Source organism: Variovorax sp. MPBD4-3 (assembly GCF_058809745.1).
On the sequence record NZ_JBXASW010000009.1, the window covers coordinates 1 to 109,905 of the forward strand.

General features: G+C 66.4%; 110 protein-coding genes, 2 tRNA genes and 1 pseudogene (1 of these 113 only partly in view). 66 read left to right on the forward strand and 47 right to left on the reverse strand.

The genetic code is table 11. The features are described 5' to 3' along the window. Positions 1-1,236, forward strand: a 1,236-nt coding sequence (locus AC1RVW_RS07445) for a DUF3443 family protein (protein ID WP_493199012.1), incomplete at its 5' end; no start/stop codon positions are given. Between the two features lie 10 nt (positions 1,237-1,246). Here AC1RVW_RS07445 and AC1RVW_RS07450 read toward each other — a convergent pair. After that, positions 1,247-2,419 carry an NAD(P)/FAD-dependent oxidoreductase gene (locus AC1RVW_RS07450; RefSeq protein ID WP_493199014.1) on the reverse strand — a complete coding sequence of 391 codons (1,173 nt, stop codon included), beginning with the start codon at positions 2,417-2,419 and terminating at the stop codon, positions 1,247-1,249. Between the two features lie 164 nt (positions 2,420-2,583). Here AC1RVW_RS07450 and AC1RVW_RS07455 point away from each other — a divergent pair, with 164 nt between their 5' ends. The 4 genes and pseudogenes from AC1RVW_RS07455 to AC1RVW_RS07470 form a co-directional block, all read left to right on the forward strand. After that, positions 2,584-3,477, forward strand: coding sequence for a LysR substrate-binding domain-containing protein (locus AC1RVW_RS07455; RefSeq protein WP_285410725.1), 894 nt, complete (start codon positions 2,584-2,586; stop codon positions 3,475-3,477). A gap of 50 nt (positions 3,478-3,527) precedes the next feature. Beyond that, complete coding sequence (locus tag AC1RVW_RS07460; RefSeq protein WP_285410726.1) at positions 3,528-4,451, forward strand: methylglyoxal synthase; 924 nt, start codon at positions 3,528-3,530, stop codon at positions 4,449-4,451. Between the two features lie 9 nt (positions 4,452-4,460). Continuing rightward, positions 4,461-4,913, forward strand: a complete 453-nt coding sequence (locus AC1RVW_RS07465; RefSeq protein WP_285410728.1) for a GNAT family N-acetyltransferase — start codon at positions 4,461-4,463, stop codon at positions 4,911-4,913. Between the two features lie 38 nt (positions 4,914-4,951). Next, positions 4,952-5,083, forward strand: a pseudogene (locus AC1RVW_RS07470) (SAM-dependent methyltransferase); the annotation flags it as partial. Here AC1RVW_RS07470 and AC1RVW_RS07475 read toward each other — a convergent pair. Both AC1RVW_RS07475 and AC1RVW_RS07480 read right to left on the reverse strand, forming a co-directional pair. After that, a complete protein-coding gene (locus AC1RVW_RS07475) occupies positions 5,071-5,436 on the reverse strand; it encodes a hypothetical protein (RefSeq protein ID WP_493199018.1) in 366 nt (121 codons plus the stop codon). The pseudogene AC1RVW_RS07470 and the gene AC1RVW_RS07475 overlap by 13 nt on opposite strands. 147 nt (positions 5,437-5,583) lie before the next feature. Further along, positions 5,584-6,720 carry an acyltransferase family protein gene (locus tag AC1RVW_RS07480; RefSeq protein ID WP_493199020.1) on the reverse strand — a complete coding sequence of 379 codons (1,137 nt, stop codon included), beginning with the start codon at positions 6,718-6,720 and terminating at the stop codon, positions 5,584-5,586. Positions 6,721-6,928: 208 nt separating this feature from the next. Between AC1RVW_RS07480 and AC1RVW_RS07485 the strand changes: the two genes are divergently transcribed. The 8 genes from AC1RVW_RS07485 (at position 6,929) to AC1RVW_RS07520 (ending at position 16,304) form a co-directional block, all read left to right on the forward strand. After that, the gene (locus AC1RVW_RS07485) at positions 6,929-7,918 is read left to right on the forward strand and encodes a MurR/RpiR family transcriptional regulator (protein ID WP_493199022.1); all 990 of its coding nucleotides are present in this window, start codon (positions 6,929-6,931) and stop codon (positions 7,916-7,918) included. After that, the gene (locus tag AC1RVW_RS07490; RefSeq protein WP_106934349.1) at positions 7,915-8,886 is read left to right on the forward strand and encodes an isoaspartyl peptidase/L-asparaginase family protein; all 972 of its coding nucleotides are present in this window, start codon (positions 7,915-7,917) and stop codon (positions 8,884-8,886) included. The genes AC1RVW_RS07485 and AC1RVW_RS07490 overlap by 4 nt, the downstream gene beginning before the upstream one ends. 35 nt (positions 8,887-8,921) lie before the next feature. Then, positions 8,922-10,799 (forward strand): dipeptide ABC transporter ATP-binding protein, encoded by a 1,878-nt coding sequence (locus AC1RVW_RS07495; protein WP_454909355.1) that lies wholly within the window; start codon positions 8,922-8,924, stop codon positions 10,797-10,799. Between the two features lie 73 nt (positions 10,800-10,872). Next, on the forward strand, positions 10,873-12,426 hold the full coding sequence (gene gsiB / locus AC1RVW_RS07500) for a glutathione ABC transporter substrate-binding protein GsiB (protein WP_493199025.1): 1,554 nt from the start codon (positions 10,873-10,875) through the stop codon (positions 12,424-12,426). 80 nt (positions 12,427-12,506) lie between these two features. Then, the gene (gsiC, locus tag AC1RVW_RS07505) at positions 12,507-13,427 is read left to right on the forward strand and encodes a glutathione ABC transporter permease GsiC (protein ID WP_493199027.1); all 921 of its coding nucleotides are present in this window, start codon (positions 12,507-12,509) and stop codon (positions 13,425-13,427) included. A 10-nt stretch (positions 13,428-13,437) separates the two neighbouring features. Continuing rightward, on the forward strand, positions 13,438-14,367 hold the full coding sequence (gene gsiD, locus AC1RVW_RS07510; RefSeq protein WP_285410739.1) for a glutathione ABC transporter permease GsiD: 930 nt from the start codon (positions 13,438-13,440) through the stop codon (positions 14,365-14,367). A gap of 16 nt (positions 14,368-14,383) precedes the next feature. Beyond that, on the forward strand, positions 14,384-15,466 hold the full coding sequence (locus AC1RVW_RS07515; protein ID WP_493199030.1) for a P1 family peptidase: 1,083 nt from the start codon (positions 14,384-14,386) through the stop codon (positions 15,464-15,466). A gap of 19 nt (positions 15,467-15,485) precedes the next feature. Next, complete coding sequence (locus tag AC1RVW_RS07520; protein WP_081266348.1) at positions 15,486-16,304, forward strand: M55 family metallopeptidase; 819 nt, start codon at positions 15,486-15,488, stop codon at positions 16,302-16,304. On the opposite strand, the gene AC1RVW_RS07525 is transcribed toward AC1RVW_RS07520, so the two are convergent. Then, positions 16,301-16,867, reverse strand: coding sequence for a DUF3237 domain-containing protein (locus AC1RVW_RS07525; RefSeq protein WP_081266347.1), 567 nt, complete (start codon positions 16,865-16,867; stop codon positions 16,301-16,303). The genes AC1RVW_RS07520 and AC1RVW_RS07525 overlap by 4 nt on opposite strands. A 313-nt stretch (positions 16,868-17,180) precedes the next feature. On the opposite strand from AC1RVW_RS07525, the gene AC1RVW_RS07530 reads away from it, so the two are divergent. From AC1RVW_RS07530 to AC1RVW_RS07560, 7 genes are read left to right on the forward strand one after another with little or no spacing between them, the layout of a single operon-like run. Beyond that, positions 17,181-18,959: a nitrite/sulfite reductase gene (locus tag AC1RVW_RS07530; protein ID WP_106934343.1), complete on the forward strand. Its 1,779-nt coding sequence runs from the start codon at positions 17,181-17,183 to the stop codon at positions 18,957-18,959. Beyond that, on the forward strand, positions 18,956-19,351 hold the full coding sequence (locus AC1RVW_RS07535) for a DUF934 domain-containing protein (protein WP_493199034.1): 396 nt from the start codon (positions 18,956-18,958) through the stop codon (positions 19,349-19,351). Before AC1RVW_RS07530 ends, AC1RVW_RS07535 begins: the two co-directional genes overlap by 4 nt. Before the next feature lie 21 nt (positions 19,352-19,372). Beyond that, positions 19,373-20,005, forward strand: coding sequence for a phosphoadenosine phosphosulfate reductase domain-containing protein (locus AC1RVW_RS07540; RefSeq protein ID WP_493199036.1), 633 nt, complete (start codon positions 19,373-19,375; stop codon positions 20,003-20,005). A 51-nt stretch (positions 20,006-20,056) separates the two neighbouring features. Next, positions 20,057-20,998, forward strand: coding sequence for a sulfate adenylyltransferase subunit CysD (gene cysD / locus AC1RVW_RS07545; protein WP_081266344.1), 942 nt, complete (start codon positions 20,057-20,059; stop codon positions 20,996-20,998). Continuing rightward, positions 20,998-22,335 (forward strand): sulfate adenylyltransferase subunit 1, encoded by a 1,338-nt coding sequence (locus AC1RVW_RS07550; RefSeq protein ID WP_493199039.1) that lies wholly within the window; start codon positions 20,998-21,000, stop codon positions 22,333-22,335. Before cysD ends, AC1RVW_RS07550 begins: the two co-directional genes overlap by 1 nt. A 42-nt stretch (positions 22,336-22,377) precedes the next feature. Continuing rightward, positions 22,378-22,707, forward strand: coding sequence for a ferredoxin FdxA (gene fdxA / locus AC1RVW_RS07555; protein WP_056599092.1), 330 nt, complete (start codon positions 22,378-22,380; stop codon positions 22,705-22,707). Beyond that, positions 22,665-23,741, forward strand: coding sequence for an NAD(P)/FAD-dependent oxidoreductase (locus tag AC1RVW_RS07560; protein WP_493199042.1), 1,077 nt, complete (start codon positions 22,665-22,667; stop codon positions 23,739-23,741). Before fdxA ends, AC1RVW_RS07560 begins: the two co-directional genes overlap by 43 nt. A gap of 4 nt (positions 23,742-23,745) precedes the next feature. Here AC1RVW_RS07560 and AC1RVW_RS07565 read toward each other — a convergent pair whose 3' ends face one another. Next, entirely contained in the window at positions 23,746-25,050 is a 1,305-nt protein-coding gene (locus AC1RVW_RS07565) for an aspartate aminotransferase family protein (RefSeq protein ID WP_493199044.1), read from the reverse strand. A 97-nt stretch (positions 25,051-25,147) separates the two neighbouring features. On the opposite strand from AC1RVW_RS07565, the gene AC1RVW_RS07570 reads away from it, so the two are divergent. Further along, positions 25,148-25,885 carry a TetR/AcrR family transcriptional regulator gene (locus AC1RVW_RS07570; RefSeq protein ID WP_106937429.1) on the forward strand — a complete coding sequence of 246 codons (738 nt, stop codon included), beginning with the start codon at positions 25,148-25,150 and terminating at the stop codon, positions 25,883-25,885. On the opposite strand, the gene AC1RVW_RS07575 is transcribed toward AC1RVW_RS07570, so the two are convergent. Continuing rightward, positions 25,869-27,764: an adenylate/guanylate cyclase domain-containing protein gene (locus AC1RVW_RS07575; RefSeq protein ID WP_493199046.1), complete on the reverse strand. Its 1,896-nt coding sequence runs from the start codon at positions 27,762-27,764 to the stop codon at positions 25,869-25,871. The genes AC1RVW_RS07570 and AC1RVW_RS07575 overlap by 17 nt on opposite strands. Before the next feature lie 303 nt (positions 27,765-28,067). On the opposite strand from AC1RVW_RS07575, the gene AC1RVW_RS07580 reads away from it, so the two are divergent. Together AC1RVW_RS07580 and AC1RVW_RS07585 are read left to right on the forward strand one after the other, a co-directional pair. Further along, the gene (locus tag AC1RVW_RS07580; protein ID WP_493199048.1) at positions 28,068-28,520 is read left to right on the forward strand and encodes a recombinase family protein; all 453 of its coding nucleotides are present in this window, start codon (positions 28,068-28,070) and stop codon (positions 28,518-28,520) included. Between the two features lie 33 nt (positions 28,521-28,553). Then, positions 28,554-29,039: a phage portal protein gene (locus tag AC1RVW_RS07585; RefSeq protein ID WP_493199050.1), complete on the forward strand. Its 486-nt coding sequence runs from the start codon at positions 28,554-28,556 to the stop codon at positions 29,037-29,039. A 166-nt stretch (positions 29,040-29,205) separates the two neighbouring features. Here AC1RVW_RS07585 and AC1RVW_RS07590 read toward each other — a convergent pair whose 3' ends face one another. Together AC1RVW_RS07590 and AC1RVW_RS07595 are read right to left on the reverse strand one after the other, a co-directional pair. Continuing rightward, a complete protein-coding gene (locus AC1RVW_RS07590) occupies positions 29,206-29,817 on the reverse strand; it encodes a hypothetical protein (RefSeq protein ID WP_493199052.1) in 612 nt (203 codons plus the stop codon). A 50-nt stretch (positions 29,818-29,867) separates the two neighbouring features. Then, entirely contained in the window at positions 29,868-30,824 is a 957-nt protein-coding gene (locus AC1RVW_RS07595) for a hypothetical protein (RefSeq protein WP_493199054.1), read from the reverse strand. Between the two features lie 269 nt (positions 30,825-31,093). Between AC1RVW_RS07595 and AC1RVW_RS07600 the strand changes: the two genes are divergently transcribed. Continuing rightward, positions 31,094-32,131 (forward strand): head maturation protease, ClpP-related, encoded by a 1,038-nt coding sequence (locus tag AC1RVW_RS07600; RefSeq protein ID WP_493199056.1) that lies wholly within the window; start codon positions 31,094-31,096, stop codon positions 32,129-32,131. 526 nt (positions 32,132-32,657) lie between these two features. On the opposite strand, the gene AC1RVW_RS07605 is transcribed toward AC1RVW_RS07600, so the two are convergent. Genes AC1RVW_RS07605 through AC1RVW_RS07620 form a run of 4 tightly spaced genes read right to left on the reverse strand, consistent with a single transcriptional unit; the run spans position 32,658 to position 35,869 of the window. After that, a complete protein-coding gene (locus AC1RVW_RS07605) occupies positions 32,658-33,635 on the reverse strand; it encodes a phage portal protein (protein ID WP_493199058.1) in 978 nt (325 codons plus the stop codon). A gap of 13 nt (positions 33,636-33,648) precedes the next feature. Continuing rightward, positions 33,649-33,882 carry a DUF6148 family protein gene (locus AC1RVW_RS07610; protein ID WP_472119472.1) on the reverse strand — a complete coding sequence of 78 codons (234 nt, stop codon included), beginning with the start codon at positions 33,880-33,882 and terminating at the stop codon, positions 33,649-33,651. Further along, positions 33,879-34,271 carry a Mor transcription activator family protein gene (locus tag AC1RVW_RS07615; RefSeq protein WP_493199061.1) on the reverse strand — a complete coding sequence of 131 codons (393 nt, stop codon included), beginning with the start codon at positions 34,269-34,271 and terminating at the stop codon, positions 33,879-33,881. The genes AC1RVW_RS07610 and AC1RVW_RS07615 overlap by 4 nt, the downstream gene beginning before the upstream one ends. Further along, complete coding sequence (locus tag AC1RVW_RS07620; protein ID WP_493199063.1) at positions 34,268-35,869, reverse strand: terminase gpA endonuclease subunit; 1,602 nt, start codon at positions 35,867-35,869, stop codon at positions 34,268-34,270. The genes AC1RVW_RS07615 and AC1RVW_RS07620 overlap by 4 nt, the downstream gene beginning before the upstream one ends. A gap of 3 nt (positions 35,870-35,872) precedes the next feature. Here AC1RVW_RS07620 and AC1RVW_RS07625 point away from each other — a divergent pair, with 3 nt between their 5' ends. The 3 genes from AC1RVW_RS07625 (at position 35,873) to AC1RVW_RS07635 (ending at position 36,892) form a co-directional block, all read left to right on the forward strand. Then, positions 35,873-36,205: a hypothetical protein gene (locus AC1RVW_RS07625; RefSeq protein ID WP_493199065.1), complete on the forward strand. Its 333-nt coding sequence runs from the start codon at positions 35,873-35,875 to the stop codon at positions 36,203-36,205. Between the two features lie 73 nt (positions 36,206-36,278). After that, on the forward strand, positions 36,279-36,635 hold the full coding sequence (locus AC1RVW_RS07630; RefSeq protein ID WP_493199067.1) for a hypothetical protein: 357 nt from the start codon (positions 36,279-36,281) through the stop codon (positions 36,633-36,635). Next, a complete protein-coding gene (locus tag AC1RVW_RS07635; protein ID WP_493199069.1) occupies positions 36,632-36,892 on the forward strand; it encodes a hypothetical protein in 261 nt (86 codons plus the stop codon). Before AC1RVW_RS07630 ends, AC1RVW_RS07635 begins: the two co-directional genes overlap by 4 nt. Positions 36,893-36,944: 52 nt before the next feature. On the opposite strand, the gene AC1RVW_RS07640 is transcribed toward AC1RVW_RS07635, so the two are convergent. The 3 genes from AC1RVW_RS07640 to AC1RVW_RS07650 form a co-directional block, all read right to left on the reverse strand. Further along, entirely contained in the window at positions 36,945-37,952 is a 1,008-nt protein-coding gene (locus AC1RVW_RS07640) for a hypothetical protein (protein ID WP_493199071.1), read from the reverse strand. Then, entirely contained in the window at positions 37,945-38,481 is a 537-nt protein-coding gene (locus tag AC1RVW_RS07645; protein ID WP_493199073.1) for a hypothetical protein, read from the reverse strand. Before AC1RVW_RS07645 ends, AC1RVW_RS07640 begins: the two co-directional genes overlap by 8 nt. A 143-nt stretch (positions 38,482-38,624) precedes the next feature. After that, positions 38,625-39,428, reverse strand: coding sequence for a hypothetical protein (locus AC1RVW_RS07650; RefSeq protein WP_493199075.1), 804 nt, complete (start codon positions 39,426-39,428; stop codon positions 38,625-38,627). 274 nt (positions 39,429-39,702) lie between these two features. On the opposite strand from AC1RVW_RS07650, the gene AC1RVW_RS07655 reads away from it, so the two are divergent. After that, positions 39,703-41,058 (forward strand): purine-cytosine permease family protein, encoded by a 1,356-nt coding sequence (locus AC1RVW_RS07655; protein ID WP_493199077.1) that lies wholly within the window; start codon positions 39,703-39,705, stop codon positions 41,056-41,058. Here AC1RVW_RS07655 and thiD read toward each other — a convergent pair. Continuing rightward, positions 41,003-41,851, reverse strand: a complete 849-nt coding sequence (gene thiD / locus AC1RVW_RS07660) for a bifunctional hydroxymethylpyrimidine kinase/phosphomethylpyrimidine kinase (RefSeq protein WP_493199079.1) — start codon at positions 41,849-41,851, stop codon at positions 41,003-41,005. The genes AC1RVW_RS07655 and thiD overlap by 56 nt on opposite strands. A gap of 44 nt (positions 41,852-41,895) precedes the next feature. On the opposite strand from thiD, the gene AC1RVW_RS07665 reads away from it, so the two are divergent. The 8 genes from AC1RVW_RS07665 to AC1RVW_RS07700 all read left to right on the forward strand — a co-directional run bounded on the left by AC1RVW_RS07665 (position 41,896) and on the right by AC1RVW_RS07700 (position 48,499). Beyond that, positions 41,896-42,987, forward strand: a complete 1,092-nt coding sequence (locus AC1RVW_RS07665; protein WP_493199081.1) for an FAD-dependent oxidoreductase — start codon at positions 41,896-41,898, stop codon at positions 42,985-42,987. Continuing rightward, complete coding sequence (thiS, locus tag AC1RVW_RS07670) at positions 42,984-43,181, forward strand: sulfur carrier protein ThiS (protein WP_081266336.1); 198 nt, start codon at positions 42,984-42,986, stop codon at positions 43,179-43,181. Before AC1RVW_RS07665 ends, thiS begins: the two co-directional genes overlap by 4 nt. Before the next feature lie 21 nt (positions 43,182-43,202). Continuing rightward, a complete protein-coding gene (locus tag AC1RVW_RS07675) occupies positions 43,203-44,018 on the forward strand; it encodes a thiazole synthase (RefSeq protein ID WP_081266335.1) in 816 nt (271 codons plus the stop codon). Then, positions 44,015-44,956, forward strand: a complete 942-nt coding sequence (gene thiE, locus AC1RVW_RS07680) for a thiamine phosphate synthase (protein WP_493199084.1) — start codon at positions 44,015-44,017, stop codon at positions 44,954-44,956. Before AC1RVW_RS07675 ends, thiE begins: the two co-directional genes overlap by 4 nt. A 5-nt stretch (positions 44,957-44,961) precedes the next feature. Next, positions 44,962-47,115: a TonB-dependent siderophore receptor gene (locus AC1RVW_RS07685; protein WP_493199086.1), complete on the forward strand. Its 2,154-nt coding sequence runs from the start codon at positions 44,962-44,964 to the stop codon at positions 47,113-47,115. An 83-nt stretch (positions 47,116-47,198) separates the two neighbouring features. Beyond that, positions 47,199-47,274, forward strand: a tRNA-Asn gene (locus AC1RVW_RS07690). 152 nt (positions 47,275-47,426) lie between these two features. Next, positions 47,427-47,502 (forward strand) — tRNA-Asn (locus tag AC1RVW_RS07695). A gap of 133 nt (positions 47,503-47,635) precedes the next feature. Continuing rightward, positions 47,636-48,499, forward strand: a complete 864-nt coding sequence (locus AC1RVW_RS07700) for an AraC family transcriptional regulator (RefSeq protein ID WP_081266332.1) — start codon at positions 47,636-47,638, stop codon at positions 48,497-48,499. 6 nt (positions 48,500-48,505) lie between these two features. Here the strand turns inward: AC1RVW_RS07700 and AC1RVW_RS07705 are convergent, their stop codons facing one another. Continuing rightward, positions 48,506-48,823 carry a YnfA family protein gene (locus AC1RVW_RS07705; RefSeq protein WP_081266380.1) on the reverse strand — a complete coding sequence of 106 codons (318 nt, stop codon included), beginning with the start codon at positions 48,821-48,823 and terminating at the stop codon, positions 48,506-48,508. A 357-nt stretch (positions 48,824-49,180) separates the two neighbouring features. On the opposite strand from AC1RVW_RS07705, the gene AC1RVW_RS07710 reads away from it, so the two are divergent. The 5 genes from AC1RVW_RS07710 (at position 49,181) to AC1RVW_RS07730 (ending at position 54,352) form a co-directional block, all read left to right on the forward strand. Then, positions 49,181-49,582 (forward strand): GreA/GreB family elongation factor, encoded by a 402-nt coding sequence (locus tag AC1RVW_RS07710; protein WP_285410767.1) that lies wholly within the window; start codon positions 49,181-49,183, stop codon positions 49,580-49,582. Positions 49,583-49,771: 189 nt separating this feature from the next. After that, a complete protein-coding gene (locus tag AC1RVW_RS07715; protein ID WP_081266330.1) occupies positions 49,772-50,671 on the forward strand; it encodes a CsgG/HfaB family protein in 900 nt (299 codons plus the stop codon). 156 nt (positions 50,672-50,827) lie between these two features. Further along, positions 50,828-51,805: a metallophosphoesterase family protein gene (locus tag AC1RVW_RS07720; RefSeq protein WP_493199090.1), complete on the forward strand. Its 978-nt coding sequence runs from the start codon at positions 50,828-50,830 to the stop codon at positions 51,803-51,805. Continuing rightward, positions 51,802-52,488: a response regulator transcription factor gene (locus tag AC1RVW_RS07725; RefSeq protein ID WP_081266328.1), complete on the forward strand. Its 687-nt coding sequence runs from the start codon at positions 51,802-51,804 to the stop codon at positions 52,486-52,488. Before AC1RVW_RS07720 ends, AC1RVW_RS07725 begins: the two co-directional genes overlap by 4 nt. A gap of 1 nt (position 52,489) precedes the next feature. Further along, on the forward strand, positions 52,490-54,352 hold the full coding sequence (locus AC1RVW_RS07730) for a sensor histidine kinase (RefSeq protein ID WP_493199092.1): 1,863 nt from the start codon (positions 52,490-52,492) through the stop codon (positions 54,350-54,352). 6 nt (positions 54,353-54,358) lie between these two features. On the opposite strand, the gene AC1RVW_RS07735 is transcribed toward AC1RVW_RS07730, so the two are convergent. From AC1RVW_RS07735 to AC1RVW_RS07755, 5 genes are all read right to left on the reverse strand, one after another. Then, a complete protein-coding gene (locus AC1RVW_RS07735) occupies positions 54,359-54,667 on the reverse strand; it encodes a hypothetical protein (RefSeq protein WP_234382536.1) in 309 nt (102 codons plus the stop codon). Further along, complete coding sequence (locus AC1RVW_RS07740; RefSeq protein ID WP_493199095.1) at positions 54,664-56,151, reverse strand: DegQ family serine endoprotease; 1,488 nt, start codon at positions 56,149-56,151, stop codon at positions 54,664-54,666. Before AC1RVW_RS07740 ends, AC1RVW_RS07735 begins: the two co-directional genes overlap by 4 nt. Positions 56,152-56,249: 98 nt before the next feature. Then, on the reverse strand, positions 56,250-57,587 hold the full coding sequence (locus tag AC1RVW_RS07745) for an ATP-binding protein (RefSeq protein ID WP_493199097.1): 1,338 nt from the start codon (positions 57,585-57,587) through the stop codon (positions 56,250-56,252). A 109-nt stretch (positions 57,588-57,696) separates the two neighbouring features. Further along, positions 57,697-58,356 carry a response regulator gene (locus AC1RVW_RS07750; protein WP_081266325.1) on the reverse strand — a complete coding sequence of 220 codons (660 nt, stop codon included), beginning with the start codon at positions 58,354-58,356 and terminating at the stop codon, positions 57,697-57,699. A gap of 63 nt (positions 58,357-58,419) precedes the next feature. Next, positions 58,420-59,190 carry an IclR family transcriptional regulator domain-containing protein gene (locus AC1RVW_RS07755; RefSeq protein ID WP_409195624.1) on the reverse strand — a complete coding sequence of 257 codons (771 nt, stop codon included), beginning with the start codon at positions 59,188-59,190 and terminating at the stop codon, positions 58,420-58,422. A 141-nt stretch (positions 59,191-59,331) separates the two neighbouring features. Between AC1RVW_RS07755 and pobA the strand changes: the two genes are divergently transcribed. Beyond that, entirely contained in the window at positions 59,332-60,513 is a 1,182-nt protein-coding gene (gene pobA / locus AC1RVW_RS07760; RefSeq protein WP_493199100.1) for a 4-hydroxybenzoate 3-monooxygenase, read from the forward strand. On the opposite strand, the gene AC1RVW_RS07765 is transcribed toward pobA, so the two are convergent. The 3 genes from AC1RVW_RS07765 to AC1RVW_RS07775 are packed head-to-tail and all read right to left on the reverse strand — an operon-like array spanning position 60,510 to position 64,195. Further along, entirely contained in the window at positions 60,510-60,914 is a 405-nt protein-coding gene (locus tag AC1RVW_RS07765; protein WP_493199102.1) for an SRPBCC family protein, read from the reverse strand. The genes pobA and AC1RVW_RS07765 overlap by 4 nt on opposite strands. 13 nt (positions 60,915-60,927) lie before the next feature. Beyond that, positions 60,928-61,827 carry an AraC family transcriptional regulator gene (locus AC1RVW_RS07770; protein WP_493199104.1) on the reverse strand — a complete coding sequence of 300 codons (900 nt, stop codon included), beginning with the start codon at positions 61,825-61,827 and terminating at the stop codon, positions 60,928-60,930. Positions 61,828-61,864: 37 nt separating this feature from the next. After that, entirely contained in the window at positions 61,865-64,195 is a 2,331-nt protein-coding gene (locus tag AC1RVW_RS07775) for a xanthine dehydrogenase family protein molybdopterin-binding subunit (RefSeq protein ID WP_106934324.1), read from the reverse strand. Positions 64,196-64,429: 234 nt separating this feature from the next. On the opposite strand from AC1RVW_RS07775, the gene aat reads away from it, so the two are divergent. The 3 genes from aat to AC1RVW_RS07790 are packed head-to-tail and all read left to right on the forward strand — an operon-like array spanning position 64,430 to position 66,792. Next, positions 64,430-65,194: a leucyl/phenylalanyl-tRNA--protein transferase gene (aat, locus tag AC1RVW_RS07780; RefSeq protein WP_493199107.1), complete on the forward strand. Its 765-nt coding sequence runs from the start codon at positions 64,430-64,432 to the stop codon at positions 65,192-65,194. Further along, on the forward strand, positions 65,191-65,940 hold the full coding sequence (locus AC1RVW_RS07785; protein ID WP_493199109.1) for an arginyltransferase: 750 nt from the start codon (positions 65,191-65,193) through the stop codon (positions 65,938-65,940). The genes aat and AC1RVW_RS07785 overlap by 4 nt, the downstream gene beginning before the upstream one ends. 30 nt (positions 65,941-65,970) lie before the next feature. After that, the gene (locus tag AC1RVW_RS07790; RefSeq protein WP_493199111.1) at positions 65,971-66,792 is read left to right on the forward strand and encodes an IclR family transcriptional regulator; all 822 of its coding nucleotides are present in this window, start codon (positions 65,971-65,973) and stop codon (positions 66,790-66,792) included. 70 nt (positions 66,793-66,862) lie between these two features. On the opposite strand, the gene AC1RVW_RS07795 is transcribed toward AC1RVW_RS07790, so the two are convergent. From AC1RVW_RS07795 to AC1RVW_RS07830, 8 genes are all read right to left on the reverse strand, one after another. After that, complete coding sequence (locus AC1RVW_RS07795; protein ID WP_493199113.1) at positions 66,863-68,074, reverse strand: serine hydrolase; 1,212 nt, start codon at positions 68,072-68,074, stop codon at positions 66,863-66,865. A gap of 118 nt (positions 68,075-68,192) precedes the next feature. Then, positions 68,193-69,731: a 2-isopropylmalate synthase gene (locus tag AC1RVW_RS07800; protein ID WP_493199115.1), complete on the reverse strand. Its 1,539-nt coding sequence runs from the start codon at positions 69,729-69,731 to the stop codon at positions 68,193-68,195. Between the two features lie 59 nt (positions 69,732-69,790). Next, the gene (gene leuA, locus AC1RVW_RS07805) at positions 69,791-71,494 is read right to left on the reverse strand and encodes a 2-isopropylmalate synthase (protein ID WP_493199117.1); all 1,704 of its coding nucleotides are present in this window, start codon (positions 71,492-71,494) and stop codon (positions 69,791-69,793) included. Positions 71,495-71,705: 211 nt separating this feature from the next. Continuing rightward, complete coding sequence (pssA, locus tag AC1RVW_RS07810; protein WP_081266313.1) at positions 71,706-72,530, reverse strand: CDP-diacylglycerol--serine O-phosphatidyltransferase; 825 nt, start codon at positions 72,528-72,530, stop codon at positions 71,706-71,708. 183 nt (positions 72,531-72,713) lie between these two features. Beyond that, positions 72,714-73,730: a ketol-acid reductoisomerase gene (ilvC, locus tag AC1RVW_RS07815; RefSeq protein ID WP_081266312.1), complete on the reverse strand. Its 1,017-nt coding sequence runs from the start codon at positions 73,728-73,730 to the stop codon at positions 72,714-72,716. 53 nt (positions 73,731-73,783) lie between these two features. Beyond that, on the reverse strand, positions 73,784-74,047 hold the full coding sequence (locus AC1RVW_RS07820) for a DUF4282 domain-containing protein (RefSeq protein ID WP_081266311.1): 264 nt from the start codon (positions 74,045-74,047) through the stop codon (positions 73,784-73,786). 53 nt (positions 74,048-74,100) lie between these two features. Beyond that, positions 74,101-74,592 (reverse strand): acetolactate synthase small subunit, encoded by a 492-nt coding sequence (ilvN, locus tag AC1RVW_RS07825; protein ID WP_081266310.1) that lies wholly within the window; start codon positions 74,590-74,592, stop codon positions 74,101-74,103. Positions 74,593-74,696: 104 nt separating this feature from the next. Further along, a complete protein-coding gene (locus AC1RVW_RS07830) occupies positions 74,697-76,481 on the reverse strand; it encodes an acetolactate synthase 3 catalytic subunit (protein WP_081266309.1) in 1,785 nt (594 codons plus the stop codon). A gap of 280 nt (positions 76,482-76,761) precedes the next feature. Between AC1RVW_RS07830 and AC1RVW_RS07835 the strand changes: the two genes are divergently transcribed. The 6 genes from AC1RVW_RS07835 to AC1RVW_RS07860 all read left to right on the forward strand — a co-directional run bounded on the left by AC1RVW_RS07835 (position 76,762) and on the right by AC1RVW_RS07860 (position 80,192). Further along, positions 76,762-77,328, forward strand: a complete 567-nt coding sequence (locus tag AC1RVW_RS07835; protein ID WP_081266308.1) for an RNA polymerase sigma factor — start codon at positions 76,762-76,764, stop codon at positions 77,326-77,328. Beyond that, complete coding sequence (locus AC1RVW_RS07840) at positions 77,325-77,747, forward strand: DUF3619 family protein (protein ID WP_493199121.1); 423 nt, start codon at positions 77,325-77,327, stop codon at positions 77,745-77,747. The genes AC1RVW_RS07835 and AC1RVW_RS07840 overlap by 4 nt, the downstream gene beginning before the upstream one ends. Before the next feature lie 193 nt (positions 77,748-77,940). Beyond that, positions 77,941-78,585: a DUF3106 domain-containing protein gene (locus AC1RVW_RS07845; protein ID WP_234382533.1), complete on the forward strand. Its 645-nt coding sequence runs from the start codon at positions 77,941-77,943 to the stop codon at positions 78,583-78,585. A 14-nt stretch (positions 78,586-78,599) separates the two neighbouring features. Beyond that, positions 78,600-79,166, forward strand: coding sequence for an RDD family protein (locus AC1RVW_RS07850; RefSeq protein ID WP_081266305.1), 567 nt, complete (start codon positions 78,600-78,602; stop codon positions 79,164-79,166). Beyond that, entirely contained in the window at positions 79,163-79,570 is a 408-nt protein-coding gene (locus AC1RVW_RS07855) for a diacylglycerol kinase (RefSeq protein ID WP_081266304.1), read from the forward strand. Before AC1RVW_RS07850 ends, AC1RVW_RS07855 begins: the two co-directional genes overlap by 4 nt. A gap of 31 nt (positions 79,571-79,601) precedes the next feature. Further along, on the forward strand, positions 79,602-80,192 hold the full coding sequence (locus tag AC1RVW_RS07860; RefSeq protein WP_493199124.1) for an LOG family protein: 591 nt from the start codon (positions 79,602-79,604) through the stop codon (positions 80,190-80,192). A 48-nt stretch (positions 80,193-80,240) separates the two neighbouring features. Here AC1RVW_RS07860 and AC1RVW_RS07865 read toward each other — a convergent pair whose 3' ends face one another. Both AC1RVW_RS07865 and AC1RVW_RS07870 read right to left on the reverse strand, forming a co-directional pair. Then, positions 80,241-80,579, reverse strand: a complete 339-nt coding sequence (locus AC1RVW_RS07865) for a P-II family nitrogen regulator (RefSeq protein WP_106934316.1) — start codon at positions 80,577-80,579, stop codon at positions 80,241-80,243. Then, the gene (locus AC1RVW_RS07870; protein WP_493199126.1) at positions 80,576-82,273 is read right to left on the reverse strand and encodes an NAD+ synthase; all 1,698 of its coding nucleotides are present in this window, start codon (positions 82,271-82,273) and stop codon (positions 80,576-80,578) included. The genes AC1RVW_RS07865 and AC1RVW_RS07870 overlap by 4 nt, the downstream gene beginning before the upstream one ends. 20 nt (positions 82,274-82,293) lie before the next feature. Here AC1RVW_RS07870 and AC1RVW_RS07875 point away from each other — a divergent pair, with 20 nt between their 5' ends. Together AC1RVW_RS07875 and AC1RVW_RS07880 are read left to right on the forward strand one after the other, a co-directional pair. Next, positions 82,294-83,448, forward strand: a complete 1,155-nt coding sequence (locus AC1RVW_RS07875; RefSeq protein ID WP_285410795.1) for a GNAT family N-acetyltransferase — start codon at positions 82,294-82,296, stop codon at positions 83,446-83,448. A gap of 77 nt (positions 83,449-83,525) precedes the next feature. Beyond that, positions 83,526-84,278 (forward strand): hypothetical protein, encoded by a 753-nt coding sequence (locus AC1RVW_RS07880; RefSeq protein ID WP_081266301.1) that lies wholly within the window; start codon positions 83,526-83,528, stop codon positions 84,276-84,278. A 55-nt stretch (positions 84,279-84,333) separates the two neighbouring features. Here AC1RVW_RS07880 and ppa read toward each other — a convergent pair whose 3' ends face one another. Beyond that, positions 84,334-84,861: an inorganic diphosphatase gene (gene ppa / locus AC1RVW_RS07885; protein WP_081266300.1), complete on the reverse strand. Its 528-nt coding sequence runs from the start codon at positions 84,859-84,861 to the stop codon at positions 84,334-84,336. Between the two features lie 254 nt (positions 84,862-85,115). On the opposite strand from ppa, the gene AC1RVW_RS07890 reads away from it, so the two are divergent. Genes AC1RVW_RS07890 through AC1RVW_RS07925 form a run of 8 tightly spaced genes read left to right on the forward strand, consistent with a single transcriptional unit; the run spans position 85,116 to position 95,501 of the window. Continuing rightward, on the forward strand, positions 85,116-87,629 hold the full coding sequence (locus AC1RVW_RS07890; protein ID WP_493199129.1) for a sodium-translocating pyrophosphatase: 2,514 nt from the start codon (positions 85,116-85,118) through the stop codon (positions 87,627-87,629). A gap of 1 nt (position 87,630) precedes the next feature. Then, complete coding sequence (locus AC1RVW_RS07895; protein WP_493199131.1) at positions 87,631-87,999, forward strand: nuclear transport factor 2 family protein; 369 nt, start codon at positions 87,631-87,633, stop codon at positions 87,997-87,999. A gap of 49 nt (positions 88,000-88,048) precedes the next feature. Continuing rightward, positions 88,049-89,950: a YhgE/Pip family protein gene (locus AC1RVW_RS07900; protein ID WP_493199133.1), complete on the forward strand. Its 1,902-nt coding sequence runs from the start codon at positions 88,049-88,051 to the stop codon at positions 89,948-89,950. Positions 89,951-89,988: 38 nt separating this feature from the next. Further along, positions 89,989-90,726 carry a MerR family transcriptional regulator gene (locus AC1RVW_RS07905; protein ID WP_493199134.1) on the forward strand — a complete coding sequence of 246 codons (738 nt, stop codon included), beginning with the start codon at positions 89,989-89,991 and terminating at the stop codon, positions 90,724-90,726. Between the two features lie 3 nt (positions 90,727-90,729). Continuing rightward, complete coding sequence (locus AC1RVW_RS07910; protein ID WP_493199136.1) at positions 90,730-92,169, forward strand: TolC family protein; 1,440 nt, start codon at positions 90,730-90,732, stop codon at positions 92,167-92,169. Then, the gene (locus tag AC1RVW_RS07915) at positions 92,169-93,155 is read left to right on the forward strand and encodes an HlyD family secretion protein (RefSeq protein ID WP_493199138.1); all 987 of its coding nucleotides are present in this window, start codon (positions 92,169-92,171) and stop codon (positions 93,153-93,155) included. Before AC1RVW_RS07910 ends, AC1RVW_RS07915 begins: the two co-directional genes overlap by 1 nt. Before the next feature lie 7 nt (positions 93,156-93,162). After that, a complete protein-coding gene (locus AC1RVW_RS07920) occupies positions 93,163-94,347 on the forward strand; it encodes an ABC transporter permease (protein WP_493199140.1) in 1,185 nt (394 codons plus the stop codon). Beyond that, on the forward strand, positions 94,347-95,501 hold the full coding sequence (locus tag AC1RVW_RS07925) for an ABC transporter permease (protein ID WP_493199142.1): 1,155 nt from the start codon (positions 94,347-94,349) through the stop codon (positions 95,499-95,501). The genes AC1RVW_RS07920 and AC1RVW_RS07925 overlap by 1 nt, the downstream gene beginning before the upstream one ends. Here the strand turns inward: AC1RVW_RS07925 and AC1RVW_RS07930 are convergent. After that, a complete protein-coding gene (locus tag AC1RVW_RS07930) occupies positions 95,498-96,127 on the reverse strand; it encodes a TetR/AcrR family transcriptional regulator (protein ID WP_081266292.1) in 630 nt (209 codons plus the stop codon). The two genes, AC1RVW_RS07925 and AC1RVW_RS07930, sit on opposite strands and share 4 nt — an antisense overlap. 129 nt (positions 96,128-96,256) lie before the next feature. Here AC1RVW_RS07930 and AC1RVW_RS07935 point away from each other — a divergent pair, with 129 nt between their 5' ends. Continuing rightward, positions 96,257-97,102, forward strand: a complete 846-nt coding sequence (locus tag AC1RVW_RS07935) for a metal-dependent hydrolase (RefSeq protein WP_205367090.1) — start codon at positions 96,257-96,259, stop codon at positions 97,100-97,102. A gap of 20 nt (positions 97,103-97,122) precedes the next feature. Here AC1RVW_RS07935 and AC1RVW_RS07940 read toward each other — a convergent pair whose 3' ends face one another. The 8 genes from AC1RVW_RS07940 to AC1RVW_RS07975 all read right to left on the reverse strand — a co-directional run bounded on the left by AC1RVW_RS07940 (position 97,123) and on the right by AC1RVW_RS07975 (position 104,670). Beyond that, the gene (locus AC1RVW_RS07940; RefSeq protein WP_081266290.1) at positions 97,123-97,710 is read right to left on the reverse strand and encodes a hypothetical protein; all 588 of its coding nucleotides are present in this window, start codon (positions 97,708-97,710) and stop codon (positions 97,123-97,125) included. 235 nt (positions 97,711-97,945) lie between these two features. Next, complete coding sequence (locus AC1RVW_RS07945) at positions 97,946-98,176, reverse strand: hypothetical protein (RefSeq protein WP_081266289.1); 231 nt, start codon at positions 98,174-98,176, stop codon at positions 97,946-97,948. After that, positions 98,163-98,534 (reverse strand): hypothetical protein, encoded by a 372-nt coding sequence (locus AC1RVW_RS07950; protein ID WP_081266288.1) that lies wholly within the window; start codon positions 98,532-98,534, stop codon positions 98,163-98,165. The genes AC1RVW_RS07945 and AC1RVW_RS07950 overlap by 14 nt, the downstream gene beginning before the upstream one ends. A gap of 17 nt (positions 98,535-98,551) precedes the next feature. Then, on the reverse strand, positions 98,552-99,466 hold the full coding sequence (locus AC1RVW_RS07955) for a DUF6999 family protein (protein WP_106934305.1): 915 nt from the start codon (positions 99,464-99,466) through the stop codon (positions 98,552-98,554). Next, the gene (locus tag AC1RVW_RS07960) at positions 99,447-101,375 is read right to left on the reverse strand and encodes an iron-containing redox enzyme family protein (RefSeq protein WP_493199147.1); all 1,929 of its coding nucleotides are present in this window, start codon (positions 101,373-101,375) and stop codon (positions 99,447-99,449) included. The genes AC1RVW_RS07955 and AC1RVW_RS07960 overlap by 20 nt, the downstream gene beginning before the upstream one ends. 3 nt (positions 101,376-101,378) lie before the next feature. After that, positions 101,379-102,332 (reverse strand): fatty acid desaturase family protein, encoded by a 954-nt coding sequence (locus AC1RVW_RS07965; protein ID WP_493199149.1) that lies wholly within the window; start codon positions 102,330-102,332, stop codon positions 101,379-101,381. Beyond that, positions 102,313-103,086 carry a sterol desaturase family protein gene (locus tag AC1RVW_RS07970; protein ID WP_493199151.1) on the reverse strand — a complete coding sequence of 258 codons (774 nt, stop codon included), beginning with the start codon at positions 103,084-103,086 and terminating at the stop codon, positions 102,313-102,315. The genes AC1RVW_RS07965 and AC1RVW_RS07970 overlap by 20 nt, the downstream gene beginning before the upstream one ends. Positions 103,087-103,095: 9 nt before the next feature. Beyond that, positions 103,096-104,670: a phospholipase D family protein gene (locus tag AC1RVW_RS07975; RefSeq protein WP_493199153.1), complete on the reverse strand. Its 1,575-nt coding sequence runs from the start codon at positions 104,668-104,670 to the stop codon at positions 103,096-103,098. Positions 104,671-104,799: 129 nt separating this feature from the next. Between AC1RVW_RS07975 and AC1RVW_RS07980 the strand changes: the two genes are divergently transcribed. Together AC1RVW_RS07980 and AC1RVW_RS07985 are read left to right on the forward strand one after the other, a co-directional pair. Next, positions 104,800-105,357 carry a peroxiredoxin gene (locus AC1RVW_RS07980; RefSeq protein ID WP_081266282.1) on the forward strand — a complete coding sequence of 186 codons (558 nt, stop codon included), beginning with the start codon at positions 104,800-104,802 and terminating at the stop codon, positions 105,355-105,357. Between the two features lie 55 nt (positions 105,358-105,412). Then, positions 105,413-106,846: an aldehyde dehydrogenase family protein gene (locus AC1RVW_RS07985; RefSeq protein WP_106934300.1), complete on the forward strand. Its 1,434-nt coding sequence runs from the start codon at positions 105,413-105,415 to the stop codon at positions 106,844-106,846. A 12-nt stretch (positions 106,847-106,858) separates the two neighbouring features. Here the strand turns inward: AC1RVW_RS07985 and AC1RVW_RS07990 are convergent, their stop codons facing one another. Then, positions 106,859-107,779 (reverse strand): ZIP family metal transporter, encoded by a 921-nt coding sequence (locus AC1RVW_RS07990; protein ID WP_081266280.1) that lies wholly within the window; start codon positions 107,777-107,779, stop codon positions 106,859-106,861. A gap of 11 nt (positions 107,780-107,790) precedes the next feature. Then, positions 107,791-108,426 (reverse strand): superoxide dismutase, encoded by a 636-nt coding sequence (locus AC1RVW_RS07995; RefSeq protein WP_493199156.1) that lies wholly within the window; start codon positions 108,424-108,426, stop codon positions 107,791-107,793. A gap of 196 nt (positions 108,427-108,622) precedes the next feature. On the opposite strand from AC1RVW_RS07995, the gene AC1RVW_RS08000 reads away from it, so the two are divergent. Both AC1RVW_RS08000 and moaA read left to right on the forward strand, forming a co-directional pair. Then, entirely contained in the window at positions 108,623-109,324 is a 702-nt protein-coding gene (locus AC1RVW_RS08000) for a hypothetical protein (protein ID WP_493199158.1), read from the forward strand. A gap of 89 nt (positions 109,325-109,413) precedes the next feature. After that, positions 109,414-109,905 carry the start of a GTP 3',8-cyclase MoaA gene (moaA, locus tag AC1RVW_RS08005; protein ID WP_493199160.1) on the forward strand. Its footprint extends 657 nt past the window's final position, so the window shows 492 of its 1,149 coding nt (coding positions 1-492); the start codon lies at positions 109,414-109,416; the stop codon falls past the right edge of the window.

Consider the following 109,905-nt stretch of genomic DNA (forward strand, 5'->3'; position numbering starts at 1 on the left):
GGGGGTGGGGGGGGTGGCGGAGGCGGCGGCGCACTGCCGATCGCGCTGCTGCCGACCACCACCGGCACCCCGGCGGCGACACCCACACCCACATCCACACCCACCACGAGTTCGCAGAACTCCATGTCCCTCACCGTGTCGCGTGGAACGGACACGAGCGGCGTCAACCTCCCGCAGGTCAGCGTGAAACTCTGCGCACCGGGCACCGGCACCTGCCAGACGATCGACAACGTCCTGGTCGACACCGGTTCCACCGGCATACGCATCGCCGCCTCCGCGCTCAATTCTTCGATGCTGGCGGCGCTGCCGCAGGAGTCGGTGAGCGGCGCGCCGCTGAACGCCTGCGCGCAGTTCCTCGACGGCTACACATGGGGAACCATGCGCACGGCCGACATCACGCTGGGGCCGAAGTCGGCGGCGGCGCAACCGCTGCAGATCACCGGCGACACCGCGGCGGGCGCCGTGCCCAGCGCATGCTCCGACAACGGCACGCTGCAGGCCGAAAACACGCCCGCGGAACTGGGAACGAACGGCATCATCGGCGTGGCCGCCTTCCTGCAGGACTGCGGCAGCGCTTGCGCGCAGAAGGCGGTTGCGGCCACCTACTACACCTGCCAGGCGGGCGCGCAGTGCCAGAATACGGCGGTGCCGCTCGCCCAGCAGGCGCAGAACATCGTCGCCAGCTTCGCGCAGGACAACAACGGCGTGGTGCTCGGGCTGCCCGCGATTTCCTCGGCTGGCCAGGGCGTGACCGTCGGCACGCTCTACTTCGGCGTTGCCACGCAGGCCAACAACGCCATGACCGGCGCGACGGTGCTGCAGACCAACCCGCGCACGCTGCGCGTTTCGGCCACCTACAAGAACAGCAGCTTTCCCGACAGCTTCCTGGACAGCGGATCGAACTTCCTGTTCCTGAACGATTCGACGATCGCCCAGTGCGCCAAGGGCAGCACGTACCAAGGCTTCTACTGCCCGCCCAGTTCGCTCGACCTCAGCGCCAGTTTCACGGCGGCCACGGGGCCCGCGCTGAGCCAGAGCTTTGCCATAGCGAACGCGCAGTCGCTGTTCACGAGCAACCCGGGCGCGGTGGCGGTCAACAACGTGGCCGCGGCGAGCATCGGCAGCGCCATCGACTTCGGCCTTCCGTTCTTCTACGGCAGGCTGGTCGCGGTGCTCAACGAGGGGCAGTCCGCGCTGGGCCAGCAAGGGCCGTTCACCGCATTGGCGTCGCCTTGAATCCGGGCGGCTAGATCACGTTCTTCTCGAGCAGCGGCCTGTTCTGGAGGATGCGCGCGAAAGACAGCGCGCCCAGGTCGAGGCTGCGATAGCCGCCGAAGCGGATCAGCTCCGCCACGCCCCGCCCGGCCGCCGGGCACTGCTGCAGGCCGTGGCCGGAGAAACCGTTCGCAAAGTACAGGTTGTCGCACTCCGGGTGCAGGCCGAGGATGGCGTTGTGGTCGAACACGTTCATCTCGTAGTAGCCGGCCCACGCACCGGTCATGCGGATGGCCTCGAAGGCAGGCACGCGCTCGGCCAGCGCGGGCCAGATGAAGCTGTCGAAGGCTCCGTACTCCACGTCCAGCGGCTGGTCGTCGAGGTCCTGCGCCTCGGGCGGCGCGAAGCCGCAGATGAACTGCCGGCCTTCGGGCCGCAGCCATATGCCCGATGTGTCGATGACCAGCGGGCAGCCCGGCAGCGCGTCGGGGCAGGAGAAGCTGAACACGCTGCGGCGCCGGCCGCGCACCGGCAACTCGATGCCGGCCCAGCCCGCCACCGTCGCGGCCCACGCGCCCGCGGCGTTGACGACCACGTCGGCGTCCAGCGTCTCGCCGTTGCCCAGCTGCACGCCGGTCAGCCGCCGGCCGTCGCGGCGCAGGCCCGTCGCGTGCGCCTGCACATAGCGAACGCCTTGCGACACGGCCTTCCTGCGAAAGGCCTGCAGCAGGCTGTAGCCGTCATACCAGCCTTCGCCCGACAACCCGAGCGAGGCCAGCGCGACACCCTCGGTCGATATCCACGGAAACCGCGCCTTCAGCTCGGCCGGCGTCAACAGCGCCACGTCGACCGCGTGCGCCTTCTGCATCGCATGGTTCTCGCGCAGCACGTCCACGCCCGCCGGCGAGGCCAGGTACAGGTAGCCGGGCTCGACGAGGCCGATGTCCGGCACCTCGTCGCCCACGCGCAGGGTCTGGCCGAGCGCGCGCATGAATTGAATGCCGTAGCGCGACATCTCGATGTTGATCGCGGTGGAAAACTGCTGGCGGATGGAGCTGGCCGACAGCGCCGACGAAGCCTGCCGGTACGAGAAATCGCGCTCGACCACCGTGACATCGAAGGGCTCCTGCTCCGGATCGCAGCTCAGGAAGTAAGCGATGGCGGAGCCGATGGCCCCGCCGCCGATGATCACCACACGACGCATGAAATGCCTTTCTTGCCGGCCGCCATCGATGGCGCCACCGCCAGCGTATCCACAAATGCCGCGCGGCGCCTGCGTGGCGGCACGCAAAATAGCGTCGCGGACCCCGCCTCCCCGGGCACGATGGGTGCTTCGCCGAAAGAGACTGAGACAACTGCTGGCAATCGATGAGAAAAGACATTCCCAACCTCGGCGCGCTGCAGGCCTTCGAGGCCTCGGCGCGGCTGGGGAGCTTCACCCGCGCGGCCGCCGAACTCGCGCTCACGCAAAGCGCAGTCGGGCGGCAGGTGGCCATGCTCGAGCAGCGGCTGGGCGTGCCGCTGTTCTCGCGCGTGCGGCGCCGGCTCACGCTGACCGACGTGGGCCGCGAATACGCGGCGCGCATCCGCCGCCACCTCGACCAGATCCGCCGCGACACGCTGGAGATCAGCGCCGGCCACGAGATGGGCTTCGTGCTCGAACTGGCCGTGGTGCCCACCTTCGCCACGCAGTGGCTCATACCGCGCCTGCCGGAGTTCAGCAAGCTGCATCCGAACATCACCGTCAACCTGTCGGCGCGCTCGCAGCCCTTTTCCTTCCAGGAGAACGCCTACGACGCGGCCATCTATTTCGGCGACCAGTTCTGGCCGAACACGCGCGGCGGGCTGATCTTTGCCGAGGGCGAGATGGTGCCCATCTGCAGCCCTGCCTTCCGCGATGCCAACGGCCCATGGGACGAGGCCGGTTTCGAGCGCTGCCGCCACGTGCACCTGAGCACGCGCGCCCACGCCTGGCGCGACTGGTATGCGCAGCAAGGCTGGGAATACACGGTGCATGCGTCGCGCGGGCCGCGCTACGAGCTGTTCACCATGGTGGTGGCGGCCACCGCCGCCGGCATGGGCGTCGGCCTTGCGCCGCGCATCCTGGTGGAACATGAGCTGAAGACCGGCGAACTGGTGATACCGGTCGACCGGCACCTGGACGTGCGCCAAGGTTACTACTTTGCCTACCCCGAAGGCCGGCCGGCCTCCGGGGCGCTGGAACACTTCAAGCGGTGGGTGCTCGGGCTGACGCCCGGATAGCCGGGCATGGTCGAACACCTCATCCAACTCCGTCAAAGGTGAAAAGACACATGGCAGCATCGCCGCTTTCACAGCAGCCTCCTGCGCAGGCGCCCCTGGCAGCTTCCCGGCGTTTCGGCCTCGTGGCCAATCGCCTGCACCGGCAGGAAGGCGTCGGCGCATTGGGCCGATGGGCCGAGGCCTGCGAGGCCGGCATCCGCACGCTGAACCTGGGCCTCCTTGCGGTGGGCGGAACGCACGACGCGCTGGTGCGCGACGGCCTGCTCGCAGGCCATGCGCCGCTTACGCGCCTGCCTCACGGCCCCGACGGCGGGCTCATGCGGCTGGTGTCGCGGATCTCCGGCGGCCTGGTGCCGGCCGATGAAATCGACGGCGTGATCTATTTCATCGACCCGGTCGATCCGTCTTCCCTGTACCCCGAGGCACAGGCGCTGAAGCGCCAGTGCGTGATTCACGGCAAGCCTTTTCTTTCGACTGCGGCCGGCGCGCGGGAATGGATCGCGATCGAGCTGGCACTGGCCGGCCACGCCACCGGCAACGCGTTCGCGCCCCGCGAGGAGCAGACCGTTGCGCTCATTGCGCACGATGCCCTGAAGCAGCGGATGGTGGCGTTCGCCGCGCTGCACTTCGATCTTCTCTCCGGCTTCCGCAACCGCGTGGCGACCGGCACGACCGGCGGCCTGCTGAACGACCTGGCATGGTCGCGCGGATGGCCGGCGGATGTGCCGTGGGTCACCCGCTACCAGAGCGGCCCGCTCGGCGGCGACGCGCAGATCGCCGAACTGGTGCTGGACCGCCGCTGCCACAAGGTCATCTTCTTCGAAGACCCGCATGTGGCGCGGCAGCATGAAGCGGACATCCAGTTGCTCGAGCGCGCCGTCTGCAGCGCGACCGAGGAAACCACCTGCTTCAACTCGCCGGCCATGGCCGAGCGGTGGGCGCAGGCACTGCGCGTGGCGATGCCTGCTCAGTAACATCGACCGATGCAGATTTCCCTCGAAAGCCCCGCCCAGCCCGACGTCATCCAGCTCATCGACGACCTCGACGCTTACCAGAAGCCGCTCTATCCGCCGGAGAGCCATCACGGCATCGACATCGCGGCGCTCTCCGCGCCCAACGTGCTGTTCGCCGTGGCGCGCGACCACGAGGGCAAGGCCGTCGGCTGCGGCGCCATCGTCGTGGGCCCGGAGTTCGGCGAGCTCAAGCGCATGTTCGTGCGGCCCGAGAACCGGGGGCAAGGCATCGCGGCCAGGGTGCTGGATTTTCTGGAGCGCGAAGCCGCGGCGAAGGGCTGCACGACCTTCATGCTGGAAACCGGACCGCGCCAGCCCGAGGCGATTGCGCTCTATGCGCGCTCGGGCTATTTGCCGCGAGGCCCGTTCGGCAGCTACGGCCCCGATCCGTTCAGCGTCTTCATGCAGAAGGCGCGCGCCTAGCTTTTTCGGCCCCGTCGGCAAGCAGTTGCAGGAGGAGGACGCGCAGCCGCGTCATCGCGGCGGTCCGCCCGGCTTTCGAGCCGTATGTCCATGGCGATGAAGTCCGATTCACCGCGGCCTGCTGGATGGTCGCGGCGCATGCGTCGGCGAGAGGCGTTCAGGCCGGGTGACGCGATGGAGCTCGTGCTGCATGAAGTGTCGTGTCGATCAGTTCGATTCGACGATGCATTTCGTCATTGATCAAGCGGACGAGCGAACTCAACTCGGTGCGTGTCGGATAGACCTGCTCTGTGTCTGCCAACTCGAGCGGCACCAAGAGTTTCTCGAGGCATACGTAAGCACGCCACACCTCGCGCAGGCTGTCGACGTCGTCACACGCCTGCAGTGCAATGGAATCCGCATCCGTGGCCTGCGGTGGCAGCGGTGGAGTCAAAAGCCTCGGCATGACGTCAGGCGTCGTGTCAAGTGGAGTGCCTTCCTCGTCGATCGGAGAGGAAGGCAGCATGGAAGAGCGTGTGGGCATAGGAATCTGCGGCTTGGATCGCAGAGGTGCTTTGGGACGCCAATCCCAAGCACGCCTTTTTTTGACGTGCGAAAGGCAGTGTATCTCTTGGCCGGAGCAGGCCCGTTGATCGACCGATTGCAATGCACGTTGTCGATACAGCGACGGCTATGAAGCAAGCAACCTGCGCCGCAGCCAAGCATTCATCGGCTCCGAATAGAAGCGCGCAATGGCCCAGGCCACAGCCACGGACGCCGCTACGAAAAACACCAGCGCCGGCAGCTTCCACTCGGGTTGCATCTGCCCGCGCGCCACGACGCCGCGCATCAGGCCCAGCACGATGATGTGGAACAGGTACAGCTCGTAGCTGTGCCGCCCCAGCCACCGAAGACCCGCGAGCGCCCTGCTGCGCTGCGCCCATGCCGATACCTTCTCGTTGTGCGCGCCGACCAGCAGGACCGCGGTTCCGGCTGCGATGGCGGTGAAGCCGAAGACTTCGTTGCCGTGGATCCCGCGCAGATACGTCACGGCCAGGAGGCACGCCGCGGCCAGCTGGATCTGGCGGCCGGCCCATCCATGCAGGCCGACCCGCTGCGCGACCAGCGCCGCGCAGCAGCCGAAGGCCACGGCGTCGAAGCATGCGAGATAGCCGTACATGAAGTAGATCTCGTCGTGCGCGTGGAAGCTTCGATAGACCGGCCCCGCGACGATCGCCACCAGCCACACGGCGACGATGGCCCACTGCCGCTTCAGCCCGAAGCACAGCAGCGGGAACGCGAGGTAGAACACCTCCTCCACCGAGAGCGACCAGTAGATGTTCATCGCGTAGTTGAAGTACCACGCATGCTGCATCAGCAGGTTGTGCCAGAAGGTCAGCACAGACAGCACCGCCACCGGATAGCCGACCTGCGGCCACCCCGGCTTGGCGATGTTCATGAACGCCGGCTGCCCGAGCAGGCCGAGCCCGACGATGACCGCCAGCGCCACCGCCAGGCAAGGAACGATGCGCGCGAAGCGAAAGGCGTAGAAGCCGCGCACGTCCACGTTGCCCAGGCTGCCGTAGCGCTTCAGCGTGGTCGAGGTGATGAGGTAGCCCGACACCACGAAGAACATGGTGACGCCGTAGTTGCCGTTGATCGCCAGGGACTTGATGAAAACAGCCGGCAGAAGGTCGGCCAGCGGGCTGTCCACCAGCGAGTACGACAGGTGGAAGTGAAGCAGGAGCACCAGCGAGATGGCGATGCCGCGCAGGACGTCGATCCTGAAATTGCGGGGTTGGACGGACGAACCGGAAAGCAACGACATCGGGAAAACACCTAGAAACAGAATCCGGGCGAGCTTACGCGACCACCGCCAGAGGGAAAGCGCCCCGCCGCGAAGCGCTGCCGAATCCCTTCGACGCTGGCCCGGTATTTGCGTGAGCGATCAGAAATGACAGAAAATTTTCTTGTTTGACTTATATTTGTAAACTGGTTTTCAAAAAAAGCACACTTTCGGGCGCTACGCACCTTTCATGAACAGCACCGTCGACACCCAAGGCACCACCGTGGCACAGCGCATCGCGCAAGCGCTGCCGCGGTTGACGCGCTCGCATCGCCAAGTGGCCGACTACGTGCTCGAGCACCCGCTGCAGGTCGCGACGCTGCCCATCGACGAGCTGGCCGCCGTGGTCGGCGTGTCGGTGGCCACGGCCAACCGTTTCGCGCGCGCGCTGGATTTCGATGGCTACGCCACCTTCCGTGCCGAGCTGGTGCGCGGCTTCGAGCCGCTGGTGGCGCCGGTGGAGCGCATGCGCGGCAACCTGGAGCGGCCGACCACGGTGGCCGAGGTGTTCGCCACGGCGCTCGACGAGAGCCGCCGCAACATCGAAGCCACGCGCCAGACGCTGGACTACGCAGCCTGCGAAGCAGCGGTCGAGCGCATCGGCAAGGCGCGTTCGATCTACATCGCCGGTTTCGGCGCGAGCGCCTGGCTGGCGGGCCTGCTGCAGCACGGCCTGGATGGCAGCTGCAGCGACGTGCGCCTGCTCTCCAGCGTGAGCGGCGTGACGCATTCGGCGCGCACCCTGATGCACGCGGGTCCGCAGGACCTTTTCATCGGCCTGACGTTCCCGCGCTACCTGACCGACACCGTGGCACTGGCGCAGATCGCGCGCGCCCAGGGCTGCGCCCTGCTCGCGCTGACCGACCGCCCCAGCTCGCCGCTCGCGCCGCTGGCCGACGTGGTGCTGTACTGCCAGACCGAAACCAGCTACCGCCCGAACTGCGAGACCAGCGTGCTCGCGCTGGTCGAGGCACTGACCAGCGCCGTCGCCTTGCGGGCGCCCGATCCGGTGCAGTCCGCCGGCCGCATCCTGCAGGCGGTGCGCCCGTGGCTGCACGGTGCCAACGGCCTCCTGCGCGCGAACGGCGCAAATGGCGCGAACGGCGCAAATGCCGCCACCCCTCCCGATGCCGCCGCCCCGAACGGCGACGGCCCGAAAAAGAAGAGAGCTTCCCGATGACCCAGACCCACGTGCCCGTGATCGCCATCCACGGCGGCGCCGGCACCATCAGCGCCGCCACGACCAGCGCCGAACAGGCGCAGGCCTACCACGACGCGCTGAACCGCATCGTCGCCGCCGCGCAGTCGGCGCTGCTCGCGGGCGCGTCCGCTATCGACGCCGCCTGCCTGGCGGTCGAGTTGCTCGAAGAGTGCCCGCTGTTCAATGCCGGCCACGGCGCCGTGTTCACGCACGACGAAACCCATGAACTCGACGCCGCCGTGATGGACGGCGCCACGCTCGCCGCCGGCGCGATTGCCGGCGTGTGCCACGTCCGCCGCCCTGTGCGCGCCGCGCGCGCCGTGATGGAAGACGGCGCCCATGTGCTGCTGGCCGGCGCGGGTGCCGAGGCCTTCGCGCGCGAACACGGGCTGGAGATGGTCGAGCCTTCGTTCTTCTCCACCGAAGCGCGCCGCGAGCAGCTTTATCGCGTGCGCGGCACCGGCCGCGTGGTGACCGACCATGAAGGCGCGTCCATGACGGCCGCGCCCGCCACCCCGCTGGACGAAGACAGGAAGTTCGGCACCGTCGGCGCCGTGGCGCTCGACATGCACGGCCACCTCGCCGCCGCCACCTCGACCGGCGGCATGACCAACAAGCGCGTCGGCCGCGTCGGCGATTCGCCGCTCATCGGCGCCGGCACCTATGCCGACGACCGCACCGCGGCCGTGTCCTGCACCGGCAGCGGCGAGATGTTCATCCGCGTTGCCGCCGCCTACGACGTGTGCGCGCGCATGGCCTACGCCGGCGCCACGCTCGAGGCCGCCACGCACGCCGTGGTGCAGCAGTCGCTGCCGGCCATCGGCGGCACCGGCGGCCTGATCGCCGTCGACCGCCACGGCAACCTGAGCCTGGCCTTCAACACCGAAGGCATGTACCGCGGCCACGCGCGCGGCAACGAAGCGCCCCAGACAGCCATCTTCGCCTGACGCTGCCGCACGCCACCTTTTTCTCTCGCACTCCCATGTCCACCCCTGCCCTCGCCCTGCCGGACGGCCGCGTCCTCGCCGTCGACGACCTCACCGTGCGCTTCTCGACTTCCGAGCGCACGGTCGATGCCGTCAAGAAACTGTCTTTCCACGTCGACCACGGCGAAACGCTCGCGGTGGTGGGCGAATCGGGTTCGGGCAAGTCGGTCACCTCGCTTGCGCTGATGCGGCTGGTGGAGCACGGCGGCGGGCGCATCCTCAACGGAAGCATGATGTTCCGCCGCCGCAACGGCGAAGTGCTCGACCTGGCCCAGGCGCGCGACAGCGCGATGCGCGGCATCCGCGGCGCCGACATCGCGATGATCTTCCAGGAGCCGATGACGTCGCTGAACCCGGTGTTCACCGCCGGCGACCAGATCGCCGAGGCCATCCGCATCCACCAGGGCAAGAGCGATTCGGCAGCGCGCGCCGAAGCGCTGCGCATGCTGGAGCTGGTGCGCATTCCGGAAGCGCGCAACGTGCTCGACCGCTTCCCGCACCAGCTGTCGGGCGGCATGCGCCAGCGCGTGATGATCGCGATGGCGCTGTCGTGCAAGCCTCAGCTGCTGATTGCCGACGAGCCCACCACCGCGCTCGACGTGACCATCCAGGCGCAGATCCTCCAGCTCATCCGCGAGCTGCAGAAGGAGATGCGCATGGGCGTGCTCTTCATCACGCACGACATGGGCGTGGTGGCCGAGATTGCCGACCGCGTGCTGGTGATGTACCGCGGCGACAAGGTCGAAGCCGGCAGCTCCGACACCGTGTTCGCGGCGCCGCAGCACCCCTACACCCGCGCGCTGCTGTCGGCCGTGCCCAAGCTGGGCGCCATGCAGGGCACCGACCTGCCGGCCAAGTTCGAGCTGCTGCGCACCGAAAGCCCGGCCGATGCAGCCCCGCCCGAACCCGCGACCCCGCAGGACACCGTGCGCGCCGACGCCGGCCCGATTCTTCGCGTGCGCGACCTCGTGACGCGCTTCGACGTGCGCAGCGGCCTCTTCGGCCGCGTGAAGCGCCGCGTGCATGCGGTGGAGAAGATCAGCTTCGACCTGTACCCCGGCGAAACGCTGGCGCTGGTCGGCGAATCGGGCTGCGGCAAGTCGACCACCGGCCGCTCGCTGCTGCGCCTGGTCGAGAGCCAGAGCGGCGCCATCGAATTCGGCGGCCAGAACATCCGCGAACTGCCCACGCGCGAGCTGCAGGCGCTGCGTCGCAACATCCAGTTCATCTTCCAGGACCCCTTCGCCTCGCTCGACCCGCGCGTGACGGTGGGCTTCTCGATCATGGAGCCGCTGCTGATCCACGGCATCGCCAAGGGCGCCGAGGCGCAGCAGCGCGTGGACTGGCTGCTGCAGAAGGTCGGCCTGCCGCCGGAAGTGGCGCAGCGCTATCCGCACGAGTTCTCGGGCGGCCAGCGCCAGCGCATCGCCATCGCGCGCGCCCTGGCGCTGAACCCCAAGGTGGTGGTGGCCGACGAGTCGGTGTCCGCGCTCGACGTGTCCATCCAGGCGCAGATCGTGAACCTGATGCTCGACCTGCAGCGCGAGCTGGGCGTGGCCTTCCTGTTCATCTCGCACGACATGGCAGTGGTGGAGCGCATCAGCCACCGCGTGGCCGTGATGTACCTCGGCCAGATCGTCGAGATCGGCCCGCGCCGCGCGGTGTTCGAAGCACCGCAGCACGCCTACACCCGCAAGCTGATGGCCGCGGTGCCGGTGGCAGACCCGTCGCGCCGCCACAAGCCGCGCGCGCTGCTCGAAGGCGAGATTCCCAGCCCGATCCGCGCGGTGGGCGACGAGCCCGAGGTGCCGCCGCTGGTGCAGGTGGCGCCCGGCCACTTCGTGGCACGCCACGCCATCGGCGGCGCGTTCTGACCTTCTTCAACTCATTTTTCTCAACCCGCAGGCCCCCTCCTGCTTTTTTCCTCGAACCGACTGGAGTTCTTCCATGAAGCAATCTTCTTCCTCCCTGCGCTGGGCATCCGCGCTGCTGGGCCTGGCCGCGCTGGCCGCCTCGGGCACTGCACTGGCCGCGAAAGACGTGGTGCTGTCGATCGGCTACCAGCCGGAAACGCTGGACCCGTACAACACCAACACCACCATCACCACGGCAGTGACCAAGACCTTCTATGAAGGCCTGTTCCAGTTCGACAAGGACCTGAAGGTGCAGAACGTGCTCGCCGAGAGCTACGACGTGTCAAAGGACGGCCTGGTGTACACCATCAAGCTGCGCACCGGCGTGAAGTTCCACGACGGCACCGACTTCAACGCCGAAGCCGTGAAGTTCGTGCTCGACCGCGTGCTCAACCAGGACAACAAGCTGCTGCGCTACAACCAGTTCAACCGCGTGAGCAAGGTCGAAGCGGTGAACCCGAGCACGGTGCGCATCACGCTGAAGGAGCCCTTCGGCCCCTTCATCAACTCGCTGGCCCATGCATCGGCCGCCATGATCTCGCCCACCGCGCTGAAGAAGTGGGGCAACAAGGACATCGCCTTCCATCCCGTGGGCACCGGCCCCTTCGAGTTCGTCGAGTGGAAGCAGACCGAAGCCGTCAAGGCCAAGAAGTTCGACGGCTACTGGAAGAAGGGCTACCCGAAGGTCGACACGGTGCAGTGGAAGCCGGTGCTCGAGAACAACACGCGCGCCGCGATGCTGCAGACCGGCGAAGCCGACTTTGCATTCCCCATCCCCTACGAGCAGGCCGAGCTGCTGAAGAAGAGCGACAAGCTCGAAGTGGTGGCCACGCCCTCGATCATCACGCGCTTCCTGGCATTCAACATGCTGCAGAAGCCGTACGACAACCCGAAGGTGCGCGAAGCCATCGGCTATGCCATCAACAAGGAAGCGCTGGCCAAGGTCGCGTTCGGCGGCTACGCCTTCCCCGCGCAGGGCGTGCTGCCGCAGGGCGTGAAGTACGCCGAGAAGATGGCTCCCATTCCCTATGACCTGAAGAAGGCCAAGGAGCTGATGAAGGAAGCCGGCTACCCCGACGGTTTCGAGTCGGTGCTGTGGAGCGCCTACAACAACACGACCAGCCAGAAGACGATCCAGTTCGTGCAGCAGCAGCTCGCGCAGATCGGCATCAAGCTGCAGGTGCAGGCGCTCGAAGTGGGCCAGCGCACGGAGCAGGTCGATGCATGGCCGGATCCGAAGACGGCCAAGGTCCGCATGTACTACACCGGCTGGTCTTCGTCGACCGGTGAAGCCGACTGGGGCCTGCGCCCGCTGTTCGCCTCGGAAGCCTGGGCGCCCAAGCTGAACAACATGTCGTTCTACAAGAGCGAGGTGGTCGACAACGCGCTGGCCAAGGCGCTGGTGACCGTCGACGAGAAGGAACGCACCGCGCTCTACAAGACCGCGCAGGAAGAAATCCGCAAGGACCTGCCCCGCGTGCCGATGATCACGGAACAGAACCTGTCGGCGCACGCCAAGCGCCTCTCGGGCGTGTTCGTGATGCCCGACGGCAACATCAACATCGACGCCGTCGCGGTGTCGAACTGATCGCCGGTTCCTCGTTTCCTGACTGAATGCCCGACGGGCGATGGCATGCCGCCATCGCCCGCTCGCGGCAACCGCACCCCATGCTGAATTACTTTCTCAAACGACTGTTGGGCCTGATCCCCACGCTGCTCATCGTGGCGGTGCTGGTGTTCCTGTTCGTCCACATGCTGCCCGGCGATCCGGCGCGCCTTGCCGCCGGCCAGGACGCCGACGAGCAGACCGTGGCCATGGTCCGCGCGGAGCTGGGCCTCGACAAGCCGCTGCCGCAGCAGTTCGTGAACTTCTTCACCCACATGCTGCAAGGCGACTTCGGCACCTCGATCCGCACGCGGCGGCCGGTGTCGGTGGAAATCGGCGAGCGCTTCTTCCCGACGGTGATGCTGACCATCACCAGCATGGTGTGGGCGGTGATCTTCGGCATGGGCATCGGCATCGTCTCGGCGGTGTACCGCAACAAATGGCCGGACCGGCTGGGCATGACGCTCGCCGTGTCGGGCATCTCCTTTCCCGCATTCGCACTCGGCATGCTGCTGATGCAGATCTTCTCGGTCCAGCTCGGCTGGCTGCCCACGGTGGGCGCCAGCAGCTGGAAACACTACATCCTGCCCTCCATCACGCTGGGCGCGGCCGTGGCCGCCGTGATGGCGCGCTTCACGCGGGCTTCCTTCGTCGAGGTGATCCAGGAAGACTTCGTGCGCACCGCGCGCGCCAAGGGCGTGCGCGAATCCACCGTGGTGTTCAAGCACACGCTGCGCAACGCGCTGATTCCGGTGGTCACCATGATGGGCCTGCAGTTCGGCTTTTTGCTCGGCGGCTCCATCCTGGTGGAGGCGGTGTTCAACTGGCCCGGCCTCGGCCGCCTGCTGGTCGACGCCGTGCAGATGCGCGACTACCCCGTGATCCAGACGCTGGTGCTGCTGTTCTCGCTCGAATTCATCCTGATCAACCTGGTGGTGGACGTGCTGTACGGCTACATCAACCCCACCATCCGATACAAGTGAGCAAGCAGCCATGACGCAACAAGCTTCCGGCGTGCCTGCCGAATCCATCGTTCCACTGTCTCCCGTTGCCGCGGTGCAAACCGCCGGCAAGGTCCGCACGCCCTGGGGCGAATGCTGGCGCCGCTTCAAGAAGCAGCCCGTGGGCATCATTGCCGCGCTCTTCGTGCTGCTGCTGGTGTTCGTCGCGGTGTTCGCTCCGTGGATCGTGCCTTTCGACCCGGAGAACTTCTTCGACTACGACATGCTGAACAGCGGCCCCTCGGCCACGCACTGGTTCGGCGTCGATCCGCTGGGCCGCGACATCTTCAGCCGCATCCTGATGGGCGCGCGCATCTCGCTGATGGCGGGCTTCCTGTCGGTGCTGGTGGGCGGTTTCGTCGGCACCGCATTCGGCCTGCTGGCGGGCTACTACGAAGGCTGGTGGGACCGCATCGTGATGCGTGTGTCCGACGTGCTGTTCGCCTTCCCCGGCATCCTGCTGGCGCTGGGCGTGGTGGCCATCCTGGGCAGCAGCATGACCAACGTGGTGGTGGCGGTGTCGGTGTTCAGCGTGCCGGCCTTCGCGCGGCTGGTGCGCGGCAACACGCTGGTGCTCAAGCAGCAGACCTACATCGAGGCCGAGCGCAGCATCGGCGCGTCGGACTGGACCATCATCGTGCGGCACATCCTGCCGGGCACCATCTCGTCGATCGTGGTGTATTTCTCGATGCGCGTGGGCACGTCGATCATCACGGCGGCCAGCCTGTCGTTCCTGGGCATGGGCGCGCAGCCGCCCACGCCCGAGTGGGGCGCGATGCTCAGCGAAGCCCGCGCCGACATGGTGACCTCGCCGCACGTGGCGCTGTTCCCCAGCCTGGCCATCTTCTTCACCGTGCTCGCCTTCAACCTGCTGGGCGACGCACTGCGCGACGCGCTCGATCCGAAGATCGACCGCCAGTAGTCCCTCTCCCCTCCCGATGCCTTCCACCTCTTCCCTGGCGCAGCCCACCGCACCGCCCTTCATCGGCACCCTGCTGCAAGGCGAGCGCAACACCATCGCGGACGTGCCCGGCGTCACCGTCGGCCACAGCACCCTGGACGACGGCGGCATCCAGACCGGCGTGACGGTGATCCGCCCGCACCAGGGCGACCCGTTCCGCGACAAGGTGCCGGCCGCAGCCGTGGTGCTCAACGGATTCGGCAAGAGCGTGGGGCTGGTGCAGCTCGCGGAGCTCGGCGTGCTGGAAACGCCGATCGCGCTGACCAACACTTTCTCGGTCGGCACGGTGGCGACGGCGCAGATCCGCCAGTGCGCGGCGGCCAACCCCGAAACCGGGCGCTCGCTGCCCACGGTCAATCCGCTGGTGTTCGAGTGCAACGACGGCTTCCTCAACGACATACAGCGGCTCGCGGTGAGCGAGGCCGACTACCTGCGCGCGCACGACGGCGCCGCCGCCGACTTCGCTCAGGGCTCGGTCGGCGCGGGGCGCGGCATGTCGAGCTTCCAGCTCAAGGGCGGCATCGGCAGCGCGTCGCGCCGGGTGTCGGCGCGCGGCGGCGGCCTGCACACGGTGGGCACGCTGGTGCTGGCCAACTACGGGCGCCAGCCGCAGCTGCTGCTGGCCGGCCATGCAATCGGCGACCGGCTGGCGCAGCTGCAGGCCGTGCGCGGCGTGCCGGCATCGACGGAGCCCGAGAAGGGCTCGATCATCATCGTGGTCGCGACCGACGCACCGCTCGACGCGCGCCAGCTGGGCCGGCTGGCGCTGCGCGCGGGCGCCGGACTGGCCCGCACCGGGTCGGTCTACGGCCACGGCAGCGGCGACATCGTGCTGGCCTTTTCCACCGCCTACACGGTGCCCGGCAGCGTCGAACGCCCGATGCCTGCCGTGGCGATGCTGCACGACGGGCTGCTCGACGGCCTGTTCCAGGCCGCCGCCGACAGCACGGAACAGGCGATCATCCATGCCCTCTGGCAGGCCACGGCCGTGACGGGGCGCGACGGCAACCACCGCGCCTCGCTGCGTGACCTGCTGCCGGCCCTCTCTCTTTCTTCCTGATTCCGATCACATTGCGCCCATGAAAGTCCTGATCTCCACCGACATCGAAGGCGTCGCCGGCGTCTACCACCCCGAGCAGACGCGCCAGGGCAACCCGGAGTACGAACGCGCACGCCTGCTGATGGCACAGGAGGCCAACGCGGCCATCGCCGGTGCATTCGATGCGGGCGCCACCGAGGTGCTGGTGAACGACTCGCACGGCGGCTTCCGCAACATGCCGCCCGACGTGCTGGATGCGCGCGCCCGCGTGGTGCAAGGCAAGCCGCGCTACCTGAGCATGGTGGCCGGCGTGGAAGAAGGCGTGGACGCGGTCTGCATGGTGGGCTACCACTCGCGCGCGCAGGGGCGCGGCATTCTTGCGCACACCATCAACAGCTTCGCGTTCGCGGGCATCGCGCTCGGCGGGCAGGAGCTGGGCGAGGCCGGGCTCTACGGCGCGCTGGCCGGCGAATACGGCGCGCCCGTGGTCATGGGCAGCGGCGACGACGTGTTCATCGCAGAGAACCGCCCGCTCTTTCCGCACGCGACCTTCGTGGAAACGAAGAAGGCGACCGGCTTCAGCAGCGGCGTGTCGCTGTCGCCCGAGCAGTCGCGCCGCGCCATCCGCGCCGGCGTGGAAGAAGCGCTGGCCGCACGCGCGAACGCCCGGCCGCTGGTCTTCGAAGGCCCGCAGACCGTGACGCTGCGCACGCAGTCGACCGCCCTGGCCGACCTGTTCTGCCAGTGGCCGGCGTTCGAGCGCGTCGACGGCGTCACCGTGCGCTTCACCGCGCCGACGGTGGAGGCGGCCGTGCGCATGCTGAACTGCTGCTCGGCGATGTCGTCGATGCTGCGTTAGACGATCTTGTAGACCCGGATCACCACGGCCTCGCGCTGCGGCCGCAGCGCGTCGAGCGTGCCCACGTAGACGAAGTCGTTGAGCCAGCCGTATTTGCCCTCGGGCGCGACGATCTGCAGCGTGGAGAACACATAGCGCGGCGCATTCTTCGGGTTGCGCGAGAGCACGGTGTTGCGCACCGAGATCACCACGCCGTCGTCGGTCTTCAGCTCATACACGGCATCGAGGTTCTTCGCGCCGTCGCGGCGCAGCAGCTGGCGGTCGGCACCGCCAGCCAGCACCGTGCCGCGCAGGCCCGGCCCCTCGAACGAGCCACCCGTGATCGGCACCATGAAGCGCTCGCCGAAGGGCGAGGCGCCCAGCGTCATCGGCGCGGCGATGTCGACGATGGCCTCGTAGACGAATTCCGTGCGCGGCAAGACGACGGGAATGCGCTCGCTGGTGGGGGTGGCGACGCCGGATGGCGGCGCATCGGCCGCCCTCGCGTCTGCGAGCGTGGCCATGGCGGTGATTCCGGCAATCAGCGCGCCGCGGCGCGAGGTCGAGGAAGGCTTGGAATTCATTGCGTCCTGCGTCGATTTGATTATTCGAGATAATCATTTCAACGCCGCACAGCGGCCGCCGCGTCAGGATTTACCCTTGCTATCCGGGTCCGCCGCGGTCGGCATGGCGACAGCTTGGAGGCGCTTTCGCCTTATCCGGAATAAGCATCAAACCGCCTGGAAACCCGCATGGATACTGGCGAATAAGCTTATCCGCATAAGGCGCGAACCAAAAAATAGTTTGTTTCCATAAGCCGCGCTTCCAGAATCTCGGCTTCTTGCTGGGGCGCCCCGTTGTACGTGCGGCACCGCACTTCTTCAAGACACACGCACGATGTACCAATACACAGAATTCGATCGCCAGTTCGTTCATCAACGAGCCGCCCAGTTCAGAGACCAGCTCGAGCGCTGGCAGAAGGGCCGCCTCCACGAAGACGAGTTCCGCCCGCTGCGGCTGCAAAACGGCTGGTACGTCCAGCGCTACGCGCCCATGCTGCGCGTGGCCGTGCCCTACGGCGAGCTCTCCAGCCGCCAGATCCGCGTGCTGGCCCGCATCGCCCGCGAATACGACGAGCCCGAAGCCGAGGTCTACCGCAAGGCCATCGAAACGCAAGGCCTGCTCGGCAGCCAGAAGCTGCCCACCCACTACGCCCACTTCTCGACGCGCCAGAACGTCCAGTTCAACTGGATTCCGCTGGCCAAGTCGGCCGACGTGATGGACCTGCTGGCTTCGGTCGACATGCACGGCATCCAGACCAGCGGCAACTGCATCCGCAACATCACGAGCGACGAGCGCGCCGGCATCGCCGTCGACGAGATCGCCGACCCGCGCCCCTACGCAGAAATCATGCGCCAGTGGAGCACGCTGCACCCCGAGTTCGCGTTCCTGCCGCGCAAGTTCAAGATCGCCATCACCGGCGCCACCGAAGACCGCGCCGCCACCGGCTGGCATGACGTGGGCCTGCACATCGTGAAGAACGAAGCCGGCGAGATCGGTTTCCGCGTGCAGGTGGGCGGCGGCATGGGCCGCACGCCCATCGTGGGCACGGTGCTGCGCGAGTTCCTGCCGTGGCAGCAGATCATGAATTACCTCGAAGCGGTGATCCGGGTCTACAACCGCTATGGCCGCCGCGACAACATCTACAAGGCGCGCATCAAGATCCTGGTGAAGGCCGAAGGCCAGCGCTACATCGACGACGTGGACGCCGAGTACAAACAGATCCTCGAGCACGACGGCGCGCCGCACACCATCACACAGGCCGAATTCGACCGCGTGGCCGCTTCCTTCGTGCCCCCGACGCTGGCCACCCGCGTGCTGCAGAGCGCCGAGAAGACCGACGCCGAACTGCGCGCCCATGCCGCCGACGACGTGCAGTTCGCCCGCTGGCTCGCCCGCAACGTGGCGCCGCACAAGAACCCCGCGCTGCGCGCCGTCACGCTGTCGTTCAAGCGCCTGAAGCAGGCGCCCGGCGATGCATCGGCCGACCAGCTCGACACCCTCGCGCAACTGGCTGACCGCTTCTCCGCCGGCGAAGCCCGCGTGACCCACGACCAGAACGTGGTGCTGCCCTGGGTGCATGCCGAAGACCTGCACGCGCTGTGGCTCGCCGCCCGCGCCGCCGGCCTCGCCAGCGCCAATGTGCACCTGCTGACCGACATGATCGCCTGCCCCGGCGGCGACTTCTGCGCGCTGGCCAATGCGCGCTCCATTCCCATCGCCGAAGCCATCACCGAGCGTTACCAGGACCTCGACGAGCTCGACGACCTGGGCGAGATCGACCTGCACATCAGCGGCTGCATCAACTCGTGCGGCCACCACCACAGCGGCCACATCGGCATCCTGGGCGTCGACAAGGACGGCAAGGAGTGGTACCAGGTCACGCTCGGCGGCTCCGACGGCTCCGCGCTCAGCGGCGCGCCGCAGGCCGGCAAGGTGGTCGGCCCCTCTTTCTCGGCGGCCGAAGTGCCGGGCGTGATCGAGGCCGTGCTCACCACGTACCGCGACACCCGTGAAAACGGAGAGAACTTCATCGACACACTGCGCCGCGTGGGCCCGGATCCGTTCAAGGCCGCCGCCAACGGTGCGCGCTTCAAGGTGGAGGAAGCAGCATGAAAAAAACCCTGAACATCCTCTCGGCCGAAGAACACATCGACGACGGCGACCCGAAGGTCCTGCAACTGGCCAACGACGCCGACCCGCTCGCGATCGAGGTGTGCCTGGCGGACATCGAGCGCATCGACCTGCACTTTCCGAAGTTCACCGACGGCCGCGCCTACAGCCAGGCCTTCCTGCTGCGCCGCCGCCTGGGCTTCACCGGCGACATCCGCGCCACGGGCGACGTGCTGATCGACCAGCTGGTGCAGATGGAACGCACCGGCTTCTCCAGCGCCGTGCTCAAGGAAGGCGTGGATGCCTCCGACGCGCAGCGCCAGTTCGACCGCTTCAACGCCTTCTACCAGGGCGACGCGGTACAGCCCGCGCCGCACTTCGCGGCCGACGCCTGAGAGCGAATGGGAATCCTCGACATGAGCACCGCAACGGACATCGATTTCGCACGCATCAACACCGAACTCGGCCGCAACGCCGAGGGCCTGGTGGACTGGGCGCTCGGCCTGGGCCAGAGCGCCATCGTCACCACCAACTTCCGCCCGTTCGAGGCCGTGATCCTGCACATGGTGACGCGCGTGAAGCGCGATGTGCCCGTGGTGTGGATGGACAACGGCTACAACACCGAAGCCACCTACCGCTTTGCCGACGAAGTGACGAAGCAGCTGGCCCTGGACCTGCACATCTACCTGCCGCGCCGCTCGCGTGCGCATCGCGAAGCCGTGGAAGGCCCCACGCCGGCGCTGGACGATCCGCGCCACGCCGCCTTCACCGAAGAAGTGAAGCTGGAGCCCTTTGCCCGCGCGTTGCGCGAGACGGCACCCAAGGTCTGGTTCACCGCGCTGCGCGCCACCGACACGGCCGTGCGCGCGCAGATGGACCCGGTCAGCGTGAACCCCGACGGCCTCATCAAGGTGGCTCCGCTGCTGCACTGGTCGTCCAAGGATCTTCACGAGTACTGCGTGAAGCACGGCCTGCCGAACAACTTCGACTACGTGGACCCGACCAAGGGCGAAGACAACCGCGAGTGCGGCCTGCATCTCGCGCACTGAGCGAGCGCCAGCGCCTCACCGATTTCCAGCATCCAGCAAGCACCCCATCCGATGAACGCCCGTACCGAAACCGATCTGCTGCTGCCGCCGGCACACCTGTCCAACACGCACCTCGATGCGCTGGAGGAAGAAACCATCTTCATCCTGCGCGAAGTGGCGGCCGCCTTCGAGCGCCCCACCCTGCTGTTCTCGGGCGGCAAGGATTCGCTGGTGCTGCTGAAGTGCGCGGAAAAGGCCTTCGGCGTGGGCCGCATCCCCTACCCGCTGCTGATGATCGACACCGGCCACAACTTCCCTGAAGTGACGGCCTATCGCGACCAGCGCGCCAGGGAACTGGGCGCCGAGCTGATCGTGCGCAGCGTCGAAGACTCCATGAAGCGCGGCACCGTGCGCCTGGCCCACCCGGGCGAGTCGCGCAACGCGCACCAGTCGGTGACCCTGCTGGAAGCCATCGAGGAATTCCGCTTCGACGCGCTGATCGGCGGCGCCCGCCGCGACGAGGAAAAGGCGCGCGCCAAGGAGCGCATCTTTTCGCACCGCGACAGCTTCGGCCAGTGGCAGCCCAAGGACCAGCGCCCCGAGCTGTGGACGCTGTTCAACACGCGCCTGGCCCCGGGCGAACACTTCCGCGTGTTCCCCATCTCGAACTGGACCGAGCTCGACGTGTGGCAGTACATCGCCCGCGAGGAAGTCGGCCTGCCCTCGATCTACTACACGCACAAGCGCGAGGTGGTGGAGCGCCGCGGCCTGCTGGTGCCCGTGACAGACCTGACCCCGCCGCGCGACGGCGAGACAGTGCAGGTGCGCGACGTGCGCTTTCGCACCGTGGGCGACATCACCACCACCTGCCCGGTGGAAAGCCTGGCGGCCGATGCCGACGACGTGGTGCTCGAGACCCTGTCGGTGGACGTGAGCGAACGCGGCGCGACCCGCATGGACGACATGACTTCGGAAGCTTCCATGGAGAAGCGCAAGAAAGACGGGTATTTCTGATGAGTACGACGACTGCAACCCCTGTGAACACCACCGTCCACGGCGACACCGGCACCGCCCTGCGCTTCATCACCTGCGGCTCGGTCGACGACGGCAAGAGCACGCTGATCGGCCGCCTGCTGGTCGACAGCAAGACCGTGCTGCAAGACCAGCTGGCCGGCGTGCAGCGCGGCGGCGAAACCGACCTCGCCCTGCTGACCGACGGCCTCTCGGCCGAGCGAGAACAAGGCATCACGATCGACGTGGCCTACCGCTACTTCTCGACCGCCAAGCGCAAGTTCATCATCGGCGACGCGCCGGGCCATGAGCAGTACACGCGCAACATGGTCACCGCCGCCTCGGCCGCCGACGCCGCCGTGGTGCTGGTCGACGCGACCAAGCTGGCTTGGGCCGCCGAAGTGGAAGACGGCACCGTGGTCAAGCGCGAGCTGCTGCCGCAGACGCGCCGCCATACGCTGCTGTGCCATCTGCTGCGCGTGCAGTCCATCGTTTTCGCGGTGAACAAGCTCGACGCCATCGCTGATGCCGGCCTGGCCTTCGAGCGCATCTCGACCGCACTGACCGCCTTTGCCGAAGCGGCTGGCGTGCAGGTCGGGGCCATCGTGCCGATCTCGGCGCTCAAGGGCTGGAACGTGGCCACGCGCCACGCCGACTGGGTGGGCTACGAAGGCCCGAGCCTGCTCGAGCTGCTCGAAGAGCTGCCCGTGACCGCGCAGGACGAGGCCGTGCCCTTCGCCTTCCCGGTGCAGTGGGTCGAGAAGTTCTCGGCCTCCGCCGACACCTCGCAAGGCCGACGCGTGTTCTGGGGCCGTGTCGCCTCTGGCCATGTGGAGCCCGGCCAGCGCGTGACCGTGCTGCCGAGCAACCAGACCGCCACCGTGGCGCAGGTGCTGAGCCACACGCGCCAGCCGAAGTCGGTGCACGCGGGCCACAGCGCCGGCATCGTGCTCGACCGCGAGGTCGACGTGTCGCGCGGCGACTGGCTGCTGGCGCCCGGCGCCTTCGAGCCGGTGCGCGAGATCACCGCCACCGTGGCCTGGCTCGACGACGAGCCGCTGGTCGCGGGCCGCGTGTACTGGGCGCTGCAGGGCCACCGCTGGGTCAAGGCCAAGGTGGCGCGCATCGTCGACCGGGTGAACATCACCACGCTCGAATCGGAGCCCGCAACGCAGCTGGAAGCCAACTCCATCGGCGACGTGGTGCTGGCGCTGCAGCAGCCGCTGGCGGTGCTGCCGTTCACGCAATCGCGTGCGCTGGGCTCGCTGGTGCTGGTCGATACGGCCTCCCACAAGACCGCTGCCGCGGTGCTCGTGCAGCCCGCCGCCGCAAAGGCCTAAAATCTAGGGTTTTTCCCGACCACTTCTGACGCCAAAAGACAAATGACCCACGTCGTCTCCGAAGCCTGCATCCGTTGCAAATACACCGACTGCGTGGACGTTTGCCCCGTCGACTGCTTCCGCGAAGGTCCCAACATGCTGGTGATCGACCCGGACGAATGCATCGACTGCGCGGTCTGCATTCCCGAGTGCCCGGTCAACGCCATCTACGCCGAGGAAGACCTGCCGGCCAACCAGATCGCCTTCATCAAGATCAACGCCGAGCTGGCCCTGGCCGACGGCTGGAAGAGCATCACCAAGCGCAAGCCCGCGCTGCCTGATGCCGAAGAATGGAAAGACAAGACGGACAAGATCGGGGAGCTGGTCCGCTGAACCAGCCGGCCGCCATCGCCGATCCCATCGAGACCGACGCGCTGATCGTCGGTGCCGGCCCCGTGGGGCTGTTCCAGGCCTTCCAGCTGGGCCTGCTTGAAATCTCCTGCCACATCGTCGACGCACTGCCCGCCGCGGGCGGCCAGTGCGTGGCGCTGTATGGCGGCAAGCCGATCTACGACATTCCCGGCACGCCCGTGACCAGCGGGCGCGACCTGGCGCAGTCTCTGCTGCAGCAGGTGGCGCCCTTCAAGCCGCAGTTCCACTTCGGCGAGCAGGTGGCCACGCTGGCCCGGCAACCGGACGGCCGGCTGCTACTGACCACCTCGGCGGGCAAGGCCTTCATGGCGAAGACGGTATTCATCGCGGCGGGCGTCGGGGCCTTCGTGCCCAAGCGCATCGCCGTCGAAGGCATCGAGCGCTTCGAGGGCACGTCTCTTTTCTATCACCCCGACTCGCTGGACCGCTTCGCCGGGCAGGCCGTCGTGGTCAACGGCGGCGACGACGTCGCGCTGGAAACCGCCATTGCGCTGACCGGCACGGCCGCGCATGTCACGCTGGTCCATCGCCGCGACGGTTTCCAGGCCGACGAGGCCACGGTCGCGGCCATGCGCCGGCTCGTGGCGCAGGGCAAGCTGGCCTTCAAGGTCGGCCAACCCGGCGCGTTCGACGGCAAGCAGCTCCAGATCGTCACGCCCGACGCCACCACGCTCGACCTGCCGCTCGACGCGCTGATCGCCTGCCTGGGCATCTCCCCGCGCCTCGGCCCCATCGCCGACTGGGGGCTGGAACTGGAGCGCAAGCAGGTGCCGGTCGACACCGAGAAATACGAAACCCGCGAACGCGGCGTGTTCGCGGTGGGCGACATCAACACCTACCCGGGCAAGAAGAAGCTCATCGTCTGCGGCTTCCACGAGGCCACGCTGGCTGCCTGGGGCGCCACGGCCATCGTGTTCCCGGGCAAGGCCGTGCCGCTGCAGTACACGACCACCAGCACGCGGCTGCACGAGCTGCTGGGCGTGCGCAAGGCCTGATCCGCTAGTCCGCGCGGGGCAGCAGCGCCCCGTGCCCGCCGATGAAGCTGCCGATGGCGGCCATGTAGCGGTCGATGTCTGCATCCGTCAGCGGCAGCGACAGCACGACGAAGCCGCGTGGCGAGCTGTAGATGCCCTCGTTCAGAAGGTGGAAGAACAGCAGCTGCCGCAGCCGGCCGTCGACCGCCGCCAGGTCTTCGCTGCTGCGTACATCGCCCTGCACGAAATGCGCGTTCATCAACGAGCCGATGCCGGTGAACTGCATGGCGACGCCCTCGTTCGCGCACAGCGCGTTGAGCCGCGCGCGCAGTGCCTCGCCTCTCTCGGCCAGCGCACCGGCCGCCTCGGGCGTGAAGAGCTTCGTGAGCCCGGCATAGCCGGCCGCCATCGTCATCACGTTGTTGTTGAAGGTGCCCGAATGGGCCAGCGGACCGGTACGCGGGTCGAACAGTGCCATCACGTCGGCGCGCCCGCCGAACGCACCAAAAGACATGCCGCCGCCGATGTACTTGCCCAGCGTGGTCAAGTCCGAACGGATGCCTAGCTTGTTCGCCAGCCCATGCGGCGCGAGCCGCGAGGTCATGACTTCGTCGAAGACCAGCAGCGCGCCCACCTGCGTGGCCGACTCGCGCAGGGCCTGCAGGAAGTCGGGTTGCCCCGGAATGCAGCCGCTCGCGCCCTGCATGGGCTCGACCAATACCGCGGCGATCTCGGGGCCGTGCCGTTCGATCTGCGCACGGGCCGTTTGCGCGTCGTTGTAGGGCAGCACGAGAAAGTCGAACGGCACGGTGGTCGGCGAAGGCTTGGCGCCGAAGCCCAGCACCCCGCCGTGGTAGCCGCCGGAGAACACGACGATCTTCCTGCGCCCCGTGAAGTGCAGCGCCGCCGTGAGCGCCATCAGGTTGGCCTCGGTGCCCGAGTTGGTGAAGCGCAGCTGCTCGATCTGCGGAAAGCGCTCGCAGATCAGCCGGGCCAGCCGTCCTTCGAGCAGGTTGTGCCCGGTGAGGTTGATGCCGCCCTGCATCGCCTCGATGACCGCATCGCGGATTTCCGGCGCGGAGTGGCCGTAGACACCGGCCGTGTACTCGGCAATGAAGTCGGCGTAGCGATGGCCGTCGGCGTCCCACAGCGCGGCGCCTTCGCCCCTGGCGATGGTCAGGGGGAACGGCGCGTAGAACAGCACGGAGCGGCTGTTGGCTCCGGGCATGTAGCGCGCCTGCGCCTCGAACTGGCGCTGGCTGGCCGGATTGGCGTCGGTGAAGCGCCGGTACGCATCGGCAAGGGCCTGGTCTATGGCGGCATGGGTCATGGCGGATGTCCTTAATTTGCAGACAGGGATTAATTGGTCACTGAACAATTAATATTGTTTATACGATCAATTGAACTGCAGCACAATGGCGTCGACCATGAAGACGACCTCGCCACCCAAGCCCCGCTCCGCTGGCCGCCCCGCCGGCGGCGGCGAACTGACGAAACAGCGCATCGCCGAAGTCGCGCTGGCGCAGATCGACGAATTCGGCCTCGGCGCGTTCAGCATGCGCGAGGTGGCGGCGCAGCTCGGCGTGTATCCGGCGACGGTGCACTGGCACGTCAGCACGCGCGAAGCCCTGCTGGCCGAGGTGGCGGCCGCCGTCATGGCCGGCGTTGCGCCGCCTGCGGGCAAGCTCGAATGGCAGGCATGGATCGCGGAGCTGTTCCGCCGCTGCCGCGACGCCGTGCAGCAGCACCCAAACGTCGCGCAGCTGCTGGGCGCGCAACTCGTGTCCAACGGCAGCCTGCCGACGGAGCTGGTCGAAGGCGTCCTGGCCGCATTGACCGAGGCGGGCTTCGAGGGCGAACCCCTGCTGGAGGCCTACAACTGCGTGATCGCGGCGATGCTGGGTTTCCTGACGATGGAGTTCTCGCCCCTGCCCGCCGACAACACCCAGGCCTGGGCCGAGGAACTGCGCGAACGCGTGCACACCATCCGCCCGCTCGACCACCCGGTGCTCGCGCGCAACCTGCCATTGCTGGCCAACAAGGCCTTCATCATGCGCTGGGACAACGGCACCGCCGTGCCGCTGGACAGCAGCTTCGAGCGCCACATCCAGATGACCATCGACGGGCTCGAAGCCTTCGCGCGCAGGGTCAGGCCGGGGGCCTAGGCCCCAGCAGCTCGTACAGCACCATGCGCGTCTGCCGGCCGCGCAGCTCGGCCAGCTCCTCGATGCGGCGCGTGGCAAGGCGCCCGCCCAGCCCGTCGAAGGTGTCCTGCGATATCAGCGTGCGCGTGCCCAGTTCCTTGTTGGCGGCCTCGATGCGGCTTGCCGCGTTGATGGTGTCGCCGATGGCGGTGTACGACAGTCGGTTGCTCGAGCCGAGCACGCCGGCGATCACAAGTCCGGTGTGTATGCCGATGCGCGTGCGGAACTCGTGCAGGCCTTCGGCGCGCCACTTGGCGTTGAGCGCGCTCATCCGGTCATGCAGCTCGAGCGCCGCCAGGCAGGCGCGGTACTCCGCATCTTCCAGGTCGGCCGGGGCGCCCCACAGCACCATGATGCCGTCGCCCATGAACTTGTCGACCACGCCGCCGTGCCGCGCGAAGATGCCGGACGCGAGGTTGAAGTACTCGGTCAGCTGCCTCACGAGCACGTCGGCCTGCATCGATTCGGAGATGCTGGTGAAGCCTTCCACGTCGGTGAACATCACCGTGACGCGCCGCGGCGAACCGCCGGGCGTCAGCGCGTGGCCCTTGACCACGAGCTGGCGCAGGATGTCGACCGGCACGAACTTCCTGAACGCCTGGAGGCTGCGTGCCGACTCGTCCAGCGCCTGGTTGAGATGCTGGACCTCCAGCACCCGGCTCGGCTCGAGCGGCAGGTTGTCCAGCTCCAGCCGACCGATGCGGCGCGCGACGCGCGAAAGGTTCTCGATGGGCCCTGTCACCAGCTTGGACAAGCGCAGCGAGAGCAACAGCGCCAGTCCGAGGAAGCTGAGCGTCATGAGCAATGCCCACAGCACCGAGCGCTGCAGGCCCCCGAGCACCGTCTCCTCGGGCTCCCAGCTGACGAGCTGCCAGCGCGTGTGGGGGATGTGCGAGGTCTGCACGAGGTAGCTGCGCCCGTCGTGCGCCATCGAAAAAGCCAGGTCGTCGGCACCGCCGGCCGTGCTCTTGGCGAGCATGTGAGCGTGGATGGCGCCCAGCACGCCGGTGTCGGGCGACTCGAGCTCGCGCACCGGGTCGGGATGGTCGCTGCGGGCGATCACATGATGGTCGGAGCTCAGCAAGGCGCTGTCGCCGCTGCCGAGCGCGCCGAAGATGCGCACCAGCCTCGACAGATGCCCCAGCGACACATTCGCGTCGACCACGAGCCCGCGCCGGTGGCCCTCGTCGTCGACTCGCCCGGAAGGCCGTGCGTGGCCGACGGCGAGTTCCTGCGCGTCGCTCATCAGGAAGGGCTCGGTCCACACCGGGCCTTTCGCCTTCACCGCCGCCCTGTACCAGGTTCGCTTCTCGGGGTCGAAGTCGCTGCGGTAGGAGGAGATGGACGTCGTCGCGAAGCGCTGCCTGGCGTCGCCGCCGTCGAGGTCCGGCGAGCTCTTGTATTGCCAGGTCTCGGTGCTGAAGTCCGGGCCGCGCAGTACCTGGCGGATGGCCGTAACCGGGTAGCGCACGGCCATCAGCACATGGCCGTCGTCGGTGGCCACGTTGATGCTGTCGAGCTCGGGGGTCTGCTCCAGCATGGTCCAGAGCATCTCGGCGGTCTGCTCGCCGTCTTCCCCGGTCGCGTGCACGCTGGGCGAATCGGCGATGGCGCGGATGACGCCCTCGGTCTTGGCGAGGAACGCCAGCACGTTGTCCTCGACACGGTCGTGGTTGGTCTTGTGCGCGGCCGTGCCCACCTTGGACACCAGCTTCTCCGCCGCCCAGTAGCCGAAGGCCACCAGCAACAGCGACTGCACCAGCGCGACGGCGCAGATGATGGAGCCCACGTCGACCCTGAAACGCCGCAGGCGTGCGCCCTTGAAATCCTCATCGGCCATGCAATTTCCCTCTCCCTTTTTTTGTTTCCTGTCTGCTTATCGGCACGCGCGCCCTTTTCTTCTGTTTTGTTGTTCCGGGCGCGGCGATTCTCGCGCGGGGGCACGCGCGGCCCGAGGGTTTCCCCTTGCCTGCAAAGGCACGCCTGCCATTGCGGCTTCCCCGCAGCGGATAAACTCCGGGCCGCGCCGTGGGTTGCCCGCGGCGCAATTGCTAGGGGTGCTGCACGGCTTGCCGTCCGGCTGAGAAAGTCCCTTTGAACCTGATTGAGGTAAACCTCATGCGCGCTAAGTAAACTGCGTTGCATGACGGCCAAGGTCTACAGCTACATGCGTTTCAGCGATGCCCGCCAGGCCGGCGGTGCAAGCTCCGAACGCCAAGGCGCCTACGCAGCAGCGTGGGCAAAAGAACACTCCCTCATCCTCGACGAATCGCTCTCGATGCGTGACGAGGGCCTGTCGGCCTTCCACCAGCGCCACGTCAAGAAAGGTGCCCTAGGGGTCTTTCTCAAGGCTGTTGAGGATGGCCAGGTGCCCGCCGGGTCGTTCCTGGTCGTCGAGGGCCTTGATCGGCTCTCACGAGCCGAACCGATCCAGGCGCAGGCGCAGTTGACGGCGATCATCTCCGCCGGCATTTCCGTCGTCACGGCCAGCGACGGCAAGGTCTACAGCCGCGAGCGGCTGAAGGCATCGTCGACTACGGCGTGCACGACATGGGCGATTCACAGTCGGGGGCACGCACGCCGATCGACCTGGTGATGGAGTGGAACACCGATCCCGCGAGACCTTCGCATGCAGCCCGGCATGATCATCGACTCGCTGACCGTGGGCGAAGAGATTGGCATGATCGATAGCAAACGCCCGAACCCCAATCTTGTGACTTGGCGCTCCGGTCAACTGCGCGCGTTCGCGGCCGGCATCGGTGCCAGCTACTCCAGTGTCAGCCGCGATTACAACGGCACGTACAGTGCGCAGCGCCAGGAGCTGGTCGAGCAATGGGTGCACTACGCCGTGCTGGCCGATGAGTTCGTCGGGATGCTGGTCCAGCCGACTTACGAATCCTTCGTGCAGGTCGCGAACCTCAGCGGCGTGGTGCCGCGGCCGCGCGATGTTGCGTCCGACACCGAAGACGACGCGCTGTTCATCGGGCAGAGCATGCCGTGGATCGACCCCTTGAAAGAGGCGCTTTCCTGGGAGAAGCTCGTGCAGGCCGGATTCGCGAGCGAAGTCGAAGTGATCCGCCGTCGCGGCGGAAACCCGAGGGACGTGCTCGAGTAGGTCAGCGAGTTCCGTCGTATGGCAGCAGAGCGGGCCCTTATGTTCTCGAGCAACATCGCATCGTCACCCGGAGCGCCTGTGCCACCGCAATCGGCCGGGAATGGAAGCAAAGACGACGAGGGATAGACTGAAGCTGACGCCCGCCGCTTGAGTGCAGAAAAACCTTCTAGTAACTCATGTCGTTGCAAATCTTCGGCTCAGGCTCGTCGGAGATTGACTCCACCAACGTTCTGAAGTCTTTGGTGAGCGCCAAGCACATCACCTTTCTTTCCCGAACGGCCCACGCTATGGGTCGCGAATCCCGGACCGACCACCGAACTATCTCTTGCCAGTCCTTTTCGCCTTTGGTCACCAAATAGACAGTGTTCAAGATGATGAGCACCTTTTGCGCTTTTATGAAATGAGCTTCGTCGGCCTGCTGCTCCGGCAGCTCCTGATAAGGCTCCATCTCAAGTTCGATGTACTTCTGAAAGAACTCGCCAGCCTTGGCATGTTGTTCGTTGGTGAGGGCAGCTTGCTGAATGCGAGCTGTCTCTCTTTGTTCAGTTAGAGTTATATAAAACTGGTAGCTGCCGAAGATCAGTGCAGCAACAGCCACCGCACTTGAAACAATGGTGGCTACATATGACCACTTTTCAAGGTAAGTCGACGCAGCCGCAGCACCTTTGCTCCGGGCCGCCCGGCTGCGTTGAAACGGAAGAACTGCGGGTTGGGGCTGGCGTCGCGTCATGTGTACGAGGTTGTGTTGTCCAGAAATGGATGAAAGGGCATGGCTCATGAATGCGCATGGCGCAGTGCCGGATACAGAGGGCCGTCCGGAACTCGCCGCTACTTGAATTCCGCTCCGCGCACACGGGTAGCGTTGGAGGCGGACATCTTGTCCATGTCCGTGAGAATTTGCTCGATGCCCTCTTTCATGGTCTGTGCCAATTTGTCGGACTGGCTTCTAAGCTCGTCGTCTTCCTTGATCCCCATCTCCTTGCGCGCGAGATACATCAGGGCATCAAACTTTTCAATCACTGCGGGCTGCATTTCCAGCAACCTTTTTCCAAAATCTTCAGTGTTCTTATTGATCAGCGAGTTGAGATCCGAAATGGTCCTCGCAGCTTCTTCATAGACCGCCTTGGCGTTTGAGTGCGCTGCTCTTACAGCAGTCCCAATGAGGCCGGATATTTCAAGCTCTTGCTGTTTTGCAAAAGACTCTTCTCGTACTACCCTTTGCGATTTCAAGATGGTTCGCTGTTTCTGAATTGCCTCGGCCAATGGCCTGAGTTCCGCCCAGTTGCGTTCAAGATGCGACAGGAGATCACGTGCTTTCAATGCCGTAGCTTGTTCGCTCAGCAGCCAAGTCTTGTTTACGGGAGCACCAAAATCTCGAAGTTGTTGCCCAAATTCCGCCGACTCGTGATCAATACGGATCATGGCTGCGAACATGGATTGGGCACCCATGAACTTGTCAACGAAGTCTTCGTAGTTCTCGCGCCTAGCTGCCATTAAGCGATCTATCTGCGCTTGATCTCTGGTTGCCTTAATCTGCTTCTTGGTGCTCTCCTGCAAGCTGAAGTAAGCGATGGCCACAGCGACGATGGCAGCTATCGCCGGCATGAAGCCGGGCCCTTCCCAGAATTCCGGTTTTGGGGCCATCATCAGTTTTATGACTGGCTGTTCTGCAGTGGTCACAATCGGCGCAGGAGTGACGTCGGGCAATCGAGGGGCGGAGGGTGTTTGGGTTGGCGCAGAAGCTGCGGTCGTAGGGGCAGCTTGCGCGTGGGCTGACGAAATCATGAGCGGCATTGTGCCGCGGCACCGCGTTTGGCCGTTTGCGAGAGCTGACCTTCGGCCGCGATGGCACTCCGTGGAAAGGTTTGTGCTCTAACCGGCGCCTCCAATGTCGCCGGTGCTTGATCCAAAGTTTCATTGACGTTCCGCCGCTGCATGGCCCGCGGGCGGCGCCACTGCCAGGTCGCTAGGGCCTAAATAATCCGCTTTCTTCCCTAGAAAGCGGACGACGTTTTTTTGACACTGGGTGCCTCCATGCACGAGGCACTCAGCTCATGAAAGCAAAAAGCTCCTGGTACGCAATTCGCCGTCGCACAGCACTGGCCGCAGCCGCGCTGGGCGTCGCTGCGGCCGCAGAGATCTACATCTACGGCGACATCGGCGAAAGCTGGTGGGAAGAGACCGTCAGCGCTTCGTCGTTCGTGCGCGAGTTGCAGGCCATCGACGCGGACCAGATCACCGTTCGCATCAACAGCTTCGGCGGCAGCGTGCCGGATGGTCTCGCCATCTTCAATGCGCTTCGCCGACACAGGGCCACGATCACGACCGAGATCGACGGCATGGCTTTCTCCATCGCGAGCCTGATCGCCATGGCTGGCGACCACGTCCACATGGCGAACAACGCGGTGCTGATGATTCACGCGCCCTGGACGTACACGGGTGGCAATAGCGCCGAGCTGCGCGAGACAGCGGACCAACTGGACACATGGGCTTCCGCCATGTCGACCAGCTACGCCCTGCGCACCGGCGATCAGCCCGGAATGCTGGCCCTCGTGACCGACGGCCAAGACCATTACTACACCGCGGAAGAGGCGCTCGCCGCCAAGTTCATTGACGGCATCACCGATGCCATGCCGGTCGCAGCCAGTGCCGCTCGCGATCTTCCCCCCAACCGTTACCGCTCGGTGCCAGCTGCTCTGCTGGCCTCGTGCCCATCCGCGGCACCTGCCGCAAATTCCGCTGAAGAGGACCCTATGAAACTCCGTTCCCTCCTGCTGCTGAGCGCCATTGGTGCGTCCGGCGCCGCTGCGGCCGGCGGCGGAAACGCCACCGTGCCTGCACAAACCGCCGTGCAGACGTCTGCACCGGACGCCGCTGCAGTTCTCGCCGCCGACAAGGCTCGCCGCGAAGGCACCCGCATCGTCAACTGCATGAAGGCGCTCGGCTTCGAGCGCTACAGGGAGACCACAGGCAAGCGCAGGCGCGGCTATCGACGCCTGCCCCGACCGGAGGCCGCTGCGCCGCCGCCCAGGCCCGCTGATGACGGGCCACCACCCTTCGAGGACGAGAGCGACAATGACCTGCCGTTCTGACCTCAACACTGCGCGCCTGGCTGGATGCCATGCGGGTTGGTCTCGCCCCAGCGGAGCAGGCGTCTACACGTCTGCCCCGATGGTCCTGACGCCACCGCCGTCCAGCCCGTCCACCCTACGTCCACCTGGGGTGGACGGCGCAAGTTGTTGATTCTGCTGGGGAAATTCCCGGTACGTCCAGCCGTCCAACCCCTTCGGGGTTTTCGCCTCACACACATGCGCATGCGCACACACGGGTGGGCGCGTGTGTGCACGCGCGCACGGGCGCGGCTCACCCACACACCTTGGTCGGGGTGGACAGATGGACGGATCCAGCATCCATGCGGGTTTGCGCCGTCCACCCCCCGTCCAGCCACGACCGCCAGCGGGAGAAAAGCACCATGAACCAGCCAGCCAAGCAGCCGGACATGCGCGAGCGCATGCCGATGACCGCCCAGTGGATCGCACGCATGCGCCTCGAATGGGGCCGTGAGCACGTCGATGCATGCCTCCGGCGTGCGACGGCGAAGAAAGAGCCGGGCTTCTTCTACGCGATGGAGGCCGGGCAGGTGGCGGGCACGCCGTTCCCGGCGTCCGACCCTGTGTCCGAGTGGCAGCAGTACGCGGTGCTCAACGCCTGCGACTTCGGCAGGTTTTCCGAGCTGTACCCGACTTCGGGGTCGGTCCGCTTCACATACGCCGTCATTGACGCAGCAACCTTCGCCGCGATCCGTTCGCTTTCCTCGTAATCCTTCAGGTCCTCGATCCGCGTGATGACGCTTGCAAACTCCGAGACACCTCGCTGCTGGTGGAGGCGGTCCAGGGTCGCCATTTGCAGCATGCGGGAAGCCGGAATCGCCTTGAGGCCGCTATCGGAAAGAAACGTCATCCCTTCGCGCGGATCACCCTTGTAGGTCCAGTAGTTCGTGGCCTCTCCCCAGGCATTCGACTGGATACCCTGCCGGATGTTCTTGCCCAGATCGTCGTAGTCCAACGGCACAAAGTCTGGCTCGAGCAGCTCGAGTGAGAACGGCACCTTGGTGTCGTGGTTCAGGTAGGCCACCGGACCCATCAACTGCTGCGCGAACATCTCGCCGTCCCGCAACCAGGTATAGGCCGACAGCCGCTGAGCCAGTGGCCAACGGTACCGCTTGGTCACATCCGGCTTCCGCTGCCAGTTTCGCCAGGCCTCGCGCAAGGCGGCAGCGTATTCGGTGTGGATCGTTCCGTCCGCACGCCGCGGTTGTGGTTCGATCGCGATGCCCGTCGCGCCAACAATGTTGTTCACCATCACCCGAAGAGCCCCACGGCAGATATCGTGATTGCGCTCGAGGAATCGCGCGTGCGCGCGAAGGGCGGCAGCGCCGGAGCCGACCAGCGAGTTCGGGCTGCTGTTGTCGGTGCGCGACTTGCGTTGGCGACTCGGCTTCGCCCCTTCATAGTGGGCCAAGGCCCGACGAGCCTGAGCGCGACGCAGACCCGCAATCGGGTCCTGCCAGGCGACGATGCGATCGATGATGTTCATGGTGTCGGCGCCTTCAGTCGCAGTCGCGGCCGTCGAACCGGGCCACGGAATATGAGAGGCCGCCGATGGACGGACGCTTTCCGCCGGCTTCGGCGTTGACGCGACGCTCCCACTCCAGGCGGCCCTTGCGAATCTCAGCGAGGTTTTCCGTCGTGACGGTGCGCCCGTTGAACTGGATGGTCTTTCCCGAGAGCACGTCGGCCTCGGCGGCCAGATAACTGGCGAGCATGTCGGTTGCTGTGGTCATAGACCGCCACCGTAGCCGTTTGGTCGTCCGCTTTCTAGGGACGATTCCGGATTTTTCACGTCCCCCAGATCGGCTCGCCTCGGCCGCTGTCCGATGATCTCGTAAAAGCGCGTTCTGCCAATGCCATGAAGCCGCATCAGTTCGTCCATGTTCTGCCCGTTGTAGTCGCGGCGGATCGAAGTGTCGCGCTCGGACTTGTCCGGTGTCGGGATGTACAGGTCCTGGCCTCCCAGCACGCGACGCAAGCCTCGCACCAAGGCGCGAGAGAACACCGTCGCCAGCGGCTCGTGCATGCCGATCTCGTCACGGATGATGCCGACGAAGTCGTGCTCAAGCTGCACAGCTGCATCCTCTGCCTGCCCGAGTGTTTGCGGTGGTCGTTGGTTCATAGGCGACTGCTCCAGTCTTCAGATGCAAAGGGATTCGGCGGAGGTGGCGGGGCCCGTCGAGGGGCCGGGGCTGCCGGTGCCGGTGCCGGTGCCGGTGCCGGTGGCGGCGACGGCGACGGCGACGGCGACGGCGACGGGTCAGGTGCGGACGCTGGTGGTGATGACGACGGGTCGGGAGCGGGCGTTGGCGCCGGTGCAGATGTCTGCACTTCCGTCGGCGGTTCGTCCTCAACAATCAGCGGCGCTTGCCGCACCTTGAGCTCGGCGTAGTCCCATTGCTGCGCCTTGCGCAGATGGAGGCGCAGCGCACGCGACAGCCATAACGCATAGACGGTGCAGTCGAGCGCTTCGTTGCGACGGTCCGTTCGGACCTTCCACTCACGGCGGGCCTTGTTGATGCGGCCGGGGATCTTGATCTCGCTGAGCAGCTGCTCGTAGAAGTCGTCTCGCACGCCTTCATACCAATGCATGCGGGCCGGCCCGTTGCCCTCGAGGCGAACCCGGCCCGCCTGCTCCGACCAGCCGAGGATCAGATCCTTGGCCTTTGCCGTGCCGACGATGTGGGTTCTCACGCCAGCGCGCGATGCCTTGGTTGCCTTCGCATTCGGATCGATGGCCTTCGGCGGCGACCAGATCTCCACCTTGCCCACGGAATCGGATGCCCCCTTGACTGCGTACACCGGACGCTCAGGCCGGTTATGTTTGCGAACGAAGGCGTAGACCGCCTCACTGGTCTGGCCGTCCGACGAGTCGATGGCCACCGCAGCGATAGGAAGAGCCACGCCGGTCGCATGTTTCACGCGGCGGCCCATCGCTGCCTCGAGCTCGATCCAGGCCCCTGCGTGGCTCACCACGGTCTGACCGTAGAACTCGCCCCAGAACGCGAGCCACATTTCCTCACCGCGGCCAACGACCCACACCGTCACGGCGAGGCGGTCATGCTGGACGTCCACGGTCATCAGCACGACCAGGCCGCCGACCGGGCAGCTCCACTCCACGTATGACTCCGCACGCTCGCGCAGCGTGTCTTCTTCCGGCAGCTCGCCGCGGTACTCCCAGGTCAGGCCACGCGTGCTGTTCCAGAACGCGATCATGTCCGTGGGGTCGCCCTTGTCCAGCTCGCACTTGGCCTCGAGGTACTTGCGTGCCAGCACCGGCACGCGGGATCCGTCGAACGTGCTGAGCAGCTCGTTCAGGTAGTAGCCTGGCGTCGCGCCCACAGCTGACGGGATCCAGCCGAAGCCGTCACGCTCGGCGCGCCGCAGGTTCGCGATGCGTTGGTCATCGCTCCACAGCTCTCCACAGTGCGGGCAGGTGTAGAACGCAGCATCCGGCTGGTACCGGCCATAGACCTCATGGTTCTCGGCGTTCTCATCCTCGGGGATGGTCACATGCTCCCAGTCCGGGACGTGAGCCTCGCCGCATCCGTGGCACGGCACGTGGAAATAGCGCTTGTCCGTGGTGCGCATCTCTGCTTCGATCGCACTGGCATTCTTCGCCGTAGGCGTGCCGCCGACCAGGAAGAGGCTTCGGGGGTTGGTCTTGACCCGCTCCATCAGCAACTTGAGCGAATTACCTTGACCGCAGCGGCCATCCATGACATGTACAAGCCTTTGACGCCAGTCGACGGCCAGAAGATCTCGCCGTGTCCCTGCTGTGGAGCCGCTGCCGAGCTTTGGCAGTTCAGCGAGACGCCAACGAGCGACTGCCTCAAGGTCGTCATGTGCTCGACCGCCGAAGGTATCGGGCCGCAAGACGGCATCGCCAACGAAGGCTGCCTGCATTACATGCCTAGCGACGACTTCTATCGACCGACTCAGCGCGAAGCGATCAAGCACTGGAATGCTTTCGCGACGGCGCTCACCGCCCTTCAACTCGCCAACCGCCAGCTCTCGCTCGCCGCAGGTGGCACGACACAGGAGCAACAGCCGTGACCGAGCAACCGAAGTCCATTGCGGCCGGCATCGTGATCGTCCTGGTTACCTGCCTCTTCTACTGGGTGGCACGATGAATACCGCCCAGATCTGCGCCACCGTCGCCACGCTGCAGGCTGCTGCCCGCGCATTGCGCGAAGGCGTGGCCACCGAACACGAATGGTCGACCGTGGCCTGTGCGATTTGCTGGGCCCAATCGCTCGAGCGGCGCGGCATCGTGCGCGGCCTGACCGAGCACCTTCACAGCGCGGCCGTGGCCCTGCAGGAGATCGGCCGTCGGGCTATGGACGATGGCGTTTGGAACTCTACGCCGCTGCATCTGCTCGAGCTAGACGCGATCTCAACGACGATCGAGTTGCACGAGTTGCAGTTGGAGGTACTTAACAGGTACCAAGTCGACTTGAACTGTATACAGGGAGCGGCGGCATGATCGGTGAGCAAAAAACCGGTGCTATTAAAGGCGTCGTTATCAGCGCTGTCTCTCACGAGGGACTTACCGTGACGTTCTATGGGAAACCGGCCAAGTTAGCGATCGTCACAGACGATGGCCAGGTCATCGCCGCAGGCGCCGATGTCGCAAAGGAGGCTGAGGCGGTAGCGGTGAACTGCTACCGGAACGTCTTGCAGGGCAAGGGGTTTCTTCGCGTACTGAGCCTGCCGCTGCAACCGCGCAAAAAATCAAGTTGATCCCCTAAACCAAATCCTCGCAAGCTGAGTGATTTGTTTATAAAAAATTGGCCTAGAAATGTGTGCGCTGAGCGTACTTCAAATCATCATGATCGAGAATATGAATAATTGTGTCAACAATGTCCTGCTCAACATTCGGGTGATTTTCAAATATCAGGCCAGCATACTCTTTGAATTCGGCGACAGTTCTCAAATTATTCAAAATTCCAGTCTGCACTGCTCTTTGGCACCGCGCGAGTCCAACTGACATCAGGCGACTGTAAAGCCTCAAATCATCCGGCGCGCAATCGATGCTTCGAAACCCGGAATGCACCGATGCGTTTCGAAAGTCTCGGATCTTGTCCACCACGGTTTTAATCTGCTTTTTCCATTTCAGGTACGATGAGTTTTCGGAAAGTTGCCTTAACAAATCTCGGGAAATATGTTTCGAATAGGAATTTCCAGGAAATCCAAGAAAAAGCATTAATGGGCTACTAACATCATCATGCTCATTCTCTTTAAATAGAGCCTCGATTGCAAACCAACAGTACAAAAGACTCAGGTGTATGCTTTCCTCCCATCTCGCATTTCTTGACCAGTGAATTGATCGCCTATATCTATTGGACAATTCGCCACTGCGATATGCAAGAGTCTGTGTCAAATTTATCTGTTGCATTGAGGTGAGCGATCTGATGAACAACATCGGCGGACTGAACAACTGATTCGCAATTGCCCGGTACTCTCCGGTGTCAAGATTTTTTACATACCCGCAATGGGCCACGGCAAGGTGACTCATGGTGTACTCAACAGTTAACAAATCGAGTACCTGTACGAAATGCTGGTCTGCGAGGATATCAGCATCATCTGAATTATCAGCCTGAACTACAACTGCAATTTGGCAGGAAATCTCAAAATCAATCTCTGACTCAAGCTTCGTGGATGCAATCGACTCTCGCAAGATGCTTGTCTCGTGTGCAGTCCGATTTTTAGCCGAACGAATTTCCACATCCCCATAGACAATGGTACTCGGCACTGCAATTCCTGGCTTTTTCAGCAATTTGCAGACATAAAAATTAGCCACGTACCCCCCTGCTCATGGACGATAGAATTTCGACTAATCTAGTTTGCAGGATTTTTTTAAATTCTCTTGCGGCTTGCTGTGAAATTTGAGTATTTCTCCTCATATAAAGAGTGATAAATTTACTCGCAAGATGTGGATCCTTCAACCACAAAATACCTTCAAGAACGACTCCAATGGATTCAACATCTGTAAGATCTTCGTCCATTAGAGCGCTCAAAGCGTCCCTGAGTTTTCCTTCAATACGGAATGCAAAATAGTATCGACAATGAAGGACGAGTCGATCTTTAAGTGCTGCGCCAGAATTAACAAGAGCCTCGTCATATTTTTCTACCGCCGGATCCATCCTCCATATAGCCAGAAAAAACGCCAAACTATTTGCACTTTTATTCCTTGGCGTTTCATCCAACATCTTTTTGCAATAAAAAGAAGCCTCCAGAATTCGACCGGACTCGATCAGAGATAAAACATAGTGCCGCGTAGTAATATGATTTCTCGGCCTAGAGAAATATTGTTTTTCCAAAACATCCATCTGCCGCACCCGAAATTAAAAGAATGACCCGAGTTCAATAAGAAGCACAACTTTTCAGTGTGCTCCGTGCCGCGCAAGCCAGGCTCAGCCAAAGCGGTGTGGGTTCATCCGCCAAGTTCCGTTTCCCGCTCTTTTGAAACAGCTCAGTGCAACACCATCGGCAGTATGAGGCGTGCCGCCTTATAGACATATGCTCCGATGATCGGGGCAAGGAACCCCACAATCGCACTGGGAAGCGCTGCAATCCACGGTGGTGTGTTGAAGGCGATCGACGCTGCATAGGTGAGGAGGGTCACGACAAAACCGATTCCTACTGCGGTTTTTATCGGAACCCCAAGAACCTGCGGCCCGACAATTCGGTATCGCAACTTGACGCCCGCTTTCAATAAGTCACACCACACGCTAGGACCTTGTATTGGGGTTTGGCCTTCAGGAACTGGTTTCACTGTAGTTAACAAGTACCACTTCGCCGACTCTCCGCGATTGAGGACCGGCACCACGTAGTCTCGTTGGTGAGTAAATATGTGCTGCTGCTCTGGGGTGGGAGGCGTGCCAGGAGTCAACTCAAGCTTCTTCATCATTTCAGGCGAACGGCTGATCTGGAAAGTCGTCCCTGTGATTTCCGTTCGCTCTCCAAAGAGCAACGTGTCGTCTTGCGTGTAGATGCGAACAGGTAGAGCCTCAAAGTCTTTGCCCGTATCGTTTGTCAGTGTCACTGTGGTCATCCAGAGGCGATCGATCGGCCCGCCGGAAAGATGGACCTCAATGTGACCGAAGGAATCATCCTTTGCAGACATAGCAATCGCCGTGTGTGACGCGACGAAGTGCAAGACCCGTACACGTCCACGAACTACGACGAGAACACCTCCCACCACCACCAACATTGCAGACCAAAGTCCGCCCACCAACACTTTGAAATCCAGCAGCCAAGTAAGGTCGACTTGCACCAGTTGCTCCTCGTTGTTGTGGCGAGATTGTGCCGTGGTCCCCCCTCCAAGCTCACAGTGCTTAAAATGCTCGTTCGCTAGGGGTGCTGGGTCGGTTCGCTGATCTGGCTGAGAAAGTCCCTTTGAACCTGATTGCGCTCACATTTATTTTGTGAGCCCGAGGTAATCCTCGCGCAGGGAAGCTGGTCCGGTTGGCCGCTCACGTTGTCTCGCGTGACGACCGTGTCGCTCGGGCCCCGCCCACCTGCCAAACCTTTTGCACTGGAGCAAACGGATGGCACAAGACGACAACAACAACGTTCGCAGCAGCAACGCCGGATCCGCCTCATCCAACGAGGCGCTGACGCCGTTGCCCGCGTCCAGGCGCGTGTTCGGCTGGCACGACCACGCCGCGCTGTGGTTCAGCCTGGGCGTCGGCCTGCTGGTGATGCAGATCGGCGCCTACCTCGTGCCTGCGGTGGGCACGCGGGACGCGGCCATCGCCATCGTGCTGGGCTCCTGCCTTGGCGCGGGCCTGCTGGCCTGGACCGCGCGTCTCGGCTGCGAGAGCGGCCTCGCCAGCGCCGGCCTCATGCACGCCACCTACGGCAGCGCCTTCGCGCGGCTGCCGGTGCTGCTGAACATCGTGCAGCTGGTGGGCTGGACCACTTTCGAGCTGGTCGTCATGCGCGAGGGCACGCAGGCCATCGGCCAGGCGGCCTTCGGCCCCTCAATCGGCTCGGCATGGGGCGGCGTGCTGACCACGCTGCTCTGGGGCGCTGTGCTGCTGGCCCTGCTCGCGGGCTCGATGGTCAAGCTGGTGCGGCGCTTCGTCAGCCGCTTCGGGCTGCCGCTGGTGGTGTTGTCGCTGCTGTGGCTCAGCTGGCAGTTCGCGACGCGGCTGCATGCCAAGGGACTCGACGCGTTCTGGGCGCGGCCGGGCGACGGCAGCATGGGCATGTTCGGCGCGCTGGACCTGGTGATCGCGATGCCGGTGTCATGGCTGCCGCTGGTGGCCGACTACGCACGGCACGGCAAGCGCGGCACCGGGGGCCTGAGGAGCGCCTTCAGCGGCACCTGGCTCGGCTATGCGCTGGCCAACATCTGGTGCTATGCGCTGGGCGTGATGGTGGTGAGCGTGGCCGAGCCGGGCACCGAGCTGGTGACGGCGCTGCTGCTCGCGCAAGGCGGCCTGCTGGCGCTGGGCCTGATCCTGATCGACGAGCTCGACAACGCCTACGGCGACGTGTATTCGGGTTCGGTGTCCACGCACAGCCTGCTGCCGCGCTGGAGCGTGAAGCGCTGGGGCCTGCTGCTGGCCGCGCTGTGCACCGCTTTTGCACTGGTGCTGCCGATGCACACGCTGGAGCCCTTCCTGCTGCTGTTGAGCTCAGTGTTCGTGCCGCTCTACGGCGTGATCATCGGGCGGCTTGGCAGCGGACAGTCCGTGTCGGTAGGCGGTGCGCGGAAGATCGATTTCGGCGCCGCGCTGATCTGGATCGCGGGCATTGCCGCTTACCACGCGCTGGCCAAATGGGCACCGCAGTTCGGCTCGGCATTGCCGACGCTGGCCGCGACCTTCGCGCTCGCGTGGCTCAGCCGGCCGTCAGCGCGAAGCGGTGCGTCGGCACTGGCGCAAAGCCGTGGTTGAGAGGACCATGACCCGCGCCGATCTTCACATCCGCCCCCGCGGCCATCGCGCCGAGGATGTACGCCCGCGCCCGCTCTACAGCCTCCGGCAGCGCCGCGCCCAATGCCAAGTGCGCGGCGATGGCGCACGACAGCGTGCAGCCGGTGCCGTGCAGATTGGGGCTGTCGATGCGCTTCGAAGCCAGCCGCCTGCGCTCGCCCCCGGACTGCAGCAGCACGTCGACCACGTCGTCGCCCGGCAGATGGCCGCCCTTGAGCAGCACGCCCTTGGCGCCGAGCGCCAGCAGTTCGTCGGCTGCGCCGTCGAGCGCATCGATACCGTCGATGGGATGGCCGATGAGCAACGCGGCTTCGTCGAGATTGGGCGTGACCACCAGCGCGCGCGGGAACAGTTCGCGCACCAGCACCTGCACCGTCTCGGCCGCGATCAGCCGGTCGCCGCTGGTGGCGACCATCACGGGGTCGAGCACCACGTTCTTCAGCCGGTAGCGGTCGATGGCCCAGGCCACCACTTCGACGATCTCGGGCGCGTGCAGCATGCCGAGCTTGACGGCATCGACGCCGATGTCTTCCACCACGGCCTGGATCTGCGCCTTGAGAAAGTCGGGCGGCACGCCGTGGATGCCCGACACGCCGAGCGTGTTCTGCGCGGTGAGCGCGGTGATGGCCGTCATGCCATAGCAGCCGAGCGCCGCGAAGGTCTTGAGATCGGCCTGGATGCCGGCGCCGCCGCCGCTGTCGGAGCCGGCAATGGAGAGCACGCGTGCATAGCGCTGGGTGGGTGCTTGGGTCATGCCGAAAATTATCGGCGGTATCCATGGCCGGAAGGAGCGAGACCATGAGCCTTCCTTTTCAATCCGCCGCCGTCCTCGGCGCGGGCCTGATGGGCCGGCTGATGGCGGCCACGCTCGCGCAGGCGGGCTGCAAGGTCGACCTGTTCGAAGCGGGCAGCCCCGATGCGGAAGGCGCTGCCGCACGCGTGGCAGCCGCAATGCTCGCGCCGCTGGCCGAATCGGCGGTGGCGCCGGTGTCGGTCGTGCGCATGGGGCAGCACGCGCTCTCGCGCTGGCCGGAGCTGCTGGCGAAGCTGGCGCAGCCCGTGTTCTTCCAGCGCGAAGGCACGCTGGTGCTGTGGCACCGGCAGGACGCCGCCGAGGCCGGACGCCTGGCGCGCGTGCTTGCCAACACCGGCACACAGGTGCCCGAGCTCGCGCCGATGCAAACGCTCGACGGCAAGGCGATCGCCGCCCTTGAACCCTCGCTGGGCCAGCGCTTCATGCAGGGCCTGTTCCTGCCGGGCGAAGGCCAGCTCGACAACCGCGCGCTGCTCGCGTCCCTGCTCGTCACGTTGCAGGCAAGCCCGAACGTGACGCTGCACTGGCAGTCGGCGCGCGCGCCTTCGGACTTCGCGCCCGGCGCGCCAGGCCAGCCCGACCGGGTGATCGACTGCCGCGGCCTCGGCGCCAGGCCCCAGTGGAACGCACTGCGCGGCGTGCGCGGCGAAGTGATCCGGGTGCACGCCCCTGAAGTGACGCTGAGGCGGCCCACGCGCCTGGTGCATCCGCGCTACCCGCTCTACATCGCGCCCAAGCCGGGCAACCTGTTCGTGATCGGCGCGACCGAGATCGAATCGGACGACATGTCGCCCGCCAGCGTGCGCTCCACCTTGGAACTGCTGAGCGCCGCGTATGCGGTGCACAGCGGCTTTGCCGAGGCGCGCATCGTCGAAATCGCCACGCAGTGCCGGCCCACGCTGCCCGACAACCTGCCCGCCATCGAACAGACGCAGCCGCGCGTGCTGCGCATCAACGGGCTCTATCGCCACGGTTTCATGATCGCGCCCGCGCTGCTCGACGCCGCGATGGAACTGCTGGCGCACGGCCGCTCGACGCTCGCTGCGAGCTTCGGCATGGAGATATCCCACGCATGAACATCCTGATCAACGACAAGCCCTTCACCCTGCCAGACAACGCCGTGCTGACCGATGCGCTGGCCGCGCTGGACGCCACGCCGCCGTTCGCGGTGGCGGTGAACCGCGAGTTCGTGCCGCGCTCCGCCTACGCCGCGCGCGCGCTGCAACCCGACGACCGCATCGAAGTGATCCGCCCCGTGACGGGCGGCTGATTGATTGACGGAGACGACACGATGAACACCACACACGACGACCCGCTGGTTCTTTACGGCGAAACCTTCCAGAGCCGCCTGCTGCTCGGCACCGCTCGCTATCCCTCGCCAGACCTGCTCGAAGCCGCGGTCAAGCGCGCCCGGCCCGCGATGCTCACGGCCTCGCTGCGCCGGCAGACCGCGAATCAGGGATCGGGCAACAGCGAGCTCGGCAACGGCTTCTGGGAACTGCTGCGCCGCCTCGGAGTGCCGGTGCTGCCCAACACCGCCGGCTGCCACAGCGTGCAGGAGGTGGTCGCCACCGCGCAGATGGCGCGCGAGCTGTTCGACACGCCCTGGATCAAGCTCGAGCTGATCGGCGACGACTACACGCTGCAGCCCGACACGCTGAACCTCGTCGACGCGGCCTCGCAGCTGATTCGCGAAGGCTTCAAGGTGCTGCCCTATTGCACCGAAGACCTGGTGCTGTGCCAGCGGCTGGTCGACGTGGGCTGCCAGGCCGTGATGCCTTGGGCCGCGCCCATCGGCACGGGCCGTGGACCTGTCAACCCTTATGCGCTGCAGGTGCTGCGCGACCGGCTGAAGGTGCCGATGCTGGTCGATGCCGGCCTGGGCCTGCCTTCGCATGCCTGCCAGGTGATGGAATGGGGCTACGACGGCGTGCTGCTCAACACGGCGGTCGCGCTGGCGCAAGACCCGGTGGCCATGGCCGGCGCATTTGCCGACGCGGTGCAGGCCGGGCGCACCGCACACCGTGCCGGCGCAATGGCCGCGCAGGACGCGGCGCAACCCAGCACACCGGTGCTCGGCACGCCCTTCTGGCATCACGCGCCATGACAGCTCCAATGAACGACGCCCGCGCCGTCGCGCAAGCCATCGTCGCGGCCCACGGCTTGCGTTTCGGCGCGATCACCGCCGCGCCCGTGAGCGCGCCGGTCTTCTCGTCGAACGACCCGGTGTACCGCGGCGCCAAGCAGGCCTGCTCGGCGCTGGGCTTCATCGAGATCGACGCCGAATGCCTGGCCCACGCCTGGCGCGCACAGACGCTGCGCCTGAGCAACTTCGACGCCGCGCTGTGGCCCGATGCGCCCGCCGACTTCGGCATGCGGCCGTTTCCCCCGGCCGCTCGCGACGATGCATTTCCGCCCTGCCCCGAACGCCTCGGCCTCTACGCCGTGCTGCCCGATGCGCAATGGGTCGGCCGCATGGCGCGCGCCGGCGTGCCGACTGTGCAGCTGCGCTTCAAGTCGGAAGACGCGGCGGCCATCGAGCGTGAAGTGCAGGCGGCCGTCGAAGCGGTGCGAGGCACCGATGCGCTGCTCTTCATCAACGACCATTGGCAGGTCGCCATCGCGGCGGGCGCCTACGGTATGCACCTCGGCCAGGAAGACCTCGACGCGCTCTCGCCCGATCAGCTGGCGCAGCTGCGCGCTTCAGGCGCGAGGCTCGGCGTCAGCACGCACGGCTACGCCGAGATGGTGCGCGCCGACAAGGTGAGCCCGAGCTACATCGCGATGGGCGCCGTCTACCCGACCACGCTCAAGAAGATGGCAACCGCGCCGCAGGGCGTGGCCCGGCTCGCGGCCTATGCGCGACTGCTGCGCGGCTATCCGCAGGTGGGCATCGGCGGCATCGACGCGGTGCGCCTGCCCGAAGTGCTGGCCACGGGCGTCGGCTCCGTCGCCGTGGTGCGCGCACTGGTCGCGGCCGAAGACCCCGAGGCCACGGCCAGGCAATGGATGGCGGCGATGGAAAGCAACGCCGTCGGCAACTGAACACAATGAAACAACCCAAGCCCTCTTTTTCTTCTTCCGCCTGGCCGCTCTCACCCGTCTCGCGCGCGCTGGCGGTCGTTCTCTTCACCGCCGCTTGCGGCGCGCAGGCGCAGCAGGCCGCATTGCGTGAAGTCACCGTCAACGACAGCAGTGCCGCGCCGCAAGCCGACATCAGCGGCTTCGGCGATGTGCCGCTGCGCGAGCTGCCGCTCTCGGCCACGGTGATCGACAGCCAGCAACTGCGCGCCAGCGGCGCCCGGCGGCTCGCGGACCTCACCCAGTTCGACGCCTCCGTCACCGACGCCTACAACTCCGCCGGCTACTGGGACTACCTCACGGTGCGCGGCTTCGTGCTCGACAACCGCTTCAACTACCGGCGCGAAGGCCTGCCGATCAGCGCCGAGACCTCGATCCCGCTGGACAACAAGGAACGCGTGGAAATCTTGCGCGGCACCAGCGGCATCCAGGCCGGCACCAGCGCGCCGGGCGGCCTCGTCAACTACGTCGTCAAGCGGCCGACCGAACAGGACCTGCGCACGGTGCGCATCGAGACCAACAGCCGCGGCAGCCTGCTGGGCGCCGTCGACCTTGGCGGGCGCTTCGGCGAGAACCGCGAGTTCGGCTACCGCATCAACGTGGCGAGCGAGAACCTCAAGCCGATCACGCACGACCTCGACGGCAACCGCAACCTGTTCTCGCTGGCGGCCGACTGGCGTATCACGCGCGACTCGGTGCTGGAATTCGAGATCGAGCAAAGCCGCAAGACGCAGCCGAGCCAGGCCGGCTACAGCCTGCTGGGAAGCGTGCTGCCCAGGCCGGTCGATCCGCGCATCAACCTCAACAACCAGCCGTGGTCGCAGCCCTCGGTGTTCAAGGCGCTGACAGGCACGGTGCGCTTCAGCCAGGCAATCAACTCCGACTGGCGCTGGAGCGCGCAGATCGGCCAGCAGCGCTTGAAGAGCGACGACCGCCTGGCCTACGCCTTCGGCTGCGGCGCCGAGGGCAACTACGACCGCTACTGTTCCGACGGCACATTCGACGTCTACGACTTCCGCAGCGACAACGAGCGCCGCACGCAGACCGCGGGCAGCCTGAACCTCAAGGGCAACGTGGCGACGGGCAGCGTGAAGCACGAGCTGGGTTTCGGCCTGCTGCAAAGCCGCGTGCGCAACCGCTTCCAGGATCAGGCCTACAACTACGCGGGCACCGGCAACATCTGGGGCACGGCCATGGTGCCGGCCAACCCCGATGCCACCACGCCGCAGACCAACCGCGACGAACGCTCGACCGAACTGTCGGTGCAGGACGCCATCCGCTGGAACGACCGCTTCACCACCTGGCTCGGCGTGCGCCACACGCGGCTCGACCGCAGCAGCATCGGCAACGACGGATCGAACCCGACCGGCTACAAGCAGGACGTGACCACGCCGTGGATCGCCGCGAGCTATGCCATTCAACCGGGCTTGCTGGCTTATGCGAGCTGGGGCAAGGGCGTGGAATCGCAGGTCGTGCCGAACAGGATCTCCCAGTACGCCAACGCTGGGCAGGCCCTGCCCGCGCTGACCTCGCGCCAGTGGGAACTGGGCCTGAAGGGCGGCAACGATGCGTTCAACTGGCAAGTCGCTTGGTTCGACATCTCGCGGCCGATGACCAACCTCGACCTGTGCAGCGGCTACTGCGAAGTGCGCAACGACGGACGCGCCGTGCATCGCGGGCTGGAGGCCGGCGCGCAATGGAACCAGGGGCCGTGGCGCCTCGGCGGCAGCATCGCGGTGATCGACGCCAAGCGGCGCGGCAGCACCGAGAACCCGGCGCTCAACGGACAGTCGCCGACGAACGTGCCCAAGGAAGTGCTGCGGGCACAGGCCGCCTACCGCGTCGCGTCGGTGCCGGGGCTGGAGATCGCTGGCCAGCTCTCGTACGAAGGCCGGCGCAACGTGCTGCCGGATGGGTCGATCACCCTGCCCTCGTGGACGCGCGTCGATGCAGTGCTGCGCTACGACACCAGGCTGCGCGGCGTGAACACGAGCTGGACGCTTGCGGTCGACAACCTGTTCGACCGGCGCTACTGGAAGGAGTCGCCGTTCCAGTTCAGCCACGTGTATCTCTTTCCCGGGGCGCCGCGCACGCTGCGACTGGGTGTGAGCATCGCGTTGTGAATGTGGTGAGCCTCACAAATTTGTCGATGCAGATGCGCCCGGTTGAGAAGGCGCAAAAAATCACGCTATAATCTAAGGCTTGTTCCTCGATAGCTCAGTTGGTAGAGCGCCGGACTGTTAATCCGTAGGTCCCTGGTTCGAGCCCAGGTCGAGGAGCCAAAACAAGCCGCAAGGCAAATAGATGCCCTGCTACTCATAAAGTAGCGGGGCATTTTCATTCGGGCCTTGTTTGCGTCGATGCATCGACGATAAAAAAATCAGCCTGTCACACTCAAAATCGGCAAATCCATTGCATATAATTTAAGGCTTGTTCCTCGATAGCTCAGTCGGTAGAGCGCCGGACTGTTAATCCGTAGGTCCCTGGTTCGAGCCCAGGTCGAGGAGCCAAATCAAGCCGCAAGGCCTCTGAGAAGCCCGCTGTTTTCACGAACAGCGGGCTTTTTCTTTGGCGGCGTGCGGGCTCGCGATTTCAGCAAAGTCCGCTAAGTACCCTGCCCGCAAAGCGCGCACACTGACGCGCATGGAAAGCCGTCGAACAGAGCAGGACTACCGGGCCCGCGTGGCACGCGCGGTCGCGGCCATCGTTGCCGACCCGATGGCCGATCACCGGCTCGAAGACCTCGCGCGGCTCGCGCACTTCTCACCCTTTCATTTCCATCGCGTCTACGCCAGCGTGGCTGGCGAGACCGTGGCCGCCACGGTCCGCCGTGTGCGGCTCGCGCTCGCGACGCAACTGCTCGAAGCCGGCGGCCAGAGCATCACGCAGGTTGCGCTGGCGGTGGGCTACGAGAGCCCGCAGGCCTTCACGCGCGCCTTCGGGCAGTTCACCGGCCAGTCGCCGCGCGAGTTCCAGCGGCAGATGGCGCGCGCGGTGCTCGATGTCGATGCGATACCGCAGGCCGGCAACGACGGCGGCGCGCCACCCGCCGTGCGGATCGTCGAGCGCTCCGCGCAGCGGCTGCATGCGCTGCGGCACCAGGGCTCGTTCGCGACCATTCCCCACACCCATCGGCGGCTGCGCCTCCATGCGGGAACGCGGGTGCTGTCGGAGCACTGGGGCGCGTCCTTCAGCGCGCCCGAGGACACCAGCGGCTTCCGGTACTACGCAGCGTTCGCTTCGCCTGACCCGTGGCCGGAGGATGGCTCGGGCGTCGAGTTGCTCGACATCCCGGGCGGCTGCTATGCCGTGCATCGCCTGGCCGGCCCCTATGCGCGCATCAATGCCGCCGTGCAATCGCTCTATGCGCGATGGCTGCCGGGCAGCGGCTACGAACCCGACGACCGGCCCACGCTGGAGCACTACCTGAATTCGCCGCGAACGGTGCGGCAAGCCGAGTTGCGCACCGATCTGCTGATTCCGATTCGCCGCGCCGACTCGTCGTGAGGCGGCCTACCTCGGCTGGAAAGCGATGAGCCCCATGCCCGCAAGACACACCGCGACACCGGCGATATCCCACGCGCTGGGGCGGATGCCGTCGACCGCCCACAGCCACGCGATGGCCACGCCGATGTAGACGCCACCGTAGGCGGCATACACGCGGCCCGCCGCTGTTTCATGCAAGGTGAGCAGCCATGCGAAGGCCGCGAGACTGATCGCCGCGGGCACCAGCAGCCACGCGGAGCGGTCCTGCTTGAGCCACAGATAAGGCAGGTAGCAGCCGATGATCTCCGCGAGAGCCGTCGCGACGAACAGAAGAAAAGTGCGCATCGCGCGATTGTGCATAGCCGTGCCCCTGGCCTTGTCGGCAAGACACGTGAGGCCATTCGCTTGATGGCGTCCACCCCTCGCACCTACACTCGACCGATGGCCCCCTCGTCCACGTCCCGCAACCGCACTGCCCGCGCAGCCCTGCTCCAGGCAGCGGGCGGCCGTGGCGCAGGTGTCGTCGTTGCGGCGATGACGACGGTCTTGCGACGCACCTCCGCACTTTCCTGAGCCCGGCGGTCCGCTACCTTCTTTCTTGATGCGCGAACCCTTGACCGCCGGGCACCACACCGCGCGGTAGCGACTTCGCCTGCTCTTTTCCACGGCAATGGGCGGTGTCGCATTCAACTGGAGTGCTTCATGCCTGCAACCATTCACGGAGAGCGCACGCTCACCGAACTCGATTTCGTCCGCCTCGGCAAACTGGCTGGCGGCGCCATTCCGCCGGCACTGTCCGACCTGCTGGACGTGGCCGACATCCTGCCCTCCCGCGACGTACCCGCGGACATCGTCACGATGAACTCCAAGGTGGAGATCGAAGACCCCGCAACCCGCCAGACGCAGAAGATCACCCTCTGCTACCCCGCCGACGCCCAGCCAGGCACGGGCTGCGTGTCGGTGCTGTCGCCGGTCGGCATCGGGCTGCTCGGCCAGCGGACCGGCGCACTCGCGCGCTGGCGCATGCCCAACGGCGCGGAAGGCGAAGCGCGCGTGGTGTCGGTGCTGTTCCAGCCAGAAGCCAGCGGCAACTACCTGGCCTGAACCGGGCAGACCATTTGGTCAAAACATGACTTTCGGCACTGGTGTGCCGGCCGGTCGGACCGTATCGTCGCTCGGTCGCTGGCGCGACGAGCAGGGAGGTCACAACAGGCCATGCGGTCCCCATCTCCGATCGAGACAGGTGGCGCCTCCCCGGGCGCGCCGCTTTGTTTTCACTTGACTGATCCGGACATGGCTTTTTCCAAACTTACTCTCGCAAGCGCACTCGCGGGCCTGCTGGCCCTTTCTGGTTGCCAGACCATGGACATGCAAATGGGCAGCCAGTCGGCCAAGACCGTGGCCACCGGCAGCGCCGCGGGGGGCGCGACCTCCGGCGAAAGCAGCCAGCTCGAGCGCTGCGACTCCCCGCTGGGCACCGTCTCGCTGATCGAGAACCAGAGCGCAGGCTGGTACACCATCCTTACCGGCGAATACAAGCTGCCGCCCACCGCCAACCTGCTGCGCCTGCTGGTGCAGCAATCGAACTGCTTCGTCGTGGTGGAGCGCGGCGCGGCCGGCATGAACGCCATGACGCGTGAACGCGCACTGCAGCAGTCGGGCGAAATGCGCGGCGGCAGCAACTTCGGGCGCGGCCAGATGGTGGCGTCGGACTACGGCCTGTCGCCCGAGATCGTCTTCAGCAACAGCGACGCGGGCGGCCTGGGCGGCGCGCTCGGCGGCCTGGTGGGTGGCGGCCGTGGCCGCGCCATTGCGCAGCTGGGTGCAAGCATGCAGACCAAGGAAGCCAGCGCGCTGCTGACGCTCATCGACAACCGCTCCGGCGTGCAGGTCGCGGCCTCGGAAGGCAGCGCCTCCAAGACCGACTTCGGCGGCTTCGGCAACCTCAGCGGCCTTTCCGCCGCCGGCGGCATCGGCGGCTACACGCGCACGCCTCAAGGCAAGGTGATTGCCGCCGCCTTCATGGACGCCTTCAACCAGATGGTCCGCTCGCTGCGCAACTACAAGGCGCAGACGGTGCGCGGCCAGGGCCTCGGCGGCGGTGGCCGCCTGGGCGTGGATGGTGGCGCCGCGCCGTCGCAGACCTACGTGCCGGCCGAAAAGCCCGCACCCACCCGACGCCGCAGCAAGTAACGCAAGTAACGGGTCAGGCGCGCGCGCATCGAGGCTCCATGCAGCCAGCCGGCAAAAGCCGCGCCGCGCCTCCCTCGTATATAGGATGTGCAGGGGCACCCCCGCCCCCTACCCTCGGCCTGATTCAAAAACAGACTCCGAGGGTTTCTCTTCACCATGCGCATCGCCTTCACGTCCTGCATGAGCGCGTACAGCTTTCCCGACCAACCGGTGTGGGACCAGATTGCACAGGCTCAATGCGACGAACTGGTGCTCCTGGGCGATTCGGCCTACTACGACGCGGATGGGCAGAGCACCGCCGCGATCCAGGCCATGGACGCCAACACCTTCGCCCTGCATGCGCATGAGCGCCTCTACAAGCAGGTCAGCCACCCCACTTTCTCCGCGCTCGTGAAGACCCCCACGCTGCGCACGCACGCCATCTGGGACGACCACGACTTCCTCTGGAACGGCTCATGCGGCGCGCAGATCGAGGGACAGCCGCAGTACAGCCACTTGCTGCCGCCGACGCGCGCCGTGTTCGCGCGCTACCGGAAGGCACTGGCCGCCCGGTTCGCACCCGGCAGCTTTCCCCAGGTGCCGCCGCCGTGGGCCGCCGACGTGCCGCCGCCCGGCTACAGCAACGTGCCTCTTGCCCATGACGTGCTGCTCCACCTCACCGACGGTCGCAGCTTCAAGTCCACGCGTGGCCGCAAGGCGCTGATGGGCAGCAAGCAGCTCGACGACTTCGAGGCCGCCTGCGCGAACGCTTCGTCCGACACGGTTCACCTGCTGGCCTCGGGGGTGGTGTTCGAGGCCAACAGCGGCGAAACCTGGCTCGGCTGCGCCAAGGAACACGAAAGACTGCTGGCGCTGGCCGACAAATACCGCATCCTCATGCTGAGCGGCGACGTGCACCACAACAAGATCACCCAGTACTCGACCGAGCGCGGACGGCTGCTGTTCGAGGCCACCGCGTCCGGCGCGGCGATATGCACGCTGGTCACGCTGGGCGCGCTGCAATGCAACTGGGGCCTGCTGGACATCGATGCCGAGCGCATCACCGTGCAGGTCTTCCAGAAGGACCCTGCCACCCTGCCGCAAACCATCGACCGCAAGACCTGGCGCTGGGTGACGCAGCAGGCCGGCGCATGACGCAGGCAACGCAGGTTGCCCTGGTCGAGGACGACACCGGCATGCGCGATCGCATCGCGCGTGTCGTCGACGCGGACCCGTCGCTGAGCCTTGCCTTCAGCGCGTCCAATGCCGCCGACATCCTGGCGTGGCTGAACGACAACCCCATCGACGTGCTGCTGGTGGACCTCGGCCTGCCCGACCACCCCGGGCTGCAGGTGATCAGCCAGTGCCGCACCATGCAGCCGGCCTGCGCGGTGATGGTGTTGTCGATCTTCGGCGACGAGGCCAACATGGTGCAGGCGTTCGAGGCCGGCGCCAGCGGCTATCTGCTGAAGGACGGCACCGAGACCGAGCTGGCCACCCACATCCGCCACCTGCGCGCCGGCGGCTCGCCCATGTCTCCGGTGATCGCGCGGCAGCTGCTGCGCCGCTGGCAGGCTCGCGCCGGCATCGCGGCGCCGGCCAAGCCGGCAACACCGTCGCCTTTCGGCGGCAGCATCCGTCCCGAGCGCCTGTCGCCGCGCGAGTTCGAGGTGCTCGACCTCGTCTCTCGTGGTTTCACCTATGTCGAAGTCGGCACGCAGATGGGAGTCTCCGCATCGACGGTCCAAACCCATATCCGCAATATCTACGGCAAGCTGGATGTGCACAACAAATCGGAAGCGGTGTTCGAGGCCCGCACCCTCGGCTGGCTTCCCTAGCGTGATCGCCCGGAGGCTGAGCCGCTGGCTGCTGGCGGTGCTTGGCCTGCCGCTGATCGCGGCGGTGCTCCAGGCCCACGCGGCCACCGCCGATCCGATGGAGGTCGGCTTCGCCGAAGCGACCCTGGAGCCCGACGGCCTGCCGCCGCAGGTACGCCGCGTGCCGCTGCCTTTTCGCTGGGACCACGAGTTTCCCGGGCGCGGCGGCAAGGCCAGCTACCGGATGGAGCTTCCTGACGCCGCCGTGCCGGCGGGCGCTCCTTCGGCGCTGCTGATGACGGGCGTGGGCAACCAGGTGGCCGTGTATTTCAACGATGCGCTGGTGGCCAGCTACGGCACGCTGGGGGACCCCGGCTACGAGGCCTCCAAGGGCAACCACCTGGTGCATGTCGCGGCGGCGCTGCACCGCGAAGGCCGGCCGCAGGTGCTGGAGGTTCGCACCACCATCCAGCGGCAGCGCGGGGCGGGGCTGGCCACCGTGCAATACGGCACCGAGGCGGCGCTCACGCCCATCTACCGCGCACAGCAGAACTGGCGCAATACCTCGGCCATCGTCTATGCGGTCAGCCTGCTGCTGATGGGCGGCATGGCCGGCGGGCTGTGGCTGCGCCAGCGCGACGCGCTCTACGGCTGCTTCGCGCTGGCCGCGCTCTCGGGCGTGGCGCGCAACCTCGACCGTGTATGGCCCGAAGTGCCGGTGCCCTGGCCGCTGTGGGGCGCGGTGGTCGCGGTCTGCTATGCCTGCCACATCGGGCTCATCGCGCGCTTCGTGCTGCTGGTGCTGGAGCGCAATCCGCCGTGGCTGGTGCGTGCGATCTACGCCGCGCTGGCAACCACGGTCGCGCTGGCCTGCGCCTCTTTCGCCTTCGCGCTGCCGAAGCTGTGGACCGGCGGCCTCGTCATCCTGCAGCTGACGAGCATTGTCTGCCTGCCCTATGTGGTGCATGGCGCGCTGGTGGAGCGCCGCAGCATTGCCAGGGTGCTCATGGCGGCCGGCTCGCTCGCCATACTGGCCGGCGCGCACGACCTGCTGCTGGTGCGCATGGGGCTGTTCGGCGGCGCCGACTACACGCTGACCGCGCACGCGATGTTCTTCTTCGTGATGATCCTGGCCGGCCTGGTGGTCGAGCGCTACAGCCGCACCGTGGCCGACTACAGGGCGCTCAACGCCAACCTCGCGGCCCGCATCGACGAACGCGAGGCGCAGCTGCGCGGTGCCTTCGACACGCTGCGCCAGCAGCAGCAGGAGCAGGCCGTGCTGCTGGAGCGCCAGCGCATCATGCGGGAGATCCACGACGGCGTGGGCTCGCAGCTGGTCGGCCTGCTCAACGTGGTGACGCAGCCCGCGCCTGATCGCAAGGTGGTCGAGGAGCATGTGAAGCTCGCGCTCGACGAGATGCGCATGGCCGTCGACTCGCTGCAGCCCACCCATGACGACCTGCCCACCGTGCTCGCCACGCTGCGCTACAGGCTGCAGCCGCGCCTGGATGCGGCCGGCATCGAACTGGTATGGGACGTGGCCGTGATTCCGCCCATGGCCCCTTTCGCGGCACAGGCCGCGCTGCAGTTGCAGCGCATCCTGCTCGAAGCCTTCACCAATGTGCTGAAGCACGCGTCGGCCACGCGCATCGTGATGCATGCGAGCTGGCACGGGGAAGAGTCACCCCCGCTGGTGCGCATCATGCTCACCGACAACGGCCGGGGCCTGCCCAAGGCACCGGCCGACGGCCGGCCGCCGGGACACGGCATCTCGAACATGCGGGCGCGCGCCCAGTCGATAGGCGCCAAGCTGCAAATAGAAACCGCGGACGAACGCACCGGCGGTACCCGCGTGCTGCTGGACTGGCCCTGCACGCTGGCCTGAGCTGCCTCAGCGCAGCGCGAAAGCCAGCGTGACCGCGCCGAGCGCCAGCAGCGCAAGGCCGGCAATGAACACCGCCTCGCCCCAGCTCTCCAGCCGGGCGCCGGAGCCGTGCGAGCGCATCGAGATGAAAGAAAGCAACGCGCTGGCCAGGAAGACCAGCGCGTCCACAGCCAGCAGGCGGTCGATCAGCAGCCGCATGTCGTCGCGCGGCCCGAGGTGCCCGATCGACATCACCGTCATGCACACGCCGATCATGGTGGCCGACGTGGGCAGGATGTGCGCCGACAGCCCTCCGCCGCCTTCGGAGCGGCTCACCCGATTCGCACGGGCACGAAGATCTTGTCTTCGCCGCGCTGGATCAGCAGCGCCACCGACTTGTTGCTGGCCTTGGCAACCACCTCGCGCACCTGCTCCACGCTCTGCGCCGGCGTGCCGTTGATGGCCAGCAGCACGTCGCCTGCCTGCACGCCCGCCAGGGCCGAGGGACCGGCGGCGTCTTCGATCAGCAGGCCGTTGTCGACGGAGGCCTCGCGCTTTTCCTGCGGCTGCAGCGGACGCAGCGCCAGCCCCAGCTTGCCCTGCCCCACGTCGGCATCGGCCTTGGCGACCTTCGCCGGCTTGTCGCTCGCGTCGCCGAGCTTGGCCTGCAGCTCCTGGCGTTCGCCCTGGCGCCACACTTCGAGCGTGACCTGCTTGCCCGGGGCCTGCTGGCCGATCACCGCGGGAAGGTCACCCGAGGAAATGATCGGCTGGCCGTTGACCTTGCGGATCACGTCGCCCGCCTTCAGGCCCGCCTTGTCGCCAGGGCCGCCCTTCTCGATGTTCGAGACCAGCGCGCCTTCGGGCTTGTCGAGCTTGAACGAATCGGCAAAGGCCTGGTTCACTTCCTGCACCGCCACGCCGAGGCGGCCGTGCGTGGCCTTGCCGGTCGCGACGATCTGATCCTTCACCTGGATCGCCACGTCGATCGGAATGGCGAACGACAGGCCCTGGTAGCCGCCGCTGCGGCTGTAGATCTGCGAGTTGATGCCGACCACCTCGCCGCGCGTGTTGAGCAGCGGCCCGCCCGAATTGCCGGGGTTCACCGCAACGTCGGTCTGGATGAACGGCACGTAGCTGTCGTCGGGCAGCGAGCGACCCTTAGCGCTCACCACGCCGGCCGTCACCGTGTTCTCGAAGCCGAAGGGCGAGCCGATGGCCAGCACCCATTCACCGACCTTCAGGTCCTTGGTGTTGCCCAGTGCGAGCACCGGCAGGTTCTTCGCGTCGATCTTCAGCACCGCGATGTCGGTCTTGGCGTCGGCGCCCAGTACCTTGGCGCGGTACTCGCGGCGGTCGGTCAGCTTGACGGTGACTTCCTTCGCGTCCTTCACGACGTGCGCGTTGGTGATGATGATGCCGCTCGGATCGACGATGAAGCCCGAGCCCTGAGCGCGCACCGGCACGTCGCGTTGCTGCTGCTGGCCGCGCGGGCTCATCTGGCCCTGGAAGCGGCGGAAGAACTGGAACATCGGGTCATCGGGATCGATCCCCTGGATCTCGGCGGCGGCCTGGTCGTCCGACGCCTTCATGGTGCCGGTCACGCTGATGTTGACCACGGCAGGGCCGTCGCGCGAGGTGATGGTGGAGAAGTCGGGCAGCGTGACCATGGCCGCGGGCGCCGTGACGACCGCGTTGGTGGTGGCCGGGGCGCCCACGGCGCGAGCGCTGGTGTAGGCACCAGCACCGACGGCACCGATCACACCCGCGGTCGCCAAGGCAATCACCAGGGCGCGGGGCGAAGTCAGACGGGAGTTCATTTGTCGGTTCCTTTCAAGGCGTATGCACGCAACACGATGAAAGGAATGTCGCCGCCCTGACTTAAGCGCTGCTTAAACGGCGCCCCCGGCGAAAGGGCTCAGGCGTGGGCCGGAAAGCGCACCAGCACCCGCAGGCCGCCCAGGCTGGGCGAGGCGTCGAGCGCCACCGTCGCGCCATGCAGCTCGGCGATAGACTTGACGATGGCCAGTCCCAGGCCGCTGCCCGGCGCCTGTGTCTCGCCCGAGCGGTAGAACCGGTCGAGCACGCGCTCACGCTCCGTCTCGGGCAGCCCGGGGCCGCTGTCGTCAACGCTGAGCTCTACGGCGTCGTCTCGCCTGGCGATGGCAATGTCGACGCGGCCCTCGACCGGCGTGTACTTGACGGCGTTCTCCAGCAGGTTGCGCAGCAGCATGCGCAGCGCCTCCGGCTGGCCGTTGACGACAGCGGCATCGGCATGGGTGATGCCGATGTCGATGCCGCGCGCCTGCGCCGCGGCCACCGCATCGGACACCGCGAGCCGCGCCACCTCGGAAAGATCGACCAGCTCCGGCGTGGCGCCCGCGGCCATGCTGGCCTCGTGGCGCGCCAGCGCGAGCATCTGCTCGACGAGTCGCGTGGCGCGGTCGATGCCCGCCACCAGCCGGCTCACGGCAAGGTCGCGCGATGCATCGTCGGGCGCGCGCTGTAACCCCTGCACCTGCAGCTTCAACGCGGCCAGCGGCGAGCGCAGCTCATGCGCGGCATCGGCGACGAAGTGCTTCTGCGCATCGAAAGCGTGGCGCACCCGGTCGAACAGCAGGTTCAGTTCCTGCACCAGCGGGCGCACTTCTTCCGGCAGGTCTTCCTCGCTGACCGGCGACAGGTCGTCGGCCTGGCGAGAAGCCACCTGCTTGCGCACGCGCGCCACCGGCGCGAGCGAGCGGCTCACCACCCACCACACGACCAGCATCAGCAGCGGCGCCATCAACGCCACCGGCGCGATGGTCCGCAACGCGAGCGAGCCGGCCATGTGACGCCGCGCCGCCATGTCCTGCGCCACCTGGATCACCAGCCCGCGCGTCTGCATCGAGAACACGCGGTACGTGGTGCCGCGCGCATGCACGTCGGCAAAGCCCAGCACGGCGAGCTGCGGCAGCGCCGCCTCCTCGGCGGATTCGAAGATGCGCACGCCGTCGGCGGTCCACACCTGCACCACGAAATCGAAGTTCTGCTCGCCAGTGCCGATACCGCCGACCGTGGCGCTCGGAGGCAGGCCGGCGCGCAGCGACAGCGCCATCTGCTGCATGTGGTAGTCGAAGATGTCGTCGGCTTCGGCAAGCACCGTGCGGTAGGCCACCAGCGCCTGCGCGCCCGCCGCCAGCACGATGGCAGCAAGCAGGAACCACAGCAGCCGCGCGCGAAGAGAGCCGGTCAACGACCCGATGATTCCCCTCATGCGCGGCCCCTTCGCGAGGCGCCGCGGAACCGGCTCTGCCGGGCCGCAGGCGTCGCCCCCGGAAGGGGGTTGGCGAAGCGACACGAAGTGCGCGCAGCCTGGGGGCGAGTCATAGCTTGGGCACCATGTAGCCTACGCCGCGCACGTTGCGGATCAATTCCGCGCCCAGCTTCTTGCGCAGGCCGTGCACGTACACCTCCACGGCGTTGCTGCTGATTTCGTCTTTCCAGCTGTAGAGCTTTTCCTCGAGCTGGGCACGCGACAACACCATGCCGGGCCGCGCGAGCAGCGGCTCCAGCACGGCCCATTCGCGGGCCGACAGCACCACCGGCTGGCCGGCCACCGAGACCTCGCGCGTGGCCGGGTTGATGCTCACGCCCATGTGTTCGTACACCGGTTCGGCCCGGCCGGCCGCTCGGCGCAGCAAGGCGCGGATGCGGGCCAGCAGCTCTTCGAGGTCGTAGGGCTTGAGCACGTAGTCGTCGGCGCCGGCGTCGAGGCCTTCGATGCGCTGCTGGACCGAGTCGCGCGCGGTGGCAATCAGCACCGGCATGCGCTGCTTGCGCGCGCGCAGGTTGCGCAGCACTTCCAGCCCGTCGCGGCGCGGCACGCCCAGGTCGAGCATCACCAGGTCGTACTGCTGGGTGCGCAGCGCCGACTCCGCGGCCTCGCCGTCTTTCACCCAGTCCACCGCGTACTGCTCGGCACGCAGCAGGTCGAGCACGGCTTCGCCGATCATCACGTCGTCTTCGAGCAGGAGGAGTCGCATGGTTGTGTCCGTTTCGGGGATTCGAGGCGCGGGCCTTCGCTAAAGTTCAGATCGTGGGGAGCGTCACAGCAACGAACGCACTTCCCGCGCTGCTTCGAACAATAGCGGGAGCATGTCGCGCTGCAGGGCCTCTTCCTGGTAGCGCGTGCCCGACAGCACCATGTTCAGCGCCGCCACCGTGTGGCCCTGCATGTCGCGCAACGGCACCGCCAGCGCCTGCACGCCCAGTTCGTGTTCCTCGCTGGCAAAACAATAGTCGTCCTTGCGGGCGCGGGCGACCAGCTGGCGCAGGCCGCGCGCCTGTGTGACTGTGTGGGGCGTGAGCCGCGCCAGGTGGCGGCCCTTGAGCCACTGCGTGAACACGGTGGGCGCCATCGCGGCCAGCAGCACGCGGCCGGTCGAGGTGGCATGGGCCGGCAGCCGTGCGCCCAGGTGCAGGCCGTAGGCCAGCACGCGCGTCGGCGTGCCGTAGCTGCCGCTGCGCGCAATGATGACCACCTCCTCGCCGTCGAGCACCACCGCCGAGAAAGACTCGCCCGTCTGTGCTGCCAGCCGGTTCAGCGTGGGTTGCAGGGCACGTGGCAGGCGCGACGACGCGAGGTAGCTGCCCGAGAAGCGAAGCACCTTCGGCGCCATCCAGAAATAGCTGCCGTCGGTTTCCAGGTAGCCCAGGTGCGCCAGCGTCAGCAGGTGGCGGCGGGCCGCGGCGCGGGTGAGGCCGGCGCGCTCCGCGGCCAGCGTGGCGTTGAGCCGCTGGCGCTCGGTGTCGAAGCTCTCGAGCACTGCCATTCCCTTGGCAATGCCCTCGATGAAGTCGGCTCTGGCGATGGTCATTCGTCGTCGGGTCGTCGTTGGGTCGAAGTGTTGCGCGATCATCGCGCACGCGTTCGCATGATCGCACAGAGCATCTCGCGCCGGCGCCACAGACGGGCGGGCGCGACCTACGCTCCACCAAACCATCCCGGAGACACGAACATGCGCACCCAGGTCGCGATCATCGGCGCCGGCCCCGCCGGCCTTCTGCTCGGTCAGCTTCTGCACAAGGCAGGCATCGACAACGTCATCGTCGAACGCCAGAGCGGCGACTACGTGCTCGGGCGCATCCGCGCCGGCGTGCTCGAGCAGGTCACCATGGATCTGCTGGCCCGCGCCGGCGTCGACGCTCGCGCCAAGGCCGAAGGCCTGCCGCACGAGGGCATCGAGCTGCTCTTCAAGGGCGCGCGCCATCGCATCGACATGCACGGCTTCACGGGCGGCAAGCAGGTCACGGTGTACGGCCAGACCGAAGTGACGCGCGACCTGATGGAAGCGCGCGAAGCCGAAGGCCTGAAGACGGTCTACAGCGCAGCGAACGTCAGCCTGCACGACTTCGACTCGAACAAGCCGCGCGTGCGCTACGAGAAGGACGGCCAGACGCACGAGATCGAATGCGACTTCATCGCCGGCTGCGACGGCTACCACGGCGTGAGCCGCGCGAGCGTGCCGCCCGACGCGATCCAGACCTACGAAAAGATCTACCCCTTCGGCTGGCTCGGCGTGCTGGCCGACGTGCCGCCGGTGTCGCACGAGCTCATCTACGCGAACACCGAGCGCGGCTTCGCGCTGTGCAGCATGCGCAGCGCCACGCGCAGCCGCTACTACGTGCAGGTGCCGACCGAGGAGCGCGTGGAAAACTGGAGCGACGAGGCCTTCTGGAACGAACTTCGCGCACGCCTGGACCCCGAGGCACGCGAACGGCTGGTGACCGGCCCGTCCATCGAGAAGAGCATTGCGCCGCTGCGCAGCTTCGTTGCCGAGCCGATGCGATTCGGCTCGCTGTTCCTGGCGGGCGACGCGGCGCACATCGTGCCGCCGACCGGCGCCAAGGGGCTGAACCTCGCGACGGCCGACGTGGGCTATCTGTCGCGCGCATTGGAGATCTTCTACCGCGAGAAGTCGGCCTCGGCGCTCGACCGCTACTCCGACCTGTGCCTGCGCCGCGTGTGGAAGGCCGAGCGCTTCTCGTGGTGGTTCACCTCGCTGATGCACCGCTTTCCGGAAACCGGCGCCTTCGGCCAGAAGATCCAGGAAGCGGAACTCGACTACCTGGTGCACTCGCACGCAGCATCCACCTCGCTGGCCGAGAACTACGTCGGCCTGCCGCTGGAAGAGTTCTAGGCGGTGCGCCCTTCGAGCGCCGCCTTCATCGCGGCGGCGCCCTGCACCATCATCGGCTCCACGTAGGCAGCCATGGCATCGGGCAGCACATCGGTGATCCACACGAAGCGGGAGCGACCCGGACCTTCCGTGAACACCTGCGCCGATGCGTGGTGATGGCTGGCCTTGCCGCCTGCGACGGTGTAGGCCAGGCGGCGGTGCGTGTCGTCGATGCCGACCGGCACCTCGCGCGCCACGAGGCCGTTGGCGAAAGTCAGCACGCGGGCGCCTTCCGCATCGATGGTGCAGCCGGTGAGAAATCCCGGTGCGAGCCGCACGTGCACCGCGTTGACGTCGCGCAGTGCGTCCCACACACGGGCGGCGTCCGCCTCGACGATGAATTCCTTGTAGATGGTGGCCATGCCTAGCCTCGCTTCAGAGTGACGCGACCCGGCCCGACGGCTGGATCAGGCGCTCATCATCGAGAAGCGCTGCGATGCGGTCTTGGAAAATCTTGCGGTCTCCGCGTGCCGCCTTGCGGAAGCCACTGGGCGACACGCCGGCCGCACGGTGGAAGGTGCGCACGAAATTGCTGAGGTCTGCAAAGCCCACGTCGAACGCGACCTCGGTCACGGGCCGGCCGTCGTCCTCGGCCAGCAGGCGCGCGGCACGGCGCAGCCGCGAGCGCACGAGGTACTGGTGCGGCGTGACGCCCAGCACCTGGGAGAACAGCCGCAGGAAGTGGAAGGAGCTCAATCCGGCCTCGGCCGCCGCGCCGTCGAGGCCGATGTCGCTCTGCGAGTTGGCGTCGATCCACACCGCGGCATCGACCGCGCGACGGCGGTCTCGCGCCGCGGCCGTGGACGGCGGCACGGACTTCCGGCGCCCGGACACGACCTCGACGAAACGGCTCGCGAACCACATGCCCAATTCGTCCAGGCCCGTATCGCCCTGCCCTTCGGCCGCGGCCTGGGCGAGTTCGCCGATCGCCATGAGCTCGGCCAGCGGCGGCAGGCCGCCAGCGCGCCAGGCCTTCGAATCTCCGCCGATCAGGTCGACGAAGCCGGGCGACAGGTGGAACGCGAGGCACTCGTCGCCGCACACATGGTTGTCGTGTGTGCAGACGTATTCGTCGCCGGGGCGACCGACCAGCACCGAGCCGGTCACCAGTTCGTAGGCCCGGCCGCGCGTGCGGTAGCCGAAGCTGCCCTTGCGCACGTACGAGACCGAGTAGCCCTCGTGCAGTTCGGCAAAGGGCTGCGCGTCAGGCCCCGCGTCGCAGCGGTAGCTGGCGACGCTGATGGCGTCGGTCTTTGCTTCCGTGGTGACGAGCATGGCAGGCGCCCTTTTTCCGTCCCACGGAAACGATTGCTCAATCGACCGTTTGCATCGCCTGCCAGACACGCGCAGGGCTCAGCGGCATGTGCAGCCGCGGCGCGCGGGTGGCAAGGCCGTTGCGCGCAAAGGCGTCGGCCACCGCGTTCACGATGGCCGGCGTGGCGCCGATGGTGCCCAGTTCGCCCACGCCCTTCACGCCCAGCGGGTTGTTCTTGCAGGGCGTGGATTCGTCCATTTCCATGTTGAACATGGTGTCGACGATGTCGGCGCGCGGCGCGGCGTAGTCCATCAGGCTGCCGGTGACGGGCTGGCCGGTCTCGTGGTCGTACACCACCTGCTCGTAGAGCGCCTGCCCGATGCCCTGCACCGCGCCGCCTTCGAGCTGGCCGCGCACGATCATCGGGTTGATGACGCGGCCCACGTCGTTGACCGAGCTGTAGGCCACCACGCTGATCTCGCCGGTGGGCGGATCGATCTCGATCTCGCAGATGTGGCAGCCGTTGGGCCAGGTCGGGCCGGCCACGGTGCTGGTGGAGTCGACGAAGATCTCGCGCCCGGGCTGCTTGCCTGCGAGCGTGAACAGGTCGAGCTCGAGGTCGGTGCCGGCCACCATGAACACGCCGCGCGTGTAGGTGATGTCGTCGACTGCAGCCTCGAACTCCTGCGCCGCGAGCTCGCGCGCCTTGTCGATGGTGCGTTCCGCGCCGATGCGCACGGCCGAGCCGCCGGTGAAGAGCGAGCGCGATCCGGCGCTGCCGAAGCCGTCGCCGCGGTCAGTGTCGCCGAGCACCACGCGCACTTTGTCGATGGGCACGCCGAAGGCGTCCACGGCCAGTTGCGCTAGCGAGGTGGCAATGCCCTGCCCCATGGCGTTGACGGCAGAGAAGACCTCGATCACGCCATCGGCCTGCACGGACACCGTGACACGCTCCTCGAACACGTTGCCGCCCGTCCATTCGAGGAAGGTGGCAATGCCCAGGCCGCGATGCTTGCCCTGGCTGGCCGACGCGGCGGCGCGGCCCTCGAACCCCTGCCAGTCGGCCAGCGCCAGCGCCTGGTCCATCACCGACTCGAAGTTGCCGGTGTCGTAGGTCTGCGCCATCGGGTTCTTGTACGGCATCTGCTCGGGGCGGATGAAGTTGCGGCGGCGCAGCGCGATGCGGTCGATGCCGGTCTGGCGCGCGGCCTCGTCCATCAGCCGCTCGATGGTGAAGATGGCCTCGGGCCGGCCGGCGCCGCGGTAGGCGCCGGTGGGCGCGGTGTTAGTGAGCACCGCCTTGAAATGGAAGTCGATGGTCTGGATGTCGTAGACGCTGGTCTGCACCCAGGGGCCGATGAGCAGCTGGATGGCAACACCGGTGCCGGTGGCGTAGGCGCCCACGTTGGCGAGCGTCTTGATGCGCAGCGCCAGGATCTTGCCGTCGGCGTCCAGCGCCATTTCGGCGCGGGCCTCGATGTCGCGGCCGTGCGCGCTCGACAGGAACTCTTCGCTGCGGTCGGCCACCCATTTCACCGGACGGCGAACCTGAAGCGCGGCAAACGCGACCGCGATGTCTTCGGGGTAGGCGCCGGTCTTCATGCCGAAGCCGCCGCCGACATCGCCCACGACCACGCGCACTTTCTCCTTGGGCAGGCCGATGGCCGCGCACAGCGAATCGCGAACGCCGGAAGGCATCTGCGTGCTCATGCGGATGGTGAGGCGGCCCGTGTCGGCGTCTTGCGCGGCGAGCACGGAACGCGGTTCGATGGTCAGCGCGACCACGCGCTGGTTGTTCACGTCGAGCGCCACCACATGGCTGGCCTTGGCAAAGGCGGCGGTGGCGGCCTCGCTGCTGCCGTGGCGCATTTCGGCGGCGATGTTGCCGGAGGCCGCTTCGCACAGCTGCGGCGCGCCTTCGGCAGTGGCGCTGGCAAGGTCGACCACCATCGGCAGGTCTTCGTAGTCGACCATGATGGCTTCGCAGGCGTCGCGCGCCTGCTGCACGGTATCGGCCACCACGAGCGCCACGGCCTCTCCGACGAAGCGCGTGCGTTCATGCGCCATTGCGTAGCGCGGCGGGCTGGCGCTGTCGCTGCCGTCCGCGCGCTTGAAGCCCGCGGCGCCGGGCATCGGCTTGACGCCGGCCCGCGCCATGTCGGCCCCGGTGATCACGCTGAGCACCCCCGGCATGGCAGCCGCCGTGCTGGTGTCCACGGAAAGTATGCGTGCGTGGGGATAGGAAGACCGCAGGAAGACAAGGTGCGCCTGGCCGGGCAACGTGACGTCGTCGGTGTAGCGTCCGGCCCCGGCCAGCAGGCTTTCGTCCTCGAGTCTGCGCACTGCCTGGCCGCTGCCGAAGCGTGTGGGATTGGATTCAGTGGTCAACGTGGTCCTCTTGTGCTGATCCCGGCGCAAAACAGTTGCCAGCCGGATTCGCTGGTACCTGAGGGTACCGTGGCGAATGCAAGCTGTGGACTATATGGTCTTCGACGGGTCTTGTGGGTGTGTCGTGCCAGCGGTCGCTACGCTCCGGGCCTTTGCCTGATGGGCAGACCCGGGGCGTACGCAATTTTCCCCCAACTGGATTCAGTTTTCGATAAGCCGTGTATACCTGTGAACATGCAACAACTGCCTTGGCTCGAACCCGGAGACGCGCTGCCCGATCCCGCATCGGCATGGGGGGCCGCCGACCCGGTGCCCGGCCTGCTCGCGGCCGGCGGCGCACTGGATGTCGATACCCTGACGCAGGCCTACGGCAGTTGCGTCTTCCCATGGTTCAGCGAGGACCAGCCGATTCTCTGGTGGAGCCCCGACCCACGCATGGTGCTGCAGGTAGCTGACTTCCACCTGCATCGCTCGCTGCGCAAGACCCTGGCGCGCTTTGCGCAGACGCCTGGCTGCGAAGTGCGCATCGACCACGACTTCGGTGCCGTCATAGAGGCCTGCTCGCGCTCGCCACGGGTGGGCCAGTCGGGCACGTGGATCGTTCCGGACATGGTGCGGGCCTATACGGATCTGCACCGCGCCGGCCATGCCCACAGCGTCGAGACCTGGATCGACGGCAAGCTGGCGGGCGGCCTCTATTGCGTGGCGCTGGGCCGCGCGGTGTTCGGCGAGTCGATGTTCACGCGCCGGCCCGACGCCTCGAAGATCGCGCTGGCGGCGCTGGTGGCGCTTTGCAGGCGTTACGGCGTGCAAATGATCGACTGCCAGCAGAACACACCCCACCTCGCGAGCCTCGGCGCCCGCGAAATGCCGCGCGGGCGCTTCGTCGCCCACGTGGCCCAGGCCCGGCAGGAAGAGGGGCCACAGTGGCGTTTCGAGCCCGTATACTGGACTGAACTCCTTTCCGCGCGACCTCATTCTCCCGATGTGACGACGTGACGCACCTCAAGGACCTTCCGCTTCACACCCTGCAGTTCTACGCGACGGCGCCCTATCCCTGCAGTTACCTGCCGGATCGCCAGGCCCGCTCGCAGGTGGCCACGCCCAGCCACCTGATCCACAACGACGCCTACTCCGACCTGGTGCTCAGCGGCTTCCGGCGCAGCGGCATGTTCACCTACCGCCCCTACTGCGACGGCTGCCGCGCGTGCGTTCCGCTGCGGGTGCTGGCCAACAGCTTTCACCCCACGCGCAGCCAGCGGCGCGCGGTGAAACAACATTCCGACCTGCAGGCGCGCGTGCTGAAGCTCTGCTTCGTGCCGGAGCACTACCAGCTTTACCTGCGCTACCAGAACGGCCGCCACGCGGGCGGCGGCATGGACCACGACAGCATCGACCAGTACACCCAGTTCCTGCTGCAGAGCAGGGTCAACTCGCGACTGGTGGAGTTTCGCGAAACACTGCCTGACGGCAGCGCCGGGGCGCTCAAGATGGTGTCGATCCTCGACGTGCTGAACGACGGCATCTCGGCCGTCTACACCTTCTACGAGCCCGACACCAGCGCCGGCTACGGCACCTACAGCGTGCTCTGGCAGATCGAGCAGGCGCGCAAGCTGGGCCTGCCGCACGTGTACCTGGGCTACTGGATCGAGCACAGCCCGAAAATGAACTACAAAGCGCGCTTTTCCCCGCACGAAGTGTTGGTGGACGGTCGCTGGCAAGCGCCCGGCGATTTCACAAGGTAAAATGGCGCTCGGTCATCACCGCAGAGCGCCATGAGAAAAAACCAATCAGACATTCCCGCCGTTCCCGTGATCCAGGTGATCGAGCGCATGTTCGCGCTGATCGATGTCCTGGCATCCCGCGAAGAGGCGATTTCGCTGAAGGAGATCAGCGAAAAGACCGGCCTTCACCCGTCGACCACGCACCGCATCCTCAACGACCTCGCGGTGGGTCGCTTCGTCGACCGGCCCGAGGCCGGCAGCTACCGTCTGGGCATGCGCCTGCTGGAGCTGGGCAACCTGGTCAAGGGCCGGCTCAACGTGCGCGACGCGGCGCTGGGGCCGATGCGCGAGCTGCACAAGCTCACGCAGCAGCCGGTCAACCTGAGCATGCGCCAGGGCGATGAGATCGTGTACATCGAGCGCTCCTACAGCGAGCGCTCGGGCATGCAGGTGGTGCGCGCCATCGGTGGCCGCGCCGCCCTGCACCTGACCTCGACCGGCAAGCTGTTCCTGGCCGCCGACGATCCGCAGCGCGTGCGCAGCTACGCCACCCGCACCGGGCTGGCCGGCCACACCCGCAACAGCATCACCCAGTTGCCCGCGCTCGAGCGCGAGCTGTCGAAGGCGCGCCAGTACGGCATCGCTCGCGACAACGAGGAACTGGAGCTGGGCGTGCGCTGCATGGCTGCCGGCATCTACGACGACCAGGGCAAGCTGGTGGCGGGCCTTTCCATCTCTGCCCCGGCCGATCGGCTGGACGAAGGCTGGCTGCCCAAGCTGCAGGCCACGGCCAACGAGATCTCTGGCGCGCTGGGGTTCAAGGATGGGGCTGCGGCCACCCCGGCGAACGGCGGCCCCTCGGCAGGCGCCTGACCCTGGCAGAACCCCAAAAGCAAACAGGCCCTGCGAAGGGCCTGTTTTCATTGGAACGGGTAGATCCAGCTCAGCCAGCGACCTGGTAGCCCACGTTGCGCGAAGATGCGGCCGGCGAGCCGGAGATCGAATGCGTGGCCTCGACCCAGCGGCGAACGCGCTCGGCATCGGCAATGCGGCTGAACTTGCCGGCCGAATCCAGGAACACCATGATCAGCTTGCGCCCCGCCACCTTCGCCTGCATCACGAGGCACTGGCCGGCTTCGGAGATGTAGCCGGTCTTCTGCACACCGATTTCCCAATCGGGACTCTTCACGAGACGGTTGGTGGTGTTGAACTGCAGCACGCGGTTGCCCACCTCCACCTGGTATTCAGGCGAGGTCGACAGCGAACGCACCGTGGCGTCTGCATAGGCTGCATTGACGAGCAGCGCCAGGTCTTGCGCGCTCGACTGGTTGCGGCTCGACAGGCCCGTAGGCTCGACGTAGCGCGTGTCCTTCATGCCGAGCATCTTGGCCTTGGCATTCATGATGCTCACGAAGGTCGACAGCCCGCCCGGATAGGTACGGCCCAGCGCGTGCGCCGCACGGTTTTCGCTCGACATCAGCGCCAGGTGCAGCAGTTCGCCGCGCGACAGCGTCGTGCCGACGGTCAGGCGCGAGCTGCTGCGCTTTTCGGTGTCGACATCGTCCTGGGTGATGGTGATGAGCTCTTCATTCGGCAGGTGCGCCTCGCTGATGAGCAGGCCGGTCATCAGCTTGGTGAGCGACGCGATCGGCAGCACGGCGTGGTCGTTCTTGCTGAACAGCACTTCGTGGGTGTCCTGGTCGATGACCAGCGCGACGCTCGACTTCAGGTCGAGCGAATCTTCGGTGCCGTGCAGGCCGGCCATCTGGCCGAAGGACTGGCGCGCGGGCTGTTCGACACGAACCACCGAGCGGCGCTGGACGGCCACCACGGTCTTGCCGTTCTTCTTGTGGATGGTGGCAACCACGTTGCGGCCACCACGAACGACCTTTTCTACTTTTTCGTTCTTCTCGGCCCGGCCGCCACGACTGGCGACGGCGGCGCCGCGAGCCGTCTTGGACGACGCGCTGCGCTTGGCCTCGACCGGCACAACGCCCTTCTTGGCGGCAGCGGTCTTGGAGGCGGCGGGCTTTTCTTTTTTCGCGGCCTGGGCGCCAGGCAGCAAAAACGCCGTGGCGCAGAACGCGACGGCGATGAACTTGAGTGCGGGTAGAAACCGCTGGCTGGAAACTCGGCGGAGACGGGCTTCAGGCATTAATAAATCTCCAGCGGCGACAAACGAGGACCGCAGTGTATCGAAATCAAAAAAGGCACGCAATATCAGTTACTTGCATCCTCTTCTTCAATCGAATACCAAGGATCGCCTGAAACACCTAACCTTGTGCCGCAACTCTCTCAGCTTGGCTCTGTAACTTGTTGAGCGCACTCAAATAAGCCTTTGCCGAAGCGACCACGATGTCGGGGTCTGCCCCCACACCATTGACCACCCGCCCTGCGTTTTGTAACCGGACTGTAACTTCTCCTTGGCTTTCCGTCGAGCCGCTGATGGCGTTTACAGAGTAAAGAACCATCTCTGCGCCACTCTTGACGTGCGACTCGATCGCCTTCAGAGAAGCATCAACCGGGCCATTGCCGTCGGATTCGCCAGTAACTTCCTTGCCTTGGACGGTGAAGACGACCTTGGCCTGGGGGCGCTCTCCGGTTTCGCTGTGCTGGGAGAGAGAAACGAACGCAAACCGCTCACCAACGTTCGACACCTCCTCCGCGCTGACGAGCGCGAGGATGTCTTCGTCGAAAATTTCGGATTTGCGATCGGCCAGTTCCTTGAAGCGCAGGAAAGCGGCGTTGATCTCGCCTTCGCTCTCCATGGCCACGCCCAGTTCCTGCAGGCGCTGCTTGAAGGCATTGCGGCCGCTGAGCTTGCCCAGCACGATCTTGTTGGCCGTCCAGCCCACGTCTTCGGCGCGCATGATTTCGTAGGTGTCGCGGGCCTTGAGCACGCCGTCCTGGTGAATGCCCGAGGCATGCGCGAAGGCATTGGCGCCCACCACCGCCTTGTTCGGCTGCACCACGAAGCCGGTGGTCTGGCTCACCATGCGGCTCGCGGCCACGATGTGCTGGGTGTCGATGCGCAGGTCGAGCCCGAAATAGTCCTTGCGGGTCTTGACCGCCATGACCACTTCCTCGAGCGAGCAGTTGCCCGCGCGCTCGCCCAGCCCGTTGATGGTGCATTCCACCTGGCGCGCGCCGCCGATCTTCACGCCGGCCAGCGAGTTGGCCACGGCCATGCCCAGGTCGTTGTGGCAATGCACCGACCAGATGGCCTTGTCGCTGTTGGGAATGCGCTCGCGCAGCATCTTGATGAAGTTGCCGTAGAGCTCTGGAATGGCGTAGCCGACGGTGTCGGGCACGTTGATGGTGGTGGCGCCTTCGGCAATGACGGTCTCCAGCACGCGGCAGAGAAAGTCCGGATCGCTGCGGTAACCGTCTTCGGGGCTGAATTCGACGTCGCCGATCTGGTTGCGCGCGAAGCGCACCGCCAGTCGGGCCTGTTCGTGCACCTCGTCGGGAGTCATGCGCAGCTTCTTTTCCATGTGAAGCGGCGAGGTCGCGATGAAGGTGTGGATGCGCCCGCGGGCCGCGCCCTTGAGGGCCTCGGCGGCGCGTGCGATGTCGCGGTCATTGGCGCGCGACAGGCCGCACACCGTCGAGTCCTTGATCGTGTTGGCAATCGCCTTGACGGCCTCGAAATCGCCGTTCGAACTGGCCGGAAAGCCGGCCTCGATGACGTCGACCTTCAGCCGCTCCAGCAGCTTGGCAATGCGCATCTTCTCGTCGCGCGTCATCGAGGCGCCCGGCGATTGCTCGCCGTCGCGCAAGGTGGTGTCGAAAATTATGAGTTGCTCGGTCATCGTGGTTCTCCTTGGTTCGCTGCCACCTGCCGAGCACTGCGCGGATCCGCGCGGCGACGTCAGGCGATTTCAACCACCGATTGTGCGCTGTGCGCGCCCCGGGCCCGCGAACGCTGGACACCCGAAACAATCGCTTTCAGCGACGCCGAGATCACGTTGGCGTCGATGCCCACGCCGAACAGCGTCTGGCTTTCATCCACGCGCAGTTCCAGGTAGGCCACGGACTTCGCATCGGCTCCGGCGCCGATCGCGTGCTGGTGGTAGTCCATCACGCGCACCGTGTGCCCCGTGGCCTTGCTCAGCGCCTGGGTGAAGGCGTCGATGGGTCCGTTGCCACGGCCTTCGATGGCATGCGTTTCGCCATTCCACGGCAGATCGCCGCGCAGGACCACGGAAGCGCTGGCGCCCTCGCCTTCTTCCTCGATCACACGGTGCTGGAGCGATTGCGCCGTCTCGATGCCGTATTCGCGCACGAACAGGTCCCAGAGGTCGGCTGCAGTGAGTTCCTTGCCGGCCACGTCCATCACGCGCTGCACGACCTGCATGAATTCCATCTGCAGGCGGCGCGGCATTTCAATGCCGTACTCGCTCTCGAGCAGATAGGCCATGCCACCCTTGCCGGACTGGCTGTTCACGCGGATCACGGCTTCGTAGCTGCGGCCCACGTCCTTCGGATCGATGGGGAGGTAAGGCATGTCCCAGATGTCGCCTTCCTTGCGCGCCGCGAAAGCCTTCTTGATCGCGTCCTGGTGCGAGCCGGAGAACGAGGTGTAGACGAGGTCGCCCACGTAAGGGTGGCGCGGATGCACGGAAATCTGGTTGCAGTGCTCCACCGTGGCGCGGATCTCGTCGATGTTCGAGAAATCGAGTTCCGGCGAAACGCCCTGGGTGTACAGGTTGAGCGCGACGTTCACGAGGTCGAGGTTGCCGGTGCGCTCGCCGTTGCCGAAGAGACAGCCTTCGATTCGCTCGGCGCCGGCCATGAGGGCCAGCTCGCCGGCCGCGGTGCCGGTGCCGCGGTCATTGTGCGGATGCACGCAAAGCACGATGGAATCGCGCCGCGCGAGGTTGCGGTGCATCCACTCGATCATGTCCGCGAAGATGTTCGGCGTGGAATGCTCGACCGTCGTCGGCAGGTTGACGATGCACTTGCGCTGCGGCGTCGGTGCCCACACTTCCGTTACCGCATCGACCACGCGCTTGGAAAACGCCACGTCGGTGCCCGAGAACATTTCGGGCGAATACTGGAAGGTCCACCGGGTGTTTGGCTGCTTCGCTGCGAACTCGTTGAACATGCGCGCGTGCGTGGTCGCGAGCTCGACGATCTGGTCTTCGTTCATGCCGAGGACCACGCGGCGCATCACCGGTGCCACGGCGTTGTAGAGATGCACGATGGCGCGCGGCGCGCCTTGCAGCGACTCGAAGGTGCGTGCAATGAGGTGGTCGCGTGCCTGCGTCAGCACCTGGATGGTCACGTCTTCGGGAATGCGGTCTTCCTCGATGAGCTTGCGCACGAAGTCGAATTCGATCTGCGATGCCGAGGGAAAACCGACTTCGATTTCCTTGAAGCCGATGGCCACGAGGGTTTCGAACATGCGCATCTTGCGCGCGATGTCCATCGGCTCGACCAGCGCCTGGTTGCCATCACGCAGGTCGGTCGACAGCCAGATGGGCGCCTTGGTCAGCACGGCATCGGGCCAGGTACGGTCCTTGAGGCCGATCGGGGCGAATGCGCGGTATTTGCTTTGAGGTTGCTTGAGCATGTCGATTTCTCTGTGATGGTTGGTAATCGACCAGCAACCCCAAAAAACAAACGGCCCGTTGCTGGTGCTAACGGGCCGTGGTGAGGGATTTGCGCGTGCGCTACCGTCTCCGCCCGTGAGGGAGGGTTAGTAGGGCCAGCAGCGAAATCTTGGTCATGAGGGTTGCGAATGTAGCACAGCATGAGCAGGCCTGGAAAGGCCTGCCCTGGCCTCAGTTATGCAGTCCGCGCTCGTCGGGCTCTTCGGTGGAGGTACTGATCACGCTTGCCGGCTGGCCCTTGGCCTTGCGCCAGGCATACACGACATAGCCGCTCAGGCCGTAGGCGACGAACAGGCCGAAGAGCACCGTCGGCGGGTTGATGTTGATGACCGCAATGCCCAGCGCGATGAGCACGATCACCACGAAGGGCACGCTCTTCTTCATCTGGATGTCCTTGAAGCTGTAGAACGGCGCGTTCGTGACCATCGTGAGACCCGCATACAGCGTGAATGCGAACGTGACCCAGGTGATCTGAGTCCACGAAAGGTACAGCACGTCGCCGCCGCGCTTGCCCCATTCGTTCACCAGCCAGATGAAGCCGGCCACCAGTGCCGCGGCCGCCGGCGACGGAAGTCCCTGAAACCAACGCTTGTCGACCACACCGGTGTTCACGTTGAAGCGCGCCAGCCGCAAGGCCGCGCAGGCGCAATACACGAACGCGGCGATCCAGCCCCAGCGCCCCAGGCCCTTGAGCGACCATTCGTAAGCGATGAGCGCGGGCGCGGCACCGAACGACACCATGTCGGACAGCGAATCCATCTGCTCGCCGAACGCGCTCTGCGTGTTGGTCATGCGGGCCACGCGGCCGTCGAGGCTGTCGAGCACCATCGCGGCGAACACGCCCAGCGCCGCGAGGTCGAAGCGCGCGTTCATGGCCATCACCACCGAATAGAACCCGCCGAACAGCGCCGCCAGCGTGAACAGGTTCGGCAGGATGTAGATGCCCTTGCGGCGTTTGCGCGGTTGCACGTCGTCGGGAACCGTATCGTCATGCATTGAAATTGCCTCCGTCCCTCATGGGCACGCCACGTACAGCTATCCAATCGATAGCATCTTGATCTGTGAATCGCATGGCTCGCAGTGTAGTTCAGGGGACCTCTTCGACCCCCTTCAAACAGAAGGGCCACCGCGACGGGTGGCCCTCGGGAAAAGGCGCCGAAGCGCCCTTCAGCCGGAAGATCAGTTGCGGGTCTGGTCGACCAGCTTGTTCTTCTTGATCCAGGGCATCATCGCGCGCAGCTTTTCGCCGACGACTTCGATCTGGTGCTCTGCGTTCAGGCGGCGGCGGCTGATCAGCGTGGGAGCGCCGGCGGCGTTTTCCAGCACGAAGCTCTTGGCGTACTCGCCGGTCTGGATGTCCTTCAGCACTTGCTTCATGACCTTCTTGGTCTCTTCGGTCACGACGCGCGGGCCGGTGACGTACTCGCCGTATTCGGCGTTGTTCGAGATCGAGTAGTTCATGTTGGCGATGCCGCCTTCATAGATCAGGTCGACGATCAGCTTCAGCTCGTGCAGGCATTCGAAGTACGCCATTTCGGGCGCGTAGCCGGCTTCCACCAGCGTTTCGAAACCGGCCTTGATCAGCTCGACCGTACCGCCGCACAGAACCGCTTGTTCGCCGAACAGGTCGGTCTCGGTTTCTTCGCGGAAGTTGGTCTCGATGATGCCGGCCTTGCCGCCGCCGTTGGCGGTGGCGTAGCTCAGCGCGAGGTCACGTGCCTTGCCGGTCTTGTCCTGGTGCACGGCCACGAGGTGGGGCACGCCGCCGCCTTGGGTGTACGTGCTGCGCACGGTATGGCCCGGGGCCTTGGGAGCGACCATCCACACGTCGAGGTCGGCGCGCGGCTGCACGAAGCCATAGTGCACGTTGAAGCCGTGCGCGAAGACCAGCGAAGCGCCTTCCTTGATGTTCGGAGCCACGTCGTTCTTGTAGACGTTCGCGATCTGCTCGTCGGGCAGCAGGATCATGACGACGTCGGCGGCCTTCACGGCGTCGGCGACTTCAGCGACCTTCAGGCCGGCCTTTTCGACCTTGGGCCACGAGGCGCCGCCCTTGCGCAGGCCGACCACGACCTTGACGCCGCTGTCGTTCAGGTTCTGCGCGTGCGCATGGCCTTGCGAGCCGTAACCGATGATGGCGACCGTCTTGCCCTTGATGAGGCTGAGGTCCGCGTCCTTGTCGTAATAAACCTTCATATGCGTCTTTCCTATTTAATCTCGAGCATCCCCAACAGCGGGGACGCATTCACTCACAGTGGGCCGGAAGTATTCCGGGCCTTCATTTGCTGATTGATGGACACGAGGTTGTCGTGAATGCGGAACAGCAGGATCAGCAATTCGCTGTAGACGCGAACGATGATCGCGCCGAAAACCAGGACCCCGATGGCGACCAGGATTCGTCCCTGGAACAGCGCCGTGGCGGTCATTGCGAGCACAGCCAGCAATCCAAGGAAATACAGTATCCGGATGATGATGGGCGTCACCATCTTGTCGAATCCCAGCAAGTCTTGCATCACGTTCTCCTCATGTGTCGATGAAACGATGAAACTGAGGGGATCTGCACCCCCTACACGCGCAGGATGCGCTCACCGCGCCCGATGCCGCTGGCACCGGTGCGGACAGTTTCGAGGATAGCGCTACGCTCGATCGCTTCGAGGAAAGCGTCGTTCTTGCCGTGGTCGCCGGTGAGTTCGATGGTGTAGCTCTTGTCGGTCACGTCGATGATGCGGCCGCGGAAGATTTCCGCCATGCGCATCATTTCCTCGCGCTCCTTGCCGACCGCGCGCACCTTCACCATCATGAGCTCGCGCTCGGTGTAGGCGCCCTCGGTCAGGTCGACGACCTTCACCACTTCGATCAGGCGGTTCAGGTGCTTGGTGATCTGCTCGATCACGTCGTCGGAGCCGGTCGTGACGATGGTCATGCGCGAGAGGCTCGAGTCCTCGGTCGGCGCGACTGTCAGCGATTCGATGTTGTAGCCACGGGCCGAGAACAGGCCCACCACGCGGGAAAGAGCACCCGGCTCGTTTTCCAACAGCACTGCAATGATGTGTTTCATGTTTGCGTGACTCCTCTTTTCGCCGCCCTCCCCCGTGCACGGTAATGCGCGGGCTCGGCGGGCAATAGATTCGTCAGTAAGGAGTTGAGCGAATGTTCCGCGGATCAGAGATCTTCGGAACCCAGCAGCATTTCGGTGATGCCCATTCCGGCCTTCACCATCGGGAACACGTTTTCAGTGGGATCGGTGCGGAAGTCCATGAACACCGTGCGGTCCTTGAGCTTGCGTGCTTCGCGCAGCGCGGGCTCCACGTCTTGTGGACGCTCGATCAGCATGCCGACGTGGCCGTAGGCCTCGGCGAGCTTCACGAAGTTGGGCAGTGCATCCATGTAGCTGTGGCTGTAGCGGCCGGAGTATTCGATCTCCTGCCACTGCCGCACCATGCCCAGGTAGCGGTTGTTGAGCGAGCAGATCTTGATCGGCGTGTTGTATTGCAGGCAGGTGGATAGTTCCTGGATGCACATCTGCACCGAGCCTTCGCCGGTGATGGTGAACACTTCCGAATCGGGCTTGGCGAGCTTGATGCCCATGGCATAGGGAATGCCCACGCCCATGGTGCCCAGGCCGCCGGAGTTGATCCAGCGGCGCGGCTCGTCGAAGCGGTAGTACTGGGCGGCCCACATCTGGTGCTGGCCCACGTCCGACGTGATGTACGCGTCGGCGTCCTTGGTCATGTTCCAGAGGGTCTCGACCACGTACTGCGGCTTGATCACGTCCTTGTTGCCGCGGTCGTACTTGAGGCAGTCGCGCGAGCGCCAGGCCTCGATGGTCTTCCACCAGCCGGCCAGCGCACCGGCGTCGGGCTTGGCGGTGCTCTCGCGGATCATCGAGATCAGTTCGGTGAGCACGTCCTTCACGTCGCCGACGATCGGGATGTCGACCTTCACGCGCTTGGAGATGCTCGACGGGTCGATGTCGACGTGGATGATCTTGCGTTCGTTCTGCGCGAAGTGCTTGGGATTGCCGATGACGCGGTCGTCGAAACGCGCACCCACCGCCAGCAGCACGTCGCAGTTCTGCATCGCGTTGTTGGCTTCGATGGTGCCGTGCATGCCCAGCATGCCGAGGAACTTGCGGTCGCTCGCCGGATAGGCGCCCAGGCCCATCAGCGTGTTCGTGACCGGGTAGCCGAGCATGTCGACCAGGGTGCGCAGCTCGTTGGTGGCGTTGCCCAGCAGCACGCCGCCGCCCGTGTAGATGTATGGGCGCTTGGCGGCCAGCAACAGTTGCAGCGCCTTGCGGATCTGTCCGCCGTGGCCCTTGCGCACCGGGTTGTACGAACGCATCTCGACCTTGTCGGGATAACCTGCGTAGGGAACCTTCTTGAAGGAAACGTCCTTCGGCACGTCCACCACCACCGGGCCCGGACGGCCGCTGCGCGCGATGTGGAAGGCCTTCTTCATCGTCATGGCCAGATCCTTGGGATCCTTGACGAGGAAGTTGTGCTTGACGATGGGGCGGGTGATGCCGACCGTGTCGCATTCCTGGAAGGCGTCGAGGCCGATGGCCGCGGTCGGCACCTGGCCCGAAATGATCACCATCGGGATCGAGTCCATGTACGCCGTGGCGATACCGGTGACCGCGTTGGTCAGGCCCGGGCCGGAAGTGACCAGCGCCACGCCGACTTCGCCGGTCGCGCGCGCATAGCCGTCGGCCGCGTGCACGGCTGCCTGCTCGTGACGCACCAGCACGTGCTGGATGGTGTCCTGCTTGTAGAACGCGTCGTAGATGTAGAGAACGGCGCCGCCGGGGTAACCCCAGACGTATTGCACGCCTTCGGCCTGCAGTGCCTTGACCAGCACTTCAGCGCCCATGAGTTCTTGCGTGGCGTTGCCGGCGTTCGACGACGCAGCGGCAGCGGAGAGGATTTCCGCCTTGGAGATTTCCATGATCAACCTTTGTTTATTTCGGGAACGAAATACCTTGGGTGCCCCTTGCCAACCCTTGTGAGGCCGCGCCAGGACTTGAGGCCAAAGCCATGAGCGGACTGATGTTCCGCCGGACCGTGACCCGTTTGCCTTTTGACTTGCAGCGCGGATTATGACATTTCCGGGCGTTCAGATTCGCTTCAGCTCTTGCGTAAAGCGACAAAGGCATAATCCGCGGCGGTAAACATACGCGATCGCTAGACCCCTCTTCCCACGCGGCGCGACCTGCGCCCCCTCTCGCTTGGCCACTGAACTAGAACTCTCCGACTTCCTGAAAAGCGTCGAACGACGCGCTTTCAAGCGCTCGGTCTACCACGTGCGGGATGAAGAAGCGGCGCTCGATATCGTGCAGGACAGCATGATGAAGCTGGCGCAGCACTATGGCGACAAGCCGGCTGACGAACTGCCGATGCTGTTCCAGCGCATCCTGTCGAACTGCACCCTCGATTGGTTCCGCCGCCAGAAGACCCGCCGCGCCCTGTTCTCGAACCTCAGCGACTTCGACTCGGTCGACGACGACGGCGATTTCGACCTGCTGGAGAACTTCGTCTCGCCGACCGACTCTAGGGAATCGGAGAGCGCCGAAGACACCACCCGCCGCGCCCAGGTCTTCCACGAGATCGAGGAACAGATCGCAGCATTGCCGGGCCGTCAACGCGAGGCTTTCCTGATGCGTTACTGGGAGGAAATGGACGTCGCGGAGACGGCCGCAGCGATGGGCTGTTCCGAAGGCAGCGTCAAAACCCACTGCTCGCGAGCCGTTCACGCTCTGAGCAAAGCGCTCAAGGCCAAGGGAATATCGCTATGAATACTAAGGTTTCACCCTCCTCATTCACCGCCGAAGACGAGTTCGGACGGCGCCTCGCTGCCCGCCTCTCGGCCGGCAACAAGGAGCTGCCGCACGACATCGGCGAACGGCTCCGCGTGGCTCGTGCGCAGGCCGTGGCCGCGCGCAAGCTGCCCCCGCAACTGCGGGCGGCCCCCGTGGTGGTGCAGTCGGGCCACACGGCAATACTGGGTGGCAGCTGGTGGACCCGCATCGGCTCGGTGGTGCCGCTCATTGCGCTCGTGGCCGGCCTCATCACCATCAGCGTGATGCAGGACGACGACCGCGCCAGCGAACTCGCCGAAGTCGATTCGGCACTGCTCACCGGCGACCTGCCGCCTGCTGCCTATACCGACCCCGGTTTTGCTCAATTCCTGAAGGCCGACAGCGCCTCCGACTGAACTTTTCACTGACCGAATGCGACGCCGCCCCTCTCCCAGCGCGAACTCCTCCCGCCCGCTGCGCCCGCTTCAGGCGGGCGCAGTCGTTTGGGCGAGTGCGCTTGCGGTTGCCGCCCTTGGGCTGACGACTGCCGGCGCACAGCCCCGTGCAGAGACCGCTGCGGCCACCGCAGGCGTCAGCAGCCCCAAGGCCGTGTCGACGACCAAGCCGCTCTGGAGCGAACTCACCTCGGGGCAGCAGCAGGCCCTCGCGCCGCTCGGCCCCCACTGGAACACCCTGAACATCGGGCAAAAGCGCAAATGGCTGGCGCTGTCGCGCAATTACTCGGAAATGTCGGCAGAGGACAGGAAGACGCTTCACAGCCGCATGATCGAGTGGGCCGCACTGAGCAACCAGCAGCGCACCCAGGCACGCCTGAACTTTGCGGAGGTCAAGCGCATTCCGGCTGACGAGCGCAAGGCCAAATGGGAGCAGTACCAGGCCCTGAGCGAGGAAGAAAAGCGAAAGCTGGCCGAGCGCGCTCCTCCCAAGCCGCGCGGTGCCGCCATCCCGGTGCGTCCTGTTTCCTCGCAGAAGCTCGTGCCCGTGCCTGCGGTCACGCCCGGCGTGCAGCACACGCCGAGGATCCTGCTGACGCCGCCGCCCGCTCCTCCGGCGCCGCCCGCCACACTCATGGTCGCCACCCCGCCGGAACGCTCGCCTTCGACAGCTCCGGCTGTCGTGGTGACCCCCGCGGCGCCGCAGCCCTCCGGCGTCTCGGCGCCGCCAGTTCCTGCGGAAGCACAGGTGCCGCCCCCTTCGTCGGCCACGGCTGAACCGGCTGCCACTTCTCCCTGACCATAAGGGCCTCGATGGTTTCCAGTACTCCCGAAGTCTCGGGATCCGATCACCCGGCCTCGCCCGTCCCACCAGCAAGCAGCGCTCCCGTCTCTACAGTGCCCGGCCTGTGGCGCCGGATGGCCTGCTGGCTCTATGAAGGCATGCTGCTGTTCGCGGTCGTGTTCGTCTCGGGCTGGCTCTTCAGCACGCTGGGACAGATGCGCGACGCCATGGATTCGCGGCGCCATCTTTTCCAGGCTTTCCTCTTCGTCGTTTTTGGCGTGTACTTCGTCTGGTTCTGGACCAAGGGCCAGACCCTCGCCATGAAAACCTGGAACATCCGCATCGTCGACTTGCAAGGCCGGCCCATCAGCCAGCGCCGGGCGCTTGCACGTTACCTGCTGAGCTGGATCTGGTTCCTGCCACCGCTGGCCGCCCTTGCCCCTTTCAAGCTCTCGGGCGGCGAATCGACCCTCCTGATCTTCGGCTGGGTCGCCATCTGGGCCCTGCTCGCACGTTTTCACCCCGACCGCCAGTTCTGGCACGACGCCTGGGCCGGTACGCGGCTCATCACCTCCAAGCCGATGAGCCGCCGATGAGTGCCTTGCCCAATCTTCCCGATCCCGCCGTCAATCCGCAAAAGGCCCGCAAGGGCTTCGAGCGCGTCTGGCACGCCACGCTCATCTCGCTGCACGGCCTGCGCGCCGGCTGGAGCGAGCCCGCCTTCCGCCAGGAAGCCATCCTGTCGATCGTGATGATCCCGGCGGCTTTCTGGCTCGGCCGCAGCTGGGTCGAAGTGGCCCTGCTCGCGGGCAGCGCGCTCCTGGTGATGATCGTGGAACTGCTCAACACCGCGGTCGAGGCCGCCATCGACCGCATCGGCCCCGAATGGCACGACCTGTCCAAGCGCGCCAAGGACATGGGCAGCGCGGCCGTGCTGCTGTCGCTCGTGCTCTGCGGCGGCATCTGGGCCGCCGCGCTGTGGCAACGCTTCCTGTCATGAGAAGGCATGCCGGCTGCGGCATGATGGCAGGATGAATCCTGAATTTTCGATCTGTGTGTATTGCGGCTCGCGCCCCGGCGAGCGCCCCGAGTTTTCCGAGGCCGCGCAGGCGGTCGGCCAGTGGATCGGCAAGCACGGCGGCCAATTGGTCTACGGCGGTGGCCGCACGGGCCTGATGGGCACGGTGGCCGAGGCCACCCGCCTCGCCGGCGGCCGCGTGGTCGGCGTCATTCCCAAGGCGCTGGTCGACAAGGAACTGGCCAATTCGCTGTGCGACGAACTCCATGTGGTCGACACCATGCACGAACGCAAGGCCATGATGGGCGAGCGCGCCGACGCCTTCGTCGCCCTCCCGGGCGGCATCGGCACCTTCGAGGAACTCTTCGAGATCTGGACCTGGCGCCAACTCGGCTATCACGACAAGCCGACCGGCATCCTCAACACAGCCGGCTACTACGACGGCCTGCTGGACTTCCTGGCCCACAGCGTGCGCGAAGGCTTCATGGGCGAGTGGCAGATGGAACTGATCCGCACAGGCACCGAGGTGACCGAGCTTCTGGCCGCGTTGCGCGCCGAAGTGCCGCTCCATCCGCGGGAAGACAGGCTGTCGGAAAACCTCTGACGCCAGCCCACCCTGAAAAAGCCTCCGTTACCGGAGGCTTTTTTTGCTTCAGACCGCGTTTTCGTTCTCTTCGCCCGTACGGATGCGCACGATGCGTTCGACCTCGGTCACGAAGATCTTGCCGTCGCCGATCTTCCCGGTGCGCGCGGAATTGACGATGGCCTCGATGCAGCGCTCCACGTCGGCCTCGTTGACGACCACCTCGACCTTCATCTTGGGCAGGAAGTCGACCACGTACTCGGCGCCGCGGTACAGCTCGGTGTGCCCCTTCTGGCGGCCGAAGCCCTTGACCTCGGTGACTGTCAGGCCGGTAACGCCCACTTCGGCCAAGGCCTCGCGCACGTCCTCGAGCTTGAAGGGTTTGACGATGGCGGTGATCTGCTTCATGGTTTTCTTGCTCCGGCGGTTTCGTTGAATTTGCTGGTGATAGGGTAACGCCAATCCTTGCCGAAGCTTCGATGGGTGACCCGAATGCCTACGGGCGCCTGGCGCCGCTTGTATTCGTTGATCCTGATGAGCCGCGCAACCCGCTCGACCACCGCGCGCTCGTAGCCGGCGGCGATGATCTCGTCGATGCCTTCGTCGTCCTGCATGTAGCGTGCCAGGATGCCGTCGAGGATGTCGTAGGGCGGGAGGCTGTCCTGATCGGTCTGGTCGGGCCGCAGTTCGGCGCTGGGCGGGCGCGTGATGATCCGCTCGGGAATGGGCTCGGCGCCGGTGCCGTAGGGGTCGTGGGCATTGCGCCAGCGCGCCAGCGCGAACACCGTGGTCTTCAGCAGGTCCTTGATGACCGCGAAACCGCCCGCCATGTCGCCATAGAGCGTGCAATAGCCGGTGGCCATTTCGCTCTTGTTCCCGGTGGTCAGCACGATGGAGCCGAACTTGTTCGACAGCCCCATCAGCAGCGTGCCGCGGATGCGGGCCTGGATGTTCTCTTCGGCCGTGTCCTCGGGCATGCCCCTGAACTCTTCGGCCAGCGCGTCCTTGAAGGACTCGAAGGTGTGCCTGATCGAGATTTCGTCGTAGCGCACGCCCAGCCGGCCTGCCATGTCGCGCGCGTCGATCCAGCTGATGTCGGCGGTGTAAGGCGAAGGCATCATGACCGCGCGCACCTTGTCCTTGCCCAATGCGTCGACCGCGATGGCGAGCACCAGGGCGGAGTCGATGCCGCCCGAAAGCCCCAGGATGGCACCCGGAAACCCGTTCTTGCCGACGTAGTCGCGCACGCCAAGCACCAGCGCGTCCCAGAGTTGCGCCTCGGCGTCGCGCGGCGCGGCAATGGCTCCCGCCTCGGCAACGAAGCCCACGCCACCCTGCGGCGTACGTTCGAGCTGGGCGAACACCAGCTTTTCGCGAAAGCTCTCGGCCTGCATCGCGGCGGTACCGTCGGCCTGCAGAGCGAAAGAGGCGCCGTCGAACACCACTTCGTCCTGCCCGCCCACCAGGTGCGCATACACCAGCGGCAGCCCGACGGCACGCGCCCGGTCGGCCATGCGTGCCACGCGCTCGCCTTCCTTGCCTACGTGGTACGGCGAGGCGTTGATCACGGCAAGCACCTCGGCTCCGCTTTCGCGGGCGAGTTCTGCCGGCTGGTCGAACCAGGCGTCCTCGCAGATCAGCAGGCCGACCGAGACGCCGCCCGCCTCGAACACGCAGGTATCTTGCCCCGGCGTGAAGTAGCGGCGCTCGTCGAACACCTGGTAGTTGGGCAGTTCGCGCTTGGCGTATGTCTCGAGGACGCGGCCTTCCTTGATGACGCTGGCCGCGTTGTGCCGAAGCTGTACCGCCACCGAGCGGCTGCGCAGGCTGCCGCCGGTCGGATGCCCCACCACCACGACCATGTCTTTGAGGTCGGCCAGAGCGGCAGCAATGCCTTTCACGGCATCATCGCAAGCTAGAGTGAAGGCGGGCCGCAGGAACAGGTCTTCTGCCGCATAACCGGCAATGGAAAGTTCCGGTGTCAGCAGCAGGCGCGCGCCTTGCGAATAGGCCTCGCGTGCGGCATCGACGATCTTCTTCGCGTTGCCGGCGAGGTCGCCCACCACAAAATTGAGTTGCGCGATGGCGAGCTTGAGCGTCATTGCAGAAGGAAGAAAAAGGCTTGAACGATTATGTCATTCGGGTTCTGTCGTCGCCGTCGGACGTGAGCCCGCAGGCATGGAACGCATTGCTCGCCACGCAGGCCGAGCCTTCGCCTTTCATGCGCCACGAATACCTCTCGGCGCTGCATGAAAGCGGCAGCGCCACGCCCGCGAGCGGCTGGATGCCGCAGTTCGTCACGCTGTGGCACGGCGAGCAGTTGCATGCAGCGTGCCCGCTCTACATCAAGGACCATTCGTACGGCGAATACGTGTTCGACTGGGCCTGGGCCAACGCCTACGAGCAGCACGGGCTGGCGTACTACCCGAAGGCCGTGGTCGCGGTGCCCTTCACGCCCGTACCCGGCACCCGCCTGCTGGCCCGGGACGCGCAAAGCCGCACCTTGCTGGTGCAGGGCCTGGTGGCCCTGTGCAAGCAGGAAGCGCTGTCCTCGCTGCACCTGCTGTTCGGCGCAGACGAAGACATTGCCGCATGCACCGAGAGCGGCTTGATGCTGCGCAACACGGTGCAGTTCCACTGGACCAACGCGCAGTACGCCGACTTCGACAGCTTCCTTTCCAGCCTCTCCCACGACAAGCGCAAGAAGATCCGCCAGGAGCGCCGCAAGGTGGCCGACGCGGGCGTGAGCTTTCGCTGGTCGCGCGGCGCAGACATCTCGAAGGCCGACTGGGACTTTTTCTACCGCTGCTACGAGCGCACCTACCGCGAGCACGGCAACCCGCCCTACCTCACGCGCGATTTCTTCCGGCGCATGGCCGGCACGATGCCCGAAGCGTGGCTGCTGTTCATCGCCGAGCGCAACGGCAAGCCCATGGCCTCGAGCCTGATCGCCCTCTCGACCCAGCCCGACGAGCCGCTGGTCGCCTATGGCCGCTACTGGGGGGCGCTGGAGCGCGTCGACTGCCTGCACTTCGAGGCCTGCTACTACCAGCCGCTGGCCTGGTGCATCGAGCATGGCGCCAAACGCTTCGAGGGCGGCGCACAGGGCGAGCACAAGATGGCCCGCGCGCTGATGCCGGTCAAGACCACCAGCGCCCACTGGCTGGCGCATCCGTCGTTTGCGGACGCGGTCGAGCGTTTCCTTGAACGCGAGGGCGCGGGCATCGAGAACTACATGGACCACCTGGGCGAGCGCAGTCCCTTCAAGGCCGCCTGACCGCGGACTGGTTTTCGTGCCATGTCGGCCTGCTATAAAAACGCCCGAATCCACAACAACACCAAGGGAAACGCACCATGCCATTCGTCGGACTGGGGCTGCACGTTCTTGTCGCGCTGTTCTTTGCCGTGCATGCCATGCGCCACGGCAAGCAGATGTACTGGCTGATCATCCTGTTCAGCTTTCCGCTGCTCGGCAGCCTCGTCTACTTCGTGGTCGAGTACCTGCCGGCCTCGCGCATGCAGCGCACCGCCGGCAAGGTGGCCAGCGCGGCCATCGGGTTCATCGATCCCGAACGCGAATACCGCGCCGCTGCCGATGCCTACGACCTCGCGCCCACCGCCCAGAACAAGCTGCGCCTGGCCAAGGCTTCGCTGGACCGGGGCCAGCCCGCCGAAGCCGTGGGCCACTACCGCGATGCGCTCAAAGGCCCGCTGGCATCCGACCCCGAGCTTCAGTTCGGCCTTGCCAGCGCGCTGCTCGCCGCTGGCGGTCCGGCCTCCGGGCAGGAAGCCCTGCAGGCGATACAGGCCCTGCGCGCCACGCGCGACGATTACCGGCGCGACGAAGTCGCCCTGCTCAACGCCCGCGCACTGGCCGCCAACGGGCGTCAGCAAGAGGCACGCGAAGCCTTCGAAAGCGCCCTGAGCCAATACAACACGGTCGAGACCCGTGCCCGCTATATCGCGTGGCTGTCACAGCAAGGTGATGCCAGCGGCGCGCAACGCCACTGGGAAGAGCTCCAGCAGGCGGCGCGCCACTGGAACTCGCACGCGCGGTCGGTCAATCGCGAGTGGATGCGGCTGGCCTCGGACGCGGTCCGGGCCTGAAGCCGCCGAGCCGGGGGCATTGCGCCCCCGGAGAGCTGCCTTGCGGCAGCAGAACTTACTTCTTGTAGTTGGCGATGCCGTCCAGGATTTCCTTCTTGGCGGAGTCGATGCCTTCCCACCCCAGCACCTTGACCCACTTGCCGGCTTCCAGGTCCTTGTAGTGCTCGAAGAAGTGGCTGATGGCCTTCAGGCGCATCGGGTTCACGTCGTCGACCGATTTCCAGTGGCTGTAGATCGGCAGCACCTTGTCGGTGGGCACGGCCAGCACCTTGCCGTCGACGCCGGCTTCGTCTTCCATCATCAGGATGCCCAGCGGGCGGCACGGCACGACCACGCCCGGCAGCAGCGGGTACGGCGCGATCACCAGCACGTCGACCGGGTCGCCGTCGCCCGACAGGGTCTGCGGCACGTAGCCGTAGTTGGCGGGGTAGTACATGGCCGTCGTCATGAAGCGGTCGACGAAGATCGCGCCCGATTCCTTGTCGACTTCGTACTTGATCGGGTCGGCGTTCATCGGGATTTCGATCACGACGTTGAAGGCATCGGGGACGTTTTTGCCGGGGGAAACTTTGTCGAAGGACATGACGTTTTTCGAGTAGTTGAAAAGTATGAGACGGATGGGGACAAACCCGGAGTTTACTTTCCGTGTCACCGGCCGGTCGCACGCGCATCTGTTTTTGCCTGTAAATTGCAACCGTTGGCCAATCGGCTCCGCACCCCGGTGCAGCGAGCTTCGAGGAAGCAACGCGACGGATAGCATGGCCCCGTACGCGTTGCACGCAAGGGCCCATGCTGCCCGTCTCCACTAGTCGCAACGAACGAATGGAGAAGCAAGGCATGATCGGCAACACCCCCCTGATACTGGCAGTCGTCTGCGGCCTCGTGGCCGTGGCATATGGCTTCTGGGCCCGAAGTTGGATTCTCGCGAAGGACCCCGGCAACGCGCGCATGCAGGAAATCGCGGCGGCCATCCAGACCGGCGCCTCCGCCTACCTCGCCAAGCAGTACACGACCATCGCGGTTGTCGGCGTGGTGCTCGCCGTGTTGATCGCCCTCTTCCTCGACCTGACCACCGCGGTCGGCTTCATCGTGGGCGCGGTGCTTTCGGGCGCTTGCGGCTTCATCGGCATGAACGTGTCGGTGCGCGCCAACGTGCGCACCGCGCAGGCGGCCACGCACGGCATCGGCCCGGCGCTCGACGTCGCGTTCCGCGGCGGCGCCATCACCGGCATGCTGGTGGTGGGGCTGGGCCTGCTGGGCGTGTCGGGCTTCTACTGGTTCCTGGCGAGCGGCACGCCGGCTGCGGGCCAGAGCCTCTCGGCCATCCTCAACCCGCTGATCGGCTTCGCCTTCGGTTCATCGCTGATCTCGATCTTCGCGCGGCTGGGCGGCGGCATCTTCACCAAGGGCGCCGACGTCGGCGCCGACCTGGTGGGCAAGGTCGAGGCCGGCATTCCCGAGGACGACCCGCGCAACCCGGCCGTCATCGCCGACAACGTGGGCGACAACGTCGGCGACTGCGCCGGCATGGCGGCCGACCTGTTCGAGACCTACGCGGTGACGCTGATCGCCACCATGGTGCTGGGCGCGCTGATGGTCACGGCCGCGCCGACCAACGCGGTGCTCTATCCGCTGGCGCTGGGCGGGGTGTCGATCATCGCGTCGATCATTGGCTGCTTCTTCGTCAAGGCCTCGCCGGGCATGACCAACGTGATGCCGGCGCTCTACAAGGGCCTGGCGGTGGCGGGTGTTCTCTCGCTGATCGCATTCTGGTTCGTCACGAGCTGGCTGATTCCCGACAACGCCATCGCCCCGAGCGGCAGCCAGCTGAAGCTGTTCGGCGCCTGCTTCGTGGGACTGGCGCTCACGGCAGCGCTGGTGTGGATCACCGAGTACTACACCGGCACGCAGTACAAGCCCGTGCAGCACATCGCGCAGGCTTCGACCACCGGCCACGGCACCAACATCATCGCGGGCCTGGGCGTGTCGATGCGCTCCACCGCATGGCCGGTGATCTTCGTGTGCATCGCGATCCTGGCGTCCTACTCGCTGGCGGGCCTGTTCGGCATCGCGGTGGCTGCCACGTCGATGCTGAGCATGGCCGGCATCGTGGTCGCGCTCGACGCCTACGGCCCCATCACCGACAACGCCGGCGGCATCGCCGAGATGAGCGAACTGCCCGACAGCGTGCGCGCCGTGACCGACCCGCTCGACGCCGTGGGCAACACCACCAAGGCCGTGACCAAGGGCTACGCCATCGGCTCGGCCGGGCTCGCGTCGCTGGTGCTGTTTGCCGACTACACCCACAAGCTGGAGAGCTTCGGGCAGGCCATCAGCTTCAACCTGAGCGACCCGATGGTGATCGTCGGCCTGTTCATCGGCGGGCTGATCCCTTACCTGTTCGGCGCGATGGCCATGGAAGCCGTCGGCCGCGCGGCCGGCGCGGTGGTCGAGGAAGTGCGTCGCCAGTTCCGCGACATCCCCGGCATCATGGAAGGCACCGGCAAGCCCGAGTACGGCAAGGCGGTGGGCATGCTGACCGGCGCGGCCATCAAGGAAATGATGATCCCGTCGCTGCTGCCGGTGGTGGTGCCGATCGTGGTCGGCCTGCTGCTCGGGCCGAAGGCGCTGGGCGGGCTGCTCATGGGCACCATCGTCACCGGCCTGTTCGTCGCCATCTCGATGTGCACGGGCGGCGGCGCATGGGACAACGCCAAGAAGTACATCGAGGACGGGCACCACGGCGGCAAGGGTTCCGAGGCGCACAAGGCGGCCGTCACCGGCGACACCGTGGGCGACCCCTACAAGGACACCGCCGGCCCGGCCGTGAACCCGCTGATCAAGATCATCAACATCGTGGCGCTGCTCATCGTGCCGCTGGTGGTGAAGTTCCACGCCGGCGATGCGGCGGCCGCCGTGCCGACGAAGATCGAGACGCCGCCCGCCGCGACGGCCCCGGCAGCCATGGCGCCGTCGACGCCCGGCGCGGTGGTGGCTGCAGGCGCCGTGTCGGCCGTGGAAACCGCTGCGGTGAAGGTGGAGAACGGCGTCGTCAAGTTCTACTTCGCGACCGCCAGCGCCGAGGTGGCGCCCAACGCCAGGGAAGCCCTGGCCGACGTCATCAAGGCGGTGCAGAGCGGCAGCACCGTGCTCGTGAGCGGCTACCACGACGCCAGCGGCGACCCGGCGAAAAATGCCGAGTTGGCCAAGCAGCGCGCCATGGCCGTGAGCGACGCGCTCAAGGCGGCCGGCGCGCCCGAAGACAAGATCGAGCTCGCCAAGCCCGAGCAATCGCAGGCCGACGGGCCGCCTTCGGAGGCCCGCCGCGTGGAAGTCAAAGTAAAGTCTTGAGATGCCCACACCCGCCCGACTCGAATCGTTCATTGCCGCTGTAGAAGGCGGCGCGCATGCCAAGGCCATCGAGGACTACTACACCGAAGATGCGACCATGCGCGAGAACCAGGCCGAGCCGCGGCGGGGCCGCAGCACGCTGGTGGCGCAGGAAAGCGCCGTGCTGGCGCGCACCGAGTCGGTGGTGTCCACCTGCGTGCGGCCGGTGCTGGTGAATGGCGACCACGTCGCCATTCACTGGATCTTCGAGTTCAGCTTCAAGGGCGGCGGAAAAATGCGCATGGAAGAAATCGCTTGGCAGCGCTGGGTGGGCGAGCGCATCGCCGAAGAGCAGTTCTTCTACGACCCGGCACAGAAGAAGCCGGCCTGAAACCTCCCGCACGCCGCCCCGTCCATGGCGCTGAAGACTCCGTAGCTCCATGAATTACCTCCGCGCCCTCGTCGCCGGCACCCTGGCCATTGCCAGTGCGGAGCTTGCGGTCGTGCGGCGCTTTCCGCGCATCCTGCTGGCCATCGTCGCGGTCGGCATGGTGCCGGCGATCTATGCGCTGATCTACCTGACGAGCGTCTGGGACCCGGCCGGCCACACGGCCGACCTGCCCGCCGCCATCGTGAACAAGGATCGGGGCGTGACCTACATGGCGCATTCGGTCAACGTCGGCGAGCAGCTCACAAGCACCCTGCTGGCCAAGCGCGCCTTCGGCTTTCGCGTGATGACCGACGAAGAAGAGGCGCGCGCCGAAGTGCGGCGCGGCACGCTCGCCTTCGCCCTGCTGATTCCGCCGGACTTCAGCGCCGATGCGGTGCCCGGCGCGCAGCGCGGCGCGGGGCGGCTGGTGGTCTACACCTCCGAGGGCAACAACTACAGCTCCGCCGGCCTCGCCCGCCGCTTCGCGGGCGAACTGGGGCACCAGGTCAACGAGATGCTCAACGAGCAGCGCTGGACGCTCGTGCTCAACGCGGCGGCCGGCTCTCAGCAGCGGCTGGAGCAGCTCAAGCAGGCATTGCTGACCCTGCGAGACGGCTCGCAGACGCTCGCCGCTGGCACCGCTCAATACAGCACCGCCGCGCGGGAGGTAGGCAACGGGTTCAAGCAGGTCAATGGCGGCATCCGCCTCATCCAGTCGATGCTGCCGGCCGACGCGGACCTGCGCGCGCTCAAGAGCGGCGCGCAACAGCTCACGGCGGGCCAGCACGAACTCGGCTCGGGCCTGGTGCAGATCGGCGACGGCCTCGACCAGCTCCACGGCGGCGCCGGCCAACTGGGCGACGGCGCACGCCGGCTGCAGCGGGAGTCGGCCGACATTCCCTTCGTGGGCGAACGCATCGCCAAGGGCGCCGGCGAACTCGCGGGTGGCGCGGACAAGCTGCGCGGCGGGCTCGAGCAGGCACAGGCCGCCATGAGCAAGGCACAGGACGGCAGCCAGAAGCTCGACGCCGGTGCCACGGCGCTCGAAGGCGGCGTCGGCAAGCTCACCGACGGCATGGGCGCGCTGTCCGCCGGCATCCGCACCATGGCCGGCAAGCTGCCCGAAGACCGCAAGCTCGATGAGTTCGTGCAGGGCGGCACGCAGCTCGCACAGGGCGCACAGAGGCTGCTGACCGGCGTGCGCACCATCGAAGCCGCCCTTCCCGCTTCGATCACCCGCATCCAGGGCAGCGCCTCGGGCCTGGCCGACTCGGTGGAGCCCAGGGTGGAGGTGGTGGCGCCGGTGGCCAACAACGGCAGCGCCTTCGTGCCGAACATGGTGTCGGTCGCGCTGTGGATCGGCGCGGTGATGGCCGGCTACCTGTTCAACATCCGCATCGTGCTGTCGGACCACACGCACTACCCCAAGCTCGCCAAGACGCTCGGCAAGATCACCATGCCCGCGCTGATCGTGCTGCTGCAGGCGGCGCTGGTGCTGGCCACGCTGCTGGGCGTGCTGCAGGTGCAGGCGCCGCACGTGGCGGCCCTGGCGCTCACGATGGCGCTGGCCTCGCTGGTGTTCCTGGTGGTGCTGTTCGCCATCCTGCATGTGTTCGGCGACTTCGGCCGCATCCTGACCGTGCTGCTGCTCACGCTGCAGCTTTCGGCCGGCGGCGGCGTGCTGCCGGTGGAACTGTCGGCCGGCTTCTTCCGCACGGTACACAGCTGGCTGCCGTTCAGCTGGGTGGTGCAGGCCTTCCGGGCGGTGATGTTCGGCGCCTTCGACAACGGATGGGTGCATGCCTGCGGCGTGGTGCTGCTGTCGGGCGCGGTGGCGGTCGGGCTGATGGCCATCTTCGGCAGGTGGAAAGACGTGCTGCTGGCCGACTACAAGCCCACGATCCAGGTCTGATGAATACAACACTTCCGATGTAACATACAATCTGTCGGATGAACACGCCCGCCGTGCCCGCTACCGATGCCACCCCTGCCGCCGAGGATCTTTCCATCGAGGCACTGGCAACGCGCACCGGCGTCACGGTTCGCAACATCCGCGCCTACACCACCGCCGGGCTGTTGCCGCCGCCCCGTCTGCGCGGCCGTCTCGGGCTCTATGGCGAAGACCATGCGCAGCGCCTCGCGCTGATCCGCGAGCTGCGCGACCAAGGCTTCGGCATCGAGGCGATCCGCCGCATCTTCGGGCGTGCACCGGCTTCCGTGTGGGGTGACCTCGTCTCGGTCGCACGCTCGATGTCGGGCAGCCTGTTCGCTTCGGAAACGCCCGTGGTCGTGTCCGCCAAGAGCCTCGCTGCCAAGTGGAACGGCCAGATGACGCCCGCCCTGCTCGCCCGCGCCAGCAAGGCCGGGCTCATGCGCGAGTTGCCCGACGGGCAGGTGCAAATGCTCAGCCCCGCACTCGGGCAGGTGGCCGAGCAGCTCGCCGCCCTCGGCCTGCCGCTGGAGCAGGTCATCGGCATGCAGGAAACCATGGCGCGCACCCTGCGCACCGTGGCAAGGCACTGGCTGCGCACCCTGGCCGACAGCCTGCTGACGGGCGACGCCATCGACGCCGAACGCACGGCCCAGCTGCTGGAGAAGGCGCGGCCGCTCGCCACCGGCGCGGTGCAAGCCGCGTTCCCCGTGATCCTGCAGCAGGAACTCGACGCCCTGCTGCACAAGACCGCCTGACCGATGACAAGCTCCCGCCCCCTTCATCCCTCCTTGTTGCTGCTGCCGGCGCTGCTGATGCTGGGCGGCCCGGCGTTCGCGCAAGCCCAGGCGCAGCCCCGCGGCGACAGCGCCCTGGCCCTGAGCTTCGACGCCGCCCGCGCGCGCATGGTCGACCGCTCCGACAAGCTGGCCGCCGCCCGCGCGGCCGTCGACGCCAAGGAACTGCAGAGCCAGGGCCTCAAGGGCCTGGGCGGCCCGACGGTCGCCGTCTCGGGGCTGGCCTATGCCTACAACGCCAACCTGAACCTCGACCTCGATCCGCTCAACCAGAAGCTCGGGCAGATCGGCTCGGCGCTGCCGTCGTCGATCCAGAGCCTTGTCTCGCGCGTGCCGATTCCGCAGCTGCCCAACAGCTACACGCTGAACCGGCACGACAGCGGCGCCAACGCTTCGATCTCCGCCGTGTGGCCGATCTACCTGGGCGGCGCGACCGATGCGGTGCGCGGCTTCGTGTCGGCGCAAACGCGGGAGGCCGAAGCCGATGCCGAGCAGGCCGGCCACGAGGTCGACACGCTGCTGGTGCAGCGCTACTTCGGCGCCCAGCTTGCGCAGCGCGCGGCCGTGCTGCGCGCGCAGGCCGAGCGCACCATCGCGCAGCACGATTCGGCGGCGCAGAAGATGCTCGCGGCCGGCGTGATCTCGCGCGTGGAGCGGCTGCAGGCCAGCGCCGCCTATGAAGAAGCGCGGCGCAACGCCCGCAAGGCGGAGAACGACGCCGCGCTGGCCGGCGTGGCGCTTGCACGCACGCTGCGCGCCGACGGCACGGTGGTGCCGCAGACGCCGCTGTTCCTCATCAGCACGCCTGTCGAGCCGCTGGGCTACTTCATCGATTCGGCGCTCACGCGGCATCCGGGCCTGGGCAAGGTCGCGGCAAAGAAGTCGCAGGCCGAGCAACTGCACAAAGGCGAGGAAGCGCTGCGCCGCCCGCAGGTCATCGCCTTCGGCACGCGCGAAATCAAGAGCGGCAACGCCGACTGGGTGGCCGGCGTCGGCGTGCGCTGGACGCTGTACGACTCGGTCGACCGCGACGCGCTGTCGGCCTCATCGCTCAAGCAGGTGGAGCAGGCAGAACGCACCGGCGCCCAGGCGCGCAGCGACATCGCGCTGCTGGTCGAGCGCAACTGGCGCGCGCTGGAAAACGCGCGCCGCCAGTATCTGGAAATGAAGGCCTCGGTCGAGCTGGCGCAAGAGGTCGTCAAGCTGCGCACCTCCGGCCTGCGCGAAGGCACGAGCACCACGCTCGACCTGATCGATGCCGAGACCAACCAGGCCAAGGTGCTGACCGAACGCGCGCAAGCCGCCAACGACTACGTGCAGGCGCTCGCGCAACTGCTCGAAAGCGCGGGCCTGTCCGAGAAGTTTTCCGACTACATCGCGCGTGCAGACGTGAAGGTGAATTGATGATGAGTGCCAAGACCCGAAAACTGATCGCGATCCTGGTCGCGCTGCTCGTGCTCGCGCTGCTGGTCTGGGGCTTCTGGCGCGCGTCGCAGCCTGCGCCCGAGGTGTTCCAGGGCCAGATGGAAGCGCGCGAGACCGACGTCGCCGGCAAGGTGACGGCACGCGTGGCCGAAGTGGCGGTGAAGGAAGGCGACCGCATCCAGGCCGGCGCGGTGCTGGTGCGCATGGACAGCCCCGAAGTGCGCGCCAAGCTCGCGCAGGCGACCGCCGCCGAACAGGCCGCGCAGGCCGTGGCAGAGAAGGCGCAGAACGGCGCCCGCCCGCAGGAAGTGGAAATGGCGCGCATGCAATGGCAGCGCGCCGAAACGGCCGCGCAACTGGCGCAGACCTCGTTCCGCCGCGTCGACGGGCTGGCGCGCGAAGGCCTGGTGGCCGACCAGAAGCGCGACGAGGCCGAAGCCAACTGGAAAGCCTCGCGCGACGCCGCCATCGCGGCCAGGGCGCAGTACGACATGGCGCGCACCGGCGCCCGCCCCGAAGACAAGGCCGCCGCCAGCGCACAGGCCCGCCAGGTGGCCGGCGTGGTGGCCGAGGCGGAAGCCGCCAAGGCCGAGACCGAGCTTCGCAGCCCCGTCGGCGGCGAGGTGGCGAAGGTGCTGGCCAAGGTGGGCGAACTGTCGCCGCAAGGTGTGGCGGTCGTCACCGTGGTCGACCTGAGCGACCAGTGGGTGGTGCTCAACGTGCGCGAAGACCGGCTCTCCCGTTTCGCGCTCGGCAACGAATTCGACGCACGCCTGCCCGCGCTGCCCGAAGGCAAGCGCACCGCCCGCTTCAAGGTCTACTACAGCGCCGTGCTGCCCGACTTCGCGACCTGGCGCGCCACGCGCGGCGGCGCGGGCTTCGACGTGCGTACCTTCGAGGTCCGCGCGCGCCCGCTCAAGCCCATCGACGGCGCGCGTCCCGGCATGAGCGTGCTGGTCGACTGAGTCCGCGATGAGCCTGCGCGGCTTTTCCGCTGCCAGCGCACGGCGCGAGTTCGCGCTGCTGCGCACGCGCCCCTGGGACCTGGCCATGGTCTCGTGGGTGCCGCTGCTCGCGGTCTTCCTGATCTGGTGGATCTTTTCCGCCGGCCTGCCCGAGCGACTGCCCATCGGCGTGCTCGACCAGGACCACTCCTCGCTCTCGCGCCAGGTGGTGCGCTTTCTCGACGCCACGCCGGGCCTGCGCGTGGTGCAGCAATACAGTGACGAAGGCGAGATGGCGCGCGCCCTGGCCAGCGGCGCCGTCGACGCGGCGGTGCAGCTGCCGCGGGACCTGAGCCGCGACGTGAAGCAGGGTCGCGTCGGCCAGGTCGTGCTGCTGCACAACGCGCAGCTGGGCACGCATTCGAGCCTGATCCAGCGCGACGTGCGCACCGCCGTGGCCACGGTGTCGGGCGGGGTGGAGCTCACCGTGCGCAACAAGCGCGGCGAATCGATGAGGGCCGCGCGCGCGAGCATGGAGCCGGTCAAGGCGAGCATGGTCGCGCTGTTCAACACCTCGACCGACTACGAACAGTTCCTCGGCGCGGCGCTGGTTCCCGCGCTGCTCCACATCCTCGCGATGACGGCCGGCGCATGGTCCGTGGGCCGCGAACTGCGAGACCGCAGCATCGGCGAATGGCTCGGCGCCGCGCCGCGCTGGCATGAGGCGCTGGCTGCATTGGCGGGCAAGCTGGCGCTGCCCTTCCTGAGCCTTTGCGCGGTGGCGATCGCGGCCATGCTGTGGATCACGGCGGGACGCGGCTGGCACCCGGTCGGTTCGCTCGGCTGGACGCTGTTCGCGCTGGTGGTGTTCCTGGCGCTGTCGGTGGCGCTCGGCGCCTTCGTGTCGAGCCTCACGCGCTCGCTGCGCACCGCGCTGTCGGCCACGGGCTTCATCACCGCGCCGGCGTTCGCTTTCGGCGGCGTGGGCTTTCCGCTGGTCGCGATGCCGCTGTTCGCGCGCATGTGGGCCAACCTGCTGCCCTACACGCACTACATCCGCGTGCAGATGGAACAGTTGCAGATGGGCGCGCCGCTGCTCTATTCGGTGGCGACGCCGCTGTGGATGGTGCTGGGCACGGCCGTGCTGCTGGCCGCCTCTGCCGCCGCGCTGGTGCGCGCGGCCCGCGCGCCCGACACCTGGGGAGGCCGCTGATGACGACGAGCGAGCGCACCGGCTTCGGCGCCGCCTGGCGCGACACCGCCCTGGCGGTGCTGCGCGACAAGGGCGTGCTGCTGATCATGCTGATCGCGCCGGTCATCTACGGCTTCTTCTATCCGTGGCCCTACGGCACGCAGGCCGTCACGCGCGTGCCGGTGGCGGTGGTCGACCAGGACCACAGCGCGCTGTCGCGCCAGATCGCGCGCTTCGCAATGGCCAATCCGCGGCTGGACGTGCGCATGGTCACGTCCGACGTGCACGAGGCGCAGCAGGCGCTCTGGCGCGGCGAGATCGAGGGCTACGCGCTGCTGCCGGCGGACCTCAAGCGCAACGTGCTGCGCGGCACCCCGGCGGTGGTCACCATCGAAGGCAACGGCGCGTATGCGCTGTTGAACAAGGCGGTGCTGTACGGTTTCTCGGAAACGGTCGGCACCGTGTCGGCGGGCGTGGAGATACGCAAGCTGCAGGCCGGCGGCCAGAGCGCGGTGCAGGCCGCGCGCAGTCGCAGCCCGCTCAACACGCAGCTGGTGGCGCTGTTCAACCCGACCGAAGGCTACGGCAGCTACGTGGTGCCGGCGGTGGCCCTGCTGATACTGCAGCAGACGTTGCTGATGGGCGCGGCGATGCTGGCCGGCACCTGGGCCGAAGCCGGACGGCTGCGGGCTTCCATGGGCGCGTGGCTGGGGCGGCTGGGGGCGCTTTCGGGTTTCGGCTTCCTGAGCGGGCTGTTCTATTTCGGCTGGGTGTTCTTCCTGCAGGACTACCCGCGCGGCGGCAACCCGCTGGGGGCGATGGTGCTGCTCGCTTTTTATGTGCCTGCCATCTGCACGCTCGGCCTGCTGCTGGGCTGCTGGTTCCGCGACCGCGAGCGGGCCTTGCAGGTGCTGTTGTTCACTGCTTTGCCAATAGCGTTTCTCTCGGGCTTCTCATGGCCGGTGGAGGCCTTGCCGGGGCCGCTGCAGGCGCTGCGCTGGCTGTTTCCGAGCACCGCCGGCATCCAGGGCTCGCTGCGCCTCAACCAGATGGGGGCGCCGCTGCATGACGTGCTGCCCTATCTCGGGGCACTGCTGGCGCTGACGCTGGCCGGCCTGCTCGCGCTGTGGCTGGCGGCCACCCCGCGCGGCAGCATGCAAGCCCGGCGCGCCTAGCGCAGGCTTTCGGCAGCCACGGCCCGCACCAGCCGGGTCGCGGGCGCCACCAGTTCGCGCAGATCGCCCGCGCGGTCCTGCTCGATGGCCTGCAGCACCAGTTCGTTGATGCCGCCGACCACGGTCATCGCCATCTCGCTCGTCAGGTGTGCCGAGGGCTCTTCAGCGCCGCCGGCACTGTTGATGGCGACCTGGATGAAGTTGGCGATCTCGTCATTCACCCGGCGGCGCACCACCAGCCCCGGCATGCCCAGCCCGAGGATCTCCACGAAGAGCGTGCGCAGCAGCACCGGGTCTTGCGCGAGGTAATCGAAATACGCCGTCATGGCCTGCTCGACCTGCGCATGCCAGGGCTGCACCGGGTCGAAGGCTTCGCTCACCGCCTGGAGGGCGAGCCGGCTCGCGGTTTCATACAGCGCAATCAGGCATTCGGTCTTGGTGCTGAAATGTTCGTAGAACGTGCGGCGCGACACGGCCGCCTCGCGCACGATGTCGGCAATGGTCGTCTCGGCATAGCCCTTGGCCGCCACTGCCTGCGCCATGCCCTGGAGAAGCCGGTTGTAATGCTCGCTCGCCGGGCCGTCGGGAGACTTCGGCGTCACGGCCTTTTCAATGGTTTCGCTCATGGATGGAACATTTTCCTACGCCTTGGTACTTGACAGTACCAACGACCGGCCGCACCATGGAGGCATGCGGTACGAAGATGTACCAACCCTCCTCCCACGCATTGCGTGCTTTCTTCGAGGCTTGATTTCATGACTGAACTCGTTGTCCGACGCCTTCTGATCGACCTGCAACCGCCGTTCGCCCGAGACTGGTGTGGCGGCGATGCATTCTCGACCGCTTTCTTCAATGCCCTGTCGATGAGTTTCCCCTTTGGAGAACAATTCTTCATCGACGCCGTGCGCGATGCCGTGGCCACCCTGCCGCCCGAGGTGCAGGAACAGCACCGCGCCGACGTGCGCGGCTTCATCGGCCAGGAAGCGACGCACCGGCGCATTCACTCGCTGTTCAACAGCCATCTCGAGAGCCAGGGCCTGGTCGATGGCTGGACGGCACGCGCCAGCAAGCGCCTGAAACTGATGGAAGACGCCGATCCGCGCCATGCGCTGGCGGTCACGGCTGCCACCGAGCACTTCACCGCCATGTTCGCCGAATGGCTGCTCGCCCACCCCGAAATTCTCGACGGCGCCGAGCCCCGGCTGCGCACCATGTGGCTCTGGCACAGCGCCGAAGAGCTGGAGCACAAGAGCGTCGCCTTCGACATCTACAAGGCCGCTGGCGGCTCCGACGAATGGCGCAAGCGCTGGTTCCGCCGCGTGACGATGATGTTCCTGGGCGACCTGATGCGCCAGACCGTCGACAACCTGCGCCACGAGAAGCAACTGTGGAAGTGGTCGACCTGGAAGAGCGCGGCGCGCATTCTGCTGAGCCGCGATGGCCTGCTGCGCGGCAACCTCGCGGGCTGGCGCAGCTACCTGCGCGCGGACTTCCATCCGATGCAGCAGGACAGCACCTTGTCCGAACGCTGGCTGGAAAACAACCGGGCGCAGTACACGCCCGTCGGCGGCCCGGCGCCGGAAGCGGCCGCGGCGCGCTGAAAAACCAACGCGTCAGAAGATCAGAAGAAGGTGGCGCGCTGCGTGGTGTTGCCGCCGGACTGCTGGTGTTCGGGGCGCAGCGTGAGGTCGTGCAGCGTGTCGAAGTCCGACGGGGCGTCGGGCACCCGCATCACCACTTCGAGTTCATGCATCGACGCGACCCAGCGGCCGGCTGGCGACTCGGCAGGCTCGTCGTTGGCGAACACGCCGTCGCGGATGTAGAGCGTTTCGCCCTCGGCGCGCTCGGCATGCAGCTCGATCAGTCGCGCAATCGAAAAGTTGTACGTCACGAGCTTCTCGCGCGTCTTGCGGTCCTTGCCACCGCAGTTGAACGAGCCTTCGGCCGCAATGACGATGCAGGAACCGTCCACGCCCCCGTCCGCGTCGATCTCGTTGCCGGAGCGCCAGATGGCATTCGGCAGGCGCACGCGCACCTTGTCGATGACGAGATCCCGCTGCTTGTTGAGGCTGCCGAGAGGCGGCACCAGCGAACGCAGCTGGCGCAGCCGCTCCGCGAAGTTGTCGTCCATGAGGAATTCGACATGGTGCGTGGCGCTACCCGATGAACGCCTGACCACCTGCATGACGACATGACGCGGCTTAGCCATGGCTGAACCCCTTTGCGAGCGTTGAAATCCACGCCCTGCGAAGGACGTCAACGGCTTGGCTGCAATTCATTGAGACGACTGAAATTAGAACTTTTGAATAAATGCAATTACGTGCATTATTTGTTTCCAACTGTATATCCAAATCGAGTCGCCGGGGAAGCCAATCCGTGACCTGGGCGCAAGGAAATGTCGCCAAAACGTCTCGCCGCCGTGCTAGCGGCAAGACCGAACGGGCTTATTCCAGGGCTTCGTCGAGCGCTTTGCACGAAGGCGCGCAAACCGTCTGCGACTTGCCCAGCACCTGGCGGGTGCGCAATTGCGAGCGCACGCGGTGCTTGCCGCACATGAAGCAGGACATGGTCGCCCCGCTGAACGAAGCCGAGGCCCTGAACGGCGAGCCCGGCGTCTTCGATTTGTAGCGCAGGCCGTCCGCCACCACAGCCGTCTTTACTTCACCCTTCGCCATGCGTCTTGTCCTTGTTGTTCGGTTGGGCACCGCGCATGGCGCGGGCAATGGCTTCACGGGCACTGACTTCGGCCGAAAGAGAAGCGTCGAGCGCCGACCGGCAAAGGCCGGCGTGCTGATAGTTGAGATTTTCGTACACCTCGGCCGCGGCCGGGTAGGCGTCGAGCAGGCGGCCCAGTTCGGCCCCCTGTTCGACATCCTCGAACTCGTGGACAAGGTGCTCGACCACCGAGCGGTATTGCTCGGCGCCGACGGGCACGGGGCTGTGCTCGAGCTTTTCCAGCAGTTGAGCCAGCACGTGGGTCACTGCCAGATCGGTCTTGGGAGACGGATTACGGGTCGTGTTCATGGTTTGCATCTGGGGGCAGCATACGCCTATGCAAGTGGCTGGTCGTACAGGGATGTCTCCCCTTCCCCCGCCTGCTGCGCCGCCTGCATGCGCTGGAGCAGGCTGTGCAGCATTTCGGTCGAAAGCCCGTGGATCACCAGCCGGTGCCCGGCCCGCAGGGTCGACAGGGGCACCAGGGGATGCTTGTTGTTGACCAGGATCAGGTGTTCCGGTGCGGCGAGGATGGTCGCGGTGTAGATGCCGATGGTTTCGTCCAGTTGCAAGGAATTGGCCGCGCGCCAGAAATCGTTGTCCGTCAGCATCAGCTGGTAGAGCGGCGTGAACAGCTCGATGGCGCTTTGCAGGTCGAGGAAATTGAGCCTGCCCTGCGGCATGTCCTCCAGCCGCAGGGGCGGCTCCTTGATCATCGAGAAATCGACCTTATCCGCCTTGCACAGCGTCAGCCCCCTGTCGCGCAGCGCCGTGTTCAGCCGGATCACGAAGTTGAAGAGGTTCAGGTCGTGCTTGAGGAACATCTCGTCCTTCAGCGCGTCGATGTCGGCCGGCTCCAGCGGGTTGGTGGCCACGGGCGCCGGCGAATTGCGCCCGATGAAGGCCAGCACCTGCGAGCCCAGGTGGAAGTGCCGCAATATCAGCCAGTTGGCCTCTGGCGAGACAAAGCGCTTCAGCCCCCAGGCCAGGAAGCGGTGCAGCAGCATCGAGTGCGACCAGTTGCGCGGCACGAACACTTTCACGATCTGGATCAGGATGATCGTCAGCCGCGCAATCGGCCGCAGGAACGGCAGCAGGTATTGCCGCGAGCCGGAGCTCGAATCGGCCAGCCATGCCTCCTTCACGTTGTCGGGCAGCGGCGTGCTCTGGTCGAGGTAGAGCGCCAGCCAGGGGCTGGGGTCGCGCTCGTCGTGCGCCTGGGTCAGGAAATCAGGCGTTCTGCTGGGCATCTGTCATTCGCTCCGTGATGTGCTGGAACTGCATCAGGTACAGCGCGGCCGTGTGGCGCGCGGTGTCGGTGATCTGGCGGGCGGCGCGGGCCTGCCCCTCGACGGCCATGACCATCTCGACGGCGGTGAGCCAGCGGCCCAGGTGGTGCTCGTCGTTGTGGCCGTGGTACTCGAGGAAGCGGAAGGCGTCGGGCGGCAGCTTCAGGCTGGCCTTGAGCAGCGGCAGCAGCGCCGGCACGATGCGCTGGCCCGTGCCCTCGATGATGTAGATCGCCCCCAGCAGGCCGATCGGGTCGCGCGTGGCCGCAAGGCCGTGCAGGTAGGCATTGAGCGCCTCGCCGCCGGGGTTGCGGCGCAACTCGTCGATCGATTCGACCGTGCCACCGGCCTTGCGGTAGTCGCTGAACAGGATGTTGAAGTCGTTCTGCTCCTCGCCCGCGTGCACGCCGATCAGCGAGGCCAGCACCTGGTAGGGCTCGCTGAGCGATGCCGCGCCTTCGCGCATCCACAGGCTGCCTTCGCGCACCTGCGGCACCCACTGCTCCATCCAGTTGAGGTAGTCGGGCACGGCGAAGCGGCGTTCGCGGATCTGGCGCACCAGCGGCGTGCGCCACACGCGCGAGCGGTAGTCGTGCCATATGGCGGCCAGTTCGGTCAGCAGCGCGCCGAGGCCTTCGGGCGCGGCGGCCGGGTCGTGCGGCGGGGCGATGACGAGGTCGTCGTCGGGCACCACGGCCACGCGGGGCGCGGACGCCACGGGCGCGGCATCGGCCGCTTCCACTTCGAGCAGCATGTACGCCGCCATGAAGCGCCCCGACTCGGGCACGTAGCAGAAGATCTGCTCGCCGGGCTTCAGCGCCCTGGTATGCAGGAACTCGGCCAGCATCACGAGGATCGACGCCGCCCCGGTGTTGCCGCGCCACGCGAGGTTGCTCCACCAGCGCTCGCGCGGAATCGACAGGTCGGCCTTGGCCATCAGGTCTTCGACCACCGGGATGAATTTTTCCGACGAGTAGTGGCACAGGAAGTGGTCGACCCGCTTCGGATCGACCCAGCCGTCTCGCACCAGCCTCGCGTATTCGTGGATGCCGATGTCGAACAGGTGCGGCAGCAGGCGGATGTCCTGCCTCAGCGAGAGCGCGCCCGCGGCTTCGGCCTCGGCCCAGGAGCCGAAGTCGAGGTGGCCTCGTCCGTGCTCATCGCGGTTTTCGGTCAGGCCCAGCTGCATGCAGACCGGGTAGTCGCCCGAGAAGGCGCGCTGGTGCACCCACTTCAGCCGCAGCCTGAGCCCCGGCGAGCCCGCCAGCGCGGGCGAGCCGTCGGACAGCAGCAGCGCGCCCGCGCCGTCGGACAGCATCCAGCGCAGGAAGTGCGAGTCGAAGTCGATCTCGTAGCCGCGCGCGGCAAAGCGCGAGCGCTTGAACAGGCGCGACGGCATCTCGCTGGCCACCGCCAACGCCGAGCGGTGCGCGCCCAGCTCGATGCCCTGCGCCGCCGCCTGGATCGCCGAAACGCCCGCCGCGCAGATGCCGTGCACCGAATGCGTCTCCATCGGCTGCGCCGCCAGTTCGCCCTGGATCATGTTGGCGAAGCCCGGCATCAGCGTGTCCCCGCCAGAGGAGCCGCTGGCCAGCATCGACACCCGCGACAGCTCGGCCCCGCCGCGCCGCAGGCAGTCGCGGATGGCGCCGGCCGCCAGTTGCGCGTTGGTCTGCTGCGTCACGCCTTCCGCGTCAATGGCGTAGTGCCGCGTGAGGATGCCGTTCTCGGCCAGGATGCGCCGCTTGATGCGCTCCGACATGCGGTTGAGCGGCGCGATGTACGCGTCCATGCGGTCATTGGGAATGGGTTCGCCCGGCATGAAGTAGCCGGCGCTCTCTAGATACACGCGTTGGAATGAAACAGGCATGGTTCAGTGGGTTGGGGAATCGGGAGGCATCAGCGAGCGGCTGCGAAAACGCGGCCACACGGCCCCCAGCACGAAAACGCGCGCCATGTACGGCACCAGCCCGCCCTCGTTGAGCGCCGGATCGACCTGCGCGCGGTAGCGCGTGCGATGCAGATGCGTGAGCTCGGACCAATGGGCATGCGGGTTCTCGTGGTGTGCGGTGTGCAGGCCGATGTTGAACAGCAATGGGTTTACCAGCCCCTCGAAATTGCGGGCGTAGTTCAGCCGGCTACCCGGGGTATCGCCCGGCGCTCCCTTGGCCACACCGTTGGGCGCCGGCTTGCGGCCGTCGGCGTGCGCATGCTGCAGGTAGTTGGTCGCCAGCAGCCAGTGCAGCCCATGCAGCTGCGGCACGATCACGAAGAGCAGCGCCTTGCGCCAGTCGAAAGCCAGCAGCACCGCCCAGCTGACCAGCCACAGCGCGTACTGCGCCATGCAGTAGCGCCACGCGCCGCGCCGGTGCCGCCGCAGCCGCGCGAGCCAGCCGAAGAACACCGGCATCAGCACCCAAACCGCCTGGAACGGATGCAGCAGGTAGCCCCACAGGTGGTTGGTGTCGCCGCCGAAACGGTAGGTGCGCGCCACGTCCTTCGGCCCATGCCGATGGCGATGGTGGTTGGCCACGTGCGCGGGCCAGAACACGAAGGTCGGGTGCCCCTGCAGCAGCGTGATCCAGAAGTCGGTCAGCCGGTTCAGGCGCCGCACGCGCCACATGCGCAGGTGCACGTGGTTGTGGTGGATGACGCCGACGCCGAGCGTGAGGAACAGCATCAGCCCATACATCACGGCGTTGAAGCCGTGCACCCATTGCCATGCCGCCAGTGCGGGCAGCACAACCAGATAGGCCAGGCTCTGCCAGTCCCGCCAGTGGCGCAGCCTCGGCAGCCGGGGTCGCGCGTCAGGCGGTGGTCGCGCCATGCTTCTTGTGGAAGGCCCGGAACAGCGGTTCGGCGGCGTCCGCGGCAATGCGCGTGCGGAAGAGCCTGTCCATGAAGGTGAACTGGAAGCCGTAGTTGCCGTTGTGCACGGCATGGTGCAGATGATGCCGCCGGCTCGCCGCGAACCAGTGGCTGTAAGACACGCCGGTGAAGAAGTCGTAGTTCGAATGCCCGACGCAGTTGAAGAACAGGCTGAACACCGGCACCGCCGCGAGCGACCAGAAGCTGAAGTCGTGCAGCACCATCGGCAGCAGGATCACGTTGCCCAGCATCAGCGCCTCGATCGGGTGGAAGCTGTAGGTGGCCCATGGCGTGGTCACGAACGACCGGTGATGCGGCCCGTGAAAGCGCCGCAGCCAGCGCGTGTGCAGCAGGCGGTGGTTGACCCAGAAATGCACGTCGTTCCAGACCGCGAGCACGAGAATCTCGAGCGTGATCTGCAGCCAGCCCGCATCGCCGTCGAGCCGCGCCCAGCCCAGCTGCAGCAAGCCCCAAGGGAACACCATCCCCAGCCCGAAGATCAGCACCGACACGCCCGACTGCCCCAGCTCGCGCCGCAGCTGCCCCGGCTGCAGCGGCCGCGGATCGAGCGGCCGCCCGATGCCCAGCGCGGGCAGCAGGCGCTTCGTCAGCAGCCAGGTCAGCCCACCGAAGCCGAGATAGATCCCGCCAAAGAAAAGCAGGCCCCACAGCATGACCTGCGGGGCCGACAACGAAGTGAAAGTCTGCGCCATCCCCCGAGGCTACAACAGCATCTCGGGGACCACCGGCGCGATGAGCATGTTGTAGAAGCGCTGGAAGAAGCTCGACTCCGGCTCCGAGGTCAGGATCATTTCCTTCTCGCCGTCGTTGGTCAGCCACTGCAGCGTGCCGGTGCCCTTGGCCAGCCGCAGCCGGTAGGAGTTCTGCAGCTTGCTGATGTTGATGACCCGCAGCATCTCGCGCGCGAGCTGCGGGCTGTCGACCACCAGCCCCATCTCGGTGTTCTGGCTGGCAGAGCGCGGGTCGAGGTTCATGGAGCCGATGAAGATGCGCGTCTTGTCGATGGCCGCCGTCTTGGCATGCAGCCGCCCGAGCGACTTGCCGAACATGCCGAAGCGCTCGCCCGCGCTGGTGCGCTGCGGGCTCAGCTCGTACAGGTCGGCGCCCGCTTGCAGCAGCCGTTCGCGGTAGCGCGCGTAGCCCGTGTGCACCAGCGGCTCGTCGTTGGCGGCCAGCGAGTTGGTGACGAGCGTGAGCTTGACCTTGCGCTGGGTCAGTTCCTGGAACGCGGCCATGCCGCGCTCGCCGGGCACGAGGTACGGCGAGGTCAGGTCGACCTCGGTCCTGGCGTCGAGCATCAGGGCCCAGACCTGCATGGTCACGCTGGTGGCGATGGCTTCGTCGGCCGTCATGGTCGCTGGCTTGCCGGGCGGATCGGCAATGGCGCGGGCCTCGCCCCACAGCAGGCCCATGCGCCCGCCGTCCAGCTCTTCGGCGATGGGGCCGTAGCCCAGGATGTCCGACGGCGGCAGCACGATCTTCGGCGGCGGCGCGGCCATGTCCACCCACTCGTCGAAATCGGCGGTGCCCGGCTTGCGGCCGCTCTCGCCCGCCACGATGTCGGCAATGGGCCAGACCTGCACGCTGTTCCAGTAGGCGTCGAAGATCGATTCGAGCTGCGGCACCACCTTGCCGACGACCAGCGCGTCCATGTCGATGAAGTTCTGCGCCTCGTTCAGCACGAAATATTCTTCGGCGATGTTGCGCCCGCCCACCACCGCCATCGCGCCGTCGGCAATGAAGAGCTTGTTGTGCATGCGGTGGTTGAGCCGCCCGATCTCGAACGGCGACGCCGCGAATCGCGACAGGAAGCCGTTGCGCCCGCAGCAGAACGGGTTGAACAGCCGCACCTCGACGTTCGGCGTCTCGGACAGCGCGAGCAGCAGTTGCTGGCTCTTGACGGTGTAGAGGTCGTCCACCAGCACCCGCACCTTCACGCCGCGCGCCGCCGCTTCGCGCAGGGTGCGCAGCAGCAGGCGGCCCACGGCGTCGTTCTCGAGCTGGTAGTACTGCACCACCAGCGAGCGCTGGGCCCGCTGGGCGAGCTGGATGCGGGCGTCGAGCGAGTACACGCCCAGCGGCATCAGCCGGAAGCCCGAATGCTCCCCGGGCGGCGTGGAGGCGGCCACGATCTTCGCGAGCGAGGTGGTCGGATCCGCGGCGGCGGAATTCTCGGCGGGCCGCTCGCGCGCCACCGGCAGCGAGCCGCAGGCGCCGAGCGCCGCGACCAGCAGGCCGGCAAGCGCGATGCGCAAAGGTAGAAGCCAGGCGTTCATGAAAAGTGCTTCCGTTGCTTCATTGGTCCAGGTGTCCGTGTCTTGTTCCGTACGCCTGCCGTGGGGTGACGGTTTCAGGCGCCGCCCCTGGAGCCTAGAATTCCGGCCACACAGCTGCGGAGTTGCATCATGGCCCGAACGAACCTCTCACGCATCGCCTTGACGGCTGTTTTTGCGATGCTTTCGCATCCCGCCTGGGCCGCGCTCGACATCGGCGACCCGGCGCCCCGCTTCACCGCCGACGCCGCGCTGGGCGGCAAGACCTTCCGCTATTCGCTGGCCGACGCGCTGGCCAAGGGCCCGGTAGTGGTGTATTTCTTCCCGGCGGCCGACTCGAACGACTGCTCCATCGAGGCCCACGCCTTCGCCGAAGCCATCGACAAGTTCGCCGCGCTGGGCGCCACCGTCATCGGCGTGTCGGCGGACGACATCGGCACCCTGTCGAAGTTCTCGGTCAAGTCGTGCCAGAGCCGGTTTCCGGTGGCGTCCGACGAGTCGAAGACCGTGATCCAGGGCTTCGACGCCCTCATGCAGACCAAGCCCGACTTCGCCAACCGGCTTTCCTACGTGATCGCACCGGACGGCAAGGTGGCCTACTACTACCAGAACCTGAACCCGGACAAGCACGTGGAGCGCATGCTGAACGCCGTGCGCGCCCTGCCCCGGGCCAGCGCCGCCGCCAGGTAGGGCCGGCGGCCGGGGCGCCCACGCTTCTTGCGCGCTTCGCGCAAAATCCAGCCCCATGCAGCTCAACTACATCGCCAACGCGGACGTTCCGTCCTCCTCCGGCCGCACCCTGCCGGTCATCGACCCCTCCGACGGCCAGGCCTTCGACGAAATCCAGCGCAGCAACGCCGCCGACATCGACTCGGCCGTGCGCGCCGCGCGCGACTGCTTCGAGGGCGTGTGGCACAAGGTCAGCGCCGCCGACCGCGGCCGCCTGCTCTACAAGCTGTCGCAGAAGATCGCCGAGCACGTCGACGAACTCGCGCTCATCGAGCAGCGCGACTGCGGAAAGCCCGTCAAGCAGGCCAGGGCCGACGCGGTGGCGCTGGTGCGCTACTTCGAGTTCTACGCCGGCGCCTGCGACAAGCTGCACGGCGAAACCATCCCCTACCAGGACGGCTACAGCGTCTTCACCTGGCGCGAACCGCACGGCGTCACCGGCCACATCATTCCCTGGAACTACCCGATGCAGATCTTCGGGCGCAGCGTGGGCGGCGCCCTGGCGGCGGGCAACGTGTGCGTGGTCAAGCCGGCGGAAGACGCCTGCCTCTCGCTGATCCGGGTGGCACAGCTGGCGGCCGAGGTCGGCTTCCCGGCCGGTGCGCTGAACATCGTGACCGGCTACGGCCACGAGGTGGGCGACGCGCTGGCGCGGCACGAAGGCATCGACCACATCAGCTTCACCGGCAGCCCGAAGATCGGCACGCTGATCCAGCAGGTGGCGGCCGAGCGGCACTGCCCGGTCACGCTGGAGCTGGGCGGCAAGAGCCCGCAGATCGTGTTCGCCGATGCCGACCTGGACGCGGTCATTCCCGTGGTCATCAACGCCATCGTGCAGAACGCCGGGCAGACCTGCTCGGCCGGCTCGCGCGTGCTGATCCAGCGCGACATCTACGAGCCGCTGCTCGAACGCCTGGGCCACGCCTTCGAGGCGCTGCGCGTGGGCCCCGCCGCCATGGACCTCGACGTCGGCCCGCTGATCCGCCAGACGCAGCAGCAGCGCGTGTGGGATTTCCTGAGCGATGCACAACATGCCGGCATCCCGATGGTGGCGCAGGGCATCGTGGTCGAGGAAGCGCCCGAGACCGGCTTCTACCAGGCCCCGACCCTGCTGCGCGACGTGCCCGTGGACCATCGCCTGGCGCAGGAAGAAGTGTTCGGCCCGGTGCTGGCGGCCATGCAATTCGCCGATGAGGACGAGGCCGTGGCGCTTGCCAACGCCACGCAGTTCGGCCTGGTGGCCGGCGTGTGGACGGCCGACGGCTCGCGCCAGTTCCGCATGGCCAGGCGCGTGCGCAGCGGCCAGGTGTTCATCAACAACTACGGCGCGGGCGGCGGTGTCGAGCTGCCCTTCGGCGGCGTGAAGTCTTCCGGCTACGGCCGCGAAAAGGGCTTCGAGGCGCTGTACGGTTTCACCACGCTGAAGACCGTGGCCGTCAAGCACGGCTGAGCGGCTGCGGCGCTACCCCAGCGCCGTGTCGAGCAGCATCATCAGCACGAAGCCGACCATCAGCCCGCTGGTGGCAAAGGCCTCGTGGCCCTTGCGGTGGGATTCGGGAATGATCTCGTGGCTGATCACGAACAGCATCGCGCCCGCCGCGAAGCCCAGCCCCCAGGGCAGCAGCATCGCCGAATGGCCGACCACCGCCGCGCCCAGCACGGCGCCTAGCGGCTCGACCAGCCCTGAAGCCATGCCGATCAGCACCGCGAAGACCCGGCTGTAGCCGGCCGCCAGCAGCGCCACGGCCACGACCAGCCCCTCGGGCACGTCCTGGATCGCGATGCCGGTGGCCAGCGCATCCGCCCGCAGCCCGTTGTTGGCCGCATAGCCGACGCCGATGGCCAGCCCCTCCGGCACGTTGTGCAGCGCGATCGCGAACACGAAGAGCCATGTGCGCCGCAGCTGCCGCGCCGTCTGGCCTTCGCGGCCCTTGATGAAGTGCTCGTGCGGCAGCACGCGGTCCATCAGCATCAGCGCGGCGCCGCCGAGCAGGATGGCCGAGCCGATCACGCCGCCCGCCGCCCAGCTGCCGCCGCCGAAAACGCCCACGTTCCTGGCCGCCTCCAGGCCGGGAATGATCAACGAGAAGGCGCTGGCGGCCAGCATCACGCCGGCACCGAAGCCGAACAGCGTGTCCTGCAGCCGCTCGGGCAGCTTCTGCGAGAACAGCACCGGCAGCGTGCCGAGCGCCGTGGCCAGCGCCGCGACCGACCCGCCGAGCAATGCGTTCCACACCATCGGGTCGCCGCGCACGAATGTCCAGAACCGCGACAGCCCCACCAGCGCGCCGGCGGCGACGATGGCAAGGCCGATCCACTCGCGCGTCGGGCGGGCGGGCCTGGCCCGCGTACCCGCCACCGCCACCTGCCGGGGGTCGTTCATGGCCGCGCGCCTCAGCCGCCGGTTGCGGCGGCGTGGCGCCGGGCCACCTCGGCCCAGTTCACCACGTTGTAGAAGGCCGTGATGTATTCGGGGCGGCGGTTCTGGTACTTGAGGTAGTACGCGTGCTCCCACACGTCCAGCCCCAGGATCGGCGTGTTGCAGGAGCCGATGCCGCGCATCAGCGGGCTGTCCTGGTTGCCGCTGCTTTCCACGGCAAGCCTGCCGCCGGGGCCTGCCGTCAGCCATGCCCAGCCGCTGCCGAAGCGCGTGAGCGCGGCCTTGGTGAAGGCGTCCTTGAAGGCGTCGAAGCCGCCCAGGTCGGCGTCGATGGCCTTGGCCAGCGCTCCCGCGGGTGCGCCTCCGCCGCCCTGGCCCACGGGCGCCATCACGGTCCAGAACAGGCTGTGGTTGGCGTGGCCGCCGCCGTTGTTGCGCACCGGGGCGCGCAGCGGCTCGGGCAGTTGCTCGACGCCGGCGATGAGTTCTTCGACCGGCGTTCCCTCGTGCGGCGTGTCTTTCAACGCGGCATTGAGGTTGTTCACATAGGTCTGGTGGTGCTTGCCGTGGTGGATTTCCATCGTCTGCGCATCGATGTGAGGCTCGAGCGCATCGAAGGCATAGGGCAAGGCTGGGAGGGTGTACGGCACGGTCGGGAGGCTCCTTGGTTGGAAGAGCCCTTTGCGTCGTCGACGTGCTGCGTATTCAGGCGCTCAAATGATAGGAATTCTCATTGGCTCCGTCAAGACATCTCATCGGCGATGGCGAAAACCGGCCAGCGCCGGAAAACTTCCGGCAACGATCGATACACTGCCCCGCGGCACGTTTCCCCGGGAGATTCCAACGATGAAATTCAAGAACACCCTGCCCTTCGCACTGGCGCTTGCCTTGCTGCTCGGCGCCGGCCCGGCCTCGGCGCAGGTCTCCACGCCGCCGGCCGGCGACTACATCTACGAGGGCGGCAGCGGCGCCCTCCGCGTCAAGGCCGACGGGCGCTTCGACATCACCACCATCGGCGCCAACGCGCACACCTGCGCGCTCGACGGCACCATCGTGCGCGGCAAGGCCAAGCTGGCCGACAGCGGCTGCGTGGTCAGCTTCGCGGTCAACGCCGACAAGGTGGCGGTCTCGACCAACGGCGACGAGCAATGCCGCGACAACTGCGGCATGCGCGCCACCTTCGAAGGCACCTACACCCGCCCCACCCCTGCCTGCACCGACAAGGCGGTGGCCAGCTCCCGCAAGAGCTTCAAGCGCCAATACGACGCGAAGGACTATTCGACCGCCCTGGCCACCCTGTCGCCGGTGCTTTCGGAGTGCGAGAAGACGCTCGACTGGATCACCAAGGACTGGATACGCAACGACATCGCGCTGACGCAGTTCAAGCTCAATGACCGCGCGGCCTGCCTCAAGACGCTGCAGCCGCTGGCCGAGGACGCCGCCCGCACCGACGACGGCATCAAGGAAAACTATCCGCCCGCCGACGCCGAGATCTTCCTGCCCGTGGTGCGCGCCGCCCGCACGAACCTGAAGCTCTGCAGGGGATAACCCCCGGGCGCACCGCGGCGGGCGCAAGTAGCCTGCAGCCAATGGGCCCATGGGCGATGGCGCAAAATCGGGCCCTCCCCCTACCCCACATGAAGCACAGCAGCAGCACTGTCATCCCGATCTCCGCGGTCGGCCGCGCGCATCCCGCCGTGGCCGTGCCGGAAATCGCCGTACCCGCCACCGGCCAGTTGCTGGACCGGCTGGGCCGGCCGTTGACGGACCTGCGCATCAGCGTGACCGACCGCTGCAACTTCCGCTGCAGCTACTGCATGCCGAAGGACGTGTTCGACAAGGACTACCAGTACCTTCCCCACAGCGCGCTGCTGAGCTTCGAGGAAATGACCCGGCTGGCACGCCTGTTCGCGAGCCACGGCGTGCGCAAGATCCGCCTGACCGGCGGCGAGCCCCTGCTGCGCAAGAACATCGAGGGCCTGATCGCGCAGCTTGCCGAGATCCGCACGCCCGCCGGCGAGCCGCTGGCGCTGACGCTCACCACCAACGGCTCGCTGCTGCGGCGCAAGGCCGCCGCGCTCCAGAGCGCCGGCCTGCAGCGCGTGACCGTGAGCCTCGACAGCCTGGAC

Excerpts from the sequence above, each read along its gene's own strand:
- AC1RVW_RS07850 (WP_081266305.1), top strand. The coding sequence starts at position 78,600 with ATGGTTTCCAGTACTCCCGAAGTCTCGGGATCCGATCACCCGGCCTCG.
- AC1RVW_RS07575 (WP_493199046.1), bottom strand. The coding sequence starts at position 27,764 with ATGGCCGATGAGGATTTCAAGGGCGCACGCCTGCGGCGTTTCAGGGTC.
- AC1RVW_RS07820 (WP_081266311.1), bottom strand. The coding sequence starts at position 74,047 with ATGCAAGACTTGCTGGGATTCGACAAGATGGTGACGCCCATCATCATC.
- AC1RVW_RS07925 (WP_493199142.1), top strand. The coding sequence starts at position 94,347 with ATGACGACGAGCGAGCGCACCGGCTTCGGCGCCGCCTGGCGCGACACC.
- AC1RVW_RS07625 (WP_493199065.1), top strand. The coding sequence starts at position 35,873 with ATGTACAAGCCTTTGACGCCAGTCGACGGCCAGAAGATCTCGCCGTGT.
- aat (WP_493199107.1), top strand. The coding sequence starts at position 64,430 with ATGCAACAACTGCCTTGGCTCGAACCCGGAGACGCGCTGCCCGATCCC.
- AC1RVW_RS07630 (WP_493199067.1), top strand. The coding sequence starts at position 36,279 with ATGAATACCGCCCAGATCTGCGCCACCGTCGCCACGCTGCAGGCTGCT.
- AC1RVW_RS07965 (WP_493199149.1), bottom strand. The coding sequence starts at position 102,332 with ATGGCGCGACCACCGCCTGACGCGCGACCCCGGCTGCCGAGGCTGCGC.
- AC1RVW_RS07595 (WP_493199054.1), bottom strand. The coding sequence starts at position 30,824 with ATGATTTCGTCAGCCCACGCGCAAGCTGCCCCTACGACCGCAGCTTCT.
- AC1RVW_RS07615 (WP_493199061.1), bottom strand. The coding sequence starts at position 34,271 with ATGAACCAACGACCACCGCAAACACTCGGGCAGGCAGAGGATGCAGCT.
- AC1RVW_RS07515 (WP_493199030.1), top strand. The coding sequence starts at position 14,384 with ATGCCTTCCACCTCTTCCCTGGCGCAGCCCACCGCACCGCCCTTCATC.
- AC1RVW_RS07710 (WP_285410767.1), top strand. The coding sequence starts at position 49,181 with ATGCCTGCAACCATTCACGGAGAGCGCACGCTCACCGAACTCGATTTC.
- AC1RVW_RS07895 (WP_493199131.1), top strand. The coding sequence starts at position 87,631 with ATGCCCACACCCGCCCGACTCGAATCGTTCATTGCCGCTGTAGAAGGC.
- AC1RVW_RS07635 (WP_493199069.1), top strand. The coding sequence starts at position 36,632 with ATGATCGGTGAGCAAAAAACCGGTGCTATTAAAGGCGTCGTTATCAGC.
- AC1RVW_RS07570 (WP_106937429.1), top strand. The coding sequence starts at position 25,148 with ATGAAGACGACCTCGCCACCCAAGCCCCGCTCCGCTGGCCGCCCCGCC.
- AC1RVW_RS07915 (WP_493199138.1), top strand. The coding sequence starts at position 92,169 with ATGATGAGTGCCAAGACCCGAAAACTGATCGCGATCCTGGTCGCGCTG.
- AC1RVW_RS07705 (WP_081266380.1), bottom strand. The coding sequence starts at position 48,823 with ATGCGCACTTTTCTTCTGTTCGTCGCGACGGCTCTCGCGGAGATCATC.
- AC1RVW_RS07740 (WP_493199095.1), bottom strand. The coding sequence starts at position 56,151 with ATGAACTCCCGTCTGACTTCGCCCCGCGCCCTGGTGATTGCCTTGGCG.
- AC1RVW_RS07795 (WP_493199113.1), bottom strand. The coding sequence starts at position 68,074 with ATGCCTGAAGCCCGTCTCCGCCGAGTTTCCAGCCAGCGGTTTCTACCC.
- AC1RVW_RS07945 (WP_081266289.1), bottom strand. The coding sequence starts at position 98,176 with ATGGCGAAGGGTGAAGTAAAGACGGCTGTGGTGGCGGACGGCCTGCGC.
- AC1RVW_RS07460 (WP_285410726.1), top strand. The coding sequence starts at position 3,528 with ATGGCAGCATCGCCGCTTTCACAGCAGCCTCCTGCGCAGGCGCCCCTG.
- AC1RVW_RS07870 (WP_493199126.1), bottom strand. The coding sequence starts at position 82,273 with ATGACGCTCAAGCTCGCCATCGCGCAACTCAATTTTGTGGTGGGCGAC.
- AC1RVW_RS07590 (WP_493199052.1), bottom strand. The coding sequence starts at position 29,817 with ATGAGCCATGCCCTTTCATCCATTTCTGGACAACACAACCTCGTACAC.
- AC1RVW_RS07645 (WP_493199073.1), bottom strand. The coding sequence starts at position 38,481 with ATGGATGTTTTGGAAAAACAATATTTCTCTAGGCCGAGAAATCATATT.
- AC1RVW_RS07675 (WP_081266335.1), top strand. The coding sequence starts at position 43,203 with ATGAACACCACACACGACGACCCGCTGGTTCTTTACGGCGAAACCTTC.
- cysD (WP_081266344.1), top strand. The coding sequence starts at position 20,057 with ATGAACGCCCGTACCGAAACCGATCTGCTGCTGCCGCCGGCACACCTG.
- gsiC (WP_493199027.1), top strand. The coding sequence starts at position 12,507 with ATGCTGAATTACTTTCTCAAACGACTGTTGGGCCTGATCCCCACGCTG.
- AC1RVW_RS07935 (WP_205367090.1), top strand. The coding sequence starts at position 96,257 with ATGACTGAACTCGTTGTCCGACGCCTTCTGATCGACCTGCAACCGCCG.
- AC1RVW_RS07725 (WP_081266328.1), top strand. The coding sequence starts at position 51,802 with ATGACGCAGGCAACGCAGGTTGCCCTGGTCGAGGACGACACCGGCATG.
- AC1RVW_RS07665 (WP_493199081.1), top strand. The coding sequence starts at position 41,896 with ATGAGCCTTCCTTTTCAATCCGCCGCCGTCCTCGGCGCGGGCCTGATG.
- AC1RVW_RS07960 (WP_493199147.1), bottom strand. The coding sequence starts at position 101,375 with ATGCCTGTTTCATTCCAACGCGTGTATCTAGAGAGCGCCGGCTACTTC.
- thiS (WP_081266336.1), top strand. The coding sequence starts at position 42,984 with ATGAACATCCTGATCAACGACAAGCCCTTCACCCTGCCAGACAACGCC.
- AC1RVW_RS07475 (WP_493199018.1), bottom strand. The coding sequence starts at position 5,436 with ATGCCCACACGCTCTTCCATGCTGCCTTCCTCTCCGATCGACGAGGAA.
- AC1RVW_RS07600 (WP_493199056.1), top strand. The coding sequence starts at position 31,094 with ATGAAAGCAAAAAGCTCCTGGTACGCAATTCGCCGTCGCACAGCACTG.
- AC1RVW_RS07900 (WP_493199133.1), top strand. The coding sequence starts at position 88,049 with ATGAATTACCTCCGCGCCCTCGTCGCCGGCACCCTGGCCATTGCCAGT.
- AC1RVW_RS07530 (WP_106934343.1), top strand. The coding sequence starts at position 17,181 with ATGTACCAATACACAGAATTCGATCGCCAGTTCGTTCATCAACGAGCC.
- AC1RVW_RS07490 (WP_106934349.1), top strand. The coding sequence starts at position 7,915 with ATGACCCAGACCCACGTGCCCGTGATCGCCATCCACGGCGGCGCCGGC.
- AC1RVW_RS07700 (WP_081266332.1), top strand. The coding sequence starts at position 47,636 with ATGGAAAGCCGTCGAACAGAGCAGGACTACCGGGCCCGCGTGGCACGC.
- AC1RVW_RS07920 (WP_493199140.1), top strand. The coding sequence starts at position 93,163 with ATGAGCCTGCGCGGCTTTTCCGCTGCCAGCGCACGGCGCGAGTTCGCG.
- AC1RVW_RS07450 (WP_493199014.1), bottom strand. The coding sequence starts at position 2,419 with ATGCGTCGTGTGGTGATCATCGGCGGCGGGGCCATCGGCTCCGCCATC.
- AC1RVW_RS07540 (WP_493199036.1), top strand. The coding sequence starts at position 19,373 with ATGAGCACCGCAACGGACATCGATTTCGCACGCATCAACACCGAACTC.
- AC1RVW_RS07770 (WP_493199104.1), bottom strand. The coding sequence starts at position 61,827 with ATGCTCGTCACCACGGAAGCAAAGACCGACGCCATCAGCGTCGCCAGC.
- AC1RVW_RS07865 (WP_106934316.1), bottom strand. The coding sequence starts at position 80,579 with ATGAAGCAGATCACCGCCATCGTCAAACCCTTCAAGCTCGAGGACGTG.
- AC1RVW_RS07465 (WP_285410728.1), top strand. The coding sequence starts at position 4,461 with ATGCAGATTTCCCTCGAAAGCCCCGCCCAGCCCGACGTCATCCAGCTC.
- AC1RVW_RS07790 (WP_493199111.1), top strand. The coding sequence starts at position 65,971 with ATGAGAAAAAACCAATCAGACATTCCCGCCGTTCCCGTGATCCAGGTG.
- AC1RVW_RS08000 (WP_493199158.1), top strand. The coding sequence starts at position 108,623 with ATGAAATTCAAGAACACCCTGCCCTTCGCACTGGCGCTTGCCTTGCTG.
- AC1RVW_RS07480 (WP_493199020.1), bottom strand. The coding sequence starts at position 6,720 with ATGTCGTTGCTTTCCGGTTCGTCCGTCCAACCCCGCAATTTCAGGATC.
- AC1RVW_RS07535 (WP_493199034.1), top strand. The coding sequence starts at position 18,956 with ATGAAAAAAACCCTGAACATCCTCTCGGCCGAAGAACACATCGACGAC.
- AC1RVW_RS07755 (WP_409195624.1), bottom strand. The coding sequence starts at position 59,190 with ATGACCATCGCCAGAGCCGACTTCATCGAGGGCATTGCCAAGGGAATG.
- AC1RVW_RS07980 (WP_081266282.1), top strand. The coding sequence starts at position 104,800 with ATGGCCCGAACGAACCTCTCACGCATCGCCTTGACGGCTGTTTTTGCG.
- AC1RVW_RS07905 (WP_493199134.1), top strand. The coding sequence starts at position 89,989 with ATGAACACGCCCGCCGTGCCCGCTACCGATGCCACCCCTGCCGCCGAG.
- AC1RVW_RS07840 (WP_493199121.1), top strand. The coding sequence starts at position 77,325 with ATGAATACTAAGGTTTCACCCTCCTCATTCACCGCCGAAGACGAGTTC.
- gsiD (WP_285410739.1), top strand. The coding sequence starts at position 13,438 with ATGACGCAACAAGCTTCCGGCGTGCCTGCCGAATCCATCGTTCCACTG.
- AC1RVW_RS07565 (WP_493199044.1), bottom strand. The coding sequence starts at position 25,050 with ATGACCCATGCCGCCATAGACCAGGCCCTTGCCGATGCGTACCGGCGC.
- pobA (WP_493199100.1), top strand. The coding sequence starts at position 59,332 with ATGCGCACCCAGGTCGCGATCATCGGCGCCGGCCCCGCCGGCCTTCTG.
- AC1RVW_RS07765 (WP_493199102.1), bottom strand. The coding sequence starts at position 60,914 with ATGGCCACCATCTACAAGGAATTCATCGTCGAGGCGGACGCCGCCCGT.
- pssA (WP_081266313.1), bottom strand. The coding sequence starts at position 72,530 with ATGCATGACGATACGGTTCCCGACGACGTGCAACCGCGCAAACGCCGC.
- AC1RVW_RS07715 (WP_081266330.1), top strand. The coding sequence starts at position 49,772 with ATGGCTTTTTCCAAACTTACTCTCGCAAGCGCACTCGCGGGCCTGCTG.
- AC1RVW_RS07855 (WP_081266304.1), top strand. The coding sequence starts at position 79,163 with ATGAGTGCCTTGCCCAATCTTCCCGATCCCGCCGTCAATCCGCAAAAG.
- AC1RVW_RS07985 (WP_106934300.1), top strand. The coding sequence starts at position 105,413 with ATGCAGCTCAACTACATCGCCAACGCGGACGTTCCGTCCTCCTCCGGC.
- AC1RVW_RS07860 (WP_493199124.1), top strand. The coding sequence starts at position 79,602 with ATGAATCCTGAATTTTCGATCTGTGTGTATTGCGGCTCGCGCCCCGGC.
- AC1RVW_RS07610 (WP_472119472.1), bottom strand. The coding sequence starts at position 33,882 with ATGACCACAGCAACCGACATGCTCGCCAGTTATCTGGCCGCCGAGGCC.
- AC1RVW_RS07485 (WP_493199022.1), top strand. The coding sequence starts at position 6,929 with ATGAACAGCACCGTCGACACCCAAGGCACCACCGTGGCACAGCGCATC.
- AC1RVW_RS07880 (WP_081266301.1), top strand. The coding sequence starts at position 83,526 with ATGCCATTCGTCGGACTGGGGCTGCACGTTCTTGTCGCGCTGTTCTTT.
- AC1RVW_RS07830 (WP_081266309.1), bottom strand. The coding sequence starts at position 76,481 with ATGGAAATCTCCAAGGCGGAAATCCTCTCCGCTGCCGCTGCGTCGTCG.
- leuA (WP_493199117.1), bottom strand. The coding sequence starts at position 71,494 with ATGCTCAAGCAACCTCAAAGCAAATACCGCGCATTCGCCCCGATCGGC.
- AC1RVW_RS07950 (WP_081266288.1), bottom strand. The coding sequence starts at position 98,534 with ATGCAAACCATGAACACGACCCGTAATCCGTCTCCCAAGACCGATCTG.
- AC1RVW_RS07525 (WP_081266347.1), bottom strand. The coding sequence starts at position 16,867 with ATGAATTCCAAGCCTTCCTCGACCTCGCGCCGCGGCGCGCTGATTGCC.
- AC1RVW_RS07975 (WP_493199153.1), bottom strand. The coding sequence starts at position 104,670 with ATGAACGCCTGGCTTCTACCTTTGCGCATCGCGCTTGCCGGCCTGCTG.
- AC1RVW_RS07800 (WP_493199115.1), bottom strand. The coding sequence starts at position 69,731 with ATGACCGAGCAACTCATAATTTTCGACACCACCTTGCGCGACGGCGAG.
- AC1RVW_RS07550 (WP_493199039.1), top strand. The coding sequence starts at position 20,998 with ATGAGTACGACGACTGCAACCCCTGTGAACACCACCGTCCACGGCGAC.
- AC1RVW_RS07745 (WP_493199097.1), bottom strand. The coding sequence starts at position 57,587 with ATGAGGGGAATCATCGGGTCGTTGACCGGCTCTCTTCGCGCGCGGCTG.
- AC1RVW_RS07970 (WP_493199151.1), bottom strand. The coding sequence starts at position 103,086 with ATGGCGCAGACTTTCACTTCGTTGTCGGCCCCGCAGGTCATGCTGTGG.
- AC1RVW_RS07520 (WP_081266348.1), top strand. The coding sequence starts at position 15,486 with ATGAAAGTCCTGATCTCCACCGACATCGAAGGCGTCGCCGGCGTCTAC.
- AC1RVW_RS07930 (WP_081266292.1), bottom strand. The coding sequence starts at position 96,127 with ATGAGCGAAACCATTGAAAAGGCCGTGACGCCGAAGTCTCCCGACGGC.
- AC1RVW_RS07910 (WP_493199136.1), top strand. The coding sequence starts at position 90,730 with ATGACAAGCTCCCGCCCCCTTCATCCCTCCTTGTTGCTGCTGCCGGCG.
- AC1RVW_RS07455 (WP_285410725.1), top strand. The coding sequence starts at position 2,584 with ATGAGAAAAGACATTCCCAACCTCGGCGCGCTGCAGGCCTTCGAGGCC.
- AC1RVW_RS07620 (WP_493199063.1), bottom strand. The coding sequence starts at position 35,869 with ATGGATGGCCGCTGCGGTCAAGGTAATTCGCTCAAGTTGCTGATGGAG.
- gsiB (WP_493199025.1), top strand. The coding sequence starts at position 10,873 with ATGAAGCAATCTTCTTCCTCCCTGCGCTGGGCATCCGCGCTGCTGGGC.
- thiD (WP_493199079.1), bottom strand. The coding sequence starts at position 41,851 with ATGACCCAAGCACCCACCCAGCGCTATGCACGCGTGCTCTCCATTGCC.
- ilvN (WP_081266310.1), bottom strand. The coding sequence starts at position 74,592 with ATGAAACACATCATTGCAGTGCTGTTGGAAAACGAGCCGGGTGCTCTT.
- thiE (WP_493199084.1), top strand. The coding sequence starts at position 44,015 with ATGACAGCTCCAATGAACGACGCCCGCGCCGTCGCGCAAGCCATCGTC.
- AC1RVW_RS07990 (WP_081266280.1), bottom strand. The coding sequence starts at position 107,779 with ATGAACGACCCCCGGCAGGTGGCGGTGGCGGGTACGCGGGCCAGGCCC.
- AC1RVW_RS07750 (WP_081266325.1), bottom strand. The coding sequence starts at position 58,356 with ATGCGACTCCTCCTGCTCGAAGACGACGTGATGATCGGCGAAGCCGTG.
- fdxA (WP_056599092.1), top strand. The coding sequence starts at position 22,378 with ATGACCCACGTCGTCTCCGAAGCCTGCATCCGTTGCAAATACACCGAC.
- AC1RVW_RS07605 (WP_493199058.1), bottom strand. The coding sequence starts at position 33,635 with ATGAACATCATCGATCGCATCGTCGCCTGGCAGGACCCGATTGCGGGT.
- AC1RVW_RS07655 (WP_493199077.1), top strand. The coding sequence starts at position 39,703 with ATGGCACAAGACGACAACAACAACGTTCGCAGCAGCAACGCCGGATCC.
- ilvC (WP_081266312.1), bottom strand. The coding sequence starts at position 73,730 with ATGAAGGTTTATTACGACAAGGACGCGGACCTCAGCCTCATCAAGGGC.
- AC1RVW_RS07890 (WP_493199129.1), top strand. The coding sequence starts at position 85,116 with ATGATCGGCAACACCCCCCTGATACTGGCAGTCGTCTGCGGCCTCGTG.
- AC1RVW_RS07720 (WP_493199090.1), top strand. The coding sequence starts at position 50,828 with ATGCGCATCGCCTTCACGTCCTGCATGAGCGCGTACAGCTTTCCCGAC.
- AC1RVW_RS07685 (WP_493199086.1), top strand. The coding sequence starts at position 44,962 with ATGAAACAACCCAAGCCCTCTTTTTCTTCTTCCGCCTGGCCGCTCTCA.
- AC1RVW_RS07495 (WP_454909355.1), top strand. The coding sequence starts at position 8,922 with ATGTCCACCCCTGCCCTCGCCCTGCCGGACGGCCGCGTCCTCGCCGTC.
- AC1RVW_RS07560 (WP_493199042.1), top strand. The coding sequence starts at position 22,665 with ATGGAAAGACAAGACGGACAAGATCGGGGAGCTGGTCCGCTGAACCAG.
- ppa (WP_081266300.1), bottom strand. The coding sequence starts at position 84,861 with ATGTCCTTCGACAAAGTTTCCCCCGGCAAAAACGTCCCCGATGCCTTC.
- AC1RVW_RS07955 (WP_106934305.1), bottom strand. The coding sequence starts at position 99,466 with ATGCCCAGCAGAACGCCTGATTTCCTGACCCAGGCGCACGACGAGCGC.
- AC1RVW_RS07580 (WP_493199048.1), top strand. The coding sequence starts at position 28,068 with ATGACGGCCAAGGTCTACAGCTACATGCGTTTCAGCGATGCCCGCCAG.
- AC1RVW_RS07940 (WP_081266290.1), bottom strand. The coding sequence starts at position 97,710 with ATGGCTAAGCCGCGTCATGTCGTCATGCAGGTGGTCAGGCGTTCATCG.
- AC1RVW_RS07585 (WP_493199050.1), top strand. The coding sequence starts at position 28,554 with ATGCAGCCCGGCATGATCATCGACTCGCTGACCGTGGGCGAAGAGATT.